Genomic DNA, 94,929 nt, shown 5'->3' on the forward strand with positions numbered 1-94,929 from the left:
CCTATTTAAGTGATGTGCTGAAAAGGTTGCCGACACATAAAGTGACTCAGATTGAAGAATTGCTACCACACCGCTGGAAACCTAAATCGAATTAAAAAATAGGCATGGGGTTCAGCGGACGCTTACGTTGGTCAGGCTGAAGCGCATTATCCTTATGTTGCACCTCTAAACTATCAAACATTTAATAATCATAGTGCCATTCTTTCTGGTTTTTATGACAATCCGTTTGTTTCTGAAATAGCCATTAAAAACTTTAATTTCCATGTACATACACCGTCAGGTGAAAAGCTGCATTTAACGGATGCTGATTGGGCAAAAACTCAAACAGTCAGCAGTTATAGTTTAGAAAATAAGCAGGATGGCACGTATCGTATTCGCGGTGAAAAGCAGGGAAGTACAGCGCGTTTTGCTTATGATCAAAAGCAGTGGAAAGCGTTAATCAATGGTGTGCGTGATCCTCAAAAAACTGCGAATGCAAATGTCATTTATACAGCCGAGTTGACTAAAAAGTCGCAAATCAAAAGTATTCAAACGCAGGAAATCATTGAAACTTTTGTATCACGCCGTGCAACCTCTACACATGTGGTGAATCATTTACATGATGGCTTTGATGTGCAATTTAAAACCCATCCAAATGCTATAAAGCATAATGAGCCTGTGCAACTGAAAGTGCTAGATCAGAAAAAAGCGGTTGCGGGTTTACAGGTTGAAATTTTGCAGCAAACCACGGATTACAGCCGTGAAGGAAAAGTTTATAAAACGCTTAAAACTGATCAAGATGGAAATTTGAATTTTAACCTATCAGATCGTGGTCAGTATTTGCTGAAAATGGATTATCAACAGCCTTTTGAAATGAAGGAACACGCATTAAAACGATATAAATATACTTTGAGTTTTAATGTGATTTAAAGAGAAAAAGCTCTGCGATTTGCGGAGCTTTTTTATGAAAATGATTTAGCTATCTTTAGGTTCAAGATAAAACATCGATAAACCTATCAATAAAATTAAACTGGTTTGAGTGAAAAAGTGTTTATTAAAACCACCATAATATTGCTGCGAATAGCCTGCAATCAGTAAACAACCCGTTAAATAAAGCAATCGATAATATCGGCTCTCAAAACAATAACAGACACTTGCAAAACATAAAATCAGGCAGCCAATCACCATATAATGGATATCCCAAATGATGGTGTTGATTGCAAATAAAAGTGCTGAAAGTGCGCCGATAGATAAATTACGCAGGCTTTCAAACCCTTGAAAAATGTGCATCAAAGCGAATATGAAGAATGGCAATAGAGCAAGTGCATATTTTATTCTTATACTGTTTTGCGTCATGAGCATAAAATTTTGCTGTTTCTCAACAATGGGGCTAGTACTGATGCTTAGCCTAAGCCATTGCAGGGTTAAGTGTTCAGGGATGTTGGCTTTAACTAAAAATTTGAGAGTGGCTTGTGGTGGAATAATATAATTTTCTTGGAATTCATGGCCATAAAACATCCAAGACTTATTGGTTTCCAATGTGTGATATTTCGTATTTTTTTGAGTTGAGATGTTAAAGAGTTGTCCACTTGCATTTAACCCAGCTTTCATACATGGTGTTTCTTTTTCGTGAACAATACATAACGGCAGTACCGAAATTTCAAGATCTTTTCGAGTTTGTTGCTGACCTGCAAAATCAATATGGATATACAGTTGATCAGATTGGTTTTGCAGCGTAATCGGTGTGCTTGACCAATATTGTCCTTCTGTCATCTCATTCAATACAGATTCAGATATTTCGGGAATGCTATTGTGATTTTGAATCTGCTGAGGTGGAATCAACCACTGTAGGTTGCTGTCAAGAAGGGTGTTAGATTCACTATTATATAAATTGGGTGGTGTTTTGAAATGTTGCTCAATTTCACTTTCGGGTGTGCAGCTCACCAAATAAATTGCAAATGGGCTGATAATAATTAAAAGAAAAATGAATGCAGTGAGATAGTGTTTTAAGGCAGTTTTATTTGATTCAGCATCAACTTGAATGAACATTTTTTTATTTTAATGACAATGACTTATAGATTATATGTAAATCAAAGGCATTAAAAAAGCCCATTTAAATAAATGGGCTTTAGAATTTGGCTCTCCAACCTGGGCTCGAACCAGGGACCTGCGGATTAACAGTCCGTCGCTCTACCGACTGAGCTATTGGAGAATCTGAATGCGATTATAAGCAGATTTTGAGGAGGGTCAAGCTAAAAATACCAATATGAGGAGAAATGCGTGATAGATGTTTTTTATTTGAACAAAAAGAAGGATTTTTTAGAAAAAATGAATCTTAGGCTTGCAAAGAAAAAATTCAATTGATAGTCTGAATGCAACAACAGAGCGTTTAAACATATGTTTAAACAGTGTGGATTTAAACCCAACTTGCCAGCACTAAAATGGCTAAACAGGAGAAAGCGAATGAATACGCTGACTATTTCTCAGATTTTTTCAAACTTTACTTTTTATCAAGAAAACTATCTTTCTATTATCAGTAATCAAGAGCAATATCAAACACCTGTCGAAGGTGCATACGTTGACGTTTGGCCTTTGGGTCGACGTGACTTGGCATTGGGTGATTTATTACAACTGTGGTTTAGTGAAAAATGGTTGATCAACGCGCCATGTCATTTACGTTTTGAACATCAAGATGATGGTCGTCGTGTGCCTTTGCAACGCAAGCAAGACTTGTATTTATACCAATTGGCAGGTAATGCGTTATCAGGCTCAAATCGTTCTAAAGTATGGTCTATTTCAGAACAACGGGATCTTCGTGTTGAGTTAGATAGTACTTTAAAATATTACTGCTTTCAAAAGGGCAGTAATCGCATTGATCTAAGCGAAGGCCAATTAATTCGTGCCTTACATTCAGCAATTTAAGTTTGAAACATCATCTGCTCGCATTGAATTGCGAGCAGAAAAATAAAAATATTAAGGACGTATAATCATGCAGGTTGCAGTTGCATGTGCATAAAGTTTGCCATTGTCATCAATAATTTTCCCTTCAGAAATCCCTAAATTTTTACTGATATTAATGACTGTTCCTATCGCTGTAAGTTCAACATCCTTTGGAATTGGGCGACACATTTTAATATTTAAGTCGATGGTGCCATAACCTACACCTGCCTCTAATAACGTGTGAATGGCGCAACCTGTCACCGAGTCGAGTACAGTAGCAGCAAAGCCACCATGCACGCCGCCTAGCGGATTTAAGTGTCGTGCATCTGCTTTAGCCTTAAAGCTAATACTGCCCTCAGATACTTCATAAGGCTGCATAGGAATAGTTTCGCTAATACTTGCTGGTGGAATTTTTCCTGCACACATGGCTTGTAGAAGTTGCAGTCCGGTCATTTCTTTTGGGTTCATTATTCTGGCCTATTTTACGAGTTCTAAAAAGGAATCTAAGTTTAACATAGCTAATTGTTGAAATTATTGTCAAGTTGATTCTTTGAAGCTTTCATTGAGTAATCTTGCTTTGGTATTTACGTGGGTTGTATAAAGAATGGCAGTGAGTAGAGGGGATAAAGGGAAGTAGGCATGATGTGAAAAATAACGCGAAATGCATTTAAAAAATAAGTAATAAATCTATTGTATATACTTGGTTTTTCACAGATGATGGGTAAAACATAAAAGATATCAGCTGATTATAAGTCGAATTAAGACTTATATTTAGAATAAAAAATACAGTGAAAAGTCATGAAAACGTTTTTAAATTTGTGGATGCCCATTTTTTTGAGTAATACCATTTTAATGCTTGGTGGTTTATTCGATACGATTTTTTTATCTCATTTTTCAGCACAACATGTCACTGCAATCGCCGTATGTTTGGGCATCTACAGTTTAGTTTTTGTCTCGGGTATGGGTATTTTGCAAGGCATGATGCAGGAACTGGCGGAAGCAAATGGCCGCAAAGCGTATCCGGAATTACAGCTGATTATTAAGCAAAGTATCATCATTGTGCTCTGTCTTTCAGGTGGTGCGGCTTGGCTTTTTACTCATGCAGAACCATTGCTCAATGTCTTAAGAGCTGACGAAGAAATAAGAGCATTAATTCAACCGTGTTTGGTTTTGATGGCTTTAACCATTCCTGGGCATTTTTTATTACGAATTCTTTTTATTTACACGCAAACCTGTGGGCAGGCAAAGCGAGTATTTTATGCAAACACACTGTATTTAATAATAAAAGTAACTTTTGCATATGGCTTTATATTTGGAATTTCGGTTTTTAATATTCCTGCTTATGGTGTGAAAGGCGCTTTTCTAGCGCATCTTCTTGCGCAATGGTTGTTACTGGTTCTCTATTATTTCTTTTTCTTAGAAAAGAAATTGAGTATTCACTGGTTGGGTGAGTTCTTTAATTTAAAAATTTTATGTAATATTTTAAGCATTGGATTACCAACTGCTGTGGTTGTTTTTATTGATGTATTTACCATAAGCGCAATTGCGTTACTGGCATTACCACTGGGTAATGTCATTGTAAATGCGTATCAAATCGCTATGGGGTTTTGCGGCTTATTGTTTATGTTGCCGCTTTCACTTGGCGCAACCTTTAGTATTTTGGTATCGACTAAAATTGGAGAGGGGTGTGTTCAGGAGGCGTGGCATTTAACCGGTATAGCGATGAAGGTGGCATTCGTGGTCGCATTATCCGCCTCAATCGTTGTGGCAGTATTTCATCCCTATATATTGCCCTTGTTCAGTAATGACAAAGATGTACTCAACGTGGTTTTCTCATTGGTGTTTTTATTGTGTTGGATGCATATCTTTGATGCGATGTTAGTAGTTTCGGTCAATATGTTGAGATGTTGGAAAGTTATTGTATTTCCGATGCTGGTTTATAGCAGCATGATTTTAGTTTTCGGGCTTGGTGGCGGCTGGTATTTGGCATTCCATCCAGTGACATGGTTGGGGCGCACGTACGTTGCATTCAATATTCAAGGATTTTGGATCATGCTTTGTTTTGCTTATACGCTGGCGGCAATTATTTGCTTTACCTGTCTTAAATGGAAACATAGTAAATATTTAAAAATGGCTCAGATATAAAAAACCCGCGAATATCGCGGGTTTTTTTGATTTGATCTTTAGATCAAATTATTTTTCAGCGGCAATTGAAGCAATCGCAGCGTCTACGCCTTCGATTGAGTCAGCAGCTTTCTTGATACGTGCAAGCGCATCTACAAGAACTTCGTCTGCAGTTGCATAAGAAATACGCATGTAACCACCTAGACCGAACGCATCACCAGGAACTACGGCAACACCAGTTTCTTCCAATAACCATGCAGAGAATTCTGTGCAAGATTTTAAACCTTTTGCACGAATCAATGGACGGATGTTTGCGTATGCATAGAATGCACCATCAGCAGGAAGGCAAGTGATACCGTTGATGTCGTTCAAGCCTTTCACAACTAGGTCGTGACGGCGTTTGAATGCTTCAATCATTGGCTCAAGAACGTCTTGAGGACCATTCAATGCAGCTTCAGCAGCAACTTGTGAAATAGAAGTTGGATTTGAAGTTGATTGAGATTGGATTTTTTTCATCGCACCAATAAGTTTAGCAGGGCCCGCTGCGTAGCCAATACGCCAGCCAGTCATTGCATAAGCTTTAGATACACCGTTAAGAACGATTACGCGATCGTAAAGGTCTGGTGCAACTGTTGCGATGTTGTAGAATTCGTCGTCCCAACGGATTGGTTCGTACATATCATCAGAAGCAACTAAAACTTCAGGGTATTTACGTAGAACGTCAGCTAAAGCAAGTAATTCTTCTTTAGTGTAGATCATACCTGTTGGGTTAGAAGGGCTGTTTAGAACCACTAAACGAGTTTTGTCAGTGATTGCAGCTTCTAATTGAGCAGGCGTAATTTTGAAACGTTGGTCTTCACCACATTTCACGATTACAGGAGTACCTTCAGCAATGATCACCATGTCTGGGTAGCTTACCCAGTAAGGAGCAGGGATAATTACTTCGTCACCTTTGTTTAACAAAGCAAGTGCCAAGTTAAAGAAAGATTGTTTACCACCACAAGAAACCAAGATTTGGTTTGCAGCGTAATCAAGGTTATTGTCGCGTTTTAATTTAGCAATAATTGCTTTTTTAAGACCTGGAGTACCGTCAACAGCTGTATATTTAGTGAAGCCATTGTTGATAGCAGCAATTGCAGCATCTTTGATGTGTTGTGGGGTATCGAAATCCGGTTCACCTGCGCCTAAACCAATTACGTTTTTACCAGCAGCTTTCAATTCAGCAGCTTTGTTAGTAACAGCAAGTGTAGGGGACGGTTTGATGCTATTTACACGATCAGACAGACGTACGTCCACGGCAGTATTCCTTCTTATAGGGATTAAAAAATAAAAAGCACACTATCTTAGCTTAAATGCACAGTAATGGGGAGTGGCAAAATCAACAATGTGCAAAAAAGTGTGATATTCCATCCTAACCCTATAATTGAGAAAATTTACATTGAGTTACTTAAATTTTTAATCAAATTTTATGGCAAATTCTTAAAGTCACGGACAAAAATAGGGCATAAAAAAGGCCACAATATCTGTGACCATTTTTAATAAAATTTTGTGCTTCAAATACTTTGCTTATTGAACAAAACGCGATAGATCTTCTTCGGGGCGAGCAGTTAGCACTTCTACACCATTTTTTGTTACAAGTAGCGTGTGTTCGTACTGTGCAGACAAGCTATGATCTTTAGTAACGACAGTCCATTTATCACCAAGAAGTTTGGTTTTCCAGTCGCCACCGTTCACCATTGGTTCGATGGTAAAGGTCATGCCTTCTTCTAAGATCATGCCTGTATTGGGTTGACCGTAGTGTAAAACTTGTGGTTCGTCATGGAAAACAGTACCAATACCATGACCACAATATTCACGTACAACGCCAAAACGTTCTGATTCAACATATTGTTGAATGGCATGACCAATATCACCCATGGTTGCGCCTGGTTTTACCACCGCCATACCACGGTACATGGCTTCTTGAGCAACTTTACATAAACGGTTCGCTAAAATAGATGTTTCACCGCCTACGATATACATCATGTTGGTATCACCGTGGTAACCATCTTTAATCACAGTGACATCGATGTTTAAGATGTCACCTTTTTTTAACTTTTTGCTTTCAGATGGAATACCGTGACACACCACATGGTTCACTGAAGTACAGATCACGTGCTGGAACGCTGGACGACCCGGCGCAGCACCATAACCTAAACAAGCAGGAATAGCTTCTTGTTTGTTGACAATATAGTCATGACAAATCGTATCAAGTTCTAGGGTAGTCACACCTGGAACAATATGCGGTTTGATCATATCCAAAACTTCTGCCGCTAGTCGACCCGCGACGCGCATTTTTTCAATTTCGTCAGGCGTTTTAATTAATCGACGTGGAGCTTCGTAAGTACTGTTCATGATCTCTAAAAACTTTTGGAAATTTGTATGTGACTATGGTATAAATAGCCGCCCATTTTATCAAATGCTTTTTCGTGAATATCTTTCATGAGCTTTGTGCGATGGGGCAATAAAATCCGCACATATATCGACACATTTCTCTGGGTGCCTTTTTAGGTGGAGAATGCGGGTATATGGAGGCCTAACCCAAACTTTAAGGTAAAGAAAATGGCAGATTACAACGTAAGCATGCGCGACCTTCTTCAAGCAGGCGCACACTTCGGTCACCAAACACGTTTTTGGAATCCAAAAATGCGCGAATACATCTTCGGCGCGCGCAACAAAATTCACATCATCAACCTTGAGCACACTGTTCCTGCGTTAAATGATGCTTTGAACTTTGCTAACAACTTGGCTAGCAAAAAGAACAAAGTTTTGTTCGTTGGTACAAAACGTGCAGCTTCTGCAATCATCCGTGAACAAGCTCAACGTGCAGGTCAACCATATGTTGATCACCGCTGGTTGGGTGGTATGTTGACTAACTGGAAAACTCTTCGCCAGTCAATCAACCGTCTAAAAGACCTTCAAACTCAATCTACTGACGGTACTTTCGCTAAACTTACTAAACGTGAAGCTTTAGAACGTACTCGTGAGATGGAAAAACTTGAACGCGCTCTTGGCGGCGTTAAAAACATGGGTGGTTTACCTGACGCATTATTCGTAATCGATGTTGATCACGAAGCAATTGCAATTAAAGAAGCTAAAAACCTTGGTATTCCTGTTATCGGTATCGTTGATACAAACTCTAACCCAGACAACGTAGACTACGTTATCCCTGGTAACGACGATGCGATCCGTGCAGTTACTCTTTACGCTTCTGCTATGGCTGATGCGATTCTTGCTGGTAAAGAATATGCTCAATCACAAGCAAATGCACAAGCTAAAGGCGAAGAAGCTCCTGCTTCTGAGGCTTAATGCGTTTGACGTAAGCTTGTCATTTTTGCGACACGTGATGGTGGCAAAGTAAGCGTCATGTATGCAGACGGCCCAAGAGACAGCTCTGGGCCGTTTCTGTTCTAAAAAGAATTCATTTTCTACCGTATTTAGGAGATTAACATGACTGCAGTTACAGCAAGCATGGTTAAAGAATTGCGCGATCGTACTGGTCTTGCAATGATGGAATGTAAAAAAGCATTAACAGAAGCGGGCGGTGACATCGAATTAGCGATCGACAACCTTCGTAAATCTGGTCAAGCTAAAGCTGCTAAAAAAGCGGGTAACATTGCAGCTGACGGCGCGATCACTATCGCTCAAGAAGGCAACAAAGCAATCCTTGTAGAAGTTAACTGTCAAACTGACTTCGTTGCTAAAGACGAAAACTTTGCTGGTTTCTCTGCTAAAGTTGCTGCTGCTGCGCTTGCTGCTGGTGTAACTGACGTTGCTCAAATTGCTGAATTGAAACTTGAAGATGGTGCTACTGTTGAAGAAGCTCGTATCGCGCTTGTTCAAAAAATCGGTGAAAACATCCAAGTACGTCGCGCTCAAATCGTTGAAGGCGACAACCTTGCAGTTTACAAACACGGTTTAAAAATCGGTGTTGTAGTTGCATACGCTGGTGATGCTGAAACTGGTAAAGGTTTGGCTATGCACATCGCTGCATTCAACCCAGTTGCTGTAAACGAAGCTGGCGTTTCTGCTGAACTTATCGCTAAAGAAAAAGAAATTGCTGAAGCGAAAGCAATTGAATCTGGTAAACCAGCAAACATCGTTGAAAAAATGGTAACTGGTTCAGTTCAGAAATACTTGAACGAAGTTGTTCTTGAGAACCAAATGTACGTTATCGACAACGATAAGAAAGTTGCAGAAGTTCTTAAAGCAACTGGTACTACTGTTGCTAACTTCGTACGTTTCGAAGTTGGTGAAGGTATTGAGAAAAAAGCTGAACTTTCTTTCGCTGAAGAAGTTGCTGCTGCTCAAGCTGCTGCAAAATAATCTCTGATTATTTGTAGAAAAAAGCCCTCGTTTTTGAGGGCTTTTTTTATGGCTGTAGCTTTACTGATTTCAAAGCTATTCTGACTTTAAATTGTGTGCATTGTTGTTCACAGATCCTATTTTTATCCATATTAATGACTATAATGAGTTGAAAATTTAGATTTAAACTATCTTATGGCAAACAAAACAAACTTAACCATCGGCGGAATTATTGTTGCGCTTACAGCCGCTTATTTCGGAATCGATTTACAACAACAAAAATCTGCACCAGTTCAGACGACAGCGGAACAAAACGCACAGCCACAAATAGAATCAGTACAACCTGTAGATGCTCAACAAAAAGGGCAGAGTGCTGAAGATGTTATTGCGCATGCATTTAAAAATAAACTCAGTAATGTTCAGGTTGAGGGTGCAGGTCAAGTCAAAGCGGTACTTCGAGATGATAATGAAGGTAGCCGACATCAAAAGTTCATTTTGACCTTAAATAATGGTCAAACGCTTTTAGTCGCACATAATATCGATCTTGCTCCACGCATTGATGACTTGGAAAAAGGCGATACAGTTCAATTTTACGGTGAATATGAATATTCAGATAAGGGAGGTGTGATGCATTGGACACATCACGATCCGAATGGACGTCATCAAGATGGTTGGTTAAAGCATCAAGGTAAAACCTATCAATAAAAATCACGTAGTCATTTTTAACTTTAGTCATTTAAATGATCATGATTCAGATGAAGCTATCAACATAAAATTGGATTAACCATATTGAGTAAAAGCCAGTGTTTAAACACTGGCTTTTTGGTCGTATAAATAGAAAAAATGATTGGAAATACCAGAGATAAATACACCTATAAACAATAGGGTTTTAAGCATCGAATATGAAGAAAACCAATGTCGAATAAGTGAAAAAGAGATCTATGAAATTAATCGTGCTCTAAATGCTCTTTATTTGCGATTTATGGTGTGTTTTCCAATTACTAAGTACTTTGCTTGCAAATGTATCTAAACACCAAATAGGGCCAATGAGGAGGAATTGGAGATCTTTGAAAAAAGAGGGCTTTTTACCTTCAATTTTATGGCCATAAAATTGACCAATCCATGCGAATACAAAGAGTGCGATATAAAAGCCATAACCAACTGGTAGTACCCAAATTAGCCATACCATGATTAACGTTAACGCGGCCATTGCAACAGCAAGCACAATGTCTAAACGTGCGTAAAAGATAAATGCTAAAGCAAGTAAGACAGCAGTAAGTAGCGCGCTAAAATGTGCCAATATGCCAACGATTGAAAAATAAATCGTGGGTACGCAAATCCAGTGAATAATTTTATTGGTTTTATTTTGATGACTTTCGCTGTATTCATCAAACCATTCGTTGATTGTTTTCATGATAGTCCTTAATCATGGGGAAGGACTTCAATATAAACAAGAATGCGGGAAGGGTCAAAATCAGGATTACTGATGATTTGAAAGGCTAAGAGGCTTCAAATAAAAAACCACGCTAGGCGTGGTCTGTTAAATGCAGTCACTTCATTGGAGAATTAAGAATTTGGACCGTCTACGCGCTCAATGCTCACATTTGCAGTACCCGCACTGGTAATACCCAATTGCTTAGCAGCACCATAAGATAAATCAAGAACACGGTTACCATGGAATGGACCACGGTCATTTACTTTCACCACGACGCTTTTACCATTATTGCGATTCGTAACACGAATAAAGCAATTAAGTGGCAGGCTACGATGTGCTGCTGTAAGTGCGTTCATGTCAAACGTTTCACCGCTTGCTGTTTTACGACCGTGGAATTGACGACCGTACCAAGAAGCAGTACCTGTTTGAGTGAACTTACGAACAGTATTCGATGCAACAGTATTTAACTTTTCAATCACTGAAGGCTCATCTTCAGGAATTTCGATTTTAGCAGCGATTGTTTGACGACGAATTTTATCGCCAGAACGCTCAGTGATTGAAAGGCTACTTAAATTCGTAAAGTTTGAATTGAAGCTTTGAGCTTCTTTATTCAATACACGAGCTGCAAGACGAGAGTTGTCATTATCATGATTGAATGATGATGACTGAACCATCTCAGCTTGTGATTGACTTAGCGCAATTGCCGTGGCAACCGCTAAGGCATATTTAATAATTGATGACTGCATTGTTTATCTCCCAATGGCATATTTACTGGTTCAACTAAGTCGCTGATATCCATGTAAACACGTCTGATATTTCACTTTTGCAACTATATTTAACGAGATGGATAATATTCATGCCATCAATAGGCTGTCTAGTGTTTAATTAAAATACTTTGAAAATGTCTAAAAAATTAACAATAGTTGGTTAAAAAGTAATCAATAATGTAACAAGGTGTGTAAAATGCTGAATAAATGCTCATTTTAATGAAAATATTTGTTGACTTTTTTGCTCTATAGGAAAAAACCAGTCTTATCGACTGGTAACTTCAGTGCCTAAAAGCCATAGCGCAGTCGCATACATACGGCTTTTGTTATAGGTTGTAATGACCTGAAAATTTGGATAAGTGATGTAATAAATTGGTCCATAACTATCTTGCAATTGGATGACATTGACCAAATCGAGATCATCGATTTTTACCAATGGATTCATAGGGGTTACACCTTGAGCCTTGAGTACACCATAGGGTGTTGGCTGGTTTAAATCCTTTGCAATAATAGCATCTGGGTTGTTTCCACTATAGCGAGCAGCAAAAGCAATCGGTTGATTACGCTGCCAACCATAATTTGCTAAATAATTTGCAATTGAACCAATGGCATCGACAGCCGAATTACGCAGGTCAACATGACCATTGCCATCGTAGTCCACACCAAATTTTGGAATGTTACTTGGCATAAATTGAGGATAACCCACAGCACCTGCATATGAACCGACGACAGAGTTGGTTGGAACACCATCTTTATATGACCAAGCAATCAGTGCAGCAAGTTCATCTTGGAAATATTGTGCACGGCGTTCATAGCCAAAACCAAGGGTCGCTAAAGCATCACGGGTGATAAAATTACCTTTATTGCTGCCGTAGCCTGTTTCAACACCCAAAATGCCTAAAATCACGGATTGAGGCACACCAAATTGTTGTTCTGCACGATTTAAAGTGTCGGCATATTGACTTTTGAAACGAACACCGCGTTGAATTGTGCTTTCAGCTAAAAAGTTGGTTTTGTATTGGTACCAAGGCTTTGATTCGCCAGGTCTATTCATAATGCTAATAATGTTAGGTAGGTTTTTACTGCCTTGCATTGCCCAATCAATTTGATTTTCACTCAGACCATAGGTTTGCATTGCATTTTGTTTAAAGCTTGCATATGCCGGATGAGATTGGAAGTCGTTAGCCTGACAAAAACTGGTCAGTGAAATTGAACCGGCCATAATGGCAATATGTGATAGTTTTTTATAAAAATTTCGATTTAGCATAAATAAAAAATTTCCAGTTGCTTTAGCGATGAGTATGAACAAAATTTCGAGGGGAAAAGATCCTGAAAATTGTGATGACCTTCTGGTTTCATAGCTCATTAAAGGTAAAGGTTACCAATAGCAACTAAGATACCACTGACAGCGCATGCTTTCATAAATAGATATACAAAAAAAGACAAAGCAAAGGATTTTTTCGTAGTTAACATATTGAAAAGTGACATATTCATTTACATAACTTGCAAATATTCACAAATCATTTGAAATATAGATGACTCTAAAACTCATGCGTCATAAAAACGCAGAACGAATAAACTTTATCGCGTTGCGAAATACTGTTTAGAAGCTACAAATTTTGCAAAGTAAAATCCAAAAAACGAAGGGGGCAGGGTTAGAAAAGCACAGGTCTAAAAACATCTATATGCATGTGATGGCGTATTCACCTCATGGGTGTTTTCGCTAACGCTTCAATGCTGTTGAAAACGTTGCTATATATAGTAGAAATATAGACTGAATGTTAAAAAAGAAAGAGATTGAATATTGAAATGGATGCATTGAAATTTAAGCCAAAATGACGGCAAGCATTCAAATCCTGTTTGTAATCAGGTTCTTTCTTTTCTGTGTGGATTTTTAAAAATAGTACATATAAATGTACTGTCATTTAATTGAGATCAGTTCATATTCTAGAACTGTGTTTGCATGACTATATATAGTCATTGTATCGGGATTCGATTTTATGCATTTAGCCATAAAAAAACCTAGCCGAAGCTAGGTTTTGACGAGTAGCGCGATTTATTTGTTAAACATCGCATCATGTGCTTCTGCAAGGGCACCTAGCTCTTCTTTGGTTAGATTTGGGAAAATCTTATCAATCGCGATATGAATTGCTTTAATCACGGCAGAAGAACCGATATCGGCTGCTTTACGTTTAATCATGCCTAAATCGAGTGTTTTATTGAAGTCATTCATAAAATGACGCACTGCAGCTTCAGCAAACTGTTTATACAGTTCACCAAAAGCAGCTTTATTGACATCTACACCCGATTTAATTTCGGCATAACTATTTTTAAGGTTAGTGACTAGTCCTGCATCTAAGCTCAGACCTACACGATGAGCGCCGACTGTGTCCTGAAATAAACTTCGTTCTGAAAATTCAATGGATTGTTTCACCACATCATTCGGAGATTTACCCAATAGCTGCTTTAACAATACAGCGACTGTTGATTTGACATAGCCAGCCAGTTTTTCTGCTGTGTCGCGCTTGTCGCTTGCAGGAAACAGATGAACAGGAGCTAATATAGTTGCACCAATGATTTCTTCATTAATCAGCAAAGCTGTTTTATCACGTAAAGGATAAAGTGGTTCACTCGAATTTTTTTTCGCGTGACCAGTTTGGATACTGCTTAGAAGTTCCTCAGAAGGAATAAAACCAAAAAATGGCATCACTAACCTCAATTTTTTTATTGTCGCGCCAATCGAATGGGGCGAGGCATCCATGTTAAATCCGATACACGACAAGGGTTGATATCCAATCCACCACGGCGTGTATAGGCAGCATATACCATCAGCTGACTTGGTTTTAAATGTTGCCAAATATCGGCAAACATTTGCTCCACACATTGTTCGTGGAAACCATTATGCTGACGGTAAGAAATAATATAAGCCAGAATACTACGATAACAAGGCTTAGTACCTTTATACCGTATAAATACCGTTCCCCAATCAGGTTGACCCGTGACTGGGCAGTTACTTCTTAATAAATGTGAATAAAGTTGAATTTCAACTTCTTCTTGCGCTGCAGCTTCATCTAAAGAGAGTAAATCTGCATTTGGATGATTTTCTAACTGAGTGGGTTCTAAGTCATCAATACAGATGCCTTGTGGTTTTGAAATTTCAACATCATCGACATGAAATAGATCAATAGTCACAGCGGCATTGGCTGCTGCTGATAAGTCTTTTTCTACAGTTGCTTTAAACGCTGCCTGAGAATCAAATTTGGTAAAGTTCATACTATTAAAGTAGAGCTTTAAAGATTTCGATTCGATCAGGTTGTCTGAACTTGCTGGCAAAGTTAAACGACCAATAGCAACTTGAGGCACACCAGAAGCATTTAACCAAGAAATTTCAAAAACATGCCACCAGTCTTTACCTTGGCGTATGCCTTCCACATGGGCATATTGTTCACGTGCAGTGGCACGTGCAATCGGAAACAGAATATCGGGTTGATATTCTGTTGGGTAGTTGGTGTCTTTACCTAAAAGGGATTGTTCTACACTCATTATTCACGCATTCCTGAACCACGAGAAAGTAAATGATACGCCACGCCATAAAGTACAACGCAACATGCAGTAATAACTGTCAGTGAAATGCCGACATTCACATCGCTATGGCCCAAAATACCGTAGCGGAAAGCATTGACCATATACACGACAGGGTTGATTAAAGAGAGATTTTGCCAAAAAGGACTCAGTGATGAGATGGCATAGAAAACACCGCCTAAATAAGTCAGCGGAGTCAGGACGAAAGTCGGGATAATCGAAATGTCGTCAAAAGATTTTGCATAAACAGCATTAATAAATCCGCCAAGAGAAAACAGCAGCGAAGTAATGAGAACTGTATATATAGTTACGAAGATATTGGTCAGGTGTAATTCAGTAAAAAATAGGCTCATCACAGTGACAATAAAGCCGACTAAAACACCACGGCAAACACCACCGATCACATAACCCCAAAGCACCAAGTGTAACGGCACTGGACTCATGATTAATTCTTCGATGCTTTTTTGAAATTTTGCACTAAAGAAACTTGATGACACATTGGCATAGCTGTTGGTGATGACCGCCATCATAATTAAGCCGGGCACGATGAACTGCATATAGCTAAAACCGCCCATTTGCCCAATGCGTGAACCGACTAAATTACCGAAAATCACAAAGTACAAACTCATGGTGATCGCAGGTGGGAGAAGAGTTTGCGGCCAAATACGCATGAAACGGCGAATTTCTTTATACACTAAGGTGTAGAGGGCGATACACAGTTGGTTAAAATTCATTGTGCTGCACCTTCAAGATTTTTTTCTACCATACGGACAAACAGTTCTTCTAGTCGGTTAGATTTATTACGCATACTACGAACCTGAATACCTTGAGATTCCATGAGTTGGAATAGATCATTTAAGGTATGGGCTTTATCCATAGTGACCTCTAAAGTGACGGGGTCAACTAAGTTGAAACGAACACCAATAATTTCAATATGGATCGGTTCAATGGGTTCGGCTAAATCGAAAATAAAGGTTTCTTCATTTAACTGACTGAGAAAACCTTTCATGCTGGTGTCTTCTTTAATCACACCACGGTCAATAATTGCGATTCGACGGCACAACATTTCTGCTTCTTCTAAATAGTGTGTCGTTAAAATAATAGACGTACCTTTTTCGTTCATTTCTGTGAGGAAATCCCACATCGAACGGCGTAGTTCAATATCAACACCAGCAGTCGGCTCATCTAAAATCAGCAGTTTAGGTTCATGCATCATGGCACGAGCGATCATTAAACGGCGTTTCATACCGCCCGATAACATACGTGCTTGGGTACTGCGTTTTTCCCAAAGACCAAGCTTTTCTAAATATTCCTCTGCACGTTTCTCTGCTATCTTTTTAGAAATACCGTAATAACCAGCTTGAGTCACCAAAATATCAAATGTTTTTTCAAATTGACCAAAGTTAAATTCTTGAGGGACAACGCCCAAACACTGCTTTGCATGCGAGGGATGGGTATCTAAATTGTGCCCAAAAATTTCGACAGTACCTGAAGTTTTACGGGTTAGTGAACTGATAATACTAATCGTGGTAGATTTTCCTGCACCATTGGGACCTAAAAGTGCATAAAATTCACCTTCGGGTACTGTTAAATCAATACCTTTAAGCGCCTGAAACCCATTTTTATAGGTTTTTGACAGCTGCTTTAACGTTAGTGCATCAGTCATAAATAATTCACTCTATAAATAGTGTGAGTATTGTGCGATATCGGGGCAAATAAACCAAGTAAATCGTATGGAATTCTGCATTTTAAAAATAGAACGTTGTATAAAGCTTAAGCAGAAAAATACCTAACATCTATATAGTTGCTTTACCTTACAGTTTTTTTTGTTATGATGTGCGCAATCCAAAATAAGCGCTCATAGCTCAACTGGATAGAGTACAGGTCTCCGAAGCCTGTGGCGTGGGTTCGAGTCCCGCTGAGCGCACCATTTTTTAGTTTTGATTGTTTAACTAAATTTTGCAAATCAACTGCTTTTTTTATATCTCTATTTCTATTCATCCCAATCAATTTCAAAAAACAATATTGATGTATCTTTTTCCAAACACATAAATTTCAAAATATTTCTCAATCTTTTTATTGAAAGTTAAAAGTGATACAAAACTTTAAATTGAAAGCTTATAAATAGTGGCAATAGTAATTTCACTGTATTTATATCTGCATCTAAATGAAAAGAATCTATTGAAAACACGATTATAAAAGTCATGCACCAAAATAGTGGAGCTTGGAAACTTAATAGAACACTTATCGTTTTGTATTGCCTAAATAAAATAGGAAAACGATTGGTGTTTTAGTATTAACATACTGAAAAATAACAAAAAATTAATTTTGGCATAATGTGTGCAATACAGTATTCAAACTTGGATACAAGAATGAGCACATCAATGAACCCAATAAAAACTTTAGGCTGGACTTTAGCGGAATGGAAAGCGGGCTACGCAAACAACACACTTCAACTTGAAGACTTATATGCCTTGGTCGAGCAATTTGACCATGCAGATCCAGCATGGATTTCCATTGCATCTATAGAGCAATTAACTGCACAGGTTGACGCTTTAAAACAAATTGAAAATGCGACTGCCTTACCTTTGTTTGGTGTGCCTATTGCAGTGAAAGACAATATTGATGTGGCAGGCTTTGCGTCAACGGCTGCGTTTAAATTATTTACTGAAATTAAAACTGAAGATGCCTATGTGGTACAACGCTTAAAACAAGCGGGTGCGATTATTGTAGGCAAAACCAATTTAGATCAATTTGCCACAGGATTGGTCGGTACACGTTCACCATTTGGTGCAGTGCCAAATACTTTTAATCCTGACTATGTAAGCGGTGGTTCAAGCTCTGGTTCAGGCAGTGTAGTAGCACGTGGTTTAGTCCCGATTGCACTCGGTACAGATACAGCAGGCTCAGGACGAATTCCCGCAGCATTTAATAATATTGTTGGTTTAAAACCGACCAAAGGTCGCTTTTCAAATACAGGCTTATTGCCTGCGTGTAAAAGCTTAGATTGCATTTCAATTTTTGCCTTAACCGTCGCTGATGCGACTGCAGTGGCAGAAGTTATAGAAGGTTTTGATGTAAGCGACAGCTATTCACGTGTGAATCCTGCAACAGCGCCTGCAACGTTCAGCGCACAATTAAAGTTAGCCATTCCAAAACAATTAGAATTTTTTGGCGATGCTCAATCGGCGGATGCATTTCAGCAAGCACTGACTAAATTAAAAAACTTAGGCGCAGAACTGACAGAAATTGATTTCAGCGCTTTTAGTCAATTGGCGAGCCAACTTTACCAAGGGTCATGGGTCGCAGAGCGAACTGCTGCAGTTGCAGACTTATTAGAAACATCGGTACAAGACTTTGATCCAACAGTTTTAGAAATTATTCAAAAAGGGCAGCAGTACACTGCGGTGGATGCTTATAACGCCGAATATTTAAAGCAAGAATTGGCTCGAGACATTCAGCAAATCTTAGCGCAATTTGATGCCTTAGTGGTGCCAAGTTCGCCAACCATTCACACACTGGCAGAAATGGCTGAAGCGCCAATTGAAAATAATAGCCAATTTGGCACCTATACCAACTTTACCAATTTAGCTGATCTGAGTGCCATTGCTGTACCTGCAGGCTTTCGTGCCGACGGGCTGCCTTTTGGAATCACATTCATTGCACCGGCTTGGTACGATACGGCTTTAGCAGATTTTGCCGAAAAATGGCAAAAGCATCTGAAATTACCACTCGGTGCAGTAGCGAAAACATTGCCTGAAAAAGCTTCAGTCATTTCTGCACCATCTGCACAGCATTTTCGAGTTGCAGTTGTGGGCGCACATCTCACAGGTATGCCACTCAATTTCCAGCTGACATCACGCCAAGCCGTACATGTCGAAACCACAACCACTTCTGCTGATTATGCCCTCTATGCACTGCCGGGCACAGTACCGCCAAAACCAGGTTTAGCACGTCAGGAATCGGGTCAAAAAATTATTGTCGAGCTTTGGGATATTCCAAAAGCACGCTTTGGTGAATTTGTTGCTGAAATTCCAACACCACTAGGGATGGGCAATGTCGAGCTTGCCGATGGACGTTGGGTGAAAGGCTTTATTTGTGAACCTTATGGCTTAAACGGTGCAAAAAATATCAGTGAATTCGGCGGCTGGCGCGCCTATATCCAATCACTACAAGCAACAACAGCAAAATCAAATTAAAAATTCGGGGAAATAATCATGTTTAAAACAGTTTTAATTGCAAACCGTGGTGAAATTGCTGTTCGTGCGGTTCGTACATTAAAGAAACTCGGTGTTCAGTCGGTTGCCGTGTATTCAGAGACAGACCGTTATGCACAACATGTCTTAGATGCAGATGTGGCGGTTTCACTTGAGGGCATCAAGCCTGCAGAGACTTATTTAAGTATTGAAAAATTGATTCAAGCAGCCAAACAAACCGGTGCGGAAGCTATTTTTCCAGGTTATGGTTTTCTATCTGAGAGTGCTGATTTTGCCCGTGCATGTGAGGAAAATGGTATCGCCTTTATGGGGCCAACGGTTGAACAAATTTTAGAGTTTGGTTTGAAGCATCGTGCACGTGAATTGGCTGCGGCAGCCAATGTGCCCATGACACCGGGTACAGGTTTATTGGCAAATTTGGATGAAGCACTCACATCTGCTGCAGAGATTGGTTATCCCATCATGCTGAAAAGTACTGCGGGCGGTGGCGGGATTGGTTTAACCCGCTGTGATGATGAACAATCATTAAAAGATGCGTATGAAAGTGTAAAGCGTCTAGGCGAGCAGTTCTTTAAAGATGCGGGCGTGTTTCTTGAACGTTTTGTCGATAAAGCCCGTCATGTAGAAGTGCAAATTTTTGGTGATGGTTTAGGTCAAGTCGTTGCCTTTGGTGAGCGTGATTGTTCCTTGCAGCGCCGTAACCAAAAAGTCGTTGAGGAAACACCAGCACCGCATTTACCTGAAGCAACACGTCAAAAATTGCACCGTGCTGCTGTAGAGCTTGGTCAATTGGTGAAATACCGCAGCGCAGGTACGGTTGAGTTTATCTATGATGCTGCCCGTGATGAAGTGTATTTCCTTGAAGTGAATACCCGTTTGCAGGTTGAACACCCAGTCACTGAAATGGTGACGGGCTTAGACCTGATTGAATGCATGCTGAAAGTGGCGGCAGGTGATGCTTTAGATTGGGAAAAACTCAGCAATATTCAGCCCAATGGCGCTGCCATTGAAGTGCGGATTTATGCAGAAGATCCAGTGAAAAACTTCCAGCCAAGTCCTGGTGTACTCACGGATGTATATTTCCCTGAAGACATCCGTGTGGATACGTGGGTATCTACAGGCACAGAAATTTCACAATATTTTGACCCGATGATTGCCAAAATTATTGTGCATGCTGCAGACCGAGACAGTGCGGTTGCTAAGTTAAAAACAGCCTTGGCTGAAACCCGTCTGAATGGCATCAGCACCAACTTGGATTATGCGCATACCGTAGTGTCTGATGCACGCTTTGAAAATATGCAAATCTGGACACGTCTGCTGGATGATTTTAAATATGTGCCAAATGTAATTGAAGTGCTACAACCGGGAACGCAAAGTACGATTCAAGACTATCCGGGGCGTGTGGGCTATTGGGATATTGGTGTACCGCCATCAGGCCCGATGGATGATTATGCATTTCAGTTGGCCAATCAAATTGTGGGTAATCCTAAATCGGCAGCAGGCTTTGAATTTACCTTACAAGGGCCAAGTCTTAAATTTCATGCCGATAGCATCGTAGCCTTAGCAGGTGCGCCATGTAGCGCGACTCTAGATGGTGTGAATGTCGATTTTTGGCAGCCGATCAACATCAAAGCTGGGCAAACTTTGGTACTAGGACAAGTTGAATCGGGTTGCCGTACATATCTTGCAATCCGCAATGGGTTAAATGTACCTAAATATCTAGGCAGTCGTTCAACCTTTGCATTGGGTAATTTTGGCGGTCATGCAGGGCGAGTGCTGCGCGCAGGCGACATGATTAAAATGGTCAACCCTAGCCTGCCTTTGGATGGATTGGAAATTGCTACAGCAGCACCACAAGCTTTGGCAGCAGAGCGTATTCCAAGCTATGGCAAAGAATGGAAAATTGGCGTGCTGTATGGTCCGCATGGTGCACCCGATTTCTTTAAACCTGAATATATTGAAGAATTCTTTGCTTCAACATGGAATGTGCACTTTAATTCAAACCGTTTAGGTATTCGCCTAACAGGTCCGACACCAAGCTGGGCACGTGAAAATGGCGGTGAAGCAGGTTTACATCCATCCAATGTGCATGATTGTGAATATGCCATTGGGGCGATTAACTTCACCGGTGATTTCCCTGTGATTTTGGCTAAAGATGGCCCAAGCCTCGGTGGCTTTGTTTGCCCAGTAACCATTGCCAAAGCAGAACTTTGGAAGATTGGTCAGCTTAAAGCAGATGACAGCATCAGTTTCTATCCGATGAGTGTTGAACAAGCCAATGCCTTGGAAGTTCAACAAATTGCCGATATCCAAAACTTTGCTCAAGCACCTGAAGCAAAACAGGCGGCAACTTTTGAATGTAAGCCAGAAGGGATATTGGCAGTGCGTGAAGCAGATGCGTATGCGCCGAAAGCTATATATCGTCAGGCAGGTGACAGTTACATCTTGCTGGAATATGGCGAAAACGTTCTCGACCTTGCATTGCGCTTACGTGTTTATCGACTGATGCAGCTGATTCGTGAAGCGAATATTGATGGCATCTTAGAGCTTTCACCAGGTGTACGTTCACTGCAAATTAAATATGATGGATTGCGTTTCAGCCAAGCGAATTTGATTCAGTTCTTATTGGGTCTCGAAAATGAGATGGGCGATTTGAGCCAAATTAAAATTCCATCCCGTATTATTCACTTGCCGATGGCATTTGAGGATTCGGCAACTTTAGGTGCTGTAGAACGTTATCAAGAAAGTGTTTGTGCCAAAGCGCCATGGTTGCCAAATAACGTCGATTTCATTCAGCGTATTAATGGCTTAGACAGCCGTGAGCAAGTCAAAGACATCATTTTCGATGCAAATTACTTAATTTTAGGTTTGGGCGATGTGTATTTAACTGCACCTTGTGCAGTGCCAATTGATCCGCGTCATCGTTTGCTCAGCTCGAAATATAACCCTGCACGTACTTTTACTGCAGAAGGCACAGTGGGTATTGGCGGTATGTACATGTGTATCTATGGCATGGACTCACCAGGCGGTTATCAATTGATTGGCCGTACACTGCCTATTTGGAATAAGTTTAAAAAGAACAAACAGTTTGGCGATCAGCAATGGTTCTTACGCTTCTTTGATCAAATTAAATATTATGAAGTAACCGAAGCTGAACTGGATCAATTCCGTGCTGACTTTGCCAATGGTGTGGCGGAAATCAAAATTGAAGAAACTGAATTTGATTTTGCAGCCTATCAAGCCTTTTTAGAAACAGAAAAGGACAGTATTGCCGAATTTAAAGCGCAGCAGCTGCAGGCATTTACAACTGAAGTTGAACGCTGGAAAGATGAGTTTGATGCGCCTGCGGAAATGGAAATCCTGCAAGATGATACCGACTATAGCCAGTATGCAGCCTTGAATGCATCGATGACCGGCAACATTTGGAAAATTTTTGTCGAAGCGGGACAGTCTGTGAAGAAAGGTGAGACTGTAGCCATTATTGAAGCGATGAAAATGGAGCTTCCAGTCTATGCCGATGATGATGGTATCGTGAAAGCGATTATCTGCCGTGCAGGACAAACGGTACATAGCGGTGAGCCGCTGGTTTATATGGAATAAATATGACCTCAGCCATTGTTGGGAAAAGCTCAGACAACTTGTCTGAGCTGGTTTTCCAAAAAATAAAAAACGATATTTTTGATTTTCAGCTCAAACCGGGCGCACGGTTTACCGAATCTGAAATTGCCGAATTATATGAAGTAAGCCGTACACCCGTACGGCAGGCTTTATACCGTTTACAGCAAGATGGCTATGTAAGAGTACATTTTCGTAGCGGTTGGGAAGTCAAGCCGCTGAACTTTAAAGCCTACGAAGAATTGTATGATTTACGGATTTTGCTTGAATGCTATGCCATTGAGCAGCTCTGCAAAATGGAACCAGAACAACTCAAACAGGCTTTACAAGACTTGGTAAATTTATGGTGTATTCAGCCTGAACAGTATTTGCATGATTTAAAAACTTTATCGATGCAAGATGAAGCATTTCACTGCCAATTGGTTGAAGCGATTGGCAATAGTGAAATGGCAAAGGTACATCGGGATGTGAGTGAAAAAATCCGTATTATTCGTCGCTTAGATTTTTCTAAAGATTATCGAATTGAAGCCACTTATGCCGAGCATCAACAGATTTTACAATTGATCCTTGGACATAATGTGACAGCGGCATTGGAGAAAATGCGCAGCCATATTCAGCAAAGTAAAGAAGAGGTGAAAAAAATTACTTTGGAAATGTTGGCGCGAATGGCATAGAAGTATTTGCAAAAGATCTACCTCATGGAAAGTCTTGGAAAATATGCATTTTACGAGTCAATCTGTGTCGTTCAGGTCGCGCTTAGAGCTACTAATATCTATATTCATTGGTTAATATGATGGAGCAAAATAAAAAAAACCACGAAGGGGAGGTTCTATATTTCAACTTTAGAAAACGCGATTTCTTTGGCGACTGAACGCCATTTCGGACAAGTCGATAAAGCGGGACAAGCCTATATTCAGCATCCACTTCGTGTGATGCAAAATGTGCAGCATCTTGATGCTAAAATCGTCGCTGTATTACATGACATTTTAGAAGATACAGAGACAACGACGGATGAGCTTCATGCTTTAGGTTTTCAAGCCCATATTATCGACGCAATACAGGCACTAACTAAAACAACAGGTGAGAACCGATTTCAAGCGGCGCAGCGTACTGCTAAAAATGCAATAGCGTGTGAAGTAAAACTCAGTGATTTACACGACAATATGGATTTGTCTCGCTTAACTTCGGTCACAGTAAAAGATAAACGTCGGTATCAACAATATGTAAAAGTTAAACGTAGATTAGAGCGTGCTCGGAGCGTCCATTTACATCTGATCGATTTAAATCTAACAACAGATTATCCGAGATTGCAATTTCAAAGTTCACAGCAAAATTTTCAATATCTGCTCAATGCGATGTTTGATCTTCAGCATTCATTAGGTGGCATTCAGATTGAAAGTCCACAGGAATGGTGGATTTTATTTGAAGATGTCAGTGCATATTTTGCATATTGCCAAAGAAAGGGTGCCGTTCCCAAGCAGGCAACATTCTTAGATTTAATTTTAACCACAGATCGGGACTATTTCGGGGGCATCTTTCAAGCTGAACAAGATCGGCAATTATTTGCCTCTATGTTTTGCGTCTTTATGCAAAATCATTTTTATCGCGTGGAAACTGAAGGCTGATTAGATAGATTGCATCAGCAATAGAATAAAATCACCTTTGATTGATGAATTTTATCTAGATAATTAGATGCTGAGTGTCATTTAAGAATATCTCGAAATGCTTGATTTCGAGATGTTTAAAGTGATTCCATCCATTAACATCTCCAATGAAACATGTGGCCATGCTTGCTGAACCTTATGCCTCAATCCTACATGGCATTATGGTGGCTGCAGGATTTATTATTCCGTCTTTGTGTTGATGTGGTTGTATAAACGCAGTGAACGCCTAAGCCAAGCGGCATAAAAAAAGCCCTCACATTTGAGGGCTTTTTTTTATTTTACTTCAGGTAAATCAAACCAAATCACTTGAGCATCTTCAAGCGCTTCAATTTGGCTATCTTCTAAGAACGCAATTGCACCACCAGCTTCAACTTTATGTTCAGCAATTTGCACTGAACCTGAAATAACATGGATATAGTTGATATGCTGCGTTGCATGGATATCTAAAGATTGACCTTTCGTCAAAAATGCAGATTTAACTTCCGCTTGCTGGCGAATATGCATAGCTGCATTGTCATTTGGACCGACAATTAAATGCCATTGATTGGGTTGATCGCGTGGATCACATTTAATTTGTTGATAGGTCGGTTCAGCATCACGTTCATTTGGAACGATCCAAATTTGTAGTAAATGTACATCTTCATCACCTTGGTTCATTTCGCTATGACGCACACCTGTACCTGCGCTCATCAGCTGCCATTCACCCGCAGAAATGCCACCATGGTTGCCCATGCTGTCTTTATGCGTAATGGTACCTTTTAACACACAAGTTAAAATTTCCATGTTGTCATGTGGGTGTTGACCGAAACCTTCATGTGCTGCAATTAAGTCATCATTAATTACACGAAGCGCACTAACGCCCATGTATTTCGGGTCATACCAGTTACCAAAAGAGAAGCTGTGTTTAGACTCAAGCCAGCCCATTTTTACGTGACCACGGTTTTCACTTGGATGTAAAAAAGCATTCATGGCATTCATCCTTATCTTAATTATTGAACATGTGCCTATTTTAAGATTGAACTAAATCGGGATATATAGTTTTTTAGCGACAATTCATCCTATTTTTGCAACGATCATTCATGATTGAGTCTTTTGTTATGCATGAATGCACAGCTATAAAAAAAGCCTGCACGAAGCAGGCTTTTTTAAATGTGACTAAAATTATTCTAAGAATTTAACAGTCACACCAGATTTCACTTTCTTACCTAAGTCATTTGCATCCCAGTTGGTCAAACGAATACAACCGTGTGACGCAGTTTTAGAGATAGCAGATGGGTTCGGTGTACCGTGAATACCGAATGATTTTTTGCTCAAGCCAATCCAGATATTACCGACAGGGCCATTTGGACCAGGTGGTAATGAAAGTGGTTTTTTGTTGTTGCCTTGAACAAAGTTAGACGGTGAGTAGCTGTACCATGGGTTTGGTGCAACACCTGTGACTTTGTATGTACCTGTAGGCGATGGAGTATCTGAACTACCAATCGTTGCAGGGAATGAACCGATCATTTGGTTGCGGCTATTAAACAAGTAAAGTTGTTTCGCGCCTTTATGTGCAACGATTAGGTGAATATCTTCAGGAACTTCGTTACGAATATTCGCTACTAAGATTTTTTCACCAGCTTTTTTAAATGTCGCTTTTGGATTCAACTTTTTCAAAAAGTCTTCATCCATGTGGAATTTTTCACCCAACATTTCAGTCACACGTGTGTAGTACAAGCCCTTCATTTTTGCTTGTAATGCATAGTCGTGTGGAATCGATGCTGCATAAGGACCTTTCAAGTCTGCATCAGTCAATGTGTATTCAATAAATGCAGGTTTAGAACCTTGTTTTGCAATCAGTGCATCCCAAGTTTCTTTAGTTAAAGTCCCTGTAGGTTTCAAGCTATTCATTTGTTGGAATGAAGCGATCGCCTTTAAGGTATTTTTACCACTAGTACCATCAATTGCACCTGGTGAAGCATGTGCATTATTGAGCATGACATGCGCACGTGCATAAACAGGGAATTGACCTTTACCGATATTGTCATACCACTGTGCATTATTTAGGTCATTTAAACCCCAAGCAACTTTGGCAGCAGGCGAAGTTGATGTTGGAGTTGTAGCAGTCGATGTAGCAGGTGCAGCACCGATGTCGGCTTTAACATCTTCTGATTGTTGCAGGCTGTCTAAAGTTTGCGATGCTTGGTTCAGATCTTCTTGTTCTTGAGCGCTAATCTGGCTAGTTGCAGATGAAGCTTCAGTCGCTAACGGATCAATGGGATCCTGAACTGCAACATTAGTCACTTTTTTTGGCGTTAATGGTTGTTCAGCAGTAGATGCGGCAATAGCTGTACCAGCAAATATGCAACTTAGGCTCAGTGCGAGCATGGTGCGAACGAACATGTAATTCAACCTTAAGAATTATTCATTTACTGTGTATTAAAAACTGGCTAAGTATTACAGAAAAAAAGTGGAGATGCAGTAGTTGTTTTGTGTAAATATCATTTTTGGCACTCAACATGATCGGTTTTTAAATGCTTGAGAAGTTATTATATTTACAACCTTTTTGATATGATGATGCGAATATCGAATTAAGTTGGGAAAGTGAATGACGACCTTAAAAAATGATCGTTTCTTGCGTGCCTTATTACGTGAACCGGTAGATGCAACTCCGGTTTGGATGATGCGTCAGGCTGGCCGTTATTTACCAGAGTATCGTGAAACACGTGCAAAAGCGGGTGATTTCCTATCTCTTTGTAAAAATACAGAATTTGCTTGTGAAGTTACTTTACAACCTTTGCGTCGTTATGACTTAGACGCAGCTATTTTATTTTCAGACATTTTGACTGTACCTGATGCGTTGGGTTTGGGACTGTATTTTGAAGCAGGTGAAGGTCCGAAGTTTCATAAAACTGTACGTACCGAACAAGATGTACTGAATTTACCTAAGTTTAATGCAAAATCTGACTTAGATTATGTCATGAATGCTGTGACTACGATTCGTTCAGCATTGGGCGGACAAGTTCCTTTGATTGGCTTCTCAGGCAGTCCTTGGACATTGGCAACCTATATGGTGGAAGGCAGTTCAAGCAAAGATTTTCGTTTTACGAAACAAATGATGTATGCACAACCTGAAGTACTGCATGCTTTATTAGACCGTTTGGCTGTGGCGGTGACTGAATATCTCAATGCGCAGATTGATGCAGGTGCCCAAGCTGTACAAATCTTTGATAGTTGGGGTGGGGCATTAGCACACCGTGAATACATTGAATTTTCACTAAACTACATGCAAAAAATCGTGGCAGGATTACAGCGTGAAAAAGATGGACGCAAAGTTCCTGTGATTTTGTTTACCAAAGGTGGTGGTCAATGGTTAGAGCCAATGATTGCAACGGGTGCAGATGCCTTTGGTTTAGATTGGACTACGCCATTAAATGTGGCGCGTCAAACAGTCGCAGGCCGTGCAGCATTGCAAGGCAACTTAGATCCAGCAACATTATATGGTTCGCCTGAAGCGATTGCGAAAGCGACGCGTGCCATGTTAGATGATGCATATGCCAACGGTGAAAAAACCGGTTATGTGGCGAACTTAGGTCATGGTATTACTCAGTGGGTAGATCCAGCCAATCCAAAAGCCTTTATTGATACGGTACACGAATATAGTGCCAAGTATTTATAAGGCTTCAAGGAAATAGGTTTAGGATTCAACTGTGGTCAAGATGATAAAATCATGTTTTGAGTTCTCTTATAAGGCAGCTTCGGCTGCCTTATTTGGGATATTACTGCTGATCGCTTTTGCATTAACTGCAGTAATGGGAAGTCTGGAATATTTTGGCTTTTTCCGTTATGACTATTTATTGTTTTATGCACTGATTATTCAAGTGTGTTTACTCTACCTGAAACTCGAGTCTTGGGCGGAAGCCAAAGTCATAGCACTGTTTCATATCCTTGCAATGGGGATGGAAATATTTCTCACCCATCCACACATTGCCTCATGGCAATATCCGCAGCCTGCGGTTTTCAAACTGCTGACCGTGCCATTATTTGCAGGTTTCATGTATTCGGCGGTGGGGAGTTTCTTTGCACGTTCGTTACGTCTATATCAGGTGTCGTTCAGTAACTTACCGCGTTTTGGCAATATGCTGTGCTTAGCCGTTTTGTCATATCTTAATTTTATGACCAAATTTTTTGTACCAGATATTCGTATGTTTTTGTTTGCTTGGAGTGTGGTGATCTTTTGGAAAACCAAGCTGAGTTTTCAATTACAAAATCATGTGATTCAGTTGCCCATGTTACCAGTATTGTTGATTTTGGCATTCTTGATTTGGATCGCAGAAAATATCAGTACCTTCTATCAAATTTGGTTATATCCAAGTCAGGTCGATGCATGGCATATGGTCGGTTGGGGGAAACTCGGTTCTTGGTATTTGTTGCTATTACTCAGTCTGGTTTTAGTACTCAAAATCCTTGGAAAACGTGATGAAAATGGTACTTGGTTGCTCAAAAAATAGTGAAAAAGAACGTATTATTTTTAGCCAAAAGTTTTAGATGAAAATGTTTTGCCTTATCTGAAAGATCAAGTTAATCTACAGGTATGTAATCAAAATTACACATGTTTTAATAATTAAAAACAATGGAATAAAATTCCCTGGAGAAGTGCCATGTTAAAAAAATTAGCTTTAGTTGCAGTCGTTGCACTAGGTTCTACAGCTGCTTTTGCTGACCGTGACGTAGGTTGTGGTGTTGGTTCTCAAGTTTGGGCTGGTCAATCAGGTAAAATTCCTAAAATTTTAGCTGCGACTACCAACGGTATTTTTACTAACCAGTTACTTGGTATTACTTTTGGTACTTTAGGTTGTAGCGGTACTGGTACAGTGACTGCTCAAGCGGTAACATTTACCAATGAAAATGCTGAATCACTTGCTCGTGATATGGCAGTTGGTCAAGGTGAGAGCCTGAATGTTTTGGCTGAGCTTTTAAACATCCAATCAACAGATAAAGCACGTTTCTTTGCTGTGTCTAAAGCAAATTTTGCTGAAATCTATTCAGCTGAAAACCAGTCTTCTCTACAAGTACTTGCTTCATTACAAAGCGTAATGGCGAAAGATGAAGTACTTAAAGCATACGTTTAATCGATGCTTTCAAAACCCTGTCTCTCGGCAGGGTTTTTTATTATCTAAAATATATAAAAATGGATTTGAATATAACTGAATGAAATCAATTGCTTTATTTTGTACCTTTATGATTCCGAGCATCTTATATGCTCAGCAAGTTGTAGATCGAAACCTCTCTAAAACTGTAGAGGTGCAGCGATATATTGAACTTGCACAATCAAAAAAACTGCCTGAACACATCAGTTGGCAACGACTTTTATATACAGATCATAAAGGACAAAGTGAAGTTGCCTATACAGGTTATTTTTTAGCTGAAAATGGCCGCCAAAGTGCTCAAGCTGAATTAGAGGCAGATGTCGCTGCACTGTTTCAACCCGCCGAACCTAATCAAGCCTTTCGTTGTCGTTTCCCTGCGCGTAGTCAGTGGCTGATGCAAGAATTATCCATCCGTTCAGAGCAGTTACCAGTGGTGAGTTGCCCTGAGTTTGATGAATGGTTTGGGAAAATTAAGCCGTATAAAGCGACATTAATTTACGCCACAGACTTTATGGGTAATCCAAGTTCTATGTTTGGACATACCTTATTGCGTCTCGATCCGAAAGATCAAAAAGAGCTAAATTTGGTTTCCTATGCCATTAACTATGCAGCGACAGTTGCAGGTGAAGATAACTGGTCTTATGCATGGAAAGGCTTAACAGGACAGTATCCTGGTGAATATTCCTTGATGCCGTACTACCGAAAGGTGAAAGAATATGGTGATTTTGAAAGTCGTGATTTGTGGGAATATGAGCTAGCACTGACCGAGCAAGAAACCAGTTATTTGGTTAAACATATTTGGGAAATGCAAAATGTAAGTTTTCCCTATTATTTCGCCAGTGATAACTGTGCATATCGATTATTGGGCTTAATGGATTTGGTTCGCCCGACACTGAATTTAACCGAAAAATTTAAAGTTGCTTCCATTCCCGTTGAGACGATCAAAGCGATCAATGATGAACAACTGATTCGAGCAGCGGTTTATCGTCCTGCATTAGAAACGCAGCTTTTGTCACAAGCGCAGCAACATGGATATCGTTTAGCACGCGAAGCGCATAAGCTCGCTGAAATTGAACCTGATAACATGTCGACAGCACTCTCTCAGTTTAATGAAGTAGAGCAAGCGAAAATATTAGAAATGGCGTATGACCATCTGTATTTATTACTGATTGGGAGAAAGGTGAGTGCGGAAGAAACGCAGCCTAAATTACGTCAAATCTTGGCCTTACGTAGTCAATCTTCGCAACCAAAACAACGGACTGAACCTAAGCAGCCAAGTCTAGACCCAGTCAATGGACATCATGCGCGAAATTTTTCAGCTACCGTGGGTGAAGTTCAAGGTGAAAAATATATCGAACTCGGTCATCGTCAGGCTTATCATGATTTGATCGATCCGCAAGGTGGCTTTCGGATTGGTACGCAGTTGATGTTTTGGGATGGCTCGATCCAATATCGAGACGACCAATTCAAGATCAATCATTTTGATTTTTTATCGGTCAATTCTTACAACCCGATCACGCCATTTAAAACACCGCTAAGCTGGGGTTTTAATTTTGGCTGGCAGCAAGTGTCTGTAGATGCAGGTCAATTTAGCGAAACGAAACAACATGGCGTTGCTGAATTAAAAGCGCAATCCGGTTATAGCTGGGCCAATCAAGAACGCACGCATTTGTGTTATGCACAGTCTCAAATGCAGGTGCAGGGCGGTAAGTCTCTCGATCAGGGCTGGCGAGTTGGCCTTGGGCCGACACTGGGTTGCCAAAATATTTGGTCAGAAAAATTAAATAGTTTGGTTCAGGCAGAGCTTCCGTATTGGGAAGATGCACATCAATGGAATCTGAAACTCGATGCAGAATTACAATATATCGTCAACCAACAAAATGCCTTAAGACTAGGCTATGAATACCAGCAGCAAGATGATCAAGATTGGAATAAATTGAAATTGAGTTATGTATTTTTCTATTAATTTTTAAGATAGATAAAATATGAAATATCAAATAAATTTGTTTTTTTATGTAAGTAAAGCAAGGTATGATTGCTAGCTTTGTAATAGCTGTGGTTTGTGTCACCGAATGAATCAAGAATGTATTACAGGTCTAAGTCAGGCTTGGAAAGATATTTGTGATCAATATACTGAAAATGAACATCTTGCAGCATTGCAATTTATCCAAAGGCATGTTGAACATTTAGTTACTGTTTTTTATGAACAAATGTCACGTGAGCCAGAGTCAGCTGAATTTTTTAAAGACGATATCATTCAAAAAAGGCTCATCGACACTTTAAGAAAATGGTTGTTAGAAACGTTTAATGTCGCACTGAATGGTGAATTTGAAAGCTCAGTCAAAAGACAGCAGAAAGTTGGAATGGTACACGCGCGTGTTGGTATTCCGTCATGGTTCATCATGCGTGGTGTACGTGAAATAGAACGTAAAATATTTGAAATTTTAGAGTTAAACCAAACGCAAAATATTCTCCATATGTGCAGTTATATTGTACAAATTATGGGGTTCAGCACAGAAATTATGTGCCGCTCTTATGAGATCAATACAGAAAAAAACCAAGAAACAAAACACAATTATCGCTTATTTTCAGCGATGCAAGATGTAGCAGTGCATAAAGATAAACAACGGGGTTCATTGCTCGACTGGGAAAATGAACTGATGTTTAAAATCTTTTCGGGCAATGTTGGTTTTTATCATCCCTTATTTTCAAAATCAGAGTTTGGGCTATGGTTCATTCATAAAGCGGCATATGCTTTTTCTGGTTCAGATCAGGTTCAACTGATTATTGACCGAATTTATGAAGTGGATCAATTAACCCAGCAAACGATGCAGATGACGGAAAAAGATCAGCTGCAACAGTTGATTCAACAGATTCGTGAATTGAACCGTGAAATTCAGCATTTAGTCGATCAACTATTTCAAGTGGCTGAATATATTGAGTCTGGCAACGATTCTTTGACTCAACTTCTAAACCGCCGCTATCTCAGTACGATTATTTCACGTGAAATTACCTTTGCGCGGCAAAATGAAACGCCATTGTCTTTGCTCGCCTTTGACGCGGATTATTTTAAAATGATCAATGATAAGTTTGGTCATGCAGCAGGTGATCTCGCACTCAAATTTATTGCTGAAGCCTTGCAGCGTTATAGTCAAGGTAGCGATTATGCATTCCGTATCGGTGGTGAAGAGTTCTTATTACTCTTGGTCGATACTGGTGTAAACCGTGCGATGAAAATTGCAGAAAATATTCGCCAATATATTGAAAAGGGCTTGATCCGAACGGCACAAGGTCAGCAATTTAGTTTTACCGTAAGCATTGGTTGTGTGCAGTATGATGGCCATCCTGATTATCAGCGTTTCTTAGATGCCGCAGATCATGCGCTGTATGCGGCAAAAAATAATGGTCGAAACTGTATACAAGTCACAAAGCATTTGTCGTATATCTAATTTATCCTGAGAATAAAAAACTCCCATATGTGGGAGTTTTTTTATGGGTAAATATGTTTTATGGCGAGATGTGCCGTAATTTAAACTTCGACAACTACATAGTATTTTTTGACGGCTTCGACAACTTCAAACTTGCCCTGAAAAGATGGGGGAATAATGCCCGCATGGCCAGCGGAAACCTCGATATATCCACCTTGTTGATCATGAATACGTACTAAACCTTCAAGGATTGTAAAAAATTCTTGTTTATTGGGTGCAAAGACAATATTCCATGCGCCAATTTCACATTGCCAAATCCCGCAGTCCATATTGGGGTGTACATACAGGCTTGCAGTTTCACGTTTAGGATTGCCCTGAACCAAACGGTCTGGGCGAGGGAAGTCTATGCTGTGTTTGGCTTGCGCTAAACCCTGACCGGCAATATATACATCTGACATGATTCATCCTGAAAATAGTGCTTTGCTATCAAAGCAAACGATTTGCGATATTAAAACACAAATAAAAAAAGCCTCAAAAGTTTGAGGCTTTTTTAAAGACAGACGCTGAATGTTCTATTAATAGCTTTCAGGCACAGCACTTAAGAATTCACGGCGTTCTTCTTTATTGGTTTTAAAGTCACCGACAAAAGAAACGGTACGGGTTGTAGACTCTTGTTTACCTACACCACGCATCATCATACACATGTGAGCTGAATCAATCACCACAGCAACACCACGTGCACCAGTCACTTCAGCCACAGCTTCAGCGATCTGCTGAGTGAGGTTTTCCTGAATTTGTAGGCGACGGGCAAACATTTCTGTAATACGTGCGAATTTTGATAAACCTAAAACATTGCCTTCTGGGAGATAAGCAATATGTACACGACCATAAAAAGGTAATAAATGGTGCTCACACAAAGAATAGAATTCGATATTCTTAACTAAGACCATTTCACGGTTATCGGATGGGAAAACCGCATTGTTGGTCACTTCTTCAAGTGTCTGGCTATAACCAGAAGTAAGATATGAAAAAGCTTTAGCAGCACGCATAGGCGTATCTTTAAGACCTGGGCGATTCAGATCTTCACCAACGGCAGTTAGGATATTTGCGTAGGATTGCTGCATAGACATAAGACGTGTTCACTTACACTGAGAGATTGAACAAGGACGGCATTGTAGCAGAAAACTATTACAATGCCTTCTTTTGGAGTTAAATCCGATTATTGTTTAAACTGTGGGTTTTTTTCTGCACGTTTAAGCAGAACCAGTACAGCGCCTGTGCCGCCTTGTTTTTCTGGGGCGCTCACGAATGCCAATACATCACGATGTTGACGTAACCAACTATTTACATAAGTTTTTAAAATTGCTTCTGGACCTTTGCCATGCACAATTTTAATGACGTTTTGATTGTCATCTTTCGCCATTTGAATAATTTGCAGCACGGCAGAACGGGCTTCTTCAACAGTGCAACCGTGTAAGTCGACAGCTTCAAACCAACGTAGATTACCAGCTTTCAAATCTTCAAAAACTTTATGTTGTAAGGTTGCAATGCGATAGCTTAAAGCAGCTTGACTGGCAACAGGGTTGAGCATCGCTTGCGTATCAGAAAGTAATGCATCATCTGTTTCCATAGGACCAATTGCAGCAGCACGTTTAGCCAAGGTTTGCGCATCAGGTTTTTTACGACCCACTTTTTCCATTTTTGCAGTATTTCCTGCATTCATTTTTTGAACACCTTGCATTTGCTTTTGGAAAAGCGCTAAGTCTTCTTCCTGCTCTTGTTCAACAGTCTTTGGCGTTGGCTCAGGCTGTTTAGCAATCGTAGAGGAATGTGGATTCGTAATTTGCTTTTTAAAAGATTTCAGTAGGTTGTACTGATCTTTTGAAAGCGAAGAATCGTGTTTGCTCATAATGAAAAAACGGGAAATATACAAAAATTTAGAGCAATTATAGCCTTAAATGGCACTGATTTGAACTGGAAAGACTTTATATCAAGAAGATCTCTTAATTCATTACAAGTCCTATTTGGGCTTCAAAGTTGAATTAATTAATTTAATAACTTTTTTATTTTTATATTGTTCTGCAAGAGCTAATGCTGATTGTTCTTCATTAAATTTAGAAAGACACACGATTTCGGTTGAAGCGCCTTTTTCAAGTAAATAAGAAATTATCTGATATAGATTTAGGCGAATAGCTTTACCTAATGGGGAGCATCTAGTGAAATAATATGTTTGTGGTTCAACTTCATCTACTACAAGTTCATTTATTTTTCTCAGCTTCATTTTTTTGATGAAAGAAATATCTGTGTGCTCGATTGCCGCCATAATTAAGGTGGTATCATAAAATTCATTGTTTTCACCTAAATTTAAATATTCAAGATACAAATTTTTGGCTTTTTCATAATTATCAATATCATTTTTTTGTGTCAGGTTCTTTATCGCATTTTGGAAAAAATCATTCATATCATCAAAATCATTTATTGCTGCATGGAACATGAATAGATTTATTAAATATGGCTCATCAGCTAAATTCTTTTTCAATAAATGAGAATTATCTTTATAAAAAATCTGTTCAAAATGATTTAATTTTTCCATGGAAATAGGGTGAGATTTGATATTGATTGGTTTTGATAAAGAATTTTTATGTCCTTTAGAAATAGAAAAATAGGCTGAATTTTCAATATTCTTGTTTTTAGTATTGATTGAGAAATTAATGACTATTGGTAAGCCTTGATAACTAATGATTTCAATTTGATTCTTATTGAAAACATAATTTTTGCCCTTTAGCACGTTAGTATTTATATTTGGAAAAATTTGATTTAGGTCAATCTGCGCAGCAATGATGCCTTCGGGCATAGTGGAAATATTAAAGTAGAGGATATGATTTTGGTCAATATGATACGGTGAGCCAGTATACAGAGTTATATTTTTTGCCCAACTTATCTGGTGTATTGAAACCAAGATTAATGAAATGAATAGAAGAGTTGAAGAAATAATCGACTTCATTATTTTTAATTCTCAATTGAATAAAAATTATAAAAAGGATGTGTAATTTTTTAATATGGATGCAAAGGAGAAAAAGGGTGAGCGAACTCACCCTACATATTTCATTTATATTTTATCAGGCACACCAAACAGCTCCTTAAACGCCTGATCAGGACGTGGCTGCTTCATAAAACTTTCACCGACCAAGAAGGCATGAATATCATGTTCTTGCATCATCGCGACATCAGCAGGTGTTGCAATACCGCTTTCTGTCACCAGCAGGCGAGAAGGCTCGAGTAACTTTTTCAAACGTAATGATGTGTTGAGGTCAACATCAAAGGTTTTTAAATTACGATTATTGACGCCAAGTAGACAGTTGTCAGAAAGACGCATTGCACGCTCAAGTTCTTCTTCGTCATGTACTTCAACCAACACGTCGAGATTGTGCTCAAAAGCAGTTTTCGACATTTCTTCGAGTTGTTGATCAGACAAACAAGCCACGATTAATAAAATACAGTCCGCATGTAAAGCGCGTGCTTCAATTACGCCATAAGGATCAATTAAAAAATCTTTACGCAGCGCAGGTAAGTCACAGTTCTTACGTGCAATCTGAATGTTTTCATCGGCACCTTGGAAAAAATCCACATCGGTGAGAACAGACAAACATGCCGCACCAGCATCTTGATACTGCTGCGCAATTTCAGCAGGGTTAAAGTTTTCACGAATGATGCCTTTCGATGGTGATGCCTTTTTAATTTCAGCAATCACCCCCGGACGTTTAGAGCCGAGGTTTTGTGCAAAACCTCGAACGGGTGTAGCTGCTTGAGCTAGCTCTTCGACATCTTTATAGCTACGTTGTTTAAGACGGGCTGCAAATTCTTCTTTTTTACGGTCAACAATTTTACCTAAAATTGTATTGGCGATATCTACCATGATTTGAGTCCTAATCTTAAGCTTCGTATTCTTTTAAAGTTTTCGTAAATTCTGACAAAATGCCCATTTTCTCTAGAGCTTGACCGCCATAGATAATGTCATGTGCTAATGCAACACCTTGTTTATAGCTTTTGGTTAAGCCTGAAACATAAATGCCTGCGCCTGCATTTAGGGCAATCATATTCGCGGCTTTATCACCGAGTGCAGATTTGTTTTTACCTAAAGCATCTTTGATCAATTTTAGACTTTCAGCCGCGCTATCTACAGATAGACCCGTTAAGGTTTGCGACTCGATATCTACGGCTTCCGGCTGAATTTCCCATTCAGTGACTTCGCCATCTTTGAGTTCAGCAACATAAGTACTTGATGCAAGGCTAATTTCATCTAAACCGTCTTTTGAATGCACCACCAAGACATGTTCTGCACCGAGTTGTTTTAAAACTTCAGCCATAGGACGACATAATTCTGTAGAGAAAACACCAATCACAAAACGTTTTACGCCGGCCGGATTCGTAAGCGGGCCAAGTAGGTTGAAAATACTACGGAAGCCCAATTCTTTACGTGGACCAGCAGCATATTTCATGGCTTTATGATGATTAGGTGCAAAGAGGAAACCCACACCCATTTCACGAATACAGCGTTCAGTTTGCTGCATGCTTAGGTCAAGGTTAATTCCTGCTTGTTCTAAAAGATCAGAAGAGCCTGATTTTGATGAAACACCACGACCGCCATGTTTAGCAATGGTTGCACCTGCTGCTGCAATGACAAAACTAGACGCAGTAGAAACGTTAAATAAGTTTTGACCATCACCACCTGTACCAACGATATCCACCAAATGTGGCAGATCACTGACATCGATTTTGATCGCAAACTCACGCATTACACGTGCTGCGGCAGTGATTTCATCAATACTTTCACCTTTTTGGCGTAAGCCCATCATGAGTGCGCCAATTTGCGCATCGGTCGCTTCACCTTGCATGATGGTACGCATCACTTCTTCCATTTGAGGTTGAGTGAGTTCAATATTTTTAGTGATGTTATTTAAAGCTTGTTGAATATTCATAATATTTTTTGCACTCGATTAAGCGTAAATTTCTAAGAAGTTTTTAAAGATTTGATGGCCATGTTCACTAAGAATTGATTCAGGGTGAAACTGCACGCCTTCGACAGGCAATGTCTTATGTTTTACGCCCATGATTTCTTCCATCGTGCCATCTTCTTCATTGGTCCAGCAGGTCACTTCTAAACATTCAGGCAAAGTCGCTTGATCAATCACCAAAGAGTGATAACGCGTTGCTGAAAATGGCGAAGGGAGGTTGCTGAAAATGCCTTGATCGCTGTGATACATGTCAGATAAACGACCGTGCATCACTTTTTTAGCGCGAATAATATCGCCGCCAAAAGCTTGTCCTATGGCTTGGTGGCCTAAACACACACCGAGTAAAGGAATTTTTCCCGCAAAGTGTTGAATCGCAGGAATTGAAATACCTGCTTCACTTGGCGAACAAGGGCCAGGACCAATGACTAAATACTTCGGTTGCCATCGCTCGATATCTTCCAATGTCACGGCATCGTTACGTACAACTTTTACTTCTTGATTTAACTCGCCAAAATATTGGACGATGTTGTAGGTAAAAGAGTCATAATTGTCGATCATCAAAAGCATGAGCGTATTAACCTTTGAAATTTATGCACTTAACTGTGCTTAGAATAGTCCGAAATGATTCTAAATAGTTGTATATTGACCCAAATATCGTGTGGATATTTTAAATAGAAAAATAGTGAAATATTTAGAATGCAGCCAATCATAGCAAATATTATTCAATTTCTGCTGAACAATTTCGCCAAAGTTCATCGCAACTGAAATCATTTCAGCAAATTATCGACTTATAAATTTAGGATTTAAGTTGAACAAAGCAATAGGCTGAATTTAAGTGTTTAAAATGTGTTCAATTGATATTTTAAAAAGATCTGCTTACTGTCGTTAAAAATTGCAATTCAGGCTCTAGCTGGAAAAATATGAACCGTTTTGAAGCAAAATCACCAAAATGGAGCACAATTAATGCAAAGGTAGATTGATCAAAATTAAAACAAAATGGTTAAATCTACTTCAAAAAAAGAGTGCTTTAAGGGCTCAAAAAACCTAAATATCGATCATGAATATAGTTATCACGCTGGTATTTTTCCATCTAGAACTAGCTAAACCATTAGTTTCTATCGTATTTAAATTCGACCTTAAAGCTTTGATAAAATCTCAATGATTTTATCGTTGAAAGCGATTAATCATTTTGGTGCATACTAGTGCAAAACTAAGTTGCACTATTTTGATACACCTGCGAGAAGTTTTTAAACAAAAGTGATGAAGAGTGGCTGAATATGGTGCATTTACTGTTACACACAGTATAATAGTCGAAAAGCAAGGAGTTAAAATCTTCTATTCTGATAAGGAATTCAATATTTTAGCTTGGCTTTTAAAAGTTGGTACGGTAATTGCTTAATAACTACCAACTACTAACACGCACTTCAGTGTGCACAAAAAAATCATCGGAGCAAAATGAGCATGGCGAACAAGGTCCTTCAACTCATCCAAGAAAGTGGCGCAAAATGGGTCGATTTTCGCTTTACTGATACTAAGGGTAAAGAACAACACGTAACTTACCCAGCAGATTCAATCGACGAAGATACGTTTGAAGATGGCAAAATGTTTGATGGTTCTTCAATTGCTGGTTGGAAAGGCATTGAAGCATCTGACATGATCTTACGTCCAGATGCAGAAACTTGTTTTATCGACCCGTTCTTTGCAGAAGCTACAGTTGTTGTGACTTGTGATGTTATCGAACCTTCAACTGGTCAAGGTTATGAACGTGACCCACGCTCTATTGCTCGCCGTGCGGAAGAATACCTAAAATCAACTGGTATCGGTGATACAGCTTTCTTTGGTCCAGAACCAGAATTCTTTGTTTTTGACGAAGTAAAATGGGACATCGATATGTCTGGCGCGCGCCACACATTAATCGCTGAAGAAGCTGCTTGGTCTACTGGTAAAGATTATGAAGCGGGTAACTCTGGTCACCGTCCACGTGTGAAAGGTGGTTACTTCCCAGTCCCTCCTGTTGATTCTTCACAAGATATGCGTGCAGATATGTGTGCAAAAATCGAAGATATCATGGGCCCAGGTCGTGTAGAAGTACATCACCACGAAGTTGCATCTTGCCAGCTTGAAATCGGTGTAAGCTTCAACACTATGGTTCGCAAAGCGGACGAAGTTCAACAGTTCAAATATGCTGTTTGGAACGTTGCTCACCAATATGCTAAAACTGCTACATTTATGCCTAAACCAATGGTTGGCGATAACGGTTCTGGTATGCACGTTCACATGTCGATCTCTAAAGATGGCAAGAACTTGTTTGCTGGTGATGAATACGCTGGTCTTTCAGAAATGGCGTTGTACTTCATTGGTGGTGTGATCAAACACGCTCGTTCATTGAACGCAATCACAAACCCATCAACTAACTCGTACAAACGTTTAGTTCCACATTTCGAAGCACCGATTATGCTTGCTTACTCAGCACGTAACCGTTCAGCTTCTATCCGTATTCCTTACGTTTCTAGCCCTAAAGGCAAACGTATCGAAGCACGTTTCCCAGATCCAATGATGAACCCGTACTTAGGTTTCGCTGCACTTCTTATGGCTGGTCTTGATGGTATTCAAAACAAGATCCACCCAGGTGAAGCTGCTGACAAGAACTTGTACGACCTTCCTCCTGAAGAAGAAGCTAAAATCCCTACAGTGGCTCATAGCCTAGATATGGCGCTTGAAGCGCTTGCTGCGGATCATGATTACCTTCTTAAAGGTGGTGTGTTCACTAAAGAAATGCTTGATGCCTACATCGAACTTAAAACTGAAGAAGTTCGTCGTCTTAACACGACTACTCACCCAGTTGAATTCGACATGTACTACAGCTTGTAATTCTGTACAGAATTTCACTGTAAAAAGACCCGCCTTGTGCGGGTTTTTTTATGGGATGGGTTAAGATAAAGCAAAGAGTTGAATGAATATCTAAACATGGCAAAACCACGTAAAAAACATACCGGTTTTTTTCCTTGGATTGATCCATCGGATCAGGCAAAGGGATTTAAACTCAACTTTTCAGAAGTGACTTATTTGGAAGTGGGACGGACAGTTGAAGGTTATAAGCAGGCTCAATTTGTCGAACTGAAAAACCCAGAGTTGGCATTGGAGTTTGATTACCCTGAAAGTTTTTATATTACGACCGAAGGGCTGGTGCTGATTAAAACGCCGCAAGGCAAGTTTGAAGCCATTGCCAAGACAGATAACTTTTAATTCAACACGATAATATTGAACTGAAAAAATGACCTACAACGTTGCAGGTCATTTTTTATTGAATATCTAGAAATTTGCCAAACGTCATTTCAAACCATGCTGTTTTAAATTGTCGCCTTCATAAGGCGCATCTTCGGCGGGGTAGCGCAGCTGTGTAATTCCTTGAGTTTTGGCAATCGACCAAATCACACTTTCACCCGCAGGAATGTTTTGACTGCGCTGCGCATATAAGGGGTCTTGTAGGGCGTTTGCTGCTGAAATAAAAGTCCAGCCATGTTGCTGAAATGCGGTAATGACATCCTTTAAAAATGCAGCATTAATGGCATTTACATGTAAAAGTAAAACATGTTGTGGCGAACGATTTATGGTGAGCTGTGCAAGTTGGTCATAATAATCCGCTCGGTGAAGCAGGTGAGCAATATAAGCTTGTTTTAGTCGGTCTAATTTGTCCTGATCTTGCTGTTTGGCATTGTCGAGATATTTTCGGTTATAAAACCAGTCACTGGCATCAATACTCACACCGCCAATGCGGTATTGATGTTGCTCTAACCACTGATAGACAGCATCACGTTTTTCAGCGCTATTTCCTTCCTTTAAAAATGGATAACGGTAGATACGTATGTAATTCGGCAGTGTTTTTAATACGGTATCTGCCTGTTCAATGCTATGCAGATAATCGTGTACAGTGACATTTTCTTTATTTAGATTTTGGTGTGCTGCGCTGTGATTGCCAATCAGATGGCCGGATTGTCCCCACGCTTGAATCAGTTGTTTACCTTGATAATCGCCAATTTTAATCAGGCTAGGGAAGACAATAGTTTTGATTTGTTGATCATGCAGATGTTTTAAAATTTGGGCATTGATTTGTTCCGCTTGTGCGTTAAACGCTGGATTTAATCCATCATCAAAACTGAGCGCAATAGATTTTGCTTGAGCCGTGATATTGGCACAAAGTAAAACGAAAAAAATAAAAACATATAGCGGCTTATATGGAAACATTATGCTTGTGTAATTTAGTGGTTATCCACGACATCATACTGTGTATGTGAGGTTTGTGTTGATTACATATGTAATGAACTGCTTAAGCTGTTTTGGTTTTGCTCATTTTACTGAAAACAAGCTATTGGTCATGAAAAACGATGTTGAGTTGGTTACACTAAGGATTCGCTATACTCAGCAAATGCTTATAAGGGAAATGAAATATGCAGCGTCAAGCATGCGAAATGCGGGATAAAAGAATGTCTCCTGAATTAAGAACATGGTTGTATGCTTCGGGTTCATTAACCCAACAATTAACAGATTTTGCCCAAGGTGTATTTAAAGTTGAGCCGAGTATTGAGCAATTTCAACGTATGACGCTTCAAGATGCACGGTGGCTACAAATGCCAATACAGCACACAGCTTGGGTACGTGAAAGTTATTTATATGGCTGTGAAGCTGAGCCGTGGGTCAAGGCAAAAAGTATATTTCCAATCCTTAGCATACAAGGACGTGCGCGGATTTTTCAGCATATTGGTAAAAAACCGATCGGACATTTTTTATTTCAGCGTACCAATCCGAAGTGTGAGCGGCGTGTACTGTGGCTAGACGATGGTTGGACACGTCAGAGCTGTTATACTTGGCATGGTTGTAAATTTATAGTTCAGGAAACTTTTTTAGCGAGTTTTGAGCAATATTTGCAGAAATAACATTACCAGATGAAGGACAATCATGGCCGTGGTGCAACAGATTACTTGGCAGCAGCGTTTAGAAGCTTATTACTATTTATGTCGCTTCGATAAGCCAATTGGCACGGAACTGGTTTTTTGGCCAACCATGTGGGCACTGTGGATTGCCAATCAAGGAACACCGCAATTCAGTATTTTGATTCCCATGATTTTGGGCACGATATTTATGCGTGCAGCAGGTTGTGCGATTAATGACTTTGCTGACCGTAAAGTCGATGGTGCTGTGGAAAGAACCAAACATCGTCCTTTAGCCACTGGAGTGATTAGTGCTAAAGAAGCCATATATGTGTTCTTGATCTTGGTGCTTGCTAGCGCATGTATGTTGTTCTTTTTACCGATAGAAACTTTTTATTGGTCCTTTGGTGCATTGTTTTTAGCGTTCATTTATCCCTTTATGAAACGCTACACGCATCTGCCACAAGTATTTTTAGGCGCGGCATTTTCATGGTCGATTCCTATGGCTTACACCGCAGTAGGGCAAACACCTGATTTAACGTGTTGGTTATTGTACTTTGGTAATTTGGCGTGGACCGTTGCGTATGATACACAATATGCCATTACTGACCGTGAATATGATTTGAAAATTGGCGTGAAATCGACTGCGATTTTATTTGGTAAATACGATATTGAAATTATTTCATTATTGCAGGTGCTTAGTATTGTACTAATTGGTTCTGCACTGTATTTAGAAGATCTCTTGATGCCATTCGGTTTGGTCGCGTTGTTGGCTGTGGCTGCCGATTTTATTTACCAGTGGACTAAAACCAAAGGCCGTGATCCGCAGTTATGTTTTTGGGCGTTTCGCCATAACCGTTGGGTAGGGCTTATGATTTTTATTGGAATTTTTATGGCATTGGTTCTTTAATGTCATTGATCTGAAAATGTTTAAAATGAACTAAAGCATCCTATTCGGGTGCTTTTTTTTATGCATTAATAAAAAGGCATGTAGTTTCATGCTTAAAGAATAATGATTAAAAAGGATATTTTATGAAACGTTCAAAAATAGCATTAGCTCTGACAGTTGCAGTTTCTATGCTGTCTTTAACCGCGTGTAATGACGATGATAATGACTCATCATCTTCGAATCAAAAATCAACATTTGTGTCTGAAGCAAATTATGCTTTAGATACTGTAGACAATACATCGTCCATTAAAGTCATGACGTATAACATGACCAATGTGCAGGGGAAAGCAGCAACAGCAACAGCCTTAGTATTATTTCCAAAAGCTACACAACCTAAAGATGGGTATCGTGTTGTGGTATGGGAGCATGGAACAGTCGGGGCTGGAGATGAATGTGCGCCAAGTAAAAATCTAATTCATCCACGTTTTAAAATTCTAGCTAATACGCTTATGGCGGCAGGTTATGTAATTGTGGCACCAGACTATGAAGGTTTAGGTACGAAGGGGGGGCATCCATACCTCAATTTATCGAGTGCGGCAAATTCGGCACTTACTGCGGTTAAAGCGGCAAAAGAACATTATGGTAAGCAACTCAATGGTCAGTGGATGTCGATCGGTCAATCGCAAGGTGGTCATGCATCCTTAGGGACGGCGGAATTTGCAAATACGGATGCAAACTATAAAGGGGCAGTGGCAGCCGCACCTGCATCGAGTTTGGGGACGATTATTAAGATCTATCTTGATCCTGCTTTAAATCTGGATGACAACGGCGTGAGTAAGGGCGTCAATATCTTAGATGAACAATTGCTTCAAATTCGTTACGCGCTTGCAAATAACATAATCAATGCACAGCAAGCAGATGCGTTAATGGGGCAACTTGCAGATGGCTATGCTGAGCTTTTGGCATATGCTGCATTGACCAGTTCGGGTATTAAAGCCTATGAGCCAAATTATGATTTAAAAAATATCTTTACTGCAGATGCTGGTGTTATTGCAGAAAAAGCCTATGGACGTACAGGGGATGATGGTGCATGTTTAAGTTATGCCGATCCAAATGGCGCAAATGGTTTGCAAGAACAGTTTAAAGCAGCTGTGATTGAATTCTTAAAAGATCCAACGCATATGGTTTCACAGTACGGAATTGATTTGAATAAAATCGATACCGATCCCGTTGTTCAGAAATTTTTAAATGATAATCAGCCAGCGACGAATGCAACTGCTGCCAAAGTAATTAAAGCCCCTGTTTATATTATTCAAGGTGAAGAAGATAAAGCTGTATTACCTCCTGTGACTCAAGCTTTATTTGAAAATATGAAATTGCAAGCGGTGAAATACTTCCCACAGGCAAAATATGAGGATGGATATTTATTGGATATTGTGCCAAAAGCAAGTCATACACAGGCGATTATCTGTAGAAATGCGCAAGCGGTCGAATTTATTCAAGCTAAAATGTCCGCAGGTACAGGTATTGATTTAACCAATGAGCAAAAAGATGCAAGCCAAAGTCCACATTGTAAGGGGGTAGCTGCTTCAAGCTAAGCTTTTTCAATAATAAAAAAAGGAGCATGTCTCCTTTTTTTTGCATATTGGATTATTAATCATTCAATCCTTAAAAATGAGGGGCACAGTTAGTTCGAGCAAAGAATGTTATGAAGACTTGAGCGAATTTTGTTTTTTGCTATATTGTGCGTCGAATTATTTATGTAAATGAAAGAATCGTTATGTCTGAAGTAAAGCCAAAACCCAATACCAAAAAGATGATCATTTTGATGGCACTTGGGCTATTGATTCCTATATTTTTGGTCAGTATGGCTTTTCTTGTAGTCAATAGTGATGCCAAAAACCAAGAAAAATATAAGCAACAACAAGCTGAAATGATTGAGCGCATTAAAGCAAAAGAAGCACAAGATGAGGCTTTGGCTGCTGAGGCTGACCAAGCAGTATCGGAAGTGCTGGCTGCTCAAGAGTCAAATGCTCAGTAAAATTCTGCTTACATTATGGATGTGAATGCAATGCGCATTCACCCAATGTTTGATTGTACTTTACGTATTTAACAACTATTTATTTACATCATGCCTGAGCGTGTGAACTGTTGGAATGTTGGTATAGCGGATTACACGGTAGCCAGCTTCTTCAAGCATTGCATCACGTTCAGCATCTTCTTGCTCTTTGCCTATATGATCGGTCATCCAGTTCGATAATTACAAGCACATCGTAAGTTTGGTCAAGTATGACAAAATCAGTGACTTTTCGATTAAATCTATTTCTGATTTTGTAATTTTGAGTGGTGATCAGTGCGCTAAACGCCACTTGTGCTAAAATGTGGTAGTACGGAAATGCTTCATTTAAACGATGAAACATCTTACTTTCAAAGGCAGTGATTACACGACGTGGGAAAAACTTTTGTTTGCTTCTAAACAGTCTCGGAAAGACTAAGCAGACAAGGGCAAAAGTTGCCAAGCAACCAATAATAAAAAATATGAACTGACTTAGATCTGGCACGGAATAAACTACATATATGAAAAAAGCCCACGTCATGATGCGTGGGCTTTTTAGAATTTGGCTCTCCAACCTGGGCTCGAACCAGGGACCTGCGGATTAACAGTCCGTCGCTCTACCGACTGAGCTATTGGAGAATCTGCACGCATTCTATGGGGCAAATGCAGTGAGGTCAAGTCAGAATTGCAAAAAATAAGGAAATTTAGGCTGAATGTATTAAATATAAACACCTTTAATATAAAGCGTTTTTAAAACTTAAGCTCTGACTATTCTTTCTAATGTGGTCGGAGAGCTAAGTGAATAGCTTAGGTCATAGAGCAAGTTATACTTATCTTAAAACAAAAGTCAGAGCATAAAAAAAGCCCACGACATAATGCGTGGGCTTTTAGAATTTGGCTCTCCAACCTGGGCTCGAACCAGGGACCTGCGGATTAACAGTCCGTCGCTCTACCGACTGAGCTATTGGAGAATCTGAAGTGGATTCTAAAGATGTATGGGAGGGTGGTCAAGCCTGATTTAAATAAAATACTTAAAAATCAAATTAAGTGTTTTAAAAATAGCCGAATCAGACAACTTGGTACATATACGGATACTTTTTAGGATAGCAAAAACAAAAAAGTAGGTATGCTTTGTTAAATAGTTGGCGATAAAAAACCCACTTCGCAATGAGTGGGCTTTTTAGAATCTGGCTCTTCCACCTGGGCTCGAACCAGGGACCTGCGGATTAACAGTCCGTCGCTCTACCGACTGAGCTATGGAAGAATAGATGGCTCTCCAACCTGGGCTCGAACCAGGGACCTGCGGATTAACAGTCCGTCGCTCTACCGACTGAGCTATTGGAGAATCTGATGCGCATTTTAGGGATGAATTTTAAAGTGGTCAAGCAGATTTGATGAAATGACCATTTGAATGTTTTTTTATTGTTCAAGTCTAGAAATTTTTTCTTAAATAGCGGTTATTTTTGAAGTTTTTTATATCATCTAGGTTGCTGATTTGCTTTATCGTCAAATTTTGTAGATTTAAATTTTTAAGCGTAGTTATACGTTTCTCTTGATCTAAAGGAATTATAATTTGGAATAATAAATATATTTCTAAAATTTGATGGTTTGCGAAGGTGTCTAAATGAAATTTAGAAAAAGACATAACAGGTTTAATGGTGTTTTGGAGTAGATTAAAAAGATTTTGATTGTGTTTGAATACAATCCTTAATAAATATTCATTACCGACAGGTAATAGTTTATAGTGACTTTTTGTGTTGTTAATGGATATGCTTTCTATTTGATCATAGTTAAACTGAATTTTCATTATATAAAGTTGAATTATACAATGACTTTCGAAAAATCTAATTTGTGGCAGTCCATTTTTGATGATAAGTAAAATTAAGACGAATTCCATAATTGATAATCCAGTCAATATTAGTGCTGAATTAAAGCTATATTTAATAGATTCTTGAACATAAGAGTAACTCACATACTGGATTATAGTGATAAAGATAAACATCACTAATATTTTGGTATATTTTGCTTTTAAGATTAGTAATGGTTCTTGATTCATTCTTTTGTATAGTATTGATTGTTGTGGCAGTATGATATTTAAAGCATAAAAAATCACCCTAAAAGGGTGATTTTTTTGACTTTAAAATAAGGTTTCAAACTTATTTTTCAACGCCAGCAGCTTGACCTGCATATTTAGCGTTTGCGTAGTCCCAGTTCACTAGGCTTTCTAGGAAAGTAGAGATGTACTTAGGACGAGCGTTACGGAAATCGATGTAGTAAGCATGTTCCCAAACGTCGATAGTCAACACAGCCACTTTACCGTGAGCAAGCGGAGTGTCAGCATTTGAAGTTTTAAGGATAGAAAGGTTGCCGTTTACTTCGTCAGCAACTAACCAAGCCCAACCTGAACCGAACTGAGTTGCAGCAGCATTTGCAAATTCTTCAGCGAATTTTTCGTAAGAACCGAAAGCTTCGTCGATTTTAGCTGCTAAAGCGCCAGTAGCTTTACCGCCACCGTTTTTAGCCATACAGTTCCAGTAGAACGTGTGGTTCCATACTTGAGCTGCATTGTTGAAGATACCAGCTTTAGAAGCATCGCCTTTAACAGCAGTGATGATTTCTTCTAAAGTTTTGCCAGCAAGGTCAGTACCTTCAATTGCTTTGTTTAGGTTAACCACATAAGTATTGTGGTGTTTGTCGTGATGGTATTCTAAAGTTTCTTTGCTGATGTGCGGAGCAAGATCTTCGTAACCGTAAGGTAACGCTGGTAAAGTAATCGTTGTCATGTTTTCAATTCCTTGCATTTTGCTGGGTTTTGACATTAAGTGCCGTTATTGTAATAGATTCTTGCAGTAAAATGCGCATTGCTTATAAATAACAATACAGAATAAAGCCTGAAAATATACGTATAAGGACTGAGCCAAAGACCAAGACGATTTAAATTAAATCGGGTTATTTAATTCGAAATAACTATACTCAATATTGAACTGTTCTGAAATAGCTTTCGCGAGTCGTTGTACACCATAACGCTCGGTTGCATGATGTCCACATGCATAATAATGCACGTTTAATTCTTCAGCCTCGTAAAAAGTACGTTCACTCACTTCACCTGAAATGTACGCATCACAATCTAATGCAGCCGCTTTGCCAATAAATTCCTGTGCGCCGCCCGTACAAAAACCAATTTTTTGAATAGATGGTTTATCTGCAGGCAGGTGAATGGCATCAAATCCTAATTTTTCAGAAACGAAGTCTTTAAACGCTGCTGGAGTCATGGCTTGTTTTAAATAGCCAACATTGCCAATAGGATTGCGTTCAGTAGGATCTAAAGCTTCAATATTTTCTAATTCAAGCAAATCAGCTATCGCTGCATTATTACCTAAAGTAGGGTGACTATCTAAAGGTAAGTGATAACCAACGAGTGAAATATCGTTTTTGATCAGGCTTTTGATGCGTTTGCCGCGCATACCTGTGATTGGGTAAGCTTCACCTTTCCAAAAATAACCATGATGTACCAATAATAAATCAGCATTTGCTGCTATCGCTGCCTCAATTGCTGTTTGTGATGCGGTAACTGCACATAAAATTTTATGCACTTCTGCTGAGCCTTCAATTTGCAAACCATTGGGAGCATAGTCCTTAAATTCATGTGCGTTGAGTGTGCTGTCACACCATTGAATAATTTCACTTAACTGAGCCATATACTGTCCAAAATATCAAAGAGATGTATCAAAATTCATTATTGTTTAAATTGTAACTAAAGAATCACAAATCTCTGTGTTTATTTATAAATTTGTTGAAAATATTACATTAGAATACGATATAAATTATTTAGCCATCAATGAATTATAAAATTTAGAGGATATAAACGTGCGCCGGAACTTTACATGGTTACCTTGGGTGCTGCTGATTATCGTAATTTTGGGCTTTTTGGGCTGGCAGCAGCTGCAGAAGCCAAAAGCGCCTGTAACGCCTGATGGGGTGAAATTACCTGCAGAAAAAATTGAACCTTTAGTTAATACATCCCGTACAGGCGGTGTCGTCTCTTACAATGCAGCGGTTAAAGTCGCAGCACCTGCTGTGGTCAATATTTTTACAACACAAAAAGTCAAACAACTGGATCATCCTTTATTAAATGATCCAGCATTCCGTGAATTTTTCGGCAATCAAATTCCGGATCAGCTTAAACAAGAACCGAATGAAAACAGCTTGGGTTCTGGGGTGATCGTTCGATCTGATGGTTATATTCTAACCAATAACCACGTGATCGCACAGGCCGATCAGATCGTTGTGGCTTTACATGATGGTCGTCGTGCTGAAGCGAAAGTTGTGGGTACAGACCCAGATACAGACCTAGCTGTGATTAAGATTGAAATGAGTCAATTACCGGTTTTGCCATTTAAGCTAAGTGGCAATGAAGTCGGTGATGTCGTCCTAGCGATTGGTAACCCTTTTGGCGTGGGTCAGACGGTTACGCAAGGGATTATCTCAGCTACAGGTCGTTCAGATTTGGGAATCAACACTTACGAAGACTTTATTCAAACAGATGCGGCGATCAACCCCGGCAACTCTGGTGGTGCTTTAATTGATGTTGCAGGGAACTTAATTGGTGTAAATACCGCGATCTTCTCGCAGTCCGGCGGTTCTTTGGGGATTGGTTTTGCCATTCCTGCAAAAGTGTGCCAACAAGTGCTGAACGCTATTTTAAAAGATGGGCGAGTGGTACGTGGTTGGTTAGGTATTAGTTTACTTCCAATTAAACAAGAAAATATTTTAGATCCACGGGTGAATGGCGTGATTGTCGCAGATGTCATTCGCAATGGACCTGCAGCACAAGCAGGTTTAAAACGTGGTGATAAAATCATGAAAGTGAATAATGAGCTGATTACCTCGACCTCACATTTAATCAATTACGTTGCACAACAAGCGCCATTGAGCACTATGCAAATTGACATTGAGCGAGACGGAAAGGCGATGACATTACCTGTACAAGTGGGAGAGCGTAAACCGCAAACTCAAAACAGTGACTCGCAATATATTCCATTACCCCGCTAGCATAGAAAATCCCTCTTCATGAGGGATTTCTTTTGAGTACCTTTTTTTGTATATCGCTTTGAAGAGCATCGTTTGCGCCAAACAATGCGCTTTGTAATTGAAATATCAATTACAAAAATGCATTGAACACTTTGCTGAATTTGGCTTAATTTATAAGCAATAATAATCAGATAAGCGTATAAGAATATGAGCTTTTTACCCGCAGAATATGCCAAAGTTTTATCCAGTCAAGCCAATTTAGATATCGCCTTATATAAGACACGTTTGGCTTTGCTGATTGAGGAAAATGCCAAACAGGGGAATACCGCCGTATTTACGGTTTTACCCAAGCATTTAGCTTTAGAAGAGATTCGAAGTTTATCTGCTGAGCTTACAGAATTGGGATATCAAGTTCGATTTGAAGTGAATGAATTCTTTTATAATTTTAATGTGTACTGGATTTGATTCGGGATTCACTATATTTAAGGTCGTAAGTTAAAAACAAGATGAAACCCTTTAGAAAACCACGATAATCGCAGTTTTCTAAAGCTGTTTTATAACGTAGCGACTTATTCAGATTTTTGATAGTCGTTAATGACTTCAAGCGCCGCACGAAAGGCTTCTTGAGTCGCTGGTGCACCACAATATGGCAAACTATGAAGTAATACTTCCTGAATTTCTTCTACAGTCGCCCCATTATTTAAAGCACCTCGGACATGACCCTTGAGTTCTGTTGGACTTTTTTGTGCAGTTAAAAATGCAATGGTAATCAGTGAGCGATATTTACGGGGTAAAACGCCTTCACGCTGCCAAGTTGAACCCCATGCATGCTCATTAATCCAATCTTGCAAAGGTTGAGTAAATGGCACGGTATTGTCTTGCGCACGTTTAACGAAACTTTCACCCATAACTTCAGTACGAACTTTTAAGCCATTTTCATAATCTTGTTGTGACATGTAGCAAACCCTCTGTGATGTAATTTTGCAGTACAGCCTATACCTTTGACTCTGCGATACCATTGGCTGATGGTCGTATAAAAAAGCCATCCCATTGTTTAACAGTGGAATGGCTTTTATTTTGAGAAAAATAAAGCTTAAAAGCGATGCAGAAGCTGATTAATAACGCAGGAAGGCTTCTGGTTCATCATCGGTGTGTTGTTGCTTTTTCACTTCTGGTGAAACGGTTAAATGTGGATTGGATAGCTCAAGTTCGTGGATGAGTTGCATATCGAAAACATCTGTGAGCATACTGTCATAGCGTTGAATGTTGTAAGTGCTGAGCTGTTCAGCTTCGGAGGCAGTAATGACTTTTTGTGCAATGGCATCGGCTATATGTGCTTCAAAAGTTAAACCTTTAAATTGGCCTTTAGATTCAGCTTTTTTAAATTGGTTCCACAGCGGTTCAATTTTCAACAATTGTAAAAAGGCATTTTCCATACGACCAGAAACTTCATCTGCTGCAGTGCTGTAATACACGTGCTTTTTCAGTTCTTGGCGGAAAGTATTATCTAGCATCATTTGAGTGGCAACTTCACGTTTTAAACGGTCTGTCGGTTTAGCAACAACTCGTCCAAACGGAAAGCAGATGATTTTTACTACACTTGCCGCTAGTCGCATTGGGAAGTTATCAAATAAGCCATGGAAAGCTTCTTCAACATTGTACAAAGCTTTATCTAATGCAAGTTGAGCATGTAATTGTTCAGCTTCGCTTCTTTGACCTTGTTCATAATATTTAAGAATAGCCGTCGCGATAAATAAATAAGAGTGAATGTCTGCAAGTCGGCCAGAGAGCATTTCTTTACGTTTAATATCGCCGGCTAAAAGGCCAAGACACATATCTGCAGTCAGCGCGAAATCAGCACTGAATCGATTAATTTTTTTATAGTAGGGGCGGCTAAATTCATCTGCTGAAGCTGGTGAGTCTGATGGGCCACCTGTGAACGCATAAGCAAAGGCACGTGCAGTTCGGTTAAAGGTATAGCCTAAGTGCTTAAAGAGCATTTCATTGAATGTATTGAGTGCAGTGTTTTTATCTTCGGCTTGAAGTAATTGTAGCTCCTCAAATAAATATGGATGGCACCGCATTGAGCCTTGTCCAAAAATCATCAGAGAGCGACTTAGAATATTGGCACCTTCGACAGTAATTGACACAGGAATGGCCTGATAATTCAAAGCTAAAAAATTACGAGGTCCCATTTGCACGGCACGTCCACCGACGATGTCCATGCCGTGATTCACCACTTTACGCATGGTTTCAGTGGCATAGTATTTGGCCATTGCAGTCATCACAGCAGGTTTGCCACCTTGATTCAAACCACATGTCACCAAATAGCGGAAAGCTTCAAGCATATAAGCATCTGATGCGATATCACTCGAAGCTTCTTGTACACCTTCAAAATTACCTACAGAAATTTTAAACTGCTGACGAACTTTGGCAAATGCACCAACATTTAAATATGCCATTTCTCCGGCTGCCGTTGACAATGCAGGGAGTGAAATACCACGACCGACCGCTAAACATTCCATCAGCATACGCCAGCCTTTGCCGGCATTTTCAATCCCACCAATGATCCAGTCTAAGGGAATAAAGACATCTTTACCTTCAACTGTCCCATTCATAAATGGTGAGCCTGGATTATGACGTGGACCTGTAACGACACCGTCATGACTCGCCGGTAGCAGCGCGCAGGTGATGCCATATTCCGTTTTATTTTTATCTCCCAATAAGCCATCTGGATCGTATAACTTAAATGCCAGACCAATGACAGTGGCAATCGGTGCAAGGGTAATCCAGCGTTTAGAGAAATTCATGTTTAAGCCGAGCACTTGTTGTCCCTCAAAGGTGCCATAACAGACGACCCCTGTATCTGGAATAGCGCCTGCATCCGAACCGGCTTCAGGACTGGTGAGTCCAAAACATGGAATTTCTTCACCTTTGGCAAGGCCTGGGAGATATCGGTCTTTTTGTGCTTCAGTACCATAGTGTAGAAGCAATTCCCCGGGTCCAAGCGAGTTGGGCACCATACAACTGACTGCGGCAGTCAGTGATCGGGATGCAATTTTGCTCATGACACGGCTTTGTGCAAATGAACTAAATTCACGGCCCCCGTAAGATTTTGGAATCACCAGTCCTAAGAAACCATTATCTTTAATAAATTGCCAAGCCTCTGGTGGGAGGTCTTTGTGTTTATGGTGAATATCCCATTCGTTGAGCATGGCACAAAGTTGTTCGACTTCATTATCAATGAAGGATTGTTCTTCAGCGCTGAGCTGAGGGTAGGGATAAGCCTCAAATTTTTTCCAATCAGGCGCGCCCATAAATAGCTCTTTTTCCCACCAACTTGTTCCTGCATCTAACGCTTCACGTTCCGTAATACTCATACTCGGCATCGCATTTGCTAAGGTTTTATAGGCAGGTTTGGTGAGCAGATTGAGCCGCAGTGGGTCAATCAACACAATTAAACTTAAAGCAATAAGCGGGATGCCAAGTATTAATGACCATGGGGTTAAAAAGGCGAGTGCAATTGAAACAAATATCAGTGTTATTGCACCTACAGCTCGTGAAAGTTCAAAGAAAAAAACGGCCCAAAGAGCAAAAATAAAGAGTACTGCACTGAGTATAAATAGCATTTGTTATGGCTCCAGTGACAAGGGCCAGAGCGTTATGCGTTTAAAACAGCCTACATGCGTTTAAAAATGATCTCATCTTTTGTCTTTCTGATTTTAAAGTGCATGAGACTGTCAAAATGGCATCACTCGGCTGGTGAGTGTGATTGGACAATTGCGCGAATATCATGAAAGCGCAAATAAAGTGTTTTCAATAGATTGATTAATAAATAATCACAATACAATCCCTATCGGGCAAAGAAATGTCACATTACGTAAACTTGTATGATTCGATATGTTGGATACCGTTTAAAGGAACGCACTATTTTCGAAAGATCTTATATTTGTTAACGAATTGGGCTGAGTGTGAAAGCCACAAAAAAGCCCTCAATCAATGAGGGCTTTAATTTGCGATGTTTTAAATCTTAGAGTGATTAAGCTTCAATCGTTTGAACTGCAATTTTCTTTGCAGGATCAGTTTTACGACGTACCGCAGGTACTGGCTCACCATAGTATTGACGGTCAGCAAAGTAGCTTGAACGAACCATTGGTGCAGCCCAAATGTTTTTGAAACCAAGCTTTTGACCATGTGCTGTGTAACGATCAAACTCTTCAGGTGTAACGAAACGATCGATCGGTGCATGTTCTTTAGAGGGCTGTAAGTACTGACCAATGGTGACATAGTCAACATCATGTGCTTTTAAGTCGTCTAATAACGCGATCACTTCTTCTTCAGTTTCACCAATACCGACCATCAAACCACATTTAGTTGGTACATCTGGGCAGTATTCTTTAAACATTTTTAATAAGTTTAGAGAGTGTTGGTAGTCAGAACCTGGACGCATTGCTTTATACAAACGTGGCACAGTTTCAATGTTGTGGTTAAACACATCAGGAGGGCACTCCGTCATGATACGAAGGGCAACATCCATACGACCACGGAAGTCAGGAACTAGAATTTCCAAAAGTGTTTTTGGGCTCAAGTTTCGAGCTTCTTTAATACAGTCAACAAAGTGCTGTGCGCCGCCATCAACTAGGTCATCACGGTCGACCGACGTAATTACGGCATATTTCAAACCTAGATTGGCAATGGTTTCTGCCATGTGACGTGGTTCATCTGGGTCAAGAGCATTGGGACGACCATGCGCAACGTCGCAGAATGGGCAACGACGAGTACAGATATCGCCCATAATCATAAAGGTTGCAGTACCGCCACCGAAACATTCAGGTAAGTTCGGGCAAGCCGCTTCTTCACACACGGTATGTAATTTTTGTGCGCGTAAAGTTGTTTTAATACGTTGAACTTCATCAGGGGCAGCCATTTTGACCCGAATCCAGTCAGGCTTACGAGGCGTTTCAACCGTTGGCACGACCTTCACAGGTATGCGAGCGACTTTTTCTGCGCCACGAAGTTTTACACCCTGTACAGGTTTACGGTTCTCAGACATATTCAACTTTTCCACTGTTTTTGACGAGGAGATATTCAAAAAATTAGCTCGATCATTATAGCGGACTTGAGCTTAAATAGGGGGAAAACGATATTCATATAATAAATGTGGTTATCACATAATATATGTGAGCTAAATATCCAAAAAAGTTAGGATATACGTCATAATACAGCCTAGATTAAAGAATATTTGTAAAGGAGCGTTGAATGCCACGTAAGAAAGAGGTCGTTAGTGGAACTTTCGTGAAATACGATGCGGTAGTTCTGGGTTCTGGCCCTGCGGGTGAAGGCGCTGCAATGAAACTTGCTAAATCAGGTAAGCGAGTTGCAATTGTAGATATGCGTGAACAGCTTGGTGGTAACTGTACCCATGTAGGAACAATTCCAAGTAAAGCATTACGTCAGACCGTTTCAAGCATTTTACGTTACCAACGTGACCCTATGTTCCAAAAAGTCGGTGAATGGAAACAGTTCACGATGAAACAGGTGTTACGTAATGCGCATAAAGTGATTCAACAACAAGTTGAAACGCATTCACGTTTTTATGACCGTAATAAAATTGATATTTTCCACGGCCGTGCGTATATCCAAGATCAAAACACTGTTTTGATTTTTAGCAATGAAGGTATGACGGAAACTTTAGTATTCCAGCAATTAGTGATTGCGACAGGTTCACGTCCTTACCGTCCTGCTGCTTTAGACTTTAATCATCCTCGCGTATTTGATTCAGACAAAATTTTGGATCTGGATTATTCAATCCAAAAAATCATCATTTATGGTGCAGGTGTGATTGGTTGTGAATATGCGTCTATCTTTATTGGTTTAGACCATAAAGTAGACTTGATCAATACACAGCACAAATTACTCAGCTATTTAGACGATGAAATCTCAGATGCATTGTCATATCGTTTACGTGAGCAGGGTGTACTGATTCGCCACAACGAGCAGATTGATCATCTTGAAACACATGATGATCACGTGGTTCTTCACTTGCAAAGTGGTAAGAAAATTAAAGCGGATGCGATTTTGTGGTGTAACGGCCGTTCTGGTAATACCGATGGTTTAGGCCTAGAAAATGTAGGTATCAAACCAAACAGCCGTGGTCAATTAACCGTGAATGATCAATATCAAACTGAAGTAGAGAATATCTTTGCTGCGGGTGATGTAATCGGTTGGCCTTCACTTGCATCTGCTGCATATGACCAAGGTCGCTGTGCCGGTTCTAACATGAGCGGTGAAGAAGGAATTGCACCTGTAACGGATATTCCTACAGGTATTTATACAATTCCTGAAATTTCTTCGATTGGTAAAACTGAACAACAGTTAACTGAAGAAAAAATTCCGTATGAAGTGGGTCAAGCATCTTTCCGTCATTTGGCACGTGCGCAAATTACGGGCGACACCGTGGGTGAGCTTAAAATCTTGTTCCATCGTGATACTTTAGAAATTTTAGGTGTTCATTGCTTCGGTAATAATGCTGCGGAAATTATTCACATTGGTCAGGCCGTGATGAACAGCCCGAACAATACGATTAAATATTTCGTAGAAACCACATTTAACTATCCGACTATGGCGGAAGCGTACCGTGTTGCAACATTGAATGGTATGAACCGCTTATTCTAAGGTTAAATTTAACTTAGATTGTGCAATGAAAGACCCGTAAGTTTCGGCTTGCGGGTTTTTTATTGTTAGAATAAAGTGCATGAAAAATATACAAGCAATCAACTTATAATCATCAACATTTCCAACTCATTTTAGGTAACCCATGACGATCCGTTCAGTGACTATTCAAGGTTTTCGATCTATTCATCATATGAATTTGACCTTGTCGCGTCTGAATATTGTCAGTGGTCCGAATGGTTGTGGTAAATCCAATCTATATAAAGCTGTACGTCTCCTACATGAAGCTGCAAATGGCCAATTATCCCAAGCTATTGCAAATGAGGGCGGGATTCAAAAAATCATGTGGGCAGGTGGTCACCGTGCGGGTGATCGATCGAAAGACCCTAAGCGCATGAAGCTTGCAGTGGAGATGGAGCATTATGAATATCAACTTGAAATAGGTTTTCCTGAACCGCTCATCACCTTGTTTGCACTCGATCCTTTGGTCAAAGTAGAAGGGATTTGGTTAAGCGGCTATCAACGTCGAAAAATGAGTGAGTTGTTGGAAAGAACCAACCAAGCGGCATTTCTTAAAAATGTTGATGAAGAACGGATTGCTTATCCGATGGCATTAACACCAGAAGAGTCGGTGTTTGGACAATTGTCCGATCCACACTTATATCCCGAAGTTTCACAAGTGCGTGAGACCATGAAAAACTGGCGTTTTTATCATGAGTTTTCTGTCAGTGGAAATTCACCGATCCGTGTCCCACAGGTGGGCATTCGTTCGCCAGTTTTAGCGCATGATGGTACAAATTTAGCTGCGGCTTTTGAAACTTTACGTGAGCGTGGCAACAGTGAAACCTTGTTTGAAGTACTAGAAAAAGCCTTTCCGCAGACCCAATTTTATGTGCAGGAAATGGGTGGGCGCTTTCAAATGATGATGCAAAAGCAAGGGATCTTAAGACCTTTGGAAAGTGCCGAATTTTCAGATGGGACTTTACGGTTTTTGTGTTTAGCTGTGGCTTTATTGAGTCCAAGACCCCCAAATTTTATGGCACTGAATGAGCCAGAAAATAGCTTACATCCCGATTTATTACCTGCCTTGGCGATGCTGATTGCCGAAGCAAGTCGCTATACGCAGCTTTGGTTGACCACACATTCCAATGAACTGGTTGAAATGATCAAACAGTATAGTGATGTGCAGCATTATCAACTGGATCAGGTCGAGGGGAAAACTGTGGTCAAGGGCGCAAGCTTAATCGATGAGGATTAATTTACTCCTTGAGTTCTAGTTTTTTTTGCTTAAGTTTAAAAAGGCAGAAAAGTTAAAAAAGCGTAATAGCCGATAAAACTGCTTATTAAGCTGAACCAAACTGGCAGTTTGCTGCGAAGTAAAGCAATAACGACGGCAACAAATATAAAGTCTGTCCATTGAATGATGTATTTTTGGCTCATTTGAAATAGTAGACACAGTAATAAACCAACGACAGCCGCATTGATTATTTTTAAGGTGCCAAAAAGCATCGGGTATTTCATCAATTTATTCCAATAGGGCAATAAGCCAAACAATAATAAAAATGATGGTAAAAATATCGCTAACGTCGCGAGTGCGGCATTCAAGATTGGCACATCGGTCATGGGTAAAAGTGTGCCGAGATAGGCGGCGAAACTAAACAAAGGTCCCGGCATGAGTTGTGCAAGGGCATAGCCTAAGTCAAAATTTTCATTACTGATCAGTCCTGTAGAGACAAAGTCCTGATGTAAAAATGGCAAAATAATATGTCCACCACCAAAGACGAGGGATGCTGTGCGGTAGAAGCTTTCTAAGCTGAAAGCCAATATATTGCTATGTTGTATATCGAAGAATGGCAGAACGAAAAAAGGGCTGATAAAGGCGAGAAGCCATAGCCAAGAGGTGCAAGTATTTTCATGTGCATTCCGGCTAAAATTGTCATGTTTGGGTGGAAATGTTTCGGCGATATTTGGCTTTTGGCTGTGTAATTGATTTGACGATAAAACTAAACCGATAATTGCAGCGCATAAAATCACCAAAACTTGATTTAAAGAAAATTGAAAGAAATAAATAAAAAATGCAGCTAAAAGCATGATCAAATACTGCAGTTTTGTTTTACAAAAGCTTCGCATCATTTGCCAAAATGCCCATGCAACAACGGCTAGTACAATTAACTGAATAACATGAAAGAATAAAGTTGAGAGTTGATTACTGAGTTTTATACTTAAAGTGGCCGCGGCACACATCAGCAGGGCTGAAGGTAAAGTAAATCCTAACCATGCAAAACAAGCACCTTGATAGCGGTTGAGTTGAAATCCAATTGCCATGCCGAGCTGGCTACTGGTTGGGCCTGGAAGGACTTGAGCCAAGGCAAGCAAATGCGCATATTCATGCTCCGTTATCCATTTTTCTTGTTTCACAAAATATTGAAAAAACAACACTAAATGCGCAGCAGGTCCACCAAATGCAATACACCCTAATCTTAAAAAGGTGAGAAAGATGACAAGGTTTCGTTGTGGTATGGACTGGCTCATGCGTTACCAATATTAAAAATCGAAATAAGGTTATGAATTTCTAAAGGATAAAATCTTGAATGTTAAAAGATTTTAAAGGTCGATTATTACAGGAGCATGTAAGTCCTGCTTCAAATATATTCTGAAGCACTTTGCAGAGAAAACGATAATTGGATAAAGTGACATAGTACTGTCCCACATACACATGGCATCGGTTTCTGCCGCTGATTAGCATCAGCATTTACACATAAAATATTTTGTCTAAAAATGACTTCTCCAAAATCAGACACCTTATCAGAAATTTTGAGTGCCTTATTTAAGTGGTTGATGAGTGGCATTGCATCGTTACTTTCAATCATGGCATTTGCAGATGATCAGCTACCTGCTACACAACCATTAGCAAGTTATACAGATCAAAACAGTTGGCAGGGCATTCAGCACTATCTACCCAAAGAATACCATTTAACAGAAACGCAGCGACCCAAAGAAGAGTGGTGGAGTTGGCAGGGTCATACTGTTCACTTAGATACTTATCGGAATCCACAGGCAAAAGTGAAGGTGATTCTGTTTCATGGTGTGGGAACAAATGGTCGACAAATGTCGATGATTTTGGGTCATCCTTTGGCACAACGTGGCTATGAAACTATCGCTATTGATATGCCCGGTTATGGCCTCACCCAAGTCAAAAAGGGCTCAAAAATTCGTTATGATGATTGGGTTCAAGCAGGTAATGACCTCATTGAAGCCGAGCTACAAAAAGATCATCGTCCTATCGTTTTGTATGGGCTTAGTGCAGGTGGTATGTTGACCTATCACGTGGCGGCAAAAAATAAAAAGGTGAAAGGTATCGTCGGTATGACCTTTCTAGACACTTCAAATAAAACTGTGCGTGATCAAGTCTCTTTGAATAAATTTATGAGCCGCGTGGGCAGCCCACTGGCTCATGTGACAGCACATACACCATTTTCAGCATTGCCAATGCCGATGCGGTGGGTAAGTAAAATGCATCGCTTGGTGAATAATGACGCAGCATTGCAGGTCTTTTTAAAAGATAAAACGTCAGCTGGGAATAGTGTATCGGTTAAATTTCTAGATTCGTATTTATATTATAAAAATGACACGCCACCGGAGCAGTTTGATGTCTGCCCAATTTTACTAACGCAGCCTGAACAAGACCGCTGGACGCCTTTGGCTTTAAGTCAGCCATTTTTAGCACGGATTCACCAAGTTCCAGTCGATGTCGTGCTGTTGAAAAATGCAGGACATTATCCTTTGGAACAGCCGGGACTTAAGCAAATGGTCAATGCAATAGATGCGTTTTATCAAAAAGTCACGCAATAATCTGTTGAAAGCGTGATGCGTAATTCATACCAACATAGATATAAAAAAACCGCCAGAAGGCGGTTTTTTTTATTGGGACTTTATCGTGGAAATATTTAAGCAAAATGACCATGTTGAAAATCATAAAATGCCTGACGTATTTCATCTTCAGTATTCATGACGAATGGTCCATGTGCCGCAATCGGTTCATTTAAAGCTTCGCCACTTAAAATAAGCAGTTTGGTTGCTTCAAAAGATTTAAGTTTCAAGGACGATACTTGGTCACTCACATATAAAGTCTGTTTCGCATCAAAGCGTTGACCTTCAATTTCGATCGCCCCACTTAATACAAAAATCATGTTATTCCACTGTGGGTTGAATGAAAATTCCTGTTCAGCATTTGCATTCAAGCGCACATCCAATACATTCATCGGGCTAAAGGTTTCAGCGGCGCCCAATGTATCTTCAAATTGGCCAGCAATGACGCGTACCACGCCTGCATTTTGTGCAAGCTTTACTTCAGCAATATTGGCTGTTGTCAGTTCTTGATAGCGAGGTTCAGTCATTTTGGCATGACTAGGTAAATTGACCCAAAGTTGTACCATGTCTAAATTTCCGCCAGTTTTGGCAAAATCTTTAGAATGGTGTTCTTCATGCATAATGCCTCGACCCGCAGTCATCCATTGCACTTCGTCTTTGGCAATGCTGCCGTGATTTCCTTTAGAGTCAAAATGCTCCAATTCACCTTCATAAACAATGGTCACTGTTTCAAAGCCACGGTGTGGATGTGATCCAACACCACGTTGATGGTGACTTGGAGAGAAATGATATTGGCCGGTATAGCCCATAACGAGGAATGGACTGGTTTGATTGCCCATTTCTTGCATAGGGAGCATAGAGTTTGTTGGGAAGCCATCGCCCACCCAAGTCCTACGATCACTATGATAAACACGTTTGATTGAATTCATAATTCAGCCCTCAATTTAATGCTTCTGTGATCTATTATTGAGGTATAGTGAGGGAATGACAGGGCGAAAAACTCAACAGATTATTCTAAAAATGAAACAATCATGCAAAATTTAAATGACTATTACTACTTCGTGCAAGTGGTGAAATACCAAGGTTATACCAAAGCCAGTGAAGCATTGGGTATTACAAAGTCTAAACTATCACGCCGTATTACAGAATTAGAGACCCGTTTGGGTGTACGTCTGATTCAACGTAATACGCGAAAATTTACTGTGACTGAAATAGGACAACAGTTCTATTTACACTGCTTAAAAATTTTAGAGGAAGTCAGCGAAACGGAAAACTTTGTGCTCAGTACGTTGAACGATCAACTCTGTGGCCAAATTAAAATCTCTTGTCCTGTGGCTTTGGTGGAAATGCCTGTTGCAAAAATGGTCACCGATTTTATGCAGCAATATCCTGAGGTCAGTGTGCATCTCATGGCGACCAATCATCGGGTTGATGTCATTGAGGAAGGCGTAGATTTAGCAATTCGTGTTCGTAATATGCCTTTAATGGATAGTGATTTGATCGTTCGAGATTTAGATGCTTGGGATCATGTTTTGGTGGCATCGCCACAACTTTTCTTCGAGCGTGAAATACCACAGCAATTGGCTGAGATTCAAAATTTTCCGTGTATTGGTTTTGATCGGCCTAAACATTTTTGGGATTTCCGACATCGTGAAAAAAGTGAAACTCAACAAATTGAATTTCATCCACGCTTAAGAACTGACAGTTTTAGTGCGATGATTTCTGCTGCTCTTTCTGGCGTGGGAATCGCTTCTTTGCCCAAAGTGTTTGTACGTGATGCTTTAAAAAGTGGTGAGTTAATTGAACTGTTTCCTGAATGGCAATTGCCGCAAGGGGCAATTCATGTTGCATACGCGACACGACAAGGCATGCTGCCGGGTGTGCGTGCGATGTTAGATCATTTAATTTCAGGTTTTAAGGCATTAGATATAGATCATCCGTAATTTGAGCAGTGTTCTTATTGTTTTAAAATTTTAATTATTTGGAGTTATTGCTTAAACACGGATTTTACTGGGTTATTTATTTTTTATTGTTGGCATGAAGTTCAACATTAGTATGGTCGTCCTCCTGCTAGGCTAATTCGCTTTAATAAGCGGCGTTGGTCTGAAGGGAAAGGGCGGCGTGAGTGTAAAGTGGCTTGGTTATCCCAAAATACAATGTCACCTTCTTCCCATTGATGTTCATATCGAAACTCAGGTTTCAATAAATGTTCACGTAAGGATGCAATCAATTCACTGCCTGACTGATCATCGTAGTGAACCAATTCCACTTCAGATCGTTCATTTAACCACAGACCTTTACGGCCACTTTCTGGATGGGTACGTACAAGCGGATGTGGATAAGCATGTCCAACAATCGGGTGGTCTTTGAAACGATATAGCGGTGTAGCGCCATATCCCGTTGTGCCTTTATTATTTTTGGCACGGACAAATGGGTTATAGGTAATGAGTTGAAGTTGGTCTAAATGTTTTTGTGTCGCTTCATCTAAAGCTTCATAGGCTTTAATAGTGTTATACCATGAGGTTTGTCCACCGTCTTGTGGCAGTTCAATGGCATAGAGTAATGAACCAAAAGATGGCAGCGGAGTCCACTGATGGTCTGCATGCGCAGCCAATTCACCATGTCCAGTATAGTCACCTTTGCCGACTGCATTTGAAACAGGTACGACGTCTGGTGGTGTACCGGTATCATCTTGTGACGCTAGCACAGGAATATCTGCACCAGGACGGAAAATTGAACCGAAGTAGCTTGCAAACGCGAGATACTGTAAATCATCTAGACTTTGATGTTTAAAAATTAAAATCAAGTGTTCTGCCAACGCTTGTTTTAAACGGTAGATGGTTTCCCCAGACTGTGCTTTACGCGCATCTAAACCATAAACCACAGCCCCCAAAGCTTGGTCATGTTGCGCTTCAATACGAATTTCATTGCCATCTTGAAAATGTTCTGCTTGATGCCAACGCGGAGCATCATGGATGGCTTGTGAAAGTTGAGTTAATGCGGTCATTTCATAAGTTCTCAAATTGTTCTTTATTGAGACTTAATCTAAAGAAGAAAGTGCAGGTTGGAAAATTAAAAAATAAGCTAAGTTTATGAAAAAACGTATTATTAATACTAATATGCTGAAAATGCAGCTTTTATTGAATCGTGTAGTAAATAGCTAAAAAACTGCTGTTGTAGTGTTGATAAAACAGCAGTTTGGGGCGGAATTAAGATTTCAATACGTCTTTAATGTGCACAAAACGCTTGGTTAAAGTATTCGAATAATTCAGGCGTTTGGCTCCATAAGCCGATGGATAAAGCCAACAAGGCCAGAATACTGATAGCAATACTGAGTCGGAACCATAATGTTGAATTAGTCATGAATGACACTTTCCTCATTAACCATGAAATGTACCAATACCCCAAAAATACTCAGGACAATCGAAAAAATCCAAATGGCATCATAGTTACCGGTCATATCGTGGTTCACACCACCCAACCAGCCACCAAAAAATGAACCGACTTGGTGTGTAAAGAACACGATACCGCTGAGCATACTGAGATATTTAACGCCAAACATATTGGCCACAATACCGTTGGTGAGTGGTACGGTAGAAAGCCATAATAGTCCCATAATGACGCCAAATGCATAGATTGTCCATGTGCTTAAAGGCAGCAAAAGAAAGGAAATAATGGCAATGCCACGTAAACCATACAGTCCCATCAACAGCTTTGGTTTGGAATATTTGCCACCGAGCCAACCAGCTGTGTAGGTGCCGACAATATTAAATAGTCCAACGAGCGCGAGGAAAATAGTGCCCGTAGTGGCATTAAAGCCATGATCGATTAAATATCCCGGAAGATGGATGCCAATAAACACCACTTGGAAGCCACAGACAAAGAAACCGAGTGCTAGAAACCAAAAGGGTTTATGCTCCCAAGCCAATTGCAAAATTTGTTTAAAAGTCAGAGAGGCTTCATGCGTATTAGTTGCATTTGGTGCAACATACATTGGTGCTTTTAGCATCCAAGCTAAAGGAATAATAAGCGCAATTAAAATGGCGCTGACCACCAAAGCCGAAGACCAACCCAATTTTTGCAATAGCAGTAATGTAGAGGGCAGCATAATGAACTGACCAAAAGAACCTGCTGCACTGGCAATACCCATGGCTAAACTACGTTTGTCTGGATGCGCTGCACGTCCTACGGCAGAAAGTAATACTGGAAATGATGTGGCTGAGAGAGCCAAACCCAGGATTAAACCTGCGCTTAAATTAAGAAGTAAACCGGTAGAGCTGATGGCCATGAGTAATAGTCCGAGGGCATATAATGCACCACCGACGGCGACCACGATCTTACTGCCATATTTATCTGCAAAAGCCCCTGTAATCGGCTGCACAGCACCCCAAATTAAGTTTTGCATGGCAATGGCAAGGCTAAAAACGTTATGTCCCCAACCAAATTCATCACTCATCGGCACGAGATAGAGGCCAAATGCATGACGCACCCCTAATGACAATGCCAAAATAATAGCACTGCCAATGAGCATGTAAATCAGGGGTTTCGAGAAACGAGTATCAGACATACAGCGGTCTACATTCTTTAAATTTAACTCAATGGTATTCGAATAAACGCAGAGTTGCGATTAAATTTAATTCACCAAACAATAAATTTTTTTTATAGGTAACTATGGATGAATAAAGGAAATTGACACAGCGGAAATTTAAAAGTGTTTAAAAGAGATTGAAAAGATATCTCAGAATAAAAGACCATATAAAAGCCAATAAAAAAGACGACCGTAGCCGTCTTTTATATATGTTATTTATTAGAAACGCATACCGATACCTGCATACGCAAGAATTGGATTTACTTCAATATCCGCTTTAGATTTGATCAGTTCGCCGTGTGTCGCATCTGTAACGGTAATGGTTGTTTCATTTTGAAGGTGTGCATAGCTAACAGAACCAACAGCAAACCATTTGTCATTGAAGTCATAGGTGAAGCCAACCGTCGCAACTGGCGCAAATGCATCTGTTGCTTCTAAATCAACTTTGGGATTTGCCTTACTTGGTTTTCCTTCCAAAGAAGCGCCTGCATTACCTTCTTTAATGTTGGCAATCATGTGACCTGCAGCAATCAAATCTTTCTCAATTTGTGGATTCATTTCCAATTCATTGAAGTAAGCATACATCACGCCTAGACCCACATAGGGACGGAATTTATTGACGCCAGTTTTACCGAAGTGATATTGGATTTCTGCAGCGGGGGTCCATGCACGAGCAGATGCCGCTGGGCCGTAGGCTTCTAAATCTGTAATCAGCAAACTATTCTTCATTGCGATTTCAGGTAGGTCGATAATACCTAACTCAGGTGTCGCAATAGCTGCAAATGGCGCATAAATTTTTCCTGATCCTTGTAAATCAACTTTTGGCGGAATACCCGCTTTCATTTCTAAAGAAATGTTATCAGTAAAGAAATAGTTGGTCATGATGCCTAGTGTGGTTACATCATCGGCTTCAAGGCCAGTACCTTGGTTATCCCAACTTTGTAGGCCATTAATTTCAGCAGTACCGCTTAGCCCTGCTGGTAAGGTACTCGTACCTAATTTATCGAGCAAACCGACAAACCAAGTAGAAATGTTTGGATCCATAGCTGGATCCATATTGGCTTTTACTGCGTCAATTGAAATATCACCAACTTTGGCTGTTTCACCATTTTTTACTGATGTATCAACATGGAATGGTTGTGCTTTACCTTGTGGCATAACATGTAGAGCACCGACAGAGACAGAAAAACGTTTGAAGCCATCGCCATCTTTTAAACTAAAATATGGTGAGTCTGCATGACTGATGATTGGTAGGGCAGCCATAGAAGCAGCAATGCACAATACACTTTTTTTCATTTTAAAGGACTCCATGTCCGTAAATTGATAATAATTTTTCTAAGTGCTCATTATTCAAAATTAGTGCGTAAAAAATGTTATAGAAAACAAGAATAAACGTAATAGTCCTGTAACATTCTTGATGATTTGTATTATTTGAAGGTTTTAATTAGGTATTTGTGTAAAAAAATCGAACATTTTTGAAATTTAGAAATGTTTCTATCTATTTGTATATATTCAATATTTATTGACATAAGTGACAGTGTGTTGGTTGATTTGGGTCAATAAAATAGTTTAAAACGACCATATTCAAAGCACTTTTTTGTGCTGTTGTCCTCTATAGTATAAAAATTCATAGCTTATCATTGAGTCTTTATATGCCAATCGAGGCTATTCACTCAAAGCCTTTTACACCAAAACCATTTTTTTTGTACAATAGCGCCAGATTCAATTGAGTTATTCGTATGAGTACGCAAAACCCTCCCAAGAAAAAGGCTTTAGTCAATTTGCCTTTTCCGATTAAAAAAGCTGAAGATAATGCTTCGGATGAAATCTTTGAAGATATGCGTCCAAAACCTCAGCGTTATGCTGACCGTACTTGGATGCCACCACGCGGTACACGTCGTTCGATGGGTAAGCGTTAAAAGATTTAAATAAAAAAGCCATGGTTCAAACCATGGCTTTTTTATTGCAAATTATTGATGTTAATTGCGTATTTCAGACTGAATTCTTCGGTCTTTATTGAGATAATACTTTTTCTTCTGACGATACATGTCCAGATCGGCACGTTTGAGCATATCTTCCATCCGCTCATTCAGCTCATTGGTGGCACAGCCAATCGATATACTCATCGGTTGATTAGAATAAAATTGGTTATCGACCAATAACAACTCATTCAAACTTTGTAAGCAGTTTTGCAGTGCTGCATCATCTGCACCCGGTAATAGAATGACAAATTCATCACCGCCAATGCGCGAAGCAGAATAGGGCGTATGCTGAATAAGCTGGTTTAAAATGTTGCCCAGACGTCTGAGGATACTGTCACCAGCATCATGCCCAATACTGTCATTGAGTTCTTTTAGTCCATTTAAATCAATAAAAATACAAGAAACAGGACGTAATTGATTGCGTTCGAGACGATTGATTTCTGCGATATAAAATGAACGGTTATAGAGCTTAGTTAGAACGTCATGCTTACCTAAATATTCAAGATAATTTTCAGCCTTTTTACGTGCGGTAATATCGGTTAAAGCAACCTGCACGGTGCTCCAATCATCAAGATAATCGGGAAATACGGTAAATTGCAGCAAGACATGGCGAATACTGCCATCAAGTGCATAATTTATAGCTTCACGTTGATGATGTAGATTGCCATTCCAAAGTTCAATCAACTGTTCTTTAAAGGTTTGCAGCATTTCTTTGGCAAACACTTTATGTACATTTTTGAGCAATATTTCTTTGTTCGGAGCGCCAAATAAATCAAGCGTGGCTTGATTGACGTCAACGATCAGTATTTCTTTAATGCACTCTTGTACAAAATCGGGATGAACATCCAAAAAAGTGACAAAGTCTTCGATTTCTAAAGCGCGTAGCTGATCTAATTTGATTTTAATCCGGCTAAAATCTTCGACCCAAAGTGAGGTTGGAGAATAATGAAAACGCGCTTCTGCCAAATGACGACTTTGTTCTTGTAAACGGCAAGCTTCAGTATAAGAGGTGATATCTTCAGTCGTAATTAAAACGGCAGATAAATCCTGCTCATGACTCGGTAGCACGATGCCTTTGAGTTGAATGTCTAGGCGTTGTCCATTGAGCGTATAGTTCACGGCAGAATGGGAAAAATGTGTTTCACCATTCCATAATGCAACCAATTCTCTAATGTGTGTTTGACAGATCTCCGCCTGAAAAACTAAATCAAGGTTTTGACATAAATGTTCAAAGTCACGTGCTTGATAAAGTTCCAACGTTTTTGCGTTGACCTGTAAGAGTTTTATTTTTCTCGCACATTGCAGAATACGTGATTCATCTTGTTGAAGAAAAGTGGAGAGATCCTGCACACCTTGCTGACGCCAGAGATCAAATTGTTTTTTGACTTCACTGTAATCTTCAAGCCACATGGCAATGGGGGATAGCTCAAAAAAAGGAGAATCTAGCATGTCTATTTTATGTGCTCGTCATTCTTCATGATAATTACAGCATGTAGTATAAGATGAAAAAAAATGATATTAAAATAATGTGATATGTAAAATAAACTTTATTTTTAATGTGACTTAAGTCGCTAAAAACCATTAATCAACCGTAGAAAAAAAGCCAATATGGACATTGGCTTTTTGGGTGTTTCAAATGTGGTGAAAAGAGCCTTTAGCGGCTGGCTTTACGGGCTTTATTTTCAGGCTTTGGTGCAGCGATTTCACGTTCAGCTTTCCAAACATCGATGAAATCTTTTTCATTGATATTGTACAGTTCAAGTAGGGCTAAAATGACGCCGCCAAACATCATCGGGCCTTCAGAATTACTTTGAAACTCAAATATTTTCCCATTCAGGGCATGCAAAATATCTTCAATTTCAAAAATACGGTCACGACCATTGCTATCTGTCGGGTACATTTGGGTATTCAGCACAATTTTCGCAAGACTTTTTTCATTATCTGTTAAGGCCAGAACATCAACCAATTCATCTGCCGAAGGTGCAAAAATTACCGAGTCTTGAAAAATTGTATGTAGAAGTTTCGAAGTAAGTTTAGGTAAAGCTTTTTCAACGAAAGGACGGAATGAAATTGGAAAAATAACATTTCTAGAAATCCCCTTAAACATGGGAGCAATTTCTTCAACTTTATAGCCAGCGACACCACAGCCAATCGAAGTAATGAAATATTTGGTCTTCGGATGATTCTTGGTATAGATTTTAAAATCATCAACATAATGTTGAATCTGAGACAATGGCATTTGTTGTAAATGCTCATTCATCGTTGGAATAGCAAAACTTTGACCAGCCCATCCACGACCAATACCATTCATTGCACCAAAATGCTCTAGGGCAGTACGCGCTGCACCGCCAGTATGTTGACCTGCCATATTGCTGCCAAAAACAAAAATAGTATCTTCGGGTAGGTTTTTAACAATACTTTCGTCATGATATTGGTAAGTCATAAGTTTGATCTGTGGCGTCCTTTTGTTCATGTTGCAGGTGAAATTTATATAGGTCAAGTATCAATAAGGGATAAATGAACGCTTTATTCTTGAGTTTTTTTAGAGCCAAGAGTTTCCTCAAGAAAAACATGCGAAATCAGGCGAATTATTTTTCAAACATGAAAAAAATCTATGGGTTTATGTTGAATTATAATTTTACAGTCCGTACACGCCTCTGGTATTTACATAAATTTAGCGTTGTTTTGTGCAACTTTGCCCTCATAATAAAGCCATATAAAACTGTTGAAGAAGAGTGTGATGCAGAAACAGCCTTTTGAACTGGTAACACAATATCAGCCGGCAGGTGATCAGCCTCAAGCGATTGAGAAATTGGTGAAGGGGATTGAAAAAGGAATGCATGATCAGTTGCTCTTAGGGGTAACAGGTTCAGGTAAAACCTATACCATGGCAAATGTGATAGCACGCACGCAACGTCCAACGATTATTATGGCGCATAATAAAACTTTAGCTGCGCAGCTTTATGGCGAGTTTAAAGCCTTCTTTCCGCATAATGCCGTGGAATACTTCGTCAGTTATTATGACTATTATCAACCCGAAGCCTATGTTCCATCTTCAGATACTTTTATTGAAAAAGACTCATCGATTAATGATCATATCGACCAAATGCGTCTTTCGGCAACACGGGCATTATTAGAGCGACGTGATGCAATTATTGTAGCGTCAGTTTCAGCTATTTATGGTCTGGGTGATCCCAATGCTTATATGAGTATGCTTCTGCATATCGTGGAAGGAGACCGTATTAGCCGTGATGATATCATCCGTCGTTTGGTGGAAATGCAATACACCCGAAATGAACTCGAATTTTTACGGGGCACATACCGTATTCGTGGTGAAATTATTGATATTTTTCCTGCTGAATCTGATCAAAATGCCATTCGAATAGAGTTATTTGATGATGAAGTTGATTCAGTTCGATGGTTTGATCCATTGACAGGCAGAATGGTGCGTAAAGTGCCACGTATTACGATTTACCCAAAAAGCCATTATGTAACACCTAAAGATAATTTACAGCGTGCAATTGGAACGATTCGTGAAGAACTCGCAGAACGACTAGGATTCTTTCGTGCAAATGATAAATTACTCGAAGCACAGCGTATCGAACAACGTACACGTTATGATTTAGAGATGATGCAGCAGCTTGGCTATACCAATGGTATTGAAAACTATTCACGCCACTTGTCTGGCCGTCCTTCTGGTGAAGCACCTCCGACTTTGTTTGATTATGTACCTGATGATGCTTTATTAATCATTGATGAATCGCACGTTACCGTACCGCAAATTGGGGCTATGTATAAAGGTGACCGTTCACGTAAAGAAAATTTGGTCAATTACGGTTTTCGTTTACCAAGTGCGCTTGATAACCGCCCAATGAAATTTGAAGAATGGGAGCGGATTATTCCTTCGACCATTTATGTCAGTGCAACGCCTGCACATTATGAAATGGAAAAGTCTGAACAAGTCGTTGAGCAAGTGGTTCGACCCACAGGTTTGGTCGACCCTGAAATTGAAATTCGTCCAGTGTTAACGCAAGTGGATGATGTATTGTCAGAAATTAATAATCGTAAAAACTTAAATGAGCGTGTATTGGTTACGACATTAACCAAACGTATGGCAGAAGATTTAACTTCATATTTGAAAGAATATGGTATTAAGGTCGCTTATTTACATTCTGATATTGACACTGTTGAGCGCACTAAAATTATCCATGAATTGCGTTCGGGTGTATACGATGCAATTGTTGGGATTAACTTACTGCGCGAAGGCTTAGATATGCCAGAAGTGTCTCTAGTCGCCATTTTAGATGCAGACAAAGAAGGCTTCTTGCGTTCTGAGCGTTCTTTGATTCAAACCATTGGTCGTGCAGCGCGTAACTTAAACGGTAAAGCGATTTTATATGCAGATCGTATGACTGACTCCATGCAAAAAGCCATTGATGAAACGGATCGTCGTCGTAATTTACAGATTGCATTTAACCTTGAACATGGCATTACGCCACGCAGTGCAGTGCGTCAAAACGTCAATGATATTGATACAGGTGAAGTGCTGACAGATGATGAAATCGATGAAAAAATTTCAGATCAGGCCAAGGCATTAACTGCAGATGAACGTCATTTGATGTCGGATCCAAAACTTCTGGCAAAACATATGAATAAGTTGGAAAAAGAAATGCTAAAAGCGTCTAAGGAATTACAGTTTGAACAAGCGGCTCGTTTACGCGATGAAATCTTGCGTTTAAAAGCACAGATGATTTCATAATTTTGTTAGACAAGATGCGGAATATTGTTTGAATGACATACATAATTCAGACAAGAAAATGATTTTTAGAGCAATTTTTTCCGCTAGAGTAAAATCACGAGAAAAGAATCTACTTTATTTTATCGATAATTTTGCAGCGAAATGAGGCATAAAATGACAACAACGAATATTCCCAAAGCAGGTTTTAAGCTCGCAAAAATTGCACTTGGTGCAGCAGTGTTAATTGGTTTGGGTGCAGCCACAATGGCCTATGCACAGACGAAACCGTTACAGACTGTGGAAAAAGTCGAGCTCGATCGTTATTTAGGTATGTGGTATGAAGTAGCTCGTAAGCCTATGGTTTTTCAAAAAAGCTGTGACCGTGATGTGATTGCGGTTTACACGCTAAATGAAAATGGCAACATTAATGTAAATAATCGCTGTGTATCTAAAGATGGTACCAAGAAGCAATCAATAGGCGAGGCATTTGTACAAAATGCACCGTTTAACACGAAATTAAAAGTTAGTTTCTTACCAGAAGCCATTCGTTGGTTGCCTGTGGGGCGTGGTGATTATTGGGTACTCAAAGCCGATGAAGACTATCAAACAGTTTTGGTGGGTGAGCCACGTCGTAAATATATGTGGGTTCTTTCTCGTTCGGCTCATCCAGATCAGGAAGTGATTCAGGAATATCTAAATTATGCTCAATCTGTCGGTTATGACTTATCAGATATTATTCATACCAAGCAGACAGTGAAACCTAAAACCTAAATAATTGAACAAATGCTAAAAAACCATGCCTGTGCATGGTTTTTTATTTGCTAGAATGTCCAGGCGAGAAGCTTGATTCATCAAGCAAAATATCAAGATTATGTAGTCATTTGGACTGGAGTGAAAGATGTATAAAGGCGTTGCATTGTCTGTATTGGCATCGGTCACTTTCGGTATTTTGTATTTCTTTACCATCTTTTTAAAACCTCTAGATAGCGAGCAAACTTTTGCATGGCGCATGTTGGCGACCTTGCCATTTTTAACCTTATTTATGTGGTGGATGAAAGATTTAAACAAAGTTAGTGAAATTTTTTGGCGTGTGGTCAAGCAACCGATCTTTCTCATTTGGTTAATCATTAGTTCATTTTTATGTACTACACAGCTTTGGTTGTTTTTGTGGGGACCAATTAATGGCCGAGGGCTAGAAGTATCTTTAGGGTATTTTCTATTGCCCTTAGTAATGGTTCTGGTTGGATGTGTACTGTATAAAGAAAAGCTGTCTAAATGGCAGATGGCTGCCGTGGCATTGGCAATTTTAGGGGTCGGCCACGAAATTTGGCGTATTGGCAGTATCGCGTGGGAAACTGTCTATGTTGCTGTGGCTTATCCGATTTATTTCTTTTTACGTCGTACCTTTAAAACCGATCATTTGGGTGGTTTTTGGTGGGATCTTTGCTTAATTCTGCCTGTAGCCTTTTATTTAGGATTTATTCATAGCGATAGTTTAGCGCTGATGTCGTTATTCCCGTATCTGATTTTGGCGGTTTTAGGACTTGGTTTTTTGAGCGCACTTGGCTTAGGTAGCTATATGTTGGCGAGTCGTTATCTGCCATTTGTGATTTTTGGTTTGTTGAGTTATTTAGAACCCGTGTTGTTAGCCTTTGCATCGATCGCATTGGGGGAGCGAGTAGAAGCCGAAGAATGGCTAACTTATATTCCAATTTGGGGTGCAGTGTTGTTATTGGTAATAGAAGGCGTCTTACATCTGTTTAAACAAAAGCAAAATGAACGTGCGCTAGCAAAAAATGTAAAAGCGTTAAATGATCGAATCGATTCTTAGACTGAAAATGCTGGTACGTTAAATTGATCAGTTTACAATTAATGCTTGCTGTTTTTTAATAAAATCTTAAACTTAGAAAACTAAAACACGCCATGATTCAATTTGTTGTTTAGGAAGAACAGCATTGAATGATGGTGTACAAAAATATTTATTTTAGATAAAAATAAACTGAAATCGATAAAAGATCGATTAAAGAACCAAGATACAGGAAGCAGTCAGTGGTTGTCCCATTTCATCAAAACGCTAAACTTTTGCAGCTAGAGCCTGTGTTGGATCAGCATTGGCGGAGTATTGTATCTGAAGTATGCACTGATCTTGATCAATCCAATTTAGCACAGATACAGCAGGTGTTATCGCAAAAAGGTATTCGTTGGGAGTCTTCATCACAGTCGTATCAAAGCGATGTACCGATGAATTTGGGTATGCTGATGAAAGTACTAAAATATGATGTCATGCGTGAGCATGCACAGTATTTGGCAACACAGCTCGAAGAACTTAGGATATTGACCCAGAGTATTCAAGTTGCGCAAAAATTAGAAGAAAACCTACTCTATATCAATAAAATAGATGCAGAAGAAGATTTTGAATTACAGCATGAAAAAAACGTATTACATCGGCATTTTATTTTAAATGCCGCACAAATCATTCGTGAAATGGATTTGATTGCGCCGAGTGATGCACGTCAACTCACTGCTCTGCAAGTTAAAATTTTCTTGATCGAGATTTTCTTAAAGTCACATATGTTAGGGCAAGTTTTTGATGCTTCTATCCCGAAATCATCTGAGGTTTGGCAACATCCGATTTTTAAATATTATTTAAAGCGTGAACAAAAAACGCGATATTTACAAATTGTACAAACATCTGAGTTTATTTATATTTTGTCGCCTGATTTAGATTGGACGACGCAGTATTCAGCAACTCGGTTTTTATCGACAAAGCATAATGATGCCTTAGCAGACGACGTTTTTGATGGGGTGGCCATAGATTTAACTACTGCTTTAGAGAATCAGCAGATCGAACAATTAAAATTTCGAGTCTCAAAGTTGGCATCCATTGCAGGTTTTATACATTTAGATCTACAAAATTTAATGCAGCAACTACATACACGGGTAGATAAGCATCTACTTTTAATGCTGCATGTAGAGGATGCTACTCAATTAGCGACGGTTTTACCTGCTTTTGAGCAGCAGTTCAATACATTGATATTGAAGCCCTTACATCAGACTGTTCAATATCAACTGAGTGAGCAGATACAGCATGACTTTGTATTTTTCCATAGCATGCAAATATCTCAGAAGCTCATCACGAGTCTAAACGTCTTGAGTAGTTGCCCTAAGTTTGAGGCAAGTTTGGAGTTGAAGCGACTGCGACTTCAACTACAGGCTTGGCAGGTGCTTTTGTTGAAACGGCGTACGCACATTTTTCATGTTCAAAACGAAGATGATTGGGAGTTACATCATCAGCAGTCACAGCAAATTCATACGGCGTTGAAAGCGCTCTTGCAGCCGAACGAGGATCAACAGAAGATCTTTGCTAAAGACGTAATTGTAGAAAATACGGGTGCCCATGGCGCGCATGTTGGATTTTCCAAACGCATGACGAAAACAGGGGAGTATGAAAGCCTTGAAGCCGATGCTTTAAAAGCGCAGCAGCAAAAAAAGCGACAAACTTATATGCAGGTTTTAATGTTGCTAAAGGAACATGCGTCACAGCTCGTCAATCTCGATTTTGAGCCATGTGAAAATGCCTTAAAGGTGCAGTCTTTTAGTGATCAGAGATATTTTGCGATTAGTACTGGAGAGAATGGTTTAAATGCACTACCGAAAATATTAGAGCTGAGTGTAAATTTCTTTGATTTTAATTTGGAAAAGTTTGCTGAGAATCTGAAAAATTAACAGAATTTTAAATATTGATCTGACTTTAAAACTAATGTTAGGCAGTAACATTAGAGGCGTAATTTGATCCAAATAAAAGAACGATACTCGGTAATGTTATCCTCAATTGTCTAAGACAAGGTTATTTCTAATAAAAAATGTTTTTGCAATACTTTGAATAAATTGACAGTAGTGAACGAGTTTTGCGGTGAGGAGCATTGCTCCGCAAGATGGTTTCCTTATGAAGCACGCTTCTCATTTTGCCAAATGAGAAACAACGTTTCGTAAGAGTACCTCCAGCTGAAGGCTAAACCCTTTATTCAAACCTCAGGTGTAAGACTCCGTCGAATATTCTTAAAAATCATTTAAAAATGTGAACTTATTATTACGAGCTTAGCATCAGTAAAAATACTATAAATTGAGCAAAATAAAAAACACCACAATTTGAAAAATATAAATATTCGTTCATCTTTGAGCTAAATCTGCTGAGATCTGGTTGATAAAACTACATTTGAAATTTTGTGACAAAAATCTGCGAAAAAGCCTGTTTTTCAACTTTCGGCTATAAAATCATAATACTAATCATGATTATTTTGAAAATTGATAGTGAATATATAACAAAATAACCTTGTCGAAATCTGCTTTTAGATTCATTAATTTTCAGTTTTCCATTACAATTGTGGGGTTTTGAAATTTATGCTTAGATTTACAATTAATTAGAGGACGTATCTGTGAGCAAAGACACTATCGTTGCCCTACATGCAGAGCACCAAGGTCGCTGGAAAAACCGTGAAGAAATCGCGGAACGTATGATTGCCCTAGTGGGTCAGTTATATCGTGAAAAAAACATCGTAGCTACAGTATACGGTCGTTCTTTAATTAACCGTTCGGTTATCCAAATTCTTAAAGCGCATCGTCGTACTCGCGTACTTGACGTTGAACTTTCAGTTGTGAACACTTTCCCAATTCTTGAAGCTTTAGCGAAAATCGAAAACATCGGTACTGCTGAAATTGATCTTGGCAAACTTGCTGTTGAGTTCAAAGAAAAAGGCGGTGATGTTGACGCATTCGTTGCTGACGCTGTGAAATCACTTGAAGGCAATGCAACTAACGTTGAAAACCGTGATGTTGTACTTTACGGTTTCGGTCGTATTGGTCGTATCCTTGCACGTTTGATGATCAGCCAATCTGGTTTAGGCCGTGGTCTTAACCTTAAAGCAATCGTTGTTCGTAAATCATCTGACGGTGACTTAGAAAAACGTGCGTCTTTGTTACGTCGTGACTCTATTCATGGTCCATTCGCAGGTACGATTTCTGTTGATGAAGAAAACGAAGCAATCATTGCAAACGGTAACTTCATCAAAGTGATCTATGCGTCTAACCCATCTGAAGTTGATTACACTGCTTACGGTATTAACAATGCACTTGTAATCGATAACACAGGTAAATGGCGTGATTCTGAAGGTCTTGCACAGCACCTTAAATGCGCTGGCGCTGCACGTGTAATTCTAACTGCACCTGGTAAAGGTGACATGAAGAACGTTGTATACGGTGTGAACCAAGCTGACATCCTTGATGAAGATACAATCATCTCTGCTGCAAGCTGTACAACAAACGCGATCACACCAACACTGAAAGTGTTAAACGACAAGTACACAGTGATCAATGGTCATGTTGAAACAGTTCACTCGTTCACGAACGACCAAAACTTAATCGACAACTATCATAAAGCTGACCGTCGTGGCCGTGCTGCAACATTGAACATGGTTATTACTGAAACAGGTGCTGCTAAAGCTGTTGCTAAAGCGCTTCCTGCTCTTCAAGGTAAATTGACTGGTAACTCAGTACGTGTACCTACTCCAAACGTATCTCTTGCAATTTTGAACCTTACTTTAGGTCAAGATGTTGATCGTGAAGAAGTGAATGAATACATTCGCCAAATTTCAATCAACTCTAACCTTCAAGGTCAAATTGGTTATACAAACTCAACTGAAGTTGTATCCTCTGACTTTATCGGTTCACGTACTGCAGGTGTATTCGACGCTCAAGCGACAATCACTTCTGGTAACCGTTTAACTGCATATGTTTGGTACGATAACGAAGTGGGTTATAGCTGCCAAGTATTACGTATTGCGGAACAAATGGGCGGCGTAAGCTATCCAAAAATTCCTGCTGAAACAAATGCATAATTTGTGAAAGCTAAAAAAGAGTCTCATTTGAGGCTCTTTTTTTTATCTAAAGAGTAGGGATGAGTAGCTTAAGGCATAGACGATGAATGGATTGATCAAAAGCATCGAAATGTCTTGTTATTTCTGCCACTGTTAGATGCGTGTGAGTCATTTATAATGAAAAAGCCAACTAAAATATTCAAGTTTTAAGTTAATGAAATCATTAAAGAAATAAATACAAAAAATTGCAAACTGGTTTGGGTAATGTGTTCAAAATAAAGCTGTAAAAATAAAAAAGCAAAAGGAATTTAGTTTGCAAGCAAAGCACATGCTCAGTGGATTGGCATTTATTGTGTTTGCTGCACTCTGTGGTGTACTCATCGCCATTTGGGTGTTTAAGCACTTTAATATTTATATCCCACTAGAAAATCAAAACGTCAATATCGACCTGCAAGAGCCATTACAAGCCGAAGTCAAAATTCATGATGCCTTGGATGTGGATGTGACAGGGCGGGTGAATGCTGAAATTCCGATACATGAAAATTTAAATATTCCCTTAACTCAAACGCTGACACCACGGGTGTATTTTGATAATCAAGTCCCGATCAAGACCACGATTCCAGTGCGTGAAACTTTGAAAGTGAATCAAAACCTTCCTGTGAATACCAAAGTGAAAGTCAGAGTCATGGGGCAGGATGTGACATTGCCACTCAAAGGTGATATCCCGATACAATTGGATATTTCAGTAAATATGAATGTGCCTTTGGAGCAAAAAGTACATTTAAAATTTGATGCGCCAGTCAAAACCGTGCTGAAAGAAAACCTGCATATTCCACTCAATGCAAATTTAAAAACCAACATTCCTATTGAAGGTAATTTGAATGTTCCAATTAAAACGGCATTGAAAGCGACAGTGGACGTACAAAATACGTTGCCCGTTCAAATTAAAAAGGGTGAATTGGTGATTCCACTAAAAACAATGCGACTCAATAGAGAGCATGCCAAAACTGAAGCGAAAGCTCAGGAGTAAGCCATGTGGATATTTCAATCGGCGAAGCGTATCATTTTGAGTTTTATCGCAGTTGCATTGTTGGTTGCGGTACTATTTTGGTTGTATTTAAATATTTATGCGTCGATGCAAGTACGTGCAAAAAATGCAGATATTCAATTGTCGCATTCACTACCCACCAAAATTTCCGTTGGCAATTATTTGCAAACGCAGTCCATCGGGACGTTGGATACGCAGATTGCTTTAGATCGGAAGCTGTAACTGCCCTTAAAGGGAAAATATCTGGCAGATTTGCAGTTTAGTGTAGAGGTTCCGATCTCAGTGGATATTGATTATTCCACCAATATTCAAATTAACCAGACGATGCCGCTTGAGGCGACCACAGATTTGGTGATTAAAAATAAACTTGTGCCGAAATTTCCCTTAAAAATGGACATTCCTGTCAAGTTAGATGTGCCTTTTCATTTGAAAAGAACCTATAACATTCCTATTCGAATTAATTTTAATGGCCCTGTGTATTTTGAGTTTAATGAAAAAGTTGATTTGCATGTGGTACATCAGTTTGCACCACAGCTAAAACTGAATGACCCGATGACCATGCGAAAAATTGCAACCTTTAATGCCACGATGTACAACGCAGAGCGTAATACCAAGGCAAATTTAGATATGAATATGGATTTGCCGATAAAAAATGTACATCCATAAGCATGATTCAACTCAAAAAAAGCCCGAATCAATTCGGGCTTTTTTGTGGGTTCAATCTTATTTTAAAGCAGCTTCAACAGCACTACGTAGAGAAGTAGTTGGGTGACCGAGTAACTGTTCCAAGTCCTTACGATCACTTTGCATCGCACCGTCAATGCTATTGATATCGGCATCGACGATCACATCTACAAGACCAGCAGGTAATCCAGCTTGTAATAGACCTTGTGTATAGTCTTCTGTAGTTAGATTTTGATAGTGAACATTTTGACCTGAAACTTGCTGTAGGGTTTCAGCAAGCTGTGCCAATGTGAAACTGTCTGAGCTTGCAAGTTCATAGGTTTTATTCTCATGACCAGAGCTTGTAAGTACTTTTGCAGCTGCTTCAGCATAGTCAGCACGGGTCGCTGCATTAATTTTCCCATCCTTTGCTGCACCAAATAAGGTACCTGTTTCCACCACATGTCCTGCAGCAGCAAGATAGTTTTCGACATACCAGTTATTTCGTAAGAAGGTATAGGTTAAACCACTAGCTTGAATCAGACTTTCTGTTTCACGATGTTCTTGAGATAAACCCAATGGTGACGTATCTGCACGTAACAGGCTGGTATAAGCAAGATATGGAACTTTCGCTTCTACTGCAGCATCAATTACGGCTTTGTGTTGTGGAGTACGCCGACCAATTTCATTGGCAGAAATGAGTAATAATTTATCGACACCTTGTAGTGCAGGAACAAGTGTATCTGGTTGATCATAGTCAAAATGACGAAGTTCGATGCCTTGAGCTTGTAGAGATGCTGCTTTTTCTGGTGATCGAACTAAAGCGATGATGTTTTCGGCCGCGGTTTCTTTCAATAAAAATTGAAGGACCAATTGGCCTAGTTGACCTGTTGCACCTGTAATTGCGATTTTCATATTTAAACCCTCTGATTGTTGAATCAATGATCTTGATGGTTGAATCTTAATCTGTTAACTTACTAAATGTAAGTACGTACCAAAAAGTAAGTTAGTGACTTTGAGGAAAGATTTAATGAACACATACGCTACAAGTAAATTATTAGGTCAAGTTTTATCCACAGATTGTCCATCTCGAGAAATATTGGAACATCTCACCAATAAATGGTCAGTATTAGTTTTACGTTGTTTGACTGAAGGGGTACACCGTTTTAGTGAACTTAAGCAACGTATCGAAGGGGTAAGCGAAAAGATGCTGGCTCAAACGCTGAAAATGCTCGAGCAAGATGGTTTTATCTTACGGACAGTCTATCCAGTCGTGCCACCCAAAGTTGAATATCAACTGACTTTAATGGGCTCACAGGCTGCAGAAAAGTTAATGCATCTGATTGGTTGGGTTGAACGAACCTTGCCTGAAATTATTGAAGCCAAGGATAATGCACGTAAATAGCTTTCAGAAATGGGGAGTGAAATTCGTTTGCTATTTATCAAAGCTATTTTGATGATGAGCTAAAGATTTTCGAGCGATGTGCGGATTTTCCTAAAAATTTGCATCAGCACCAAGATGAATGAAATTTATAGTATTGCTGAATAATATTGTTCGAGAAATTCTTTAAAATATGGCAGAATAAGCGGTTTTAAAGTTTTTAGAGGATTGGCAAACATGCGCTTTGTTGATGAAGCAGTCATTACCGTAGAGGCTGGCGACGGTGGCAATGGCGTAGCCAGTTTTCGCCGTGAAAAATTCGTACCATTTGGTGGTCCAGATGGTGGTGATGGTGGTCGTGGCGGTAACGTATACGTTCAAGCCGACAACGACACAAGTACCCTAGTAGATTATCGTTATACACGTAAATTCCGTGCAGAACGTGCTAAAAATGGTCGTGGAGCGAACTGCTCAGGCCGTGGCGGTGAAGATACCGTATTGCTCGTTCCAGTGGGCACAACAATTGTAGATACAGAATCTGGCGATATCATCGGCGACTTAGTGGCTGACGGTCAGCGTGTGTTAGTGGCAGCAGGTGGTGAAGGTGGTTTGGGTAATACTCACTTCAAATCTTCAACCAACCGTTCTCCACGTAAATGTACACACGGCTCAAAAGGCGAATATCGTGAAATTCGTCTTGAATTAAAAGTACTCGCAGACGTTGGTTTGTTGGGTATGCCAAATGCGGGTAAATCAACCTTTATCCGTGCAGTTTCAGCAGCAAAACCAAAAGTTGCAGATTATCCATTTACCACAATGGTGCCAAACCTAGGTGTGGTTGATGCCGATAGTCACCGTTCATTTGTAATGGCGGATATTCCGGGTCTAATCGAAGGGGCTGCAGAAGGTGCTGGTCTAGGTATTCGATTCCTGAAACACTTGGCGCGTACACGTATTTTATTGCACATCGTAGATGTTCAACCGATTGATGGTTCTGACCCTGCGTACAATGCAAAAGCAATTTTGGAAGAGTTGAAAAAATTCTCCCCAACACTTTCAAAATTACCTGTTGTATTGGTACTCAATAAAGTAGACCAATTGGCGGCTGAAACGCGTGATGAATGGTGTGATCACATTCTCGAAGAGTTGCAGTGGAAAGGCCCTGTATTCAAAACTTCAGGTTTAACGTTTGAAGGTACTAAAGACGTTGTGTATTACCTGATGGATCAAATTGAAGAGCAGCGCGAACGCGAAACTGAAGATCCTGAATATGCTGCAGAAGTTAAAGCATTCCGTGATCAGCTTGAAGCTGAAACACGTGAGCAAACGCTTGCTGCGAAAGAAGCATATCGTGAAATGCGTCGTCAACAACGTCTGGCAGGTCAAGGTGAAGACTTTGATGATGAATTTGAAGACGGTGATGATGAGGCAGAATCGTACTACGTACGTTAATTGCTGAATAAGTGTCAAAGCAAACAAGTCTGAGGACAAGATGATAGAAGTGGTAGATGGGCAACGTCAGCTCAAGGGTTGTAAACGTATCGTTGTTAAAATCGGATCATCACTACTCACAGCAAACGGAAAAGGGTTAGATCTGGATGCAATCTCGCATTGGGCGGGACAAATTGCAGAACTACACAATGCAGGACACGAGATCATTCTTGTGTCTTCCGGTGCTGTGGCTGAAGGGATGGTTCGTATGAATTTGGACAACCGACCCACAGATCTACCCAGTCTACAGGCTTGTGCTGCCATTGGTCAGATGGGCTTAATTCATACTTGGTCTAGCGTATTAGAACAACGTTCGATTCGTACAGCACAAGTGCTGTTAACGCATGATGACTTGGCAGACCGTCGTCGCTATTTAAACTCATGTGATGCTTTGCAGCATTTGATCGATTGGCGTGTGATTCCTGTGATCAATGAAAATGACACAGTGTCGACTGACGAAATCCGCTTTGGCGATAACGATACTTTAGCTGCGATGGTGGCTGGACAGGTTCATGCAGACCTCTTGGTGATTCTAACTGACCAAGAAGGTATGTTCGACTCTGACCCTCGTTCGAATCCAGATGCAAAACTGTTCCATACAGTACGTGCAATGGATGAATCATTATTCGATATGGCTGGCGGCGGCGGTAAATTCGGTCGTGGCGGTATGTTGACCAAAGTTCGTGCGGCACGTTTGGCAGCCAAGTCAGGTTGTCCAACAGTGATTGCAAGCGGCGATAGCGACAATGTGCTTTCACGTGTGATGGCCGGTGAATTACTCGGTACTTTATTCATTACGGATAATGACCGTGTCACAGCCCATCAACAATGGTTAGCTGCACACTTACAAACAGCTGGTCGTTTAGTAATTGATGATGGCGCAGTCAAAGCCATTCGTGATAATCACCGCAGTTTATTACCTGTAGGTGTGAAAGCAGTTGAAGGGCATTTCGAGCGTGGTGATGTGGTGGAATGTGTCGATACACAAGGTCACCGTATTGCGGTCGGACGTGTGAACTTTAGTTCACGTTCAGCTGAGATCGTCAAAGGTCTGGCATCAGACAAAGTGCATCAGGTACTCGGTGAAGCACGTTCACTGGAAATGATTCACCGCAATCATATGTCGATCTATTAAGTTAAAGAAATGTAAAAAATCCCGCTTTCGAGCGGGATTTTTTATGGCATGCCATTTGAATATAACGATAAAAATAGAAATAAGAGGAAAAGAAGATGAGCGAAATTCAATATTTAAACATTCAAGATCTAAAAGATGAGCAGGCTCAACTGTGCGAATTATTGGCACAATGTGTGCAAGATGGTGCATCACTGGGTTTTTTAGCTAAAGAATCTAAGTCGCACTATGATGAATATTGGTCTGCTGTGACAAAGGATATTCAAAAGCATAAAACCTTTTTGTGGGCGGCGCTACAAAGCGGTGAAATTGTGGGCACAGTACAATTGGTTCGTGCCACCAAAGCCAATGCACTGCATCGTGCTGAGATTGAAAAACTTATGGTGCATCCAAAGGTACGTCAGCGAGTCATTGCTCACCAACTATTAACACTTGCAGAAGATCAAGCAAAACACTTGAACTTGAAATTACTTGTACTTGATACGCGTACAGGCGATTTCGCTGAAAGGCTGTATGAAAAATTTAACTTTATAAAAACCGGGATCATTCCACAATTTTCATTGGGCCATACGGGTGCATTAGATTCAACGACATTATTTTATAAATTATTGTCTTAAGTTAAAGTTGATGAATTTTTTAGACCAAAACTCCTGCACAGATGCAGGAGTTTTTTCATTAAAGGTTCTTTTGATTAACCCGTTTAGAGAGTTCTTCCGCACTTTCAACTCGTTCAGAATAGCGATCTGTGAGGTAGGCAGATTGACCACGTGTGAGTAGGGTAAATTTATATAGTTCCTCCATTACATCGACAATGCGAGTGTAATAAGAGGAAGGTTTCATGCGATCATTTTCATCAAACTCTAAAAATGCTTTTGCAACGGAAGATTGATTTGGAATCGTGATCATCCGCATCCAACGCCCAAGGATGCGCATTTGGTTAACAGCATTAAAAGATTGCGAACCACCACTGACTTGCATTAACGCCAGCGTTTTACCTTGAGTAGCACGAATGGCACCTGACGCTAAAGGAATCCAATCAATTTGTGCTTTCAATATAGAGCTCATCGCGCATGTCGTTCTGGCGAACACCAAACCATGCCTTCAGACCATGCAAGTAATTCATGTAATTCCTGAACTTTGGGATGTGAAGTTTCAGCATCTTCAGGCAGTGGAAGACCTTTAGGATGAAAAATTTTGACTTCTGCACCAAAATGTTCAAGGATTCGACCCGCCTCCAATACCGTTAGGCGGCTAAATGAGCGTTCACGGTTAGAGCCATATAGCAGCAGAATGCGTGGCGGATGTTCAAGTGCTTTAGCTTGAACTTGTTCAAAACGCGGTGTTTCAAGTAAATCTAGTTGAATATTGGGGAGCTTCATTTTAGTTCTCTTTATACCATTTGCGTTTTAGCCAGAGCGATACACTCACTAATGCAATAAGCACAGGCACTTCAACCAATGGGCCAATAATCGTGGTAAATGCAATCGGAGATGCAATGCCAAAGGTGGCGATGGCAACAGCGAGGGCAAGTTCAAAATTATTACCCGCTGCGGTAAAGGATATGGCAGTGGTTTTGGCGTAATTATTACCCATCCATTTGCTCATCAAAAAGCTAATGAAAAACATCACCACAAAGTAGATCGTGAGGGGAATGCCAATACGCAGTACATCCATTGGAAGGCTCAAGACATCTGCACCTTTGAGGCTAAACATCACCACAATGGTAAAGAGTAATGCCATTAAACTGATGGGGCTGATTTTGGGTATAAATTGATTTTTATACCAATCCAGACCTTTTTGTTTTACCAATATGGCACGCGTTAGGAAACCGAGCAGGAAGGGAATGCCTAGATACACCAATACTGCATGTGTGATGGTCCAAAAGCTGACTTGGATCACTTGTGCTTCTATACCAAAATAAGGCGGTAAAAAACTCAAAAAGAACCATGCGTAGGTACTAAAAAATGCAATTTGGAAAATACTGTTAAATGCCACTAAAGCCGCAACGTATTGGTTATCCCCGCAAGCTAAATCATTCCAAACCAGAACCATCGCAATACAACGTGCTAAACCAATCAGAATCAAACCGGTCATGTATTCAGGGTAGTGTTGTAAAAAAACGATCGCCAAAATAAACATCAGGCAAGGCGCAATTAACCAATTTTGAACCAGTGATAGGTACAAGGTACGTTTATCTTTAAACACTTCAGGCAGGGCTTTGTAATCCACTTTAGCCAAAGGCGGATACATCATCAGGATTAAACCAATGGCAATCGCAATATTGACATCACCGATATTGAGTTGATTTAAAGCCCTTGAAGCACTTGGAATATACACGCCAATCGCAATGCCTAGCCCCATTGCGATAAAAATCCATAGCGTTAGATTGCGGTCTAGAAATGACAGTTTTGCAGCAGCCATTATTGGATCTCTGAAATTTTTTGGATTTCTAGGTTGAGTTCTTCACGACTTAATTGCGTAAAATCGAGTGCAAATAAAGCATCTAAACGGCGGTTAATATGCGCCACGGTATCAAGAAATGCTGCAAGTTTTATTTCATCTACAAGCTCTAAATGGGAAGGATCTTCTAAGCCCCAGTGGGCTTTGATGGCAGAGCCTAAGTAAATTGGGCAAGCTTCTTGAGCGGCAGAACCACAGACGGTAATTACCACATCGGGTTGATATTGTTCACATGCTGCGATGGTTTTACTCGACAAACCCTCAGTCGGTAGATTGAGGTTTTGTAGGGTTTTCAAGGTAAACGGGTGGACTTGTCCTGAAGGTTTACTACCTGCGCTATAGGCATGGAAACCTTCAGGGGCACGATGGTTAAAAAGTACTTCGGATAAAATGCTGCGGCAGCTATTGCCAGTACATAGAAATAAAAAATTCATAGCGTTTCACACAATGTTGTAGTGCCTTTCGGAGAGTTTAAATCGAGATTTTTAAATCGTTCTTGGTGACGCATGACATCAAGTATTTGTGTACACCAAGTAGGCAGTACAGGGTGAATGGAGTAATAAACCCATTGACCTTTACGCTGATCACTCAGCACACCTGATGAACGCAGTAAAGCCAAATGACGTGAAATTTTGGGTTGGCTTAATTCAAGATACTCAGTGAGTTCGCAGACGCAGAGTTCACCTTTACATGCCAACAGCATGATGATGTTCAGACGAGTCTCATCTGCAAGTAATTTGAAAAATTCAGTCTGTTCCATGTTTATCTGTATATATGGATTTACATATATCTTCACATATGAATATGTGGATGTCCATATGTGTTGTTCAATAAAAATCCCACACGCGGTGGGATTTTGATATTTAGACCAGTTTAAAAGTCGAATGAAGTTTGTAAGAAGAAGCTACGTGGTTGACCTATATATTTACCACCTGTTGCATCTGATGAACGGGTGAAATACTGTTTATCAAAGACATTCTTAATACCAGCAGCAACTTTAACCCCTTGTAGCGAACCGCCAAAGTCATAGCCGGTACGCACAGCAAAAGTTGAATAGCCTGGAATATCGCCCAGTTTACCATTTGCCGTTTCTTCAGTTTGGTAGATCCCCGAATCTTGGTTAGCTGGGGCACGTTGTTTAGATTGAGCATACATGTCGGCATTGATTGACCAAGCATCGTATTTATAGCCTAAGCCAAAGTTTGCGACATTTTGTGAATAGAAGGGCAAATCTTTACCTTTAAAGTTACCTGCTTCAGCAACTGCTTTGGTATAGGTGTAATTACCATAGGCTTTTAAGCCTTCGAGATTGTTAGCTAAATGTCCAAAGTCATAGCTAAAACCGGTTTCGATCCCTTTATGACTTGTAGCACCGAGGTCAGTCCAAATGCCATTGTTTGCAGCATCACGTTCTAAAATCAGTTCTTTGTCAAAATCTAGATAAAACGCAGTTAATTCAGCGCTCAAACCATTGCCTAAATATTTGGTACCAATTTCATAGTTATTAGACTTTTCAGGATGTAAGCCATCTAAGGTGGTGACCGCTGTAGTGCCTTGTGTTGTCGCTAACTGGTTATATTGCTGTGGACCAAAAGAAACACCTGCATTAGCAAAGAAATTCCAATGGTCTGTTGCTTTATACAGGACAGCTAAACTTGGTAAAAATTCATCTGATTGGATTGATGGATGAACAGTATTTTGTAATACGCCATTTTTATAGGCACTAAAACTGTTTTGCGTATCAATCAATTCAAAACGAACGCCAGGTGTAATATTCCATTTACCTAGTTCTATACGGTTATCAATATAAGCTGCGTGTGCTTTGGTGCCACCCGCACTGCGGGTACGTGCTATAAACTGACCGGGTTCAGCATCTGCAGCGTATTCAGTACGGCCTGCGAACTCGGTGCTTTCTTCATCCATATAACGGTAGCCTACAGTCACTTCATTCAGCGTGCTACCTAAGCTATAGCTACGAGAATAACGTGGCTCAATGGCAAAGACTTTATAATCACGCGGTGAAGTATCTAAGCGATGATTGCCATTGGTTAAGGTGGATTCAAGATTGCTGGTACGGAATGAATCGATGTAATAACTTAAAAGTTCAAAGTTGTTCGTGTCTCTTTATGTGTATAACGCAGCGATACATCTGAACGACGGCCAGTGAAAAAATCACGATAATGCGACGTTTGATATGGATTTGCTTCGAATTCAGCAGTGCTTAAACCTTCAGGCATTTCACCTGTACCATCGTAGTGATGTAAATTTAACGCGATTTTATCCTGATCAGTGATGTCATAAGCGGTTTTTAACATGACATCATCAATGTCATTTTTATTGTTCGCTTCACGATAACCGTTGCCTTTAGTGCCTGAATAAAGTAAGGCAAGACCTAAACCATTATCTAATGTTCCACCAACAAACAGACTAGGACCTAATTTTACCTGATCTGTACCTGTTGCATATTCAGAGTTTAATGCCACGGTACCTTTAAAGTCTTCAGGAATGCTACGTGTGGCAAAGTTGATAATACCGCCGACATTTTGTGGCCCAAAACGGACAGAACCTGCACCACGGACTACATCAACAGATTCTATATTTCCTAAAGAGACAGGCGCCATCGAAAGCTGTGGTTGGCCATACGGTGCAAATGACATTGGTATGCCATCGATCAACACAGTTGAACGTGGAGAGAGGCGAGAAGTTAATCCACGAACGCCAATATTTAATGAAACATCGCTACCGCCAGTACCATTATTTTCTTGAACCTGAACACCAGGAACTTGGCGTAACGCATCTTTAAGAGATGTTGCTGCGCTTTCGTTTAAGCGTTTACGGTCAATGATGGTCCGCGCACCGGCATGCTTTTGCACCTTTTTTTCATTGGCGTTTTCCAGCCAGTTCCCTTGAGTTTCAATGGTGATGGTGGGTAAAACATCTGCTTGTGCTGTCTCTGTATTTTCAGCAGCAGAAGCCATAGTGGCAACCATGCTTATACCTATGGCAATACTCAGCGGTAATAGCGGGAAATTTTGAAGCTTTAGAGATTTTTTGCTTGAACTATACATAAAAGTGTGAGCAATGGAGAGAGAGCGCGTATCATAATCTTGAGTGCGATAAATTTAAATAAGGATGATTATCATTTAAAACTATGAGTTTGATTAAGCTAATAGACTTTTTAATTTAAATAAAGAATAAGTGAAATTTGTAATCAAAAAAACCGCGCTAAAGCACGGTTTTTTAAAATGAATTTAATTATTTAAACTGGATAGAGCCGTTTGCACTGACCGTGATTTTAGATTCACCACCTGCCATTTCTTGTTCTGGAATTGCATCAGCTGCTGCAGCTTTCATCATGGCCATACGTGGTACAGGCTGACCACCATAATTGCTGGTATTTAAATTAATATTAACTAAGTTATAGCCTGATTTATTCCATGCTTGAGCGAGCGCTTGGGCACGTTGTTGAAAGTTTTTAGAGGCTTCAACCATCAACTCATTTTCTACTTTTTTACGCTGTGCATCTGACACACTAAAGCTGATGGATTGAGTTTGGAAATTTTGTTGTAACTCGCTCACCAATTGGCTAGCTGCTTTAAAGTCTGTACTTTCTAAACGCACTTCGGCACGACCACGCCATTCTTTCAATTTACGACTGTCATTGTCATAAATCGGGTAGGTGCTTTGAGATCCCGTTTCGATTTTTACCGCAGGGTATTTACGGGCTGTGTTCACCGCTTGGGTCATCAATTGGTTGATTTGGGTAGCAAGTTCAGCCGGTTGTTTATTTGACTTTTCAATATATAAAACGGCATGCATTTGGTCGTTCGACACTTGGCGAGTGGCATCCGCCTGAATGTTCACGATGTTGTAATTGAGTGGGTCGGCTGCTTGAGTTGCTGCTGCCAAACCTAGACCGGATGCTAATAAAACAGTAGATAAGATAATTTTACGCATTGTTATGACCTATTCTTCTTTCAGAATGACTAATTTAGCTTATGCTCTTATCTTAAAAGGGGATTGTGATGGATTAAAGGAAAATCTGTGGTGGGATTGTAAATCTTTCAAGAAAAATAAATGCAGTGCTTGATGAATATTTATTTAAATAATCAGCACTTAGTTGTTTAAATAATTGAAGATTACAATAATCATTCATAAGTTGTAAAAAAGCATAAAATAAAAAGGTTTTCTTTGTTTTGTCACACTGTAAGATGATAATTCAAGATATCCATGGAATAGATCTGTTTTTTCTCTAAATTATCTTTTTATTTGATCATAAAAGTGATTTATTTTCTTGAAAAAGTCTGTATCATCCGCCTCCTAGTTAGCCCATACTCAAAGAGCTTTTAAAGCTAACTAGAAACTCATAAAGCACCGAGTCAAAGGACCGCAAGTCACCCGACTTATTTCTTTCAACCCATATCAGAGATGGTAATTCGATATGAGCGTTTCTTCTGTAAACCCTGCCACTAATTCTACTAACGAATACTATTTGACTCGCCAAAGCCAGATGGAATCCAATGTTCGTAGCTATCCGCGTAAACTTCCACTTGCGATAGCAAAAGCTTTAGGTTGTTGGGTTACTGATGTTGAAGGTACAGAGTACCTCGATTGTTTAGCTGGGGCAGGAACATTGGCATTAGGCCATAATCATCCTGCGGTAATTCAAAGTATCCAAGACACACTTGCAAGTGGCCTCCCATTGCATACTTTGGATTTAACAACGCCTTTAAAAGATGCTTTTACTGAAGCACTACTTGAGCAATTACCTGGTGGTAAAGAAGAGTATTGTCTACAGTTCTGTGGCCCGTCTGGTGCAGATGGTACAGAAGCAGCAATTAAATTAGCAAAAACTTACACAGGTCGTAGTTCAGTAATCAGCTTCTCAGGTGGCTACCATGGTATGACTCACGGTTCTTTAGCAATGACAGGTAATTTGTCTGCTAAAAATGCTGTGAACGGCTTAATGCCGGGTGTTCAATTTATGCCGTATCCGCATGAATACCGTTGCCCATTAGGCATAGGTGGTGAAGCGGGTGTAGACGCATTAACGTATTATTTCGAAAACTTCATTGAAGACGTAGAAAGCGGTGTAACGAAACCTGCAGCTGTAATCTTGGAAGCAATCCAAGGCGAAGGCGGTGTAGTGACTGCACCTGTAAAATGGTTAAAGAAAATCCGCGAAGTGACTGAAAAGCACAACATCGTGTTGATTCTTGATGAAGTACAGGCTGGCTTTGCACGTTCAGGTAAAATGTTTGCCTTTGAACATGCAGGTATTGAGCCAGACGTCGTTGTAATGTCTAAAGCAGTTGGTGGTAGCTTACCACTTGCAGTATTGGGTATTAAACGTAAGTTTGACGCATGGCAACCCGCAGGTCACACGGGTACATTCCGTGGAAACCAACTTGCTATGGGTACTGGTCTTGCAACAATCAAAACCATCAAAGAACAAAACTTGGCTCAAAACGCACAAGAGCGTGGCGACTTCTTACAAGCTGAAATTAAAAAATTAGCGGTAGAATTCCCATGTATCGGCAACGTACGTGGCCGTGGTTTGATGATTGGTGTTGAAATTGTTGATGAACGTCAAAAAGCAGATCACATGGGGTCTTTACCAGGTGATTCTCAATTGGCAGCAGCAATTCAAGCAGCATGTTTCAACAACAAATTGTTGTTAGAAAAAGGTGGTCGTAATGGTACTGTAATTCGTTTACTTTGCCCATTGATCATTAACCAAGCTGAATGTGAAGAAGTAATTGTTCGCTTCAAAAAAGCACTTGCTGAAGCACTAGTTGCAGTTCGAGGCGCGTAATGGTTGATTTTGCAGAACATCGTAAAGCGTTATTCTGCAATGATGCACAATCCATTGCTGACTATCAGTCAGCAATGGGCGAAGCGGTTAAAGCCGTTTCTGCATGGTTGCAAAATGACAAAATGTACACCGGCGGTAGCATTAAAGAGCTTCGTAGTGCAATTGCATTCAATCCTTCAAAAGAAGGTATGGGTGTACAAAAATCACTAGACCGTATGGTTGAGCTGTTCTTAAACAAAAGCTTAAAAGTACATCACCCACATTCTTTAGCGCATTTGCATTGCCCAACAATGGTAACAAGCCAAATCGCTGAAGTGCTCATTAACGCGACAAACCAATCTATGGACTCATGGGATCAAAGCCCTGCCGGTTCATTGATGGAAGTTCAGTTAATTGACTGGCTTCGCCAAAAAGTTGGTTATGGTGCAGGTCAAGCAGGTGTATTCACCTCTGGCGGTACGCAGTCTAACTTAATGGGTGTTTTGCTTGCACGTGATGCATGTATTGCTAAAAACTGGAAAGACGAAAACGGCAATCCGTGGTCTGTTCAGCGTGATGGCGTACCTGCAGAAGCAATGCGTAACGTCAAAGTGATCTGTTCTGAAAATGCACACTTCTCTGTGCAAAAGAACATGGCCATGATGGGTATGGGTTTCCAATCTGTTGTCACTGTTCCTGTAGATGCAAATGCACGCATGGACATGGATGCACTTGAGAAAACCATGGCGCACCTTCAAGCTGAAGGCAAAATCGTGGCATGTGTAGTTGCAACTGCGGGTACAACTGATGCGGGCGCGATTGACCCATTGAAAGAAGTGCGTGCAATCACCAATAAATATGGCGCGTGGATGCATATCGACGCAGCATGGGGCGGTGCACTGATTCTTTCAAATGACTATCGTTCAATGTTAGACGGTATTGAACTGTCTGACTCAGTAACGCTTGATTTCCATAAGCATTACTTCCAAACGATTTCATGTGGCGCATTCTTGCTGAAAGATGAAGCGAACTATCGTTTCATGCATTATGAAGCTGAGTACTTAAACTCTGCTTATGATGAAGAGCATGGTGTACCTAACTTAGTGTCTAAGTCACTGCAAACCACTCGCCGTTTTGATGCGTTGAAATTGTGGATGACAGTTGAGGCGCTAGGTGAAGAGCTTTACGGTTCGATGATCGATCATGGTGTAAGTCTTACACGTGATGTTGCAGATTATATCAATGCAACTGACGGTCTAGAAATGCTGGTTGATCCGCAATTTGCATCGGTATTGTTCCGTGTGATCCCTGAAGGTTACCCAGCTGAATTGTTAGATACATTGAACCAAAACGTTGCAGACGAATTGTTTGCTCGTGGTGAAGCGAATATTGGTGTAACTAAAGTAGGTCAGGTTCAATCTTTGAAAATGACGACTTTAAGCCCAGTAGCGACTTTAGATAACGTGAAGAATTTACTTGCTCTTGTGCTTGCAGAAGCGGATCGTATCAAAGGCCCAATCGCTGACGGTACATATACACCTGCAATTGACTAATTGTCATTTTGTAGTTGTAGAAGAAGGAGCTCATTTGAGCTCCTTTTTTTTAAATGAAAAGGCGCTTAATTTATTACATGGCCACAATTTTTCATTGAGTGATGATAGTTTACTGTGTAGGCAGATTTTTACTTTGACGGATCAAAGTAACTAAAATCCTTCTCAGGCAAAAGGTACATCCATGTGACCTTTACCTTACAGCGACATCCCTGTCGCCAGTCACGATAGTCATTGATGTTTATCATTTGATGAATGAGATACCACTTAATATTTATAACCAATAGAAGGCTTGTAAAGGAGTTTCCCTCTCCTTGTAGGCATAGGTATCTACACATTTTTTATAAATTGAATGCGATCTGAGCAATCGCATTCAGCTCATCAGACGAATACTCTGACAACAACTGAAGAGTGTTTAATAGTATTGAAAGCCCTGCCAGTATGGCAGGGGCACTTTCTAATTTTCCCCTTTTCTGTTGCCTACCTGAAATTCGGGTGAGAAATGCCCGAATTCTTATATTCTGCTCATCTGTACCACGCTGTA

General features: G+C 39.9%; 78 protein-coding genes, 6 tRNA genes and 7 pseudogenes. 43 read left to right on the forward strand and 48 right to left on the reverse strand.

Annotated elements, in window-relative coordinates:
* Window positions 1-95: transposase domain-containing protein (locus FTT98_RS07175; protein ID WP_179993438.1), on the forward strand; the 95-nt coding region annotated here is incomplete at its 5' end.
* A gap of 100 nt (window positions 96-195) precedes the next feature.
* A pseudogene (locus FTT98_RS07180) lies at window positions 196-909 on the forward strand (DUF4198 domain-containing protein); the annotation flags it as partial.
* Between the two features lie 45 nt (window positions 910-954).
* On the opposite strand, the gene FTT98_RS07185 reads toward FTT98_RS07180, so the two are convergent.
* Together FTT98_RS07185 and FTT98_RS07190 are read right to left on the reverse strand one after the other, a co-directional pair.
* Window positions 955-2,028, reverse strand: a complete 1,074-nt coding sequence (locus tag FTT98_RS07185; protein WP_180177198.1) for a hypothetical protein — start codon at window positions 2,026-2,028, stop codon at window positions 955-957.
* An 87-nt stretch (window positions 2,029-2,115) separates the two neighbouring features.
* Window positions 2,116-2,191, reverse strand: a tRNA-Asn gene (locus FTT98_RS07190).
* Window positions 2,192-2,442: 251 nt separating this feature from the next.
* Here FTT98_RS07190 and FTT98_RS07195 point away from each other — a divergent pair.
* A complete protein-coding gene (locus FTT98_RS07195) occupies window positions 2,443-2,901 on the forward strand; it encodes a hypothetical protein (RefSeq protein ID WP_180040112.1) in 459 nt (152 codons plus the stop codon).
* A 51-nt stretch (window positions 2,902-2,952) separates the two neighbouring features.
* Here FTT98_RS07195 and FTT98_RS07200 read toward each other — a convergent pair whose 3' ends face one another.
* Window positions 2,953-3,390 (reverse strand): PaaI family thioesterase, encoded by a 438-nt coding sequence (locus FTT98_RS07200; protein WP_171262633.1) that lies wholly within the window; start codon window positions 3,388-3,390, stop codon window positions 2,953-2,955.
* Window positions 3,391-3,717: 327 nt separating this feature from the next.
* Between FTT98_RS07200 and FTT98_RS07205 the strand changes: the two genes are divergently transcribed.
* On the forward strand, window positions 3,718-5,064 hold the full coding sequence (locus FTT98_RS07205; RefSeq protein ID WP_180177199.1) for an MATE family efflux transporter: 1,347 nt from the start codon (window positions 3,718-3,720) through the stop codon (window positions 5,062-5,064).
* 48 nt (window positions 5,065-5,112) lie between these two features.
* Here FTT98_RS07205 and FTT98_RS07210 read toward each other — a convergent pair whose 3' ends face one another.
* Together FTT98_RS07210 and map are read right to left on the reverse strand one after the other, a co-directional pair.
* On the reverse strand, window positions 5,113-6,339 hold the full coding sequence (locus tag FTT98_RS07210) for a pyridoxal phosphate-dependent aminotransferase (protein WP_111883988.1): 1,227 nt from the start codon (window positions 6,337-6,339) through the stop codon (window positions 5,113-5,115).
* Between the two features lie 270 nt (window positions 6,340-6,609).
* Complete coding sequence (map, locus tag FTT98_RS07215) at window positions 6,610-7,437, reverse strand: type I methionyl aminopeptidase (RefSeq protein WP_078191991.1); 828 nt, start codon at window positions 7,435-7,437, stop codon at window positions 6,610-6,612.
* Between the two features lie 207 nt (window positions 7,438-7,644).
* On the opposite strand from map, the gene rpsB reads away from it, so the two are divergent.
* From rpsB to FTT98_RS07230, 3 genes are all read left to right on the forward strand, one after another.
* On the forward strand, window positions 7,645-8,391 hold the full coding sequence (gene rpsB, locus FTT98_RS07220) for a 30S ribosomal protein S2 (protein WP_078190314.1): 747 nt from the start codon (window positions 7,645-7,647) through the stop codon (window positions 8,389-8,391).
* A 141-nt stretch (window positions 8,392-8,532) separates the two neighbouring features.
* Complete coding sequence (gene tsf / locus FTT98_RS07225) at window positions 8,533-9,408, forward strand: translation elongation factor Ts (RefSeq protein WP_078190313.1); 876 nt, start codon at window positions 8,533-8,535, stop codon at window positions 9,406-9,408.
* Window positions 9,409-9,582: 174 nt separating this feature from the next.
* Window positions 9,583-10,092 carry a DUF3465 domain-containing protein gene (locus FTT98_RS07230; protein ID WP_180177200.1) on the forward strand — a complete coding sequence of 170 codons (510 nt, stop codon included), beginning with the start codon at window positions 9,583-9,585 and terminating at the stop codon, window positions 10,090-10,092.
* A 253-nt stretch (window positions 10,093-10,345) separates the two neighbouring features.
* On the opposite strand, the gene FTT98_RS07235 is transcribed toward FTT98_RS07230, so the two are convergent.
* The 7 genes from FTT98_RS07235 to FTT98_RS07265 all read right to left on the reverse strand — a co-directional run bounded on the left by FTT98_RS07235 (window position 10,346) and on the right by FTT98_RS07265 (window position 16,837).
* Window positions 10,346-10,801 carry a DUF962 domain-containing protein gene (locus FTT98_RS07235; RefSeq protein WP_180007646.1) on the reverse strand — a complete coding sequence of 152 codons (456 nt, stop codon included), beginning with the start codon at window positions 10,799-10,801 and terminating at the stop codon, window positions 10,346-10,348.
* A 152-nt stretch (window positions 10,802-10,953) separates the two neighbouring features.
* Window positions 10,954-11,568 carry a septal ring lytic transglycosylase RlpA family protein gene (locus FTT98_RS07240; RefSeq protein WP_180173685.1) on the reverse strand — a complete coding sequence of 205 codons (615 nt, stop codon included), beginning with the start codon at window positions 11,566-11,568 and terminating at the stop codon, window positions 10,954-10,956.
* A 286-nt stretch (window positions 11,569-11,854) separates the two neighbouring features.
* On the reverse strand, window positions 11,855-12,856 hold the full coding sequence (gene mltB, locus FTT98_RS07245) for a lytic murein transglycosylase B (protein ID WP_180040104.1): 1,002 nt from the start codon (window positions 12,854-12,856) through the stop codon (window positions 11,855-11,857).
* A gap of 789 nt (window positions 12,857-13,645) precedes the next feature.
* Window positions 13,646-14,296, reverse strand: coding sequence for a hypothetical protein (locus tag FTT98_RS07250; RefSeq protein ID WP_078190308.1), 651 nt, complete (start codon window positions 14,294-14,296; stop codon window positions 13,646-13,648).
* Between the two features lie 17 nt (window positions 14,297-14,313).
* Complete coding sequence (queF, locus tag FTT98_RS07255) at window positions 14,314-15,132, reverse strand: NADPH-dependent 7-cyano-7-deazaguanine reductase QueF (RefSeq protein WP_168378016.1); 819 nt, start codon at window positions 15,130-15,132, stop codon at window positions 14,314-14,316.
* A complete protein-coding gene (locus tag FTT98_RS07260) occupies window positions 15,132-15,905 on the reverse strand; it encodes an ABC transporter permease (RefSeq protein ID WP_180076837.1) in 774 nt (257 codons plus the stop codon). The genes queF and FTT98_RS07260 overlap by 1 nt, the downstream gene beginning before the upstream one ends.
* Entirely contained in the window at window positions 15,902-16,837 is a 936-nt protein-coding gene (locus FTT98_RS07265; RefSeq protein ID WP_111883996.1) for an ABC transporter ATP-binding protein, read from the reverse strand. Before FTT98_RS07265 ends, FTT98_RS07260 begins: the two co-directional genes overlap by 4 nt.
* A gap of 188 nt (window positions 16,838-17,025) precedes the next feature.
* On the opposite strand from FTT98_RS07265, the gene FTT98_RS07270 reads away from it, so the two are divergent.
* The 5 genes and pseudogenes from FTT98_RS07270 to FTT98_RS07290 all read left to right on the forward strand — a co-directional run.
* Window positions 17,026-17,101: transfer RNA gene (locus FTT98_RS07270), tRNA-Arg, on the forward strand.
* A 454-nt stretch (window positions 17,102-17,555) separates the two neighbouring features.
* Window positions 17,556-19,370 carry an allophanate hydrolase gene (gene atzF / locus FTT98_RS07275; RefSeq protein ID WP_180177201.1) on the forward strand — a complete coding sequence of 605 codons (1,815 nt, stop codon included), beginning with the start codon at window positions 17,556-17,558 and terminating at the stop codon, window positions 19,368-19,370.
* 18 nt (window positions 19,371-19,388) lie between these two features.
* Window positions 19,389-22,988 (forward strand): urea carboxylase, encoded by a 3,600-nt coding sequence (gene uca, locus FTT98_RS07280; RefSeq protein WP_180177202.1) that lies wholly within the window; start codon window positions 19,389-19,391, stop codon window positions 22,986-22,988.
* 2 nt (window positions 22,989-22,990) lie between these two features.
* Window positions 22,991-23,677, forward strand: coding sequence for a GntR family transcriptional regulator (locus FTT98_RS07285; RefSeq protein ID WP_180110059.1), 687 nt, complete (start codon window positions 22,991-22,993; stop codon window positions 23,675-23,677).
* A 159-nt stretch (window positions 23,678-23,836) separates the two neighbouring features.
* Window positions 23,837-24,238: pseudogene (locus tag FTT98_RS07290) on the forward strand (HD domain-containing protein); the annotation flags it as partial.
* A 702-nt stretch (window positions 24,239-24,940) separates the two neighbouring features.
* Here the strand turns inward: FTT98_RS07290 and FTT98_RS07295 are convergent.
* A complete protein-coding gene (locus FTT98_RS07295) occupies window positions 24,941-25,636 on the reverse strand; it encodes a pirin-like bicupin family protein (protein ID WP_168379153.1) in 696 nt (231 codons plus the stop codon).
* A 192-nt stretch (window positions 25,637-25,828) separates the two neighbouring features.
* The gene (locus FTT98_RS07300) at window positions 25,829-27,049 is read right to left on the reverse strand and encodes a L,D-transpeptidase (RefSeq protein WP_180048626.1); all 1,221 of its coding nucleotides are present in this window, start codon (window positions 27,047-27,049) and stop codon (window positions 25,829-25,831) included.
* 205 nt (window positions 27,050-27,254) lie between these two features.
* Here FTT98_RS07300 and hemE point away from each other — a divergent pair, with 205 nt between their 5' ends.
* The 5 genes from hemE (at window position 27,255) to FTT98_RS07325 (ending at window position 33,245) form a co-directional block, all read left to right on the forward strand.
* Complete coding sequence (gene hemE / locus FTT98_RS07305; protein WP_180177203.1) at window positions 27,255-28,325, forward strand: uroporphyrinogen decarboxylase; 1,071 nt, start codon at window positions 27,255-27,257, stop codon at window positions 28,323-28,325.
* A 40-nt stretch (window positions 28,326-28,365) separates the two neighbouring features.
* Entirely contained in the window at window positions 28,366-29,157 is a 792-nt protein-coding gene (locus tag FTT98_RS07310) for a DUF817 family protein (protein ID WP_180084189.1), read from the forward strand.
* 150 nt (window positions 29,158-29,307) lie between these two features.
* Window positions 29,308-29,778, forward strand: a complete 471-nt coding sequence (locus tag FTT98_RS07315) for a DUF3015 family protein (protein ID WP_078190276.1) — start codon at window positions 29,308-29,310, stop codon at window positions 29,776-29,778.
* A 79-nt stretch (window positions 29,779-29,857) separates the two neighbouring features.
* Window positions 29,858-31,762 (forward strand): DUF4105 domain-containing protein, encoded by a 1,905-nt coding sequence (locus FTT98_RS07320; protein WP_180177204.1) that lies wholly within the window; start codon window positions 29,858-29,860, stop codon window positions 31,760-31,762.
* Window positions 31,763-31,868: 106 nt separating this feature from the next.
* Window positions 31,869-33,245, forward strand: a complete 1,377-nt coding sequence (locus FTT98_RS07325) for a diguanylate cyclase (RefSeq protein WP_168379157.1) — start codon at window positions 31,869-31,871, stop codon at window positions 33,243-33,245.
* Between the two features lie 80 nt (window positions 33,246-33,325).
* On the opposite strand, the gene FTT98_RS07330 is transcribed toward FTT98_RS07325, so the two are convergent.
* From FTT98_RS07330 to FTT98_RS07360, 7 genes are all read right to left on the reverse strand, one after another.
* Window positions 33,326-33,682 carry a cupin domain-containing protein gene (locus FTT98_RS07330; RefSeq protein ID WP_180003198.1) on the reverse strand — a complete coding sequence of 119 codons (357 nt, stop codon included), beginning with the start codon at window positions 33,680-33,682 and terminating at the stop codon, window positions 33,326-33,328.
* 117 nt (window positions 33,683-33,799) lie between these two features.
* A complete protein-coding gene (gene folE, locus FTT98_RS07335; protein WP_171262632.1) occupies window positions 33,800-34,348 on the reverse strand; it encodes a GTP cyclohydrolase I FolE in 549 nt (182 codons plus the stop codon).
* A 95-nt stretch (window positions 34,349-34,443) separates the two neighbouring features.
* A complete protein-coding gene (locus tag FTT98_RS07340; RefSeq protein WP_180007661.1) occupies window positions 34,444-35,133 on the reverse strand; it encodes a Smr/MutS family protein in 690 nt (229 codons plus the stop codon).
* Window positions 35,134-35,244: 111 nt separating this feature from the next.
* Complete coding sequence (locus FTT98_RS07345) at window positions 35,245-36,228, reverse strand: hypothetical protein (protein WP_180177205.1); 984 nt, start codon at window positions 36,226-36,228, stop codon at window positions 35,245-35,247.
* A gap of 105 nt (window positions 36,229-36,333) precedes the next feature.
* Window positions 36,334-37,140 (reverse strand): indole-3-glycerol phosphate synthase TrpC, encoded by an 807-nt coding sequence (gene trpC / locus FTT98_RS07350; RefSeq protein WP_180026398.1) that lies wholly within the window; start codon window positions 37,138-37,140, stop codon window positions 36,334-36,336.
* A gap of 16 nt (window positions 37,141-37,156) precedes the next feature.
* Complete coding sequence (trpD, locus tag FTT98_RS07355; RefSeq protein ID WP_180118511.1) at window positions 37,157-38,203, reverse strand: anthranilate phosphoribosyltransferase; 1,047 nt, start codon at window positions 38,201-38,203, stop codon at window positions 37,157-37,159.
* An 18-nt stretch (window positions 38,204-38,221) separates the two neighbouring features.
* On the reverse strand, window positions 38,222-38,806 hold the full coding sequence (locus FTT98_RS07360) for an aminodeoxychorismate/anthranilate synthase component II (protein WP_078190263.1): 585 nt from the start codon (window positions 38,804-38,806) through the stop codon (window positions 38,222-38,224).
* A gap of 888 nt (window positions 38,807-39,694) precedes the next feature.
* Between FTT98_RS07360 and glnA the strand changes: the two genes are divergently transcribed.
* Together glnA and FTT98_RS07370 are read left to right on the forward strand one after the other, a co-directional pair.
* A complete protein-coding gene (gene glnA, locus FTT98_RS07365) occupies window positions 39,695-41,110 on the forward strand; it encodes a type I glutamate--ammonia ligase (protein WP_171319222.1) in 1,416 nt (471 codons plus the stop codon).
* A 96-nt stretch (window positions 41,111-41,206) separates the two neighbouring features.
* A complete protein-coding gene (locus FTT98_RS07370) occupies window positions 41,207-41,485 on the forward strand; it encodes a hypothetical protein (RefSeq protein ID WP_180114594.1) in 279 nt (92 codons plus the stop codon).
* A gap of 84 nt (window positions 41,486-41,569) precedes the next feature.
* Here the strand turns inward: FTT98_RS07370 and FTT98_RS07375 are convergent, their stop codons facing one another.
* Window positions 41,570-42,484: a polysaccharide deacetylase family protein gene (locus FTT98_RS07375; protein WP_180177206.1), complete on the reverse strand. Its 915-nt coding sequence runs from the start codon at window positions 42,482-42,484 to the stop codon at window positions 41,570-41,572.
* Between the two features lie 203 nt (window positions 42,485-42,687).
* Between FTT98_RS07375 and FTT98_RS07380 the strand changes: the two genes are divergently transcribed.
* From FTT98_RS07380 to FTT98_RS07395, 4 genes are all read left to right on the forward strand, one after another.
* Window positions 42,688-43,173 carry a chorismate lyase gene (locus FTT98_RS07380; RefSeq protein ID WP_111884531.1) on the forward strand — a complete coding sequence of 162 codons (486 nt, stop codon included), beginning with the start codon at window positions 42,688-42,690 and terminating at the stop codon, window positions 43,171-43,173.
* 22 nt (window positions 43,174-43,195) lie between these two features.
* The gene (ubiA, locus tag FTT98_RS07385; protein WP_168379167.1) at window positions 43,196-44,077 is read left to right on the forward strand and encodes a 4-hydroxybenzoate octaprenyltransferase; all 882 of its coding nucleotides are present in this window, start codon (window positions 43,196-43,198) and stop codon (window positions 44,075-44,077) included.
* Between the two features lie 122 nt (window positions 44,078-44,199).
* The gene (locus tag FTT98_RS07390) at window positions 44,200-45,654 is read left to right on the forward strand and encodes a S9 family peptidase (protein WP_180177207.1); all 1,455 of its coding nucleotides are present in this window, start codon (window positions 44,200-44,202) and stop codon (window positions 45,652-45,654) included.
* A 182-nt stretch (window positions 45,655-45,836) separates the two neighbouring features.
* On the forward strand, window positions 45,837-46,097 hold the full coding sequence (locus FTT98_RS07395) for a hypothetical protein (protein ID WP_180177208.1): 261 nt from the start codon (window positions 45,837-45,839) through the stop codon (window positions 46,095-46,097).
* Between the two features lie 75 nt (window positions 46,098-46,172).
* On the opposite strand, the pseudogene FTT98_RS07400 reads toward FTT98_RS07395, so the two are convergent.
* The 7 genes and pseudogenes from FTT98_RS07400 to FTT98_RS07430 form a co-directional block, all read right to left on the reverse strand.
* A pseudogene (locus FTT98_RS07400) lies at window positions 46,173-46,653 on the reverse strand (DUF2726 domain-containing protein).
* A 22-nt stretch (window positions 46,654-46,675) separates the two neighbouring features.
* Window positions 46,676-46,751: transfer RNA gene (locus FTT98_RS07405), tRNA-Asn, on the reverse strand.
* 256 nt (window positions 46,752-47,007) lie between these two features.
* A tRNA-Asn gene (locus tag FTT98_RS07410) sits at window positions 47,008-47,083 on the reverse strand.
* A 217-nt stretch (window positions 47,084-47,300) separates the two neighbouring features.
* Window positions 47,301-47,376 (reverse strand) — tRNA-Asn (locus tag FTT98_RS07415).
* Between the two features lie 5 nt (window positions 47,377-47,381).
* Window positions 47,382-47,457, reverse strand: a tRNA-Asn gene (locus FTT98_RS07420).
* A gap of 811 nt (window positions 47,458-48,268) precedes the next feature.
* Entirely contained in the window at window positions 48,269-48,895 is a 627-nt protein-coding gene (locus FTT98_RS07425; protein ID WP_078192384.1) for a superoxide dismutase, read from the reverse strand.
* Between the two features lie 156 nt (window positions 48,896-49,051).
* The gene (locus FTT98_RS07430) at window positions 49,052-49,810 is read right to left on the reverse strand and encodes a Nif3-like dinuclear metal center hexameric protein (protein ID WP_180170988.1); all 759 of its coding nucleotides are present in this window, start codon (window positions 49,808-49,810) and stop codon (window positions 49,052-49,054) included.
* A gap of 169 nt (window positions 49,811-49,979) precedes the next feature.
* On the opposite strand from FTT98_RS07430, the gene FTT98_RS07435 reads away from it, so the two are divergent.
* A complete protein-coding gene (locus tag FTT98_RS07435) occupies window positions 49,980-51,164 on the forward strand; it encodes a trypsin-like peptidase domain-containing protein (protein WP_180177209.1) in 1,185 nt (394 codons plus the stop codon).
* Between the two features lie 186 nt (window positions 51,165-51,350).
* Window positions 51,351-51,608, forward strand: coding sequence for a hypothetical protein (locus FTT98_RS07440; protein ID WP_180004813.1), 258 nt, complete (start codon window positions 51,351-51,353; stop codon window positions 51,606-51,608).
* A gap of 104 nt (window positions 51,609-51,712) precedes the next feature.
* Here FTT98_RS07440 and FTT98_RS07445 read toward each other — a convergent pair whose 3' ends face one another.
* From FTT98_RS07445 to lipA, 3 genes are all read right to left on the reverse strand, one after another.
* On the reverse strand, window positions 51,713-52,099 hold the full coding sequence (locus tag FTT98_RS07445; RefSeq protein ID WP_005008801.1) for a carboxymuconolactone decarboxylase family protein: 387 nt from the start codon (window positions 52,097-52,099) through the stop codon (window positions 51,713-51,715).
* A gap of 159 nt (window positions 52,100-52,258) precedes the next feature.
* The gene (locus FTT98_RS07450; RefSeq protein WP_180177210.1) at window positions 52,259-54,772 is read right to left on the reverse strand and encodes an acyl-CoA dehydrogenase; all 2,514 of its coding nucleotides are present in this window, start codon (window positions 54,770-54,772) and stop codon (window positions 52,259-52,261) included.
* 410 nt (window positions 54,773-55,182) lie between these two features.
* Window positions 55,183-56,196: a lipoyl synthase gene (lipA, locus tag FTT98_RS07455; protein ID WP_180177211.1), complete on the reverse strand. Its 1,014-nt coding sequence runs from the start codon at window positions 56,194-56,196 to the stop codon at window positions 55,183-55,185.
* A 206-nt stretch (window positions 56,197-56,402) separates the two neighbouring features.
* Here lipA and sthA point away from each other — a divergent pair, with 206 nt between their 5' ends.
* Both sthA and FTT98_RS07465 read left to right on the forward strand, forming a co-directional pair.
* On the forward strand, window positions 56,403-57,818 hold the full coding sequence (gene sthA, locus FTT98_RS07460; protein ID WP_078190237.1) for a Si-specific NAD(P)(+) transhydrogenase: 1,416 nt from the start codon (window positions 56,403-56,405) through the stop codon (window positions 57,816-57,818).
* 142 nt (window positions 57,819-57,960) lie between these two features.
* Window positions 57,961-59,073, forward strand: a complete 1,113-nt coding sequence (locus FTT98_RS07465) for an AAA family ATPase (RefSeq protein WP_180004940.1) — start codon at window positions 57,961-57,963, stop codon at window positions 59,071-59,073.
* Between the two features lie 35 nt (window positions 59,074-59,108).
* Here FTT98_RS07465 and chrA read toward each other — a convergent pair whose 3' ends face one another.
* A complete protein-coding gene (gene chrA, locus FTT98_RS07470) occupies window positions 59,109-60,347 on the reverse strand; it encodes a chromate efflux transporter (protein WP_180177212.1) in 1,239 nt (412 codons plus the stop codon).
* A 336-nt stretch (window positions 60,348-60,683) separates the two neighbouring features.
* Between chrA and FTT98_RS07475 the strand changes: the two genes are divergently transcribed.
* Window positions 60,684-61,667 carry an alpha/beta hydrolase gene (locus FTT98_RS07475; protein WP_257230194.1) on the forward strand — a complete coding sequence of 328 codons (984 nt, stop codon included), beginning with the start codon at window positions 60,684-60,686 and terminating at the stop codon, window positions 61,665-61,667.
* 95 nt (window positions 61,668-61,762) lie between these two features.
* On the opposite strand, the gene FTT98_RS07480 is transcribed toward FTT98_RS07475, so the two are convergent.
* Window positions 61,763-62,614, reverse strand: coding sequence for a pirin family protein (locus FTT98_RS07480; protein WP_180007676.1), 852 nt, complete (start codon window positions 62,612-62,614; stop codon window positions 61,763-61,765).
* A gap of 102 nt (window positions 62,615-62,716) precedes the next feature.
* On the opposite strand from FTT98_RS07480, the gene FTT98_RS07485 reads away from it, so the two are divergent.
* Entirely contained in the window at window positions 62,717-63,628 is a 912-nt protein-coding gene (locus tag FTT98_RS07485; protein WP_180007677.1) for a LysR substrate-binding domain-containing protein, read from the forward strand.
* 107 nt (window positions 63,629-63,735) lie between these two features.
* Here FTT98_RS07485 and FTT98_RS07490 read toward each other — a convergent pair whose 3' ends face one another.
* The 4 genes from FTT98_RS07490 to FTT98_RS07500 all read right to left on the reverse strand — a co-directional run bounded on the left by FTT98_RS07490 (window position 63,736) and on the right by FTT98_RS07500 (window position 67,569).
* Window positions 63,736-64,692 carry a TauD/TfdA family dioxygenase gene (locus FTT98_RS07490; RefSeq protein ID WP_180177214.1) on the reverse strand — a complete coding sequence of 319 codons (957 nt, stop codon included), beginning with the start codon at window positions 64,690-64,692 and terminating at the stop codon, window positions 63,736-63,738.
* 221 nt (window positions 64,693-64,913) lie between these two features.
* A complete protein-coding gene (locus tag FTT98_RS18110; protein WP_257221407.1) occupies window positions 64,914-65,048 on the reverse strand; it encodes a hypothetical protein in 135 nt (44 codons plus the stop codon).
* A complete protein-coding gene (locus tag FTT98_RS07495; RefSeq protein WP_180007678.1) occupies window positions 65,041-66,252 on the reverse strand; it encodes an MFS transporter in 1,212 nt (403 codons plus the stop codon). Before FTT98_RS07495 ends, FTT98_RS18110 begins: the two co-directional genes overlap by 8 nt.
* A 240-nt stretch (window positions 66,253-66,492) precedes the next feature.
* The gene (locus tag FTT98_RS07500; protein ID WP_180114584.1) at window positions 66,493-67,569 is read right to left on the reverse strand and encodes an OmpW family protein; all 1,077 of its coding nucleotides are present in this window, start codon (window positions 67,567-67,569) and stop codon (window positions 66,493-66,495) included.
* A gap of 443 nt (window positions 67,570-68,012) precedes the next feature.
* Between FTT98_RS07500 and FTT98_RS07505 the strand changes: the two genes are divergently transcribed.
* Complete coding sequence (locus FTT98_RS07505) at window positions 68,013-68,192, forward strand: hypothetical protein (protein ID WP_078190224.1); 180 nt, start codon at window positions 68,013-68,015, stop codon at window positions 68,190-68,192.
* A gap of 60 nt (window positions 68,193-68,252) precedes the next feature.
* Here the strand turns inward: FTT98_RS07505 and FTT98_RS07510 are convergent, their stop codons facing one another.
* Window positions 68,253-69,710, reverse strand: coding sequence for a sensor domain-containing diguanylate cyclase (locus tag FTT98_RS07510; protein ID WP_180114613.1), 1,458 nt, complete (start codon window positions 69,708-69,710; stop codon window positions 68,253-68,255).
* Between the two features lie 199 nt (window positions 69,711-69,909).
* Window positions 69,910-70,698 carry a hypothetical protein gene (locus tag FTT98_RS07515; protein WP_180023438.1) on the reverse strand — a complete coding sequence of 263 codons (789 nt, stop codon included), beginning with the start codon at window positions 70,696-70,698 and terminating at the stop codon, window positions 69,910-69,912.
* Window positions 70,699-70,992: 294 nt separating this feature from the next.
* Between FTT98_RS07515 and uvrB the strand changes: the two genes are divergently transcribed.
* The 7 genes and pseudogenes from uvrB to FTT98_RS07550 all read left to right on the forward strand — a co-directional run bounded on the left by uvrB (window position 70,993) and on the right by FTT98_RS07550 (window position 80,580).
* Window positions 70,993-73,014 (forward strand): excinuclease ABC subunit UvrB, encoded by a 2,022-nt coding sequence (gene uvrB, locus FTT98_RS07520; RefSeq protein ID WP_180114583.1) that lies wholly within the window; start codon window positions 70,993-70,995, stop codon window positions 73,012-73,014.
* 153 nt (window positions 73,015-73,167) lie between these two features.
* Window positions 73,168-73,764 (forward strand): lipocalin family protein, encoded by a 597-nt coding sequence (locus tag FTT98_RS07525; RefSeq protein ID WP_180114582.1) that lies wholly within the window; start codon window positions 73,168-73,170, stop codon window positions 73,762-73,764.
* 127 nt (window positions 73,765-73,891) lie between these two features.
* A complete protein-coding gene (gene rarD / locus FTT98_RS07530) occupies window positions 73,892-74,824 on the forward strand; it encodes an EamA family transporter RarD (protein ID WP_078191878.1) in 933 nt (310 codons plus the stop codon).
* Window positions 74,825-75,042: 218 nt separating this feature from the next.
* Entirely contained in the window at window positions 75,043-76,719 is a 1,677-nt protein-coding gene (locus FTT98_RS07535) for a hypothetical protein (RefSeq protein WP_180114581.1), read from the forward strand.
* 710 nt (window positions 76,720-77,429) lie between these two features.
* Entirely contained in the window at window positions 77,430-78,887 is a 1,458-nt protein-coding gene (locus tag FTT98_RS07540) for a glyceraldehyde-3-phosphate dehydrogenase (protein WP_168379186.1), read from the forward strand.
* A gap of 307 nt (window positions 78,888-79,194) precedes the next feature.
* Window positions 79,195-79,896: an MFS transporter gene (locus FTT98_RS07545; protein ID WP_218947574.1), complete on the forward strand. Its 702-nt coding sequence runs from the start codon at window positions 79,195-79,197 to the stop codon at window positions 79,894-79,896.
* A gap of 3 nt (window positions 79,897-79,899) precedes the next feature.
* Window positions 79,900-80,580: pseudogene (locus FTT98_RS07550) on the forward strand (hypothetical protein).
* A gap of 57 nt (window positions 80,581-80,637) precedes the next feature.
* Here the strand turns inward: FTT98_RS07550 and FTT98_RS07555 are convergent.
* Complete coding sequence (locus FTT98_RS07555; RefSeq protein ID WP_180007685.1) at window positions 80,638-81,492, reverse strand: SDR family oxidoreductase; 855 nt, start codon at window positions 81,490-81,492, stop codon at window positions 80,638-80,640.
* A 115-nt stretch (window positions 81,493-81,607) separates the two neighbouring features.
* On the opposite strand from FTT98_RS07555, the gene FTT98_RS07560 reads away from it, so the two are divergent.
* The 4 genes from FTT98_RS07560 to FTT98_RS07575 all read left to right on the forward strand — a co-directional run bounded on the left by FTT98_RS07560 (window position 81,608) and on the right by FTT98_RS07575 (window position 85,198).
* Window positions 81,608-81,982 carry a helix-turn-helix domain-containing protein gene (locus tag FTT98_RS07560; protein ID WP_180177215.1) on the forward strand — a complete coding sequence of 125 codons (375 nt, stop codon included), beginning with the start codon at window positions 81,608-81,610 and terminating at the stop codon, window positions 81,980-81,982.
* A 213-nt stretch (window positions 81,983-82,195) separates the two neighbouring features.
* Window positions 82,196-83,410: an Obg family GTPase CgtA gene (gene cgtA / locus FTT98_RS07565; RefSeq protein WP_078190204.1), complete on the forward strand. Its 1,215-nt coding sequence runs from the start codon at window positions 82,196-82,198 to the stop codon at window positions 83,408-83,410.
* Window positions 83,411-83,450: 40 nt separating this feature from the next.
* Window positions 83,451-84,584: a glutamate 5-kinase gene (proB, locus tag FTT98_RS07570; RefSeq protein WP_180177216.1), complete on the forward strand. Its 1,134-nt coding sequence runs from the start codon at window positions 83,451-83,453 to the stop codon at window positions 84,582-84,584.
* A 95-nt stretch (window positions 84,585-84,679) separates the two neighbouring features.
* Window positions 84,680-85,198, forward strand: a complete 519-nt coding sequence (locus FTT98_RS07575; protein ID WP_180114579.1) for a GNAT family N-acetyltransferase — start codon at window positions 84,680-84,682, stop codon at window positions 85,196-85,198.
* 58 nt (window positions 85,199-85,256) lie between these two features.
* Here FTT98_RS07575 and arsH read toward each other — a convergent pair.
* The 6 genes and pseudogenes from arsH to FTT98_RS07605 form a co-directional block, all read right to left on the reverse strand.
* Window positions 85,257-85,960: pseudogene (arsH, locus tag FTT98_RS07580) on the reverse strand (arsenical resistance protein ArsH).
* Between the two features lies 1 nt (window position 85,961).
* On the reverse strand, window positions 85,962-87,002 hold the full coding sequence (gene arsB / locus FTT98_RS07585; protein WP_180088086.1) for an ACR3 family arsenite efflux transporter: 1,041 nt from the start codon (window positions 87,000-87,002) through the stop codon (window positions 85,962-85,964).
* Entirely contained in the window at window positions 87,002-87,475 is a 474-nt protein-coding gene (locus FTT98_RS07590; RefSeq protein WP_180007690.1) for an arsenate reductase ArsC, read from the reverse strand. The genes arsB and FTT98_RS07590 overlap by 1 nt, the downstream gene beginning before the upstream one ends.
* Complete coding sequence (locus tag FTT98_RS07595; protein WP_180114577.1) at window positions 87,472-87,801, reverse strand: metalloregulator ArsR/SmtB family transcription factor; 330 nt, start codon at window positions 87,799-87,801, stop codon at window positions 87,472-87,474. The genes FTT98_RS07590 and FTT98_RS07595 overlap by 4 nt, the downstream gene beginning before the upstream one ends.
* A 113-nt stretch (window positions 87,802-87,914) precedes the next feature.
* A pseudogene (locus FTT98_RS07600) lies at window positions 87,915-90,109 on the reverse strand (TonB-dependent receptor family protein).
* Between the two features lie 187 nt (window positions 90,110-90,296).
* Complete coding sequence (locus FTT98_RS07605) at window positions 90,297-90,998, reverse strand: SIMPL domain-containing protein (protein ID WP_180114576.1); 702 nt, start codon at window positions 90,996-90,998, stop codon at window positions 90,297-90,299.
* 484 nt (window positions 90,999-91,482) lie between these two features.
* Here FTT98_RS07605 and FTT98_RS07610 point away from each other — a divergent pair, with 484 nt between their 5' ends.
* Together FTT98_RS07610 and FTT98_RS07615 are read left to right on the forward strand one after the other, a co-directional pair.
* A complete protein-coding gene (locus FTT98_RS07610) occupies window positions 91,483-92,856 on the forward strand; it encodes a diaminobutyrate--2-oxoglutarate transaminase (RefSeq protein ID WP_180114575.1) in 1,374 nt (457 codons plus the stop codon).
* Window positions 92,856-94,388, forward strand: a complete 1,533-nt coding sequence (locus FTT98_RS07615; protein ID WP_180177217.1) for an aspartate aminotransferase family protein — start codon at window positions 92,856-92,858, stop codon at window positions 94,386-94,388. The genes FTT98_RS07610 and FTT98_RS07615 overlap by 1 nt, the downstream gene beginning before the upstream one ends.
* A 338-nt stretch (window positions 94,389-94,726) precedes the next feature.
* Here the strand turns inward: FTT98_RS07615 and FTT98_RS17965 are convergent.
* Window positions 94,727-94,929, reverse strand: a pseudogene (locus FTT98_RS17965) (transposase); the annotation flags it as partial.

This window comes from Acinetobacter sp. YH12039 (genome assembly GCF_013420015.1).
GTDB lineage: Bacteria > Pseudomonadota > Gammaproteobacteria > Pseudomonadales > Moraxellaceae > Acinetobacter > Acinetobacter amyesii.

Excerpts from the sequence above, each read along its gene's own strand:
- rarD (WP_078191878.1), top strand. The coding sequence starts at position 73,892 with ATGTATAAAGGCGTTGCATTGTCTGTATTGGCATCGGTCACTTTCGGT.
- FTT98_RS07445 (WP_005008801.1), bottom strand. The coding sequence starts at position 52,099 with ATGTCACAACAAGATTATGAAAATGGCTTAAAAGTTCGTACTGAAGTT.
- rpsB (WP_078190314.1), top strand. The coding sequence starts at position 7,645 with ATGGCAGATTACAACGTAAGCATGCGCGACCTTCTTCAAGCAGGCGCA.
- uca (WP_180177202.1), top strand. The coding sequence starts at position 19,389 with ATGTTTAAAACAGTTTTAATTGCAAACCGTGGTGAAATTGCTGTTCGT.
- FTT98_RS07360 (WP_078190263.1), bottom strand. The coding sequence starts at position 38,806 with ATGCTTTTGATGATCGACAATTATGACTCTTTTACCTACAACATCGTC.
- FTT98_RS07560 (WP_180177215.1), top strand. The coding sequence starts at position 81,608 with ATGAACACATACGCTACAAGTAAATTATTAGGTCAAGTTTTATCCACA.
- FTT98_RS07475 (WP_257230194.1), top strand. The coding sequence starts at position 60,684 with ATGGCATTTGCAGATGATCAGCTACCTGCTACACAACCATTAGCAAGT.
- FTT98_RS07195 (WP_180040112.1), top strand. The coding sequence starts at position 2,443 with ATGAATACGCTGACTATTTCTCAGATTTTTTCAAACTTTACTTTTTAT.
- map (WP_078191991.1), bottom strand. The coding sequence starts at position 7,437 with ATGAACAGTACTTACGAAGCTCCACGTCGATTAATTAAAACGCCTGAC.
- cgtA (WP_078190204.1), top strand. The coding sequence starts at position 82,196 with ATGCGCTTTGTTGATGAAGCAGTCATTACCGTAGAGGCTGGCGACGGT.
- FTT98_RS07320 (WP_180177204.1), top strand. The coding sequence starts at position 29,858 with ATGAAATCAATTGCTTTATTTTGTACCTTTATGATTCCGAGCATCTTA.
- FTT98_RS07340 (WP_180007661.1), bottom strand. The coding sequence starts at position 35,133 with ATGAGCAAACACGATTCTTCGCTTTCAAAAGATCAGTACAACCTACTG.
- chrA (WP_180177212.1), bottom strand. The coding sequence starts at position 60,347 with ATGAGCCAGTCCATACCACAACGAAACCTTGTCATCTTTCTCACCTTT.
- FTT98_RS07380 (WP_111884531.1), top strand. The coding sequence starts at position 42,688 with ATGCAGCGTCAAGCATGCGAAATGCGGGATAAAAGAATGTCTCCTGAA.
- FTT98_RS07295 (WP_168379153.1), bottom strand. The coding sequence starts at position 25,636 with ATGAATGCTTTTTTACATCCAAGTGAAAACCGTGGTCACGTAAAAATG.
- trpC (WP_180026398.1), bottom strand. The coding sequence starts at position 37,140 with ATGGTAGATATCGCCAATACAATTTTAGGTAAAATTGTTGACCGTAAA.
- FTT98_RS07315 (WP_078190276.1), top strand. The coding sequence starts at position 29,308 with ATGTTAAAAAAATTAGCTTTAGTTGCAGTCGTTGCACTAGGTTCTACA.
- FTT98_RS07515 (WP_180023438.1), bottom strand. The coding sequence starts at position 70,698 with ATGACTTACCAATATCATGACGAAAGTATTGTTAAAAACCTACCCGAA.
- FTT98_RS07595 (WP_180114577.1), bottom strand. The coding sequence starts at position 87,801 with ATGGAACAGACTGAATTTTTCAAATTACTTGCAGATGAGACTCGTCTG.
- FTT98_RS07205 (WP_180177199.1), top strand. The coding sequence starts at position 3,718 with ATGAAAACGTTTTTAAATTTGTGGATGCCCATTTTTTTGAGTAATACC.
- FTT98_RS07495 (WP_180007678.1), bottom strand. The coding sequence starts at position 66,252 with ATGTCTGATACTCGTTTCTCGAAACCCCTGATTTACATGCTCATTGGC.
- FTT98_RS07185 (WP_180177198.1), bottom strand. The coding sequence starts at position 2,028 with ATGTTCATTCAAGTTGATGCTGAATCAAATAAAACTGCCTTAAAACAC.
- FTT98_RS07485 (WP_180007677.1), top strand. The coding sequence starts at position 62,717 with ATGCAAAATTTAAATGACTATTACTACTTCGTGCAAGTGGTGAAATAC.
- FTT98_RS07300 (WP_180048626.1), bottom strand. The coding sequence starts at position 27,049 with ATGTTCGTTCGCACCATGCTCGCACTGAGCCTAAGTTGCATATTTGCT.
- FTT98_RS07235 (WP_180007646.1), bottom strand. The coding sequence starts at position 10,801 with ATGAAAACAATCAACGAATGGTTTGATGAATACAGCGAAAGTCATCAA.
- proB (WP_180177216.1), top strand. The coding sequence starts at position 83,451 with ATGATAGAAGTGGTAGATGGGCAACGTCAGCTCAAGGGTTGTAAACGT.
- FTT98_RS07265 (WP_111883996.1), bottom strand. The coding sequence starts at position 16,837 with ATGACTGATGCACTAACGTTAAAGCAGCTGTCAAAAACCTATAAAAAT.
- FTT98_RS07330 (WP_180003198.1), bottom strand. The coding sequence starts at position 33,682 with ATGTCAGATGTATATATTGCCGGTCAGGGTTTAGCGCAAGCCAAACAC.
- FTT98_RS07610 (WP_180114575.1), top strand. The coding sequence starts at position 91,483 with ATGAGCGTTTCTTCTGTAAACCCTGCCACTAATTCTACTAACGAATAC.
- arsB (WP_180088086.1), bottom strand. The coding sequence starts at position 87,002 with ATGGCTGCTGCAAAACTGTCATTTCTAGACCGCAATCTAACGCTATGG.
- sthA (WP_078190237.1), top strand. The coding sequence starts at position 56,403 with ATGCCACGTAAGAAAGAGGTCGTTAGTGGAACTTTCGTGAAATACGAT.
- FTT98_RS07285 (WP_180110059.1), top strand. The coding sequence starts at position 22,991 with ATGACCTCAGCCATTGTTGGGAAAAGCTCAGACAACTTGTCTGAGCTG.
- FTT98_RS07345 (WP_180177205.1), bottom strand. The coding sequence starts at position 36,228 with ATGAAGTCGATTATTTCTTCAACTCTTCTATTCATTTCATTAATCTTG.
- FTT98_RS07325 (WP_168379157.1), top strand. The coding sequence starts at position 31,869 with ATGAATCAAGAATGTATTACAGGTCTAAGTCAGGCTTGGAAAGATATT.
- FTT98_RS07615 (WP_180177217.1), top strand. The coding sequence starts at position 92,856 with ATGGTTGATTTTGCAGAACATCGTAAAGCGTTATTCTGCAATGATGCA.
- FTT98_RS07590 (WP_180007690.1), bottom strand. The coding sequence starts at position 87,475 with ATGAATTTTTTATTTCTATGTACTGGCAATAGCTGCCGCAGCATTTTA.
- FTT98_RS07425 (WP_078192384.1), bottom strand. The coding sequence starts at position 48,895 with ATGACAACGATTACTTTACCAGCGTTACCTTACGGTTACGAAGATCTT.
- FTT98_RS07555 (WP_180007685.1), bottom strand. The coding sequence starts at position 81,492 with ATGAAAATCGCAATTACAGGTGCAACAGGTCAACTAGGCCAATTGGTC.
- hemE (WP_180177203.1), top strand. The coding sequence starts at position 27,255 with ATGACGACCTTAAAAAATGATCGTTTCTTGCGTGCCTTATTACGTGAA.
- FTT98_RS07430 (WP_180170988.1), bottom strand. The coding sequence starts at position 49,810 with ATGGCTCAGTTAAGTGAAATTATTCAATGGTGTGACAGCACACTCAAC.
- FTT98_RS07440 (WP_180004813.1), top strand. The coding sequence starts at position 51,351 with ATGAGCTTTTTACCCGCAGAATATGCCAAAGTTTTATCCAGTCAAGCC.
- lipA (WP_180177211.1), bottom strand. The coding sequence starts at position 56,196 with ATGTCTGAGAACCGTAAACCTGTACAGGGTGTAAAACTTCGTGGCGCA.
- ubiA (WP_168379167.1), top strand. The coding sequence starts at position 43,196 with ATGGCCGTGGTGCAACAGATTACTTGGCAGCAGCGTTTAGAAGCTTAT.
- FTT98_RS07480 (WP_180007676.1), bottom strand. The coding sequence starts at position 62,614 with ATGAATTCAATCAAACGTGTTTATCATAGTGATCGTAGGACTTGGGTG.
- FTT98_RS07240 (WP_180173685.1), bottom strand. The coding sequence starts at position 11,568 with ATGCAGTCATCAATTATTAAATATGCCTTAGCGGTTGCCACGGCAATT.
- FTT98_RS18110 (WP_257221407.1), bottom strand. The coding sequence starts at position 65,048 with ATGACTAATTCAACATTATGGTTCCGACTCAGTATTGCTATCAGTATT.
- atzF (WP_180177201.1), top strand. The coding sequence starts at position 17,556 with ATGAACCCAATAAAAACTTTAGGCTGGACTTTAGCGGAATGGAAAGCG.
- FTT98_RS07525 (WP_180114582.1), top strand. The coding sequence starts at position 73,168 with ATGACAACAACGAATATTCCCAAAGCAGGTTTTAAGCTCGCAAAAATT.
- folE (WP_171262632.1), bottom strand. The coding sequence starts at position 34,348 with ATGCAGCAATCCTACGCAAATATCCTAACTGCCGTTGGTGAAGATCTG.
- FTT98_RS07250 (WP_078190308.1), bottom strand. The coding sequence starts at position 14,296 with ATGCCATTTTTTGGTTTTATTCCTTCTGAGGAACTTCTAAGCAGTATC.
- trpD (WP_180118511.1), bottom strand. The coding sequence starts at position 38,203 with ATGAATATTCAACAAGCTTTAAATAACATCACTAAAAATATTGAACTC.
- FTT98_RS07450 (WP_180177210.1), bottom strand. The coding sequence starts at position 54,772 with ATGCTATTTATACTCAGTGCAGTACTCTTTATTTTTGCTCTTTGGGCC.
- FTT98_RS07545 (WP_218947574.1), top strand. The coding sequence starts at position 79,195 with ATGCTCAGTGGATTGGCATTTATTGTGTTTGCTGCACTCTGTGGTGTA.
- queF (WP_168378016.1), bottom strand. The coding sequence starts at position 15,132 with ATGAGTGTAGAACAATCCCTTTTAGGTAAAGACACCAACTACCCAACA.
- FTT98_RS07575 (WP_180114579.1), top strand. The coding sequence starts at position 84,680 with ATGAGCGAAATTCAATATTTAAACATTCAAGATCTAAAAGATGAGCAG.
- FTT98_RS07310 (WP_180084189.1), top strand. The coding sequence starts at position 28,366 with ATGATAAAATCATGTTTTGAGTTCTCTTATAAGGCAGCTTCGGCTGCC.
- glnA (WP_171319222.1), top strand. The coding sequence starts at position 39,695 with ATGAGCATGGCGAACAAGGTCCTTCAACTCATCCAAGAAAGTGGCGCA.
- FTT98_RS07500 (WP_180114584.1), bottom strand. The coding sequence starts at position 67,569 with ATGAAAAAAAGTGTATTGTGCATTGCTGCTTCTATGGCTGCCCTACCA.
- FTT98_RS07465 (WP_180004940.1), top strand. The coding sequence starts at position 57,961 with ATGACGATCCGTTCAGTGACTATTCAAGGTTTTCGATCTATTCATCAT.
- mltB (WP_180040104.1), bottom strand. The coding sequence starts at position 12,856 with ATGCTAAATCGAAATTTTTATAAAAAACTATCACATATTGCCATTATG.
- FTT98_RS07395 (WP_180177208.1), top strand. The coding sequence starts at position 45,837 with ATGTCTGAAGTAAAGCCAAAACCCAATACCAAAAAGATGATCATTTTG.
- FTT98_RS07375 (WP_180177206.1), bottom strand. The coding sequence starts at position 42,484 with ATGTTTCCATATAAGCCGCTATATGTTTTTATTTTTTTCGTTTTACTT.
- FTT98_RS07605 (WP_180114576.1), bottom strand. The coding sequence starts at position 90,998 with ATGCGTAAAATTATCTTATCTACTGTTTTATTAGCATCCGGTCTAGGT.
- FTT98_RS07370 (WP_180114594.1), top strand. The coding sequence starts at position 41,207 with ATGGCAAAACCACGTAAAAAACATACCGGTTTTTTTCCTTGGATTGAT.
- FTT98_RS07505 (WP_078190224.1), top strand. The coding sequence starts at position 68,013 with ATGAGTACGCAAAACCCTCCCAAGAAAAAGGCTTTAGTCAATTTGCCT.
- FTT98_RS07490 (WP_180177214.1), bottom strand. The coding sequence starts at position 64,692 with ATGACCGCATTAACTCAACTTTCACAAGCCATCCATGATGCTCCGCGT.
- FTT98_RS07260 (WP_180076837.1), bottom strand. The coding sequence starts at position 15,905 with ATGAATTTTAACCAACTGTGTATCGCCCTCTACACCTTAGTGTATAAA.
- tsf (WP_078190313.1), top strand. The coding sequence starts at position 8,533 with ATGACTGCAGTTACAGCAAGCATGGTTAAAGAATTGCGCGATCGTACT.
- FTT98_RS07390 (WP_180177207.1), top strand. The coding sequence starts at position 44,200 with ATGAAACGTTCAAAAATAGCATTAGCTCTGACAGTTGCAGTTTCTATG.
- FTT98_RS07230 (WP_180177200.1), top strand. The coding sequence starts at position 9,583 with ATGGCAAACAAAACAAACTTAACCATCGGCGGAATTATTGTTGCGCTT.